The 115,343-nt window shown below is 55.5% G+C and carries 120 protein-coding genes and 3 tRNA genes (2 of these 123 cut by a window edge); 97 read left to right on the top strand and 26 right to left on the bottom strand.

Annotated elements, in window-relative coordinates; genetic code table 11:
- Positions 1-914 carry the 3' portion of a M48 family metallopeptidase gene (locus DWB63_RS09445; protein ID WP_128328580.1) on the top strand. The gene continues 316 nt to the left of window position 1, outside the view, so 914 of the gene's 1,230 nt are visible here — the last part of the coding sequence; its start codon lies off the left edge, out of view; the stop codon is at positions 912-914.
- 69 nt (positions 915-983) lie between these two features.
- On the top strand, positions 984-1,475 hold the full coding sequence (locus tag DWB63_RS09440; protein WP_128328579.1) for a cyclic nucleotide-binding domain-containing protein: 492 nt from the start codon (positions 984-986) through the stop codon (positions 1,473-1,475).
- Positions 1,476-1,536: 61 nt separating this feature from the next.
- Here DWB63_RS09440 and DWB63_RS09435 read toward each other — a convergent pair whose 3' ends face one another.
- Positions 1,537-3,957 (bottom strand): diguanylate cyclase, encoded by a 2,421-nt coding sequence (locus DWB63_RS09435; protein WP_128328578.1) that lies wholly within the window; start codon positions 3,955-3,957, stop codon positions 1,537-1,539.
- A 238-nt stretch (positions 3,958-4,195) separates the two neighbouring features.
- Between DWB63_RS09435 and DWB63_RS09430 the strand changes: the two genes are divergently transcribed.
- The 5 genes from DWB63_RS09430 (at position 4,196) to metK (ending at position 7,550) form a co-directional block, all read left to right on the top strand.
- Positions 4,196-4,765 (top strand): DUF2975 domain-containing protein, encoded by a 570-nt coding sequence (locus tag DWB63_RS09430; RefSeq protein WP_128328577.1) that lies wholly within the window; start codon positions 4,196-4,198, stop codon positions 4,763-4,765.
- 13 nt (positions 4,766-4,778) lie between these two features.
- Positions 4,779-4,994, top strand: a complete 216-nt coding sequence (locus DWB63_RS09425) for a helix-turn-helix transcriptional regulator (protein WP_128328576.1) — start codon at positions 4,779-4,781, stop codon at positions 4,992-4,994.
- Between the two features lie 120 nt (positions 4,995-5,114).
- A complete protein-coding gene (gene panC, locus DWB63_RS09420) occupies positions 5,115-5,960 on the top strand; it encodes a pantoate--beta-alanine ligase (protein WP_128328575.1) in 846 nt (281 codons plus the stop codon).
- Between the two features lie 5 nt (positions 5,961-5,965).
- Positions 5,966-6,343, top strand: coding sequence for an aspartate 1-decarboxylase (gene panD, locus DWB63_RS09415; RefSeq protein ID WP_128328574.1), 378 nt, complete (start codon positions 5,966-5,968; stop codon positions 6,341-6,343).
- A 34-nt stretch (positions 6,344-6,377) separates the two neighbouring features.
- Positions 6,378-7,550 (top strand): methionine adenosyltransferase, encoded by a 1,173-nt coding sequence (gene metK, locus DWB63_RS09410; RefSeq protein ID WP_128328593.1) that lies wholly within the window; start codon positions 6,378-6,380, stop codon positions 7,548-7,550.
- Positions 7,551-7,637: 87 nt separating this feature from the next.
- On the opposite strand, the gene DWB63_RS09405 is transcribed toward metK, so the two are convergent.
- The 3 genes from DWB63_RS09405 to DWB63_RS09395 form a co-directional block, all read right to left on the bottom strand.
- Positions 7,638-8,903, bottom strand: coding sequence for an EAL domain-containing protein (locus DWB63_RS09405; RefSeq protein ID WP_128328573.1), 1,266 nt, complete (start codon positions 8,901-8,903; stop codon positions 7,638-7,640).
- A gap of 101 nt (positions 8,904-9,004) precedes the next feature.
- Positions 9,005-9,337: a P-II family nitrogen regulator gene (locus DWB63_RS09400; protein ID WP_128328572.1), complete on the bottom strand. Its 333-nt coding sequence runs from the start codon at positions 9,335-9,337 to the stop codon at positions 9,005-9,007.
- Between the two features lie 37 nt (positions 9,338-9,374).
- Positions 9,375-10,733, bottom strand: a complete 1,359-nt coding sequence (locus tag DWB63_RS09395) for an ammonium transporter (protein WP_128328571.1) — start codon at positions 10,731-10,733, stop codon at positions 9,375-9,377.
- A gap of 548 nt (positions 10,734-11,281) precedes the next feature.
- Here DWB63_RS09395 and DWB63_RS09390 point away from each other — a divergent pair.
- The 14 genes from DWB63_RS09390 to DWB63_RS09325 all read left to right on the top strand — a co-directional run bounded on the left by DWB63_RS09390 (position 11,282) and on the right by DWB63_RS09325 (position 26,029).
- Entirely contained in the window at positions 11,282-12,079 is a 798-nt protein-coding gene (locus tag DWB63_RS09390; RefSeq protein WP_128328570.1) for a 2-amino-3,7-dideoxy-D-threo-hept-6-ulosonate synthase, read from the top strand.
- Positions 12,080-12,090: 11 nt separating this feature from the next.
- Positions 12,091-13,074, top strand: coding sequence for a 3-dehydroquinate synthase II family protein (locus DWB63_RS09385; RefSeq protein WP_128328569.1), 984 nt, complete (start codon positions 12,091-12,093; stop codon positions 13,072-13,074).
- Positions 13,075-13,094: 20 nt separating this feature from the next.
- A complete protein-coding gene (gene pheA / locus DWB63_RS09380) occupies positions 13,095-14,195 on the top strand; it encodes a prephenate dehydratase (RefSeq protein ID WP_128328568.1) in 1,101 nt (366 codons plus the stop codon).
- A complete protein-coding gene (aroA, locus tag DWB63_RS09375; RefSeq protein WP_128328567.1) occupies positions 14,195-15,535 on the top strand; it encodes a 3-phosphoshikimate 1-carboxyvinyltransferase in 1,341 nt (446 codons plus the stop codon). The genes pheA and aroA overlap by 1 nt, the downstream gene beginning before the upstream one ends.
- Positions 15,536-15,552: 17 nt before the next feature.
- Positions 15,553-16,323 carry a prephenate dehydrogenase gene (locus DWB63_RS09370; protein WP_128328566.1) on the top strand — a complete coding sequence of 257 codons (771 nt, stop codon included), beginning with the start codon at positions 15,553-15,555 and terminating at the stop codon, positions 16,321-16,323.
- A gap of 249 nt (positions 16,324-16,572) precedes the next feature.
- On the top strand, positions 16,573-18,030 hold the full coding sequence (locus DWB63_RS09365) for an anthranilate synthase component I family protein (RefSeq protein ID WP_128328565.1): 1,458 nt from the start codon (positions 16,573-16,575) through the stop codon (positions 18,028-18,030).
- Entirely contained in the window at positions 18,011-18,592 is a 582-nt protein-coding gene (locus DWB63_RS09360) for an aminodeoxychorismate/anthranilate synthase component II (protein ID WP_128328564.1), read from the top strand. The genes DWB63_RS09365 and DWB63_RS09360 overlap by 20 nt, the downstream gene beginning before the upstream one ends.
- Positions 18,589-19,596, top strand: coding sequence for an anthranilate phosphoribosyltransferase (gene trpD, locus DWB63_RS09355; protein ID WP_128328563.1), 1,008 nt, complete (start codon positions 18,589-18,591; stop codon positions 19,594-19,596). Before DWB63_RS09360 ends, trpD begins: the two co-directional genes overlap by 4 nt.
- On the top strand, positions 19,586-20,356 hold the full coding sequence (locus DWB63_RS09350) for an indole-3-glycerol-phosphate synthase (RefSeq protein WP_128328562.1): 771 nt from the start codon (positions 19,586-19,588) through the stop codon (positions 20,354-20,356). The genes trpD and DWB63_RS09350 overlap by 11 nt, the downstream gene beginning before the upstream one ends.
- Positions 20,357-20,983, top strand: coding sequence for a phosphoribosylanthranilate isomerase (locus DWB63_RS09345; protein WP_128328561.1), 627 nt, complete (start codon positions 20,357-20,359; stop codon positions 20,981-20,983).
- A gap of 9 nt (positions 20,984-20,992) precedes the next feature.
- Complete coding sequence (trpB, locus tag DWB63_RS09340) at positions 20,993-22,156, top strand: tryptophan synthase subunit beta (protein ID WP_128328560.1); 1,164 nt, start codon at positions 20,993-20,995, stop codon at positions 22,154-22,156.
- A gap of 104 nt (positions 22,157-22,260) precedes the next feature.
- Positions 22,261-23,022, top strand: coding sequence for a tryptophan synthase subunit alpha (gene trpA, locus DWB63_RS09335; RefSeq protein WP_128328559.1), 762 nt, complete (start codon positions 22,261-22,263; stop codon positions 23,020-23,022).
- A gap of 383 nt (positions 23,023-23,405) precedes the next feature.
- A complete protein-coding gene (locus DWB63_RS09330; RefSeq protein WP_128328558.1) occupies positions 23,406-24,992 on the top strand; it encodes a glycosyltransferase family 39 protein in 1,587 nt (528 codons plus the stop codon).
- Positions 24,993-25,225: 233 nt separating this feature from the next.
- Positions 25,226-26,029, top strand: a complete 804-nt coding sequence (locus tag DWB63_RS09325; RefSeq protein WP_128328557.1) for a BON domain-containing protein — start codon at positions 25,226-25,228, stop codon at positions 26,027-26,029.
- A 98-nt stretch (positions 26,030-26,127) separates the two neighbouring features.
- Here DWB63_RS09325 and DWB63_RS09320 read toward each other — a convergent pair whose 3' ends face one another.
- Positions 26,128-26,910: an A24 family peptidase gene (locus DWB63_RS09320; RefSeq protein ID WP_128328556.1), complete on the bottom strand. Its 783-nt coding sequence runs from the start codon at positions 26,908-26,910 to the stop codon at positions 26,128-26,130.
- 136 nt (positions 26,911-27,046) lie between these two features.
- On the opposite strand from DWB63_RS09320, the gene DWB63_RS09315 reads away from it, so the two are divergent.
- From DWB63_RS09315 to DWB63_RS09280, 8 genes are all read left to right on the top strand, one after another.
- Positions 27,047-28,336, top strand: a complete 1,290-nt coding sequence (locus tag DWB63_RS09315) for a phenylacetate--CoA ligase (RefSeq protein WP_128328555.1) — start codon at positions 27,047-27,049, stop codon at positions 28,334-28,336.
- An 11-nt stretch (positions 28,337-28,347) separates the two neighbouring features.
- Positions 28,348-29,892: a sialidase family protein gene (locus DWB63_RS09310; protein ID WP_128328554.1), complete on the top strand. Its 1,545-nt coding sequence runs from the start codon at positions 28,348-28,350 to the stop codon at positions 29,890-29,892.
- 4 nt (positions 29,893-29,896) lie between these two features.
- Positions 29,897-30,196, top strand: a complete 300-nt coding sequence (locus tag DWB63_RS09305; RefSeq protein WP_128328553.1) for a hypothetical protein — start codon at positions 29,897-29,899, stop codon at positions 30,194-30,196.
- A 239-nt stretch (positions 30,197-30,435) separates the two neighbouring features.
- A complete protein-coding gene (locus tag DWB63_RS09300; RefSeq protein WP_128328552.1) occupies positions 30,436-30,699 on the top strand; it encodes an RNA-binding protein in 264 nt (87 codons plus the stop codon).
- Between the two features lie 94 nt (positions 30,700-30,793).
- The gene (gene infA / locus DWB63_RS09295; RefSeq protein ID WP_128328551.1) at positions 30,794-31,012 is read left to right on the top strand and encodes a translation initiation factor IF-1; all 219 of its coding nucleotides are present in this window, start codon (positions 30,794-30,796) and stop codon (positions 31,010-31,012) included.
- Positions 31,013-31,202: 190 nt separating this feature from the next.
- Complete coding sequence (locus tag DWB63_RS09290; protein ID WP_128328550.1) at positions 31,203-32,870, top strand: DEAD/DEAH box helicase; 1,668 nt, start codon at positions 31,203-31,205, stop codon at positions 32,868-32,870.
- Between the two features lie 165 nt (positions 32,871-33,035).
- A complete protein-coding gene (locus DWB63_RS09285; protein ID WP_128328549.1) occupies positions 33,036-35,984 on the top strand; it encodes a PAS domain S-box protein in 2,949 nt (982 codons plus the stop codon).
- Between the two features lie 341 nt (positions 35,985-36,325).
- A complete protein-coding gene (locus tag DWB63_RS09280; protein WP_128328548.1) occupies positions 36,326-36,691 on the top strand; it encodes a CGGC domain-containing protein in 366 nt (121 codons plus the stop codon).
- 111 nt (positions 36,692-36,802) lie between these two features.
- Here the strand turns inward: DWB63_RS09280 and DWB63_RS09275 are convergent.
- Positions 36,803-36,879: transfer RNA gene (locus DWB63_RS09275), tRNA-Arg, on the bottom strand.
- Between the two features lie 80 nt (positions 36,880-36,959).
- Complete coding sequence (locus DWB63_RS09270; RefSeq protein WP_128328547.1) at positions 36,960-37,418, bottom strand: superoxide dismutase, Ni; 459 nt, start codon at positions 37,416-37,418, stop codon at positions 36,960-36,962.
- A gap of 259 nt (positions 37,419-37,677) precedes the next feature.
- Here DWB63_RS09270 and DWB63_RS09265 point away from each other — a divergent pair, with 259 nt between their 5' ends.
- The 11 genes from DWB63_RS09265 (at position 37,678) to DWB63_RS09215 (ending at position 49,590) form a co-directional block, all read left to right on the top strand.
- Complete coding sequence (locus DWB63_RS09265) at positions 37,678-39,090, top strand: Do family serine endopeptidase (protein ID WP_128328546.1); 1,413 nt, start codon at positions 37,678-37,680, stop codon at positions 39,088-39,090.
- A gap of 50 nt (positions 39,091-39,140) precedes the next feature.
- Complete coding sequence (ispE, locus tag DWB63_RS09260) at positions 39,141-40,007, top strand: 4-(cytidine 5'-diphospho)-2-C-methyl-D-erythritol kinase (RefSeq protein WP_128328545.1); 867 nt, start codon at positions 39,141-39,143, stop codon at positions 40,005-40,007.
- Positions 40,008-40,247: 240 nt separating this feature from the next.
- Positions 40,248-40,322, top strand: a tRNA-Gln gene (locus DWB63_RS09255).
- Positions 40,323-40,352: 30 nt separating this feature from the next.
- Complete coding sequence (locus tag DWB63_RS09250) at positions 40,353-41,288, top strand: ribose-phosphate pyrophosphokinase (protein ID WP_128328544.1); 936 nt, start codon at positions 40,353-40,355, stop codon at positions 41,286-41,288.
- Between the two features lie 120 nt (positions 41,289-41,408).
- The gene (locus DWB63_RS09245) at positions 41,409-42,053 is read left to right on the top strand and encodes a 50S ribosomal protein L25 (protein ID WP_128328543.1); all 645 of its coding nucleotides are present in this window, start codon (positions 41,409-41,411) and stop codon (positions 42,051-42,053) included.
- Between the two features lie 132 nt (positions 42,054-42,185).
- Positions 42,186-42,803 (top strand): aminoacyl-tRNA hydrolase, encoded by a 618-nt coding sequence (pth, locus tag DWB63_RS09240; protein ID WP_128328542.1) that lies wholly within the window; start codon positions 42,186-42,188, stop codon positions 42,801-42,803.
- 81 nt (positions 42,804-42,884) lie between these two features.
- Positions 42,885-43,400 carry a CarD family transcriptional regulator gene (locus DWB63_RS09235; protein WP_128328541.1) on the top strand — a complete coding sequence of 172 codons (516 nt, stop codon included), beginning with the start codon at positions 42,885-42,887 and terminating at the stop codon, positions 43,398-43,400.
- Positions 43,401-43,857: 457 nt separating this feature from the next.
- Positions 43,858-45,105 (top strand): transcription termination factor Rho, encoded by a 1,248-nt coding sequence (gene rho / locus DWB63_RS09230; protein ID WP_128328592.1) that lies wholly within the window; start codon positions 43,858-43,860, stop codon positions 45,103-45,105.
- Between the two features lie 128 nt (positions 45,106-45,233).
- Positions 45,234-46,670, top strand: a complete 1,437-nt coding sequence (locus tag DWB63_RS09225; protein ID WP_128328540.1) for a M48 family metallopeptidase — start codon at positions 45,234-45,236, stop codon at positions 46,668-46,670.
- Between the two features lie 67 nt (positions 46,671-46,737).
- Positions 46,738-47,721 (top strand): bifunctional riboflavin kinase/FAD synthetase, encoded by a 984-nt coding sequence (locus tag DWB63_RS09220; protein ID WP_128328539.1) that lies wholly within the window; start codon positions 46,738-46,740, stop codon positions 47,719-47,721.
- 3 nt (positions 47,722-47,724) lie between these two features.
- Complete coding sequence (locus tag DWB63_RS09215; protein ID WP_128328538.1) at positions 47,725-49,590, top strand: chloride channel protein; 1,866 nt, start codon at positions 47,725-47,727, stop codon at positions 49,588-49,590.
- Here the strand turns inward: DWB63_RS09215 and DWB63_RS09210 are convergent.
- Positions 49,587-50,780, bottom strand: a complete 1,194-nt coding sequence (locus DWB63_RS09210) for a response regulator (protein WP_128328537.1) — start codon at positions 50,778-50,780, stop codon at positions 49,587-49,589. The two genes, DWB63_RS09215 and DWB63_RS09210, sit on opposite strands and share 4 nt — an antisense overlap.
- A 101-nt stretch (positions 50,781-50,881) precedes the next feature.
- Between DWB63_RS09210 and DWB63_RS09205 the strand changes: the two genes are divergently transcribed.
- The 6 genes from DWB63_RS09205 to DWB63_RS09180 all read left to right on the top strand — a co-directional run bounded on the left by DWB63_RS09205 (position 50,882) and on the right by DWB63_RS09180 (position 56,166).
- Positions 50,882-51,427, top strand: coding sequence for an O-acetyl-ADP-ribose deacetylase (locus tag DWB63_RS09205; RefSeq protein ID WP_128328536.1), 546 nt, complete (start codon positions 50,882-50,884; stop codon positions 51,425-51,427).
- Positions 51,428-51,437: 10 nt separating this feature from the next.
- Positions 51,438-51,977, top strand: coding sequence for an ATP-dependent protease subunit HslV (gene hslV / locus DWB63_RS09200; RefSeq protein ID WP_128328535.1), 540 nt, complete (start codon positions 51,438-51,440; stop codon positions 51,975-51,977).
- 255 nt (positions 51,978-52,232) lie between these two features.
- On the top strand, positions 52,233-53,612 hold the full coding sequence (hslU, locus tag DWB63_RS09195; RefSeq protein WP_128328534.1) for an ATP-dependent protease ATPase subunit HslU: 1,380 nt from the start codon (positions 52,233-52,235) through the stop codon (positions 53,610-53,612).
- A gap of 6 nt (positions 53,613-53,618) precedes the next feature.
- Positions 53,619-54,413, top strand: coding sequence for an agmatinase (gene speB / locus DWB63_RS09190; protein ID WP_128328533.1), 795 nt, complete (start codon positions 53,619-53,621; stop codon positions 54,411-54,413).
- A gap of 119 nt (positions 54,414-54,532) precedes the next feature.
- Positions 54,533-55,954, top strand: coding sequence for a HAMP domain-containing sensor histidine kinase (locus DWB63_RS09185; RefSeq protein WP_128328532.1), 1,422 nt, complete (start codon positions 54,533-54,535; stop codon positions 55,952-55,954).
- Positions 55,955-55,968: 14 nt separating this feature from the next.
- A complete protein-coding gene (locus DWB63_RS09180) occupies positions 55,969-56,166 on the top strand; it encodes a 4-oxalocrotonate tautomerase family protein (protein ID WP_128328531.1) in 198 nt (65 codons plus the stop codon).
- Between the two features lie 40 nt (positions 56,167-56,206).
- On the opposite strand, the gene acs is transcribed toward DWB63_RS09180, so the two are convergent.
- Positions 56,207-58,321 carry an acetate--CoA ligase alpha subunit gene (gene acs / locus DWB63_RS09175; RefSeq protein ID WP_128328530.1) on the bottom strand — a complete coding sequence of 705 codons (2,115 nt, stop codon included), beginning with the start codon at positions 58,319-58,321 and terminating at the stop codon, positions 56,207-56,209.
- 176 nt (positions 58,322-58,497) lie between these two features.
- Positions 58,498-60,777, bottom strand: coding sequence for a mechanosensitive ion channel family protein (locus DWB63_RS09170; protein WP_128328529.1), 2,280 nt, complete (start codon positions 60,775-60,777; stop codon positions 58,498-58,500).
- An 880-nt stretch (positions 60,778-61,657) separates the two neighbouring features.
- Here DWB63_RS09170 and DWB63_RS09160 point away from each other — a divergent pair.
- Positions 61,658-61,733 (top strand) — tRNA-Thr (locus tag DWB63_RS09160).
- 141 nt (positions 61,734-61,874) lie between these two features.
- Here DWB63_RS09160 and DWB63_RS09155 read toward each other — a convergent pair.
- From DWB63_RS09155 to DWB63_RS09145, 3 genes are all read right to left on the bottom strand, one after another.
- The gene (locus DWB63_RS09155; protein ID WP_164879832.1) at positions 61,875-62,894 is read right to left on the bottom strand and encodes a tyrosine-type recombinase/integrase; all 1,020 of its coding nucleotides are present in this window, start codon (positions 62,892-62,894) and stop codon (positions 61,875-61,877) included.
- A gap of 11 nt (positions 62,895-62,905) precedes the next feature.
- Positions 62,906-63,118, bottom strand: a complete 213-nt coding sequence (locus DWB63_RS09150; protein WP_128328527.1) for a helix-turn-helix domain-containing protein — start codon at positions 63,116-63,118, stop codon at positions 62,906-62,908.
- 91 nt (positions 63,119-63,209) lie between these two features.
- Positions 63,210-63,704, bottom strand: a complete 495-nt coding sequence (locus DWB63_RS09145) for a helix-turn-helix transcriptional regulator (protein ID WP_128328526.1) — start codon at positions 63,702-63,704, stop codon at positions 63,210-63,212.
- Between the two features lie 84 nt (positions 63,705-63,788).
- On the opposite strand from DWB63_RS09145, the gene DWB63_RS09140 reads away from it, so the two are divergent.
- The 12 genes from DWB63_RS09140 (at position 63,789) to DWB63_RS09090 (ending at position 73,217) form a co-directional block, all read left to right on the top strand.
- The gene (locus DWB63_RS09140; protein ID WP_128328525.1) at positions 63,789-63,998 is read left to right on the top strand and encodes a hypothetical protein; all 210 of its coding nucleotides are present in this window, start codon (positions 63,789-63,791) and stop codon (positions 63,996-63,998) included.
- Positions 63,999-64,051: 53 nt separating this feature from the next.
- On the top strand, positions 64,052-64,552 hold the full coding sequence (locus tag DWB63_RS09135) for a phage regulatory CII family protein (RefSeq protein ID WP_128328524.1): 501 nt from the start codon (positions 64,052-64,054) through the stop codon (positions 64,550-64,552).
- Positions 64,549-64,983: a hypothetical protein gene (locus DWB63_RS09130; protein WP_128328523.1), complete on the top strand. Its 435-nt coding sequence runs from the start codon at positions 64,549-64,551 to the stop codon at positions 64,981-64,983. The genes DWB63_RS09135 and DWB63_RS09130 overlap by 4 nt, the downstream gene beginning before the upstream one ends.
- Before the next feature lie 15 nt (positions 64,984-64,998).
- A complete protein-coding gene (locus tag DWB63_RS09125) occupies positions 64,999-65,232 on the top strand; it encodes a hypothetical protein (protein WP_128328522.1) in 234 nt (77 codons plus the stop codon).
- A 370-nt stretch (positions 65,233-65,602) separates the two neighbouring features.
- Entirely contained in the window at positions 65,603-67,900 is a 2,298-nt protein-coding gene (locus DWB63_RS09120; RefSeq protein ID WP_347231968.1) for a toprim domain-containing protein, read from the top strand.
- Positions 67,901-67,909: 9 nt separating this feature from the next.
- Positions 67,910-68,167 carry a hypothetical protein gene (locus DWB63_RS09115; RefSeq protein WP_128328520.1) on the top strand — a complete coding sequence of 86 codons (258 nt, stop codon included), beginning with the start codon at positions 67,910-67,912 and terminating at the stop codon, positions 68,165-68,167.
- A complete protein-coding gene (locus DWB63_RS17280) occupies positions 68,149-68,319 on the top strand; it encodes a hypothetical protein (protein WP_164879831.1) in 171 nt (56 codons plus the stop codon). Before DWB63_RS09115 ends, DWB63_RS17280 begins: the two co-directional genes overlap by 19 nt.
- A gap of 508 nt (positions 68,320-68,827) precedes the next feature.
- The gene (locus DWB63_RS09110; RefSeq protein WP_128328519.1) at positions 68,828-69,061 is read left to right on the top strand and encodes a hypothetical protein; all 234 of its coding nucleotides are present in this window, start codon (positions 68,828-68,830) and stop codon (positions 69,059-69,061) included.
- Positions 69,062-69,174: 113 nt separating this feature from the next.
- The gene (locus DWB63_RS09105) at positions 69,175-69,354 is read left to right on the top strand and encodes a hypothetical protein (protein WP_128328518.1); all 180 of its coding nucleotides are present in this window, start codon (positions 69,175-69,177) and stop codon (positions 69,352-69,354) included.
- Positions 69,355-69,521: 167 nt separating this feature from the next.
- Positions 69,522-71,084 carry an N-6 DNA methylase gene (locus tag DWB63_RS09100; protein WP_128328517.1) on the top strand — a complete coding sequence of 521 codons (1,563 nt, stop codon included), beginning with the start codon at positions 69,522-69,524 and terminating at the stop codon, positions 71,082-71,084.
- Positions 71,085-71,087: 3 nt separating this feature from the next.
- Entirely contained in the window at positions 71,088-72,227 is a 1,140-nt protein-coding gene (locus DWB63_RS09095) for a DUF262 domain-containing protein (RefSeq protein ID WP_128328516.1), read from the top strand.
- Positions 72,228-72,233: 6 nt separating this feature from the next.
- Positions 72,234-73,217, top strand: coding sequence for a RelA/SpoT domain-containing protein (locus DWB63_RS09090; RefSeq protein ID WP_128328515.1), 984 nt, complete (start codon positions 72,234-72,236; stop codon positions 73,215-73,217).
- A gap of 59 nt (positions 73,218-73,276) precedes the next feature.
- On the opposite strand, the gene DWB63_RS09085 is transcribed toward DWB63_RS09090, so the two are convergent.
- The 4 genes from DWB63_RS09085 to DWB63_RS09070 form a co-directional block, all read right to left on the bottom strand.
- Positions 73,277-74,044 (bottom strand): DNA adenine methylase, encoded by a 768-nt coding sequence (locus tag DWB63_RS09085; protein WP_128328514.1) that lies wholly within the window; start codon positions 74,042-74,044, stop codon positions 73,277-73,279.
- 189 nt (positions 74,045-74,233) lie between these two features.
- On the bottom strand, positions 74,234-74,494 hold the full coding sequence (locus DWB63_RS09080) for an ogr/Delta-like zinc finger family protein (protein ID WP_128328513.1): 261 nt from the start codon (positions 74,492-74,494) through the stop codon (positions 74,234-74,236).
- Positions 74,495-74,515: 21 nt separating this feature from the next.
- Positions 74,516-75,496: a phage portal protein gene (locus tag DWB63_RS09075; protein ID WP_128328512.1), complete on the bottom strand. Its 981-nt coding sequence runs from the start codon at positions 75,494-75,496 to the stop codon at positions 74,516-74,518.
- A gap of 18 nt (positions 75,497-75,514) precedes the next feature.
- Positions 75,515-77,275, bottom strand: coding sequence for a terminase family protein (locus DWB63_RS09070; protein ID WP_128328511.1), 1,761 nt, complete (start codon positions 77,273-77,275; stop codon positions 75,515-75,517).
- A 112-nt stretch (positions 77,276-77,387) separates the two neighbouring features.
- On the opposite strand from DWB63_RS09070, the gene DWB63_RS09065 reads away from it, so the two are divergent.
- The 24 genes from DWB63_RS09065 to DWB63_RS08950 all read left to right on the top strand — a co-directional run bounded on the left by DWB63_RS09065 (position 77,388) and on the right by DWB63_RS08950 (position 95,888).
- Positions 77,388-78,275, top strand: a complete 888-nt coding sequence (locus DWB63_RS09065) for a GPO family capsid scaffolding protein (protein WP_128328510.1) — start codon at positions 77,388-77,390, stop codon at positions 78,273-78,275.
- Between the two features lie 8 nt (positions 78,276-78,283).
- Positions 78,284-79,321 (top strand): phage major capsid protein, P2 family, encoded by a 1,038-nt coding sequence (locus DWB63_RS09060; RefSeq protein WP_128328509.1) that lies wholly within the window; start codon positions 78,284-78,286, stop codon positions 79,319-79,321.
- Positions 79,322-79,396: 75 nt separating this feature from the next.
- Complete coding sequence (gene gpM, locus DWB63_RS09055) at positions 79,397-80,110, top strand: phage terminase small subunit (protein WP_128328508.1); 714 nt, start codon at positions 79,397-79,399, stop codon at positions 80,108-80,110.
- Between the two features lie 85 nt (positions 80,111-80,195).
- Positions 80,196-80,648 carry a head completion/stabilization protein gene (locus tag DWB63_RS09050; protein ID WP_128328507.1) on the top strand — a complete coding sequence of 151 codons (453 nt, stop codon included), beginning with the start codon at positions 80,196-80,198 and terminating at the stop codon, positions 80,646-80,648.
- Complete coding sequence (locus tag DWB63_RS09045) at positions 80,645-81,103, top strand: phage tail protein (protein WP_128328506.1); 459 nt, start codon at positions 80,645-80,647, stop codon at positions 81,101-81,103. The genes DWB63_RS09050 and DWB63_RS09045 overlap by 4 nt, the downstream gene beginning before the upstream one ends.
- A complete protein-coding gene (locus DWB63_RS09040; RefSeq protein WP_128328505.1) occupies positions 81,090-81,791 on the top strand; it encodes a virion morphogenesis protein in 702 nt (233 codons plus the stop codon). The genes DWB63_RS09045 and DWB63_RS09040 overlap by 14 nt, the downstream gene beginning before the upstream one ends.
- A gap of 14 nt (positions 81,792-81,805) precedes the next feature.
- Complete coding sequence (locus DWB63_RS09035) at positions 81,806-82,924, top strand: DUF2586 domain-containing protein (RefSeq protein ID WP_128328504.1); 1,119 nt, start codon at positions 81,806-81,808, stop codon at positions 82,922-82,924.
- Between the two features lie 8 nt (positions 82,925-82,932).
- Complete coding sequence (locus DWB63_RS09030) at positions 82,933-83,379, top strand: phage protein (protein ID WP_128328503.1); 447 nt, start codon at positions 82,933-82,935, stop codon at positions 83,377-83,379.
- Between the two features lie 9 nt (positions 83,380-83,388).
- Complete coding sequence (locus DWB63_RS09025) at positions 83,389-83,601, top strand: TraR/DksA family transcriptional regulator (RefSeq protein ID WP_128328502.1); 213 nt, start codon at positions 83,389-83,391, stop codon at positions 83,599-83,601.
- Complete coding sequence (locus DWB63_RS09020) at positions 83,589-84,332, top strand: transglycosylase SLT domain-containing protein (protein WP_128328501.1); 744 nt, start codon at positions 83,589-83,591, stop codon at positions 84,330-84,332. The genes DWB63_RS09025 and DWB63_RS09020 overlap by 13 nt, the downstream gene beginning before the upstream one ends.
- Complete coding sequence (locus DWB63_RS09015; protein WP_128328500.1) at positions 84,320-84,868, top strand: hypothetical protein; 549 nt, start codon at positions 84,320-84,322, stop codon at positions 84,866-84,868. Before DWB63_RS09020 ends, DWB63_RS09015 begins: the two co-directional genes overlap by 13 nt.
- Positions 84,869-84,964: 96 nt before the next feature.
- Positions 84,965-85,180 (top strand): hypothetical protein, encoded by a 216-nt coding sequence (locus tag DWB63_RS09010; protein ID WP_128328499.1) that lies wholly within the window; start codon positions 84,965-84,967, stop codon positions 85,178-85,180.
- Between the two features lie 19 nt (positions 85,181-85,199).
- Positions 85,200-85,481 carry a putative phage tail assembly chaperone gene (locus DWB63_RS09005; protein WP_128328498.1) on the top strand — a complete coding sequence of 94 codons (282 nt, stop codon included), beginning with the start codon at positions 85,200-85,202 and terminating at the stop codon, positions 85,479-85,481.
- A gap of 165 nt (positions 85,482-85,646) precedes the next feature.
- A complete protein-coding gene (locus DWB63_RS09000; protein ID WP_128328497.1) occupies positions 85,647-87,437 on the top strand; it encodes a phage tail tape measure protein in 1,791 nt (596 codons plus the stop codon).
- Positions 87,438-87,440: 3 nt separating this feature from the next.
- Positions 87,441-87,773, top strand: coding sequence for a DUF2590 family protein (locus tag DWB63_RS08995; protein WP_128328496.1), 333 nt, complete (start codon positions 87,441-87,443; stop codon positions 87,771-87,773).
- On the top strand, positions 87,770-88,942 hold the full coding sequence (locus DWB63_RS08990; RefSeq protein WP_128328495.1) for a baseplate J/gp47 family protein: 1,173 nt from the start codon (positions 87,770-87,772) through the stop codon (positions 88,940-88,942). Before DWB63_RS08995 ends, DWB63_RS08990 begins: the two co-directional genes overlap by 4 nt.
- Before the next feature lies 1 nt (position 88,943).
- A complete protein-coding gene (locus DWB63_RS08985) occupies positions 88,944-89,552 on the top strand; it encodes a phage tail protein (RefSeq protein ID WP_128328494.1) in 609 nt (202 codons plus the stop codon).
- Positions 89,553-89,561: 9 nt separating this feature from the next.
- Complete coding sequence (locus tag DWB63_RS08980; protein ID WP_128328493.1) at positions 89,562-90,833, top strand: phage tail protein; 1,272 nt, start codon at positions 89,562-89,564, stop codon at positions 90,831-90,833.
- Positions 90,833-92,008, top strand: a complete 1,176-nt coding sequence (locus tag DWB63_RS08975) for a hypothetical protein (RefSeq protein WP_128328492.1) — start codon at positions 90,833-90,835, stop codon at positions 92,006-92,008. Before DWB63_RS08980 ends, DWB63_RS08975 begins: the two co-directional genes overlap by 1 nt.
- 10 nt (positions 92,009-92,018) lie before the next feature.
- Positions 92,019-92,663, top strand: a complete 645-nt coding sequence (locus DWB63_RS08970) for a phage tail assembly chaperone (protein WP_128328491.1) — start codon at positions 92,019-92,021, stop codon at positions 92,661-92,663.
- 3 nt (positions 92,664-92,666) lie between these two features.
- Positions 92,667-93,569 carry a hypothetical protein gene (locus DWB63_RS08965; protein WP_128328490.1) on the top strand — a complete coding sequence of 301 codons (903 nt, stop codon included), beginning with the start codon at positions 92,667-92,669 and terminating at the stop codon, positions 93,567-93,569.
- Positions 93,566-94,096 (top strand): DNA-binding protein, encoded by a 531-nt coding sequence (locus DWB63_RS08960; protein WP_128328489.1) that lies wholly within the window; start codon positions 93,566-93,568, stop codon positions 94,094-94,096. Before DWB63_RS08965 ends, DWB63_RS08960 begins: the two co-directional genes overlap by 4 nt.
- Positions 94,093-94,797 (top strand): hypothetical protein, encoded by a 705-nt coding sequence (locus DWB63_RS08955; protein ID WP_128328488.1) that lies wholly within the window; start codon positions 94,093-94,095, stop codon positions 94,795-94,797. Before DWB63_RS08960 ends, DWB63_RS08955 begins: the two co-directional genes overlap by 4 nt.
- Positions 94,767-95,888: a hypothetical protein gene (locus DWB63_RS08950; protein WP_128328487.1), complete on the top strand. Its 1,122-nt coding sequence runs from the start codon at positions 94,767-94,769 to the stop codon at positions 95,886-95,888. Before DWB63_RS08955 ends, DWB63_RS08950 begins: the two co-directional genes overlap by 31 nt.
- Here the strand turns inward: DWB63_RS08950 and DWB63_RS08945 are convergent.
- A complete protein-coding gene (locus DWB63_RS08945; protein ID WP_128328486.1) occupies positions 95,885-96,751 on the bottom strand; it encodes a hypothetical protein in 867 nt (288 codons plus the stop codon). The two genes, DWB63_RS08950 and DWB63_RS08945, sit on opposite strands and share 4 nt — an antisense overlap.
- Positions 96,752-96,818: 67 nt before the next feature.
- Here DWB63_RS08945 and DWB63_RS08940 point away from each other — a divergent pair, with 67 nt between their 5' ends.
- The 3 genes from DWB63_RS08940 to DWB63_RS08930 all read left to right on the top strand — a co-directional run bounded on the left by DWB63_RS08940 (position 96,819) and on the right by DWB63_RS08930 (position 98,753).
- On the top strand, positions 96,819-97,181 hold the full coding sequence (locus DWB63_RS08940) for a BRCT domain-containing protein (protein WP_128328485.1): 363 nt from the start codon (positions 96,819-96,821) through the stop codon (positions 97,179-97,181).
- A gap of 322 nt (positions 97,182-97,503) precedes the next feature.
- Positions 97,504-97,728, top strand: a complete 225-nt coding sequence (locus tag DWB63_RS08935; RefSeq protein WP_128328484.1) for a hypothetical protein — start codon at positions 97,504-97,506, stop codon at positions 97,726-97,728.
- Positions 97,729-97,919: 191 nt separating this feature from the next.
- Positions 97,920-98,753: a hypothetical protein gene (locus tag DWB63_RS08930; RefSeq protein ID WP_128328483.1), complete on the top strand. Its 834-nt coding sequence runs from the start codon at positions 97,920-97,922 to the stop codon at positions 98,751-98,753.
- A gap of 82 nt (positions 98,754-98,835) precedes the next feature.
- On the opposite strand, the gene DWB63_RS08925 is transcribed toward DWB63_RS08930, so the two are convergent.
- On the bottom strand, positions 98,836-100,467 hold the full coding sequence (locus tag DWB63_RS08925) for a hypothetical protein (protein WP_128328482.1): 1,632 nt from the start codon (positions 100,465-100,467) through the stop codon (positions 98,836-98,838).
- Between the two features lie 954 nt (positions 100,468-101,421).
- Here DWB63_RS08925 and DWB63_RS08920 point away from each other — a divergent pair.
- The 4 genes from DWB63_RS08920 to DWB63_RS08905 all read left to right on the top strand — a co-directional run bounded on the left by DWB63_RS08920 (position 101,422) and on the right by DWB63_RS08905 (position 104,949).
- On the top strand, positions 101,422-102,102 hold the full coding sequence (locus tag DWB63_RS08920) for a hypothetical protein (protein ID WP_128328481.1): 681 nt from the start codon (positions 101,422-101,424) through the stop codon (positions 102,100-102,102).
- 89 nt (positions 102,103-102,191) lie between these two features.
- Positions 102,192-102,860, top strand: a complete 669-nt coding sequence (locus tag DWB63_RS08915; protein WP_128328480.1) for a hypothetical protein — start codon at positions 102,192-102,194, stop codon at positions 102,858-102,860.
- Between the two features lie 54 nt (positions 102,861-102,914).
- Complete coding sequence (locus DWB63_RS08910; protein ID WP_128328479.1) at positions 102,915-103,883, top strand: hypothetical protein; 969 nt, start codon at positions 102,915-102,917, stop codon at positions 103,881-103,883.
- A gap of 328 nt (positions 103,884-104,211) precedes the next feature.
- Complete coding sequence (locus tag DWB63_RS08905) at positions 104,212-104,949, top strand: hypothetical protein (RefSeq protein WP_128328478.1); 738 nt, start codon at positions 104,212-104,214, stop codon at positions 104,947-104,949.
- Positions 104,950-104,997: 48 nt separating this feature from the next.
- Here DWB63_RS08905 and DWB63_RS08900 read toward each other — a convergent pair whose 3' ends face one another.
- The 4 genes from DWB63_RS08900 to DWB63_RS08885 form a co-directional block, all read right to left on the bottom strand.
- Entirely contained in the window at positions 104,998-105,609 is a 612-nt protein-coding gene (locus DWB63_RS08900) for a hypothetical protein (RefSeq protein WP_128328477.1), read from the bottom strand.
- A 341-nt stretch (positions 105,610-105,950) separates the two neighbouring features.
- On the bottom strand, positions 105,951-106,463 hold the full coding sequence (locus tag DWB63_RS08895) for a hypothetical protein (protein ID WP_128328476.1): 513 nt from the start codon (positions 106,461-106,463) through the stop codon (positions 105,951-105,953).
- A 16-nt stretch (positions 106,464-106,479) separates the two neighbouring features.
- Positions 106,480-107,490 (bottom strand): site-specific integrase, encoded by a 1,011-nt coding sequence (locus tag DWB63_RS08890; protein WP_128328475.1) that lies wholly within the window; start codon positions 107,488-107,490, stop codon positions 106,480-106,482.
- 304 nt (positions 107,491-107,794) lie between these two features.
- Positions 107,795-108,625, bottom strand: a complete 831-nt coding sequence (locus DWB63_RS08885; protein ID WP_128328474.1) for a hypothetical protein — start codon at positions 108,623-108,625, stop codon at positions 107,795-107,797.
- 308 nt (positions 108,626-108,933) lie between these two features.
- Between DWB63_RS08885 and DWB63_RS08880 the strand changes: the two genes are divergently transcribed.
- The 4 genes from DWB63_RS08880 to DWB63_RS08865 all read left to right on the top strand — a co-directional run bounded on the left by DWB63_RS08880 (position 108,934) and on the right by DWB63_RS08865 (position 112,391).
- Positions 108,934-109,917 (top strand): hypothetical protein, encoded by a 984-nt coding sequence (locus DWB63_RS08880; RefSeq protein WP_128328473.1) that lies wholly within the window; start codon positions 108,934-108,936, stop codon positions 109,915-109,917.
- Entirely contained in the window at positions 109,910-111,019 is a 1,110-nt protein-coding gene (locus DWB63_RS08875) for a hypothetical protein (RefSeq protein ID WP_128328472.1), read from the top strand. The genes DWB63_RS08880 and DWB63_RS08875 overlap by 8 nt, the downstream gene beginning before the upstream one ends.
- Entirely contained in the window at positions 111,000-111,674 is a 675-nt protein-coding gene (locus DWB63_RS08870) for a hypothetical protein (RefSeq protein WP_128328471.1), read from the top strand. The genes DWB63_RS08875 and DWB63_RS08870 overlap by 20 nt, the downstream gene beginning before the upstream one ends.
- A 93-nt stretch (positions 111,675-111,767) precedes the next feature.
- Positions 111,768-112,391: a site-specific integrase gene (locus tag DWB63_RS08865; RefSeq protein ID WP_128328470.1), complete on the top strand. Its 624-nt coding sequence runs from the start codon at positions 111,768-111,770 to the stop codon at positions 112,389-112,391.
- 11 nt (positions 112,392-112,402) lie between these two features.
- Here the strand turns inward: DWB63_RS08865 and DWB63_RS08860 are convergent, their stop codons facing one another.
- Positions 112,403-112,651, bottom strand: coding sequence for a helix-turn-helix transcriptional regulator (locus DWB63_RS08860; RefSeq protein WP_241648761.1), 249 nt, complete (start codon positions 112,649-112,651; stop codon positions 112,403-112,405).
- Between the two features lie 145 nt (positions 112,652-112,796).
- Between DWB63_RS08860 and DWB63_RS08855 the strand changes: the two genes are divergently transcribed.
- Both DWB63_RS08855 and DWB63_RS08850 read left to right on the top strand, forming a co-directional pair.
- Complete coding sequence (locus DWB63_RS08855; RefSeq protein WP_128328469.1) at positions 112,797-113,087, top strand: hypothetical protein; 291 nt, start codon at positions 112,797-112,799, stop codon at positions 113,085-113,087.
- A gap of 1 nt (position 113,088) precedes the next feature.
- A complete protein-coding gene (locus tag DWB63_RS08850) occupies positions 113,089-113,703 on the top strand; it encodes a hypothetical protein (RefSeq protein ID WP_128328468.1) in 615 nt (204 codons plus the stop codon).
- A 422-nt stretch (positions 113,704-114,125) separates the two neighbouring features.
- Here DWB63_RS08850 and DWB63_RS08845 read toward each other — a convergent pair whose 3' ends face one another.
- Positions 114,126-114,332: a hypothetical protein gene (locus DWB63_RS08845; protein WP_128328467.1), complete on the bottom strand. Its 207-nt coding sequence runs from the start codon at positions 114,330-114,332 to the stop codon at positions 114,126-114,128.
- A gap of 61 nt (positions 114,333-114,393) precedes the next feature.
- Between DWB63_RS08845 and DWB63_RS08840 the strand changes: the two genes are divergently transcribed.
- Entirely contained in the window at positions 114,394-114,636 is a 243-nt protein-coding gene (locus DWB63_RS08840; protein WP_128328466.1) for a hypothetical protein, read from the top strand.
- Positions 114,637-114,706: 70 nt separating this feature from the next.
- Here the strand turns inward: DWB63_RS08840 and DWB63_RS08835 are convergent, their stop codons facing one another.
- A protein-coding gene (locus tag DWB63_RS08835; RefSeq protein ID WP_128328465.1) for a hypothetical protein crosses the window boundary here: on the bottom strand, positions 114,707-115,343 show its 3' portion. Its footprint extends 389 nt past the window's final position; 637 of the gene's 1,026 nt are visible here — the last part of the coding sequence; its start codon lies off the right edge, out of view; the stop codon is at positions 114,707-114,709.

Genomic DNA, 115,343 nt, shown 5'->3' with positions numbered 1-115,343 from the left:
TCGGGACTATCAGCGGATTACTGGGGCTGCCTTTCGAAAGCTACCACACCTTTGTTCTGGAAAAACGCTTCGGGTTCAACACCACCACCTTCACCACGTTTGTTCTGGACCGGCTCAAGGGCCTTGTCCTGACCGCACTCATCGGCGGCGCGCTGGTGGCCGGAATCCTGTTCTTCCTGGACAAGGCCGGACCCTATGCCTGGCTCCTGTGCTGGGGATTTGCCGTAGCCGTATCCCTGTGCCTGACCTATGTGGCTCCCACCTGGATTCTGCCGCTGTTCAACACCTTCTCACCATTGGAAGAAGGTGAACTGCGCACGGCCCTGGAAGCCTACGCCCGCAAGATCGGATTCGAACTTTCCGGCATCTTCGTCATGGACGGTTCCAAACGGTCCACCAAGGGCAACGCCTTTTTCACGGGGATGGGCAAACGGCGGCGCATCGCCCTGTTCGACACGCTCATACGGGAAATGACAACCGAAGAAATCGTGGCCGTGCTGGCCCACGAGGTCGGACACGCCAAGCTGTGGCATATCAAGAAGCGGCTGTTCACCGGCATACTCAAGACCGGCGCCGTATTCTATCTCATGTCACTGTTCCTGAACTCCGAGGAATTGTTCGCGGCCTTCGGCATGGAGCACATGTCCGTGTATGCGGGCCTGGTCTTCTTCGCCCTGCTCTACACCCCGCTTTCCATGGTCCTGTCGGTCATTTCCAACAAGATATCACGCAAGCACGAATTCGAGGCGGATGCCTTTGCCGCGGACACCACGGACCGGGCGGACACCATGATCTCCGCCCTGAAGAAACTCTCGGCCAGCAACCTGTCCAACCTGACCCCGCATCCCCTGACCGTCTGGCTGGAATACGGCCACCCCCCGGTCCTGGAAAGAGTCCGAGCACTGCAAAAATAGGTATCGATTTTCCCCCATCACTGTGGCAATATTCTGTAAGGGCTGAAAACCTGAACACAGTGAGATGCCATGCGAGAAATACCTTTTGACCTTAGCGACAAAGATATCCTGGAGCGGTTGAAAAACGTTCCCGCATTCGACAATCTTCCCGAAAGTCACATCCGCGCTGTCATGAAAGCCGCGTCCGTCTGCCGATACGAAGCGGGCGAAACCCTCATCAACCAAGGCGACTGCGACAACCGGGTATTCTTTCTCATCTTCGGAAAACTCTCGATCCTGGTAGCAGACAAGCAGGTCGGCCAGTTGCAACGGCTGGGCGACGTATTCGGAGAGATGGGCATCATCGACGGCAGCCCCCGCTCGGCAACCATCAAGGCAGACCGGGCGTCGCTGGTGATCAGCCTGGACGACACCGCCATCGGCTCCCTTGGCGAGACCAGCAAGATCTTCGTCCAGGCGGTCATGTACAGGGTATTCGCAGAGGTTTTAGCCATCCGTCTCCGGGAGGCCAATCAGAAAATCACGTCCTTGCAGAACGAGCTGGACAAGCTGAAGAAATAACGGACGGATTATCCCGCCTCAAGCTGCCCCCCTTTCCCCGGCGTCGGAGGCACAACGCAACTTACCCGGCTGCCCGTGCCGCGACCTTGGCGGCCTCATCTGCCTTGCCCTGGGCTTCCAGGGCTTCAACCAACGTATCCCAGTAGGCGTCGATGCCGGGCGAAAGCGCGGAGGATTGCCGAGCCAGAACTTCGGCGATCTGCGGATCTTCGCCCTGATCGAGATACAGCTTGGCCAGCATGTGCATGGCCTGGTGATCGTTGTGGTCGGCGTTCAGGGCGAGATGCAGGTACTCGCGGGTGGCCTCGATATCGCCCTGCTTGTAGGCAACGCGGGCCAGGGGGCGGAGGACCATGCGTTCTCCGCCGGGCTGATCCGCAGCCTTTTTGTACAAGTTGGTCGCCTTTTTGAGATGGTTGGCCTTCTCCTCGATGGAGCCGAGGCGCATGAGGGAATAGACGTGGCCCGGTTCGGCCTTGAGGCATTGGCGGTAGGCCTTTTCCGCGCTCTTGAGATCACCCAGGCGATGGTTGGCCCACCCCAGGTTGTAGAGGGCGAGCACGTCCTTCTTGTCCAGGTCGACCACACTCTGGAACTCGTGCCGGGACTCTTCGAACCGGCCGAGCTGAGCATAGCATATGCCCAGGGAATTTCGGGCCAGAAGATTGTTTTCGTCGTCGAGCAGGGCCAGCTTGAACTCCTCGATGGCCCCGTAGATGTCACCGTCCATGTAACGACGGTCGGCGGACAGATTCAGCGAGATGGAATCGAACACGGCCACACGCGGTACGGGCAGCAGCAGGGCGTGTTCCAGCGCCTTGCGAGTGTTTTCAAGCATGTCGGCCCGATCGAAATTGAGGAACGGGTAGCGTGAGGAACCGATGGACAGTGTGATGCCCAGGGTGTCGGCAGCGACCCTTTCCATCTCAAGGGTGCGCTCCATGAGCTGTTCGCGGTCGATTCCTTCGGTGAAGAAAATCATGCCGTTGAGTCCGAAACGGCCTCCTGTGACCGCGTCTCCGAACACGCCGCGCGCCAATCGGGTCACATTCCGGACCATCTGATCCATGCTCTCCTGGTAGCCTTCAAGCTCTTCGCCGGGCTGATCCAGGATGCGGACAAGGGACATGCCGAAGGATTCCGGCTTGAGTCTTGCCTTGGAAAACCAGGACACGAATTCGCTGTATCGGTAGAGCGTCGTAGTGCCGTCTGTGCTCGGCATGGAATCGTCCCGTACCTCCGGTGCTTCCGAAAAGAGGCTTTCCTCTCCCTTGATGAGACTGAGCCTGTCACCCGAAGACACGCCCCAAGCCGCGTCGCCCAAATGCAGTGCCTCGGCATAGGAAATGTCGTCCTGGACCTCCACCAGCACCACCTCTCCCTTGAACATGGCGTGTTGACCGGCAAACCTTTCGTCCGCCACCGGGGATGCAGGGGTCTCGCCGGACTTGGGCGCACGCACCAGGAACCGCTGGCCGACCTTGGCTCCCGAGGCTTCGCCCAGGGAGACGACCATCCGGTTCATGGGCAGAATTTCAAGCACACGCCCGCCCTTGGACAAAATATCCGCATAACCGAACACCCGGTTGCGGCCCTGATCCTTGGCCACTTCAACGCCCTTGCGCGCCTTGCGCACGATCATGCGCGCCTGTTCCGAGGGCATGCGACGGAACTGGGCGCCTTCCAACCCCTGAGGATAACAGACATAGCCGAGGCTGCCGGTAATGGTGATGGTGTCGTTGGTGATCTCGTCCACAAAGGAAAGCTTGCTGACGCCCGAACGGATGACCTCGGAGAGCTGGAAACACGCCCGAGGCTTGGCATCCGGTACCAGGATGGCGAACTTGTCGTTGGCGAAGCGGGAAACAGTGGTATACTTGGGACAGACCATGCTCAGCAGCCGCCCCACCTCACCGAGGATGTCGTCGCCTTTGAGGTAGCCGTATCGTTCATTGAGAGGCTGAAAGGTATCGAGATCAAGGAAAAGGACTCCGAACGTACCGGAAAAGGCCATGTCCTGCTCGCGCGGGTCGCCACCGGCACGACAACTCCCGGCGGCCAGACATCCCTGCACCTGCTCGATGGCCTGCTCCAACTCACTGAAAAAGAAGTTGCGCGAATAGAGGCCGGTCAGGGAATCGGTGATCGCCCTCTTGTACAGGGCGAGCTTCTCCAGCACGGAACTGGCCAGGGCCATGATGTATTTCGGTGCCGTGGCCGGCGCCTTGAGTCTGACACCCTTGGCGATGAAATAGCAGAGCATCTCCCCCTGGAAAACCAGCGGCAGGACCAACTCGCGGTCTTCTGCCCGGAATTCCGGATCGGGAATGTCCGCGTATTTCTCTCTCGGAAAAAACAGACTGTATGAGGTAAAGGGAAGAAATTCCCCAATGCAATCCTTAATGGTATGCTCGAAATCGATCAACTCCTGTGGAGTGAGCGAAATGGTCCCGTCCGCAAAAATGTCCTTATTTGTCCTCATGAACGGGAGCGTACAACGCCCCTCTTTTTTTCTCAAACACAAAGTTCGGATTCGGCATGTATTTCCGGGTGATCCGGGATCATTCCCCTTCCCCGTTCCGGGCCAAAGCCGCTTCACGGGTTCAGGCGGCAGCCCTGGCACGACGTAAACGTCTTCAAAAACACCGCTTACCAATAAAAAATTATTGACAAACAATAAATATCTACTGCAAAAAGCTGCATACCCAAGGAGGTAAATCATGAAAAATCGTATTCAAAGCCTGTCGAGAGTTATCCGTTCCATTCTTGTCGTCGTTCTCATCGCCAGTCCACTGATCGTGGGCCTCATCTGGTTGTCCGGCGGTGAAATCCTGATGGGTGACGCCCAGTCCGGGATGACCTTCCAGTTTCTCGGTGACGACCTGTTGACCGACGGAGAGCTCGCCCTGACCGTTCCACTCCCCTGGGAGGCCCGTATCCTCGGACTGTCCGTCACCATGATCCCGGTAGGCATCGGCATGATTGCCACCTGGTGGCTGATATGTCTGTTCGGTTGTTTCGCCCGTGGAGAGGTCTTCACGCAATCCTCAGTCAGCTATATATCCAGAACGGGCTGGACCATGGTTGCCAGTGTTGTCACATTGCCCATTTATCAACTCCTGTTGAGTTGGGTACTGACCATGCACAACCAACCAGGTGAACGGTTGCTGTCAATCTCGCTTGACCTGAATGACCTGGAGAAGATCATAACGGCCGCCATTATCATTCTCGTGAGCTGGATCATGGAAGAGGGCCGCAAACTGCGTGAGAATGACGACCTTACCGTCTAGAAAAGGAAGTGACATGCCCATAATCATCGATCTTGACGTCGTACTTGCCCAGCGGAAAATCAGTTCCAAACAGTTGGCGCAGGATATCGGAATAACCCAACAGAACCTGTCCATCCTCAAGACAGGCAAGGCCAGGGCCATCCGCTTTTCCACGCTGGACGCCATTTGTCGAACGCTGGACTGCCAACCGGGAGAGCTGCTGCGGTTCGTCCCGGACGAAGAAGGATAGCGCTGTCCGCTCACCTTGATTCGGGTGGAGTCAACAACTATATCAATACATCCAGATATAAACATTTTGTTTGACTCCCCCTTTCAAATCTGTCAGGTGTTCACCAGATTGAGACACAAAATGCATATCATCACCGACCCCAAAGAATTACAGCAGCAATGCCTGAAGTGGCGAGACCAGGGCCTGACCATAGGCCTGGTGCCGACAATGGGCTTTCTTCACGAAGGGCACATGGCCCTCCTGGACAAGGCACGCCCTGAGTGCGACAGACTGGTCACGACCCTGTTCGTCAACCCTACACAATTCGGCGAGAACGAAGACCTGTCCAACTATCCGAACGATTTCGAGGGCGATTGCCGGAAAGCCGAAGCCCACGGGAGCGACCTGCTCTTTGCGCCAGGACCGGACGCCATGTACGCGCCGGACCACGCCACCTGGGTGGAAGTGCCCGAACTGGGCGCCCACCTTTGCGGGGCTTCCCGGCCCATCCACTTCCGGGGCGTGTGCACGGTGGTGACAAAGCTGTTCATGCTCACCCAGGCCGACGTGGCCGTATTCGGCCAGAAGGACTGGCAACAGTTTGCCATCCTCAGACGCATGGTCCGCGACCTGAACATACCCATCCGGCTCATCGGCCACCCCATTGTCCGTGAAGCCGACGGGCTGGCCCTCAGTTCACGCAACGCCTACCTGACGGCCACCGAAAGGGCGGCGGCACCGGCCATCCGCAAGGGGCTCCTGCTCTTGGCTGAAAAAGCCGCGGATGAACGGGACTGCGCGACCTTGAAGCGGCTCCTTGAGACCGAGTATGCGTCCACCCTGCCCATGGGCAAAGTGGATTACATAGAGATCGTGGACCCGGACTCCATTCAGCCGGTGAAAACGATAACGAAGTCTGCGCTGACTGCCGTGGCAATACGCCTTGGCAAGGCCCGGCTCATAGACAACATATTGATAGGGGTGTAATCCTAGTGGCCAAAAGATGCTTTTTGAGCGCCAAGATCCACGGTGCCGCCATAACCTGCGCCAACCTGGAGTACCGAGGCAGCCTGTCCATTGACACCAAACTGATGAAAACGGTGGGCATCCTGCCGTACGAACAGGTGGACGTCTACAACATAGACAACGGCGAAAGACTCACCACTTACGCCATTCCCGGCGCACCGGGCGAGATATGCCTGAACGGCGCAGCCGCCCATAAGGGCGAAGTGGGACAGCGGGTGATCATCGCCACCTTCATGTGGTTGGACGAAAACGAGGCCAAGACACGCAAACCAAGAGTTGTGGTCGCAGGCAAAAACAACACGATTGACGAAATCCTCGAGTGCGATCTCAATCCGGATTTCTAAGAAGTTCATTACAGTAGCATCCCTTAAGGAGGGTCTGATGCAGATTGACGGCAAATATCTTTTCACTTCCGAGTCCGTGACCGAAGGCCACCCCGACAAAGTGGCCGACCAGATTTCCGACGCCATTCTGGACGCCATCATCGGCCAGGACGAGAACGCCCGCGTGGCATGCGAAACCCTTGTCACCACCGGCATGGCCTTCATTGCCGGCGAGATTTCCACCACCGCTTTCGCCGACTTCCCGGAAATCGTCCGGGCCACCATCAAGGATATCGGCTACTGCAGTTCCGACACCATGGGCTTTGACTGGCAGACCTGCGCGGTCATCTCTTCCATCGACAAGCAGTCCCCGGACATCGCCCAGGGCGTTGACCGCACCAAACCCGAAGATCAGGGCGCGGGAGACCAGGGCATGATGTTCGGTTTCGCCACCAACGAGACCCCCACGCTCATGCCCACCCCGATCTACTATGCCCACAAGCTGTCCCGTCGCCTGACCTACGTGCGCAAGGAAGGCATTCTCGATTTCCTGCGCCCCGACGGCAAGACCCAGGTCTGCGTCCAGTTCGACAACGGCAAGCCCGTGCGCATCGACAACGTGGTCGTCTCCTCCCAGCATGACGAAAGCATCGCCTACTCCGACCTCAAGGAAGCCATCCTGCAAGAGGTCATCATGAAGACCCTGCCCGAAGAGCTGATCGACGAGACCCTCAAGACCTATATCAACCCCACCGGCCGTTTCGTCATCGGCGGCCCGGTCGGCGATTGCGGGCTCACCGGCCGCAAGATCATCAACGACACCTACGGCGGTGCCGGTGCCCATGGCGGCGGCGCCTTCTCCGGCAAAGACCCGTCCAAGGTGGACCGTTCCGGCGCATACATGGCCCGCTACGTGGCAAAGAACGTTGTGGCCTCCGGCCTGGCCGACATGTGCGAAGTCCAGATCGCCTACGCCATCGGCGTGGCCCAGCCCGTATCCGTGGTCGTTTGTTCCCGCGGCACCGGCCAGGTGTCCGACGAACAGTTGACCAAGGCCGTGACCGAAGTCTTTGACATGCGCCCCTACTACATCCAGGAGCGCCTCAAGCTGCGCCGTCCCATCTTCCAGAAAACCACCAACTACGGCCATTTCGGCCGCGAGCTGCCCGAGTTCACCTGGGAACAGACCGACGCCGTGGACGATCTCCGCACGGCCTGCAAGATCTAACGCCACCCGCAGAAAACGCTGTAAAAGGCCCGGTACGACACCTGTCGTACCGGGCCTTTTTATTGCCGCTTGAACACACCCCTCAGATCAATCACAGTATCCCGTATCGTCCCGGCACAGGTCCGCGCACAGGATGCGGTGCCTGCCGCTGCTCTTGTGGTAGAACACATGGGAGATGGTGATGCACAGGTTGCCGGAGGCCAAGGATATGTAGGGGCGGGTGGTGAACTTTTCCAGCCCTGCCTGGATGGGTAGAAAATACTCCTTCAGCGAGTGGTCCGCGCCGTTGTGGGCCGGCTCGTACAAAAAACGTTTGCTGGTCTTGAGCCGGAAAGGATTGCACAGGGTGTCCGATGTCTGCATGCCCTTCATGTCCAGAACGTAAAGGCACTCCACGCTGTCATTGGCTTCGACGAAACGTGCCAGGGCCAGGTCGATGTTTTTGGCCGGGGTCTCGGCAAGGGTCTGACACATGGTCAGCACCGTCAGGTCGTAACTGGAATACAGGCGCTTGTCGTCGGCGATCTGCTGCGTACGCTTTTCCCGATGCCTCTCGGCCAGGGCATCCACCTTGGAAGCCATGCCGGGCACCGCGTCCAGGCCGGGCGCGGGCCGGGCGAAATAAAATCCCTGAAAGACATCTACACCGTTGCCGAGCAAACACATAGCCTCTTCGGCGGTCTCCACGCCCTCGGCCAGAACCAGGCACCCCAACCGGTTGGACATCTGAACAAAACTGCGCACCACTTCAAGCTTGTGGAACTGTTCGTTGACTCCGCTGATAAGGGTCCGATCAAGCTTGATGACGTCAGGCTTGAGCATGGGAATGCGGTCGAGATTGGAAAACCCGGCCCCCACATCGTCAAGGGCTATAAGAAAATCGTGCTTGCGATAGAAATCAACGAAGGCCAAAAGCGCATCCATGTCCTCGCATCGGGATTCAATGATTTCGATGATCACGTTACTGGGGCTGATGCCGCATCGGGCGACCAGGTTGAGCAGATGATTCGAGCCGCGCGTCTCCTCGTTGATACAGGAGGCGTCGATATTCATGGACAACATCAGGCTCTTGTCTTTTCGGTGCAGGGCCGCGAATGATTCCGCAGCGTTCGTTCGGCAGGCCCGATCCAGGGCGAGCCGGGATGCCTTGTCCCGGGCCTGCTCGAACAGCAGGGTTGGAGGTATGATTTCTCCGCTTTCGGGGTCGAATCCTCTACTCAACGCCTCCAACCCGACAACGGCCTTCCGCTTGAGGGATACCTGGGGCTGGAAGTGGGTAACCAAAAAATGTTTTGCAATAATCTCGTGTATATCCGGCACGGGGGTCAACTCTGTAATTCCTTTGGATTGCATCACGACTGTCCTGATCGGGTTCCCGTGCATGCGGCTTTCACATAAGGCCGGGGCGGTCCAAGAGCACCGCCCCGGGCATATATGATTGTCGCAATCCGATGCTAGAGGATACCGTCTTCGCCGGTCCTGATACGCAGGGCCTTGTTGAGGTCGGAGACGAAGATCACGCCGTCTCCCTCGGAACCCGTCTGCCCGGAGGTCAGGATGGCCTCAAGGGCCTTGGCTTCAAAGTCGTCGTTGACGCCGATTTCGAGGCGGACTTTCTTGAGCAGGTTCACTTCCATCTGCACGCCGCGGTAGGTCTCGGTAAACCCTTTCTGACGGCCCGAGCCGAGGACATTGGTCACGGACAGGGAGTAGATCTCCTTGGCGTAAAGGGCCTGCTTCACGTCGTTGAGCTTTTCGGGCCTGATGTATGCTATGATGAGCTTCATTTTCTTTATCTCCTTTAATGATCTGGTTACGCTTCGACTACTCGTTGCTGAAGAGCTGGAAGCCGTTGTAGGACTCGGAGCCGTGTTCGGCGATATCAAGCCCCTTGAGCTCGTCTTCCTTTTCAACCCGGAGGCCGAAGATGCTCTTGACTATGGACATGAGGATGAAACCGGCGCCGAAGGCCCATATGAAGAAGACGCCCGCACCGAGCAACTGCACGCCGAGCTGGGCCGTGCCGCCGCCGAAGAACAAACCGCCGTCGGTATTGAACAGGCCGCAGGCAATGGTTCCCCAGGCACCGCAGACACCGTGGACTGAAGAAGCACCGACGGGATCATCAATCTTGAGAACCTTGTCGATGAATTCGATGGACAGAACCACCAGCACACCGGCGACAAGACCAATGATGATGGAAGAACCGGGAGTGACCGTGGCGCAGGGGGCGGTGATACCGACCAGTCCGGCCAGCGCGCCGTTCATGGACATGGAGATGTCGGGCTTGCCGAAACGGAACCAGGATATGACCATGGCGCCGAGCACGCCGCCGCAAGCGGCCAGGGAGGTGTTCATGGCTATCAGGCCGATGGTGTTGTCGGCAGTGGTGGTGGAACCGGGGTTGAAGCCGAACCAGCCGAACCAGAGAATGAACACGCCCAGACCAGCCAGGGGGATGTTGTGACCGGGAATGGCCTTGGCCTTGCCGTCTTCGGTGTACTTGCCGATACGGGGACCGAGCACCAGGGCACCGGCCAGGGCGATCCAGCCACCCACGGAGTGGACAACGGAGGAACCGGCGAAGTCGCAGAAACCAAGGGCTTCGAGCCAACCGGCACCGTCGTCGCCCAACCACAGGGAGCCCCAGGCCCAATGGCCGGAGATGGGGTAGATCAGGCCGGAGATCACAATGGACACCAGGATGTAGCTGCCGAATTTGGTACGTTCGGCCATGCCGCCGGAAACGATGGTGGCCGCAGTGGCGGCGAACACGGACTGGAAGAACCAGAACGTGTAGGTCCACATCATCTCGCTTTCACCAACGCCGGACAGGGCGTAACCGGAAGTGCCGATGAACCCGCCTGCATCCAGGCCGAACATGACGGCGAAACCGAACAGGAAGAAAACGATGGAACCCGCGGAAAAATCCAGGAAGTTCTTCATCATGATGTTGCCCGCAGACTTGGCGCGGGTAAAACCAGCCTCAACACAGGCGAAACCGGCCTGCATGATCATGACCAGGCAGGCCGCAATCAGGGTCCAAAGGATGTTGGCATTGGACTGCGTCAGGTACTCCACCTCTTCAGCATAGGCAAAGGTGGGGGCCAGGGCTGCTACCAATACGGCCGCTCCCATGGCGAACCTCTTGGAAACATGGATCGGGGACTTTCTCAAAAACATTTCAGTACTCCTCTTTGAATGGAATGCGTTACTAACCTGCACTCCCTCTATCAAGAGTCGTGCCAAACTGCGTTTGCATTGCTATTAGTGTAAAAAACATACAATTGTAGTTTTTTATTGTTCATAATTTTTTCATTTTTGTAATAAATTACATTTTTGAAGTATGATTTTTACACCAAAATTGTCAAAATGTATAAAATTGTAAAACTACCACAAAAATGACCGGCGGTCGCAAATATTATGGATAAACACGCTATCTATCTAAAATAATGATAAATTTTTTTGTTGACTAAATTTCCTGCTGCATGTAGCTATAGTGTCTATGAACGCCACCACAGTTTCCAACGCATACTTTTCCAACTTTTACTTTTGGTATTGGTATAACCACGCTCGCGGGCTTGGAAGAGGTGCTGTGTAACCTGTTGGTGGATCACACAAGCTGAAAAGAACTTCTTCAAGGGCCGCGGGCGAAAGCCGGCGGCCCTTGTTTTTTATCCGTCGGCTGATACCCGGGCACTTGGAGGAAAACCCCTCAAAGGAGAAAGATCATGCACATCGGAAAAGCAATCAGGCTGGAACGAATTTTCAACCGAAATACCGGCCGCACCATAGTGGTGCCCATGGACCACGGCGTAACCGTCGGCCCCATAGACGGACTGGTGGACATGCGCCAGGCCGTGGGCAAGGTGGTTGAAGGCGGAGCCAACGCCGTCATCGAGCACAAGGGATTGGTCCGTTGCGGCCACCGTGCCAAGGGCAAGGACATCGGACTCATCGTCCACCTGTCCGCTTCCACGACCCTGTCTCCGTTCCCCAATGCCAAATCCCTGGTGGCAAGCGTCGAGGACGCCATCCGTCTCGGCGCGGACGCCATCTCCATCCACTGCAACCTGGGCGACGAGACCGAAGCGGCCATGTTGAACGATTTCGGCAAAATATCCTCTGACGCCGCCAACTGGGGCATGCCCCTGCTGGCCATGGTCTATGCCCGAGGCCCCAAGGTAAAAAACGAATACGCCCCTGAAATCGTGGCCCACTGCGCTCGTGTGGGTACCGAACTGGGCGCGGATGTGGTCAAGGTCAACTACACCGGCGACATCAAATCCTTCACCCACGTATGCGACTCCTGCTGTGTCCCCGTCGTCATCGCCGGTGGCCCGAAACTTGACAGCACCGAAGCATTCCTTCAGATGGTGCAGGACTCCCTGGAAGCCGGCGGCGCTGGATTGTCCGTTGGACGCAACGTTTTCCAACATGAAAACCCGACCCGCCTGGTGGAGGCTCTCAACATGGTCGTCCATGGCGACGAGTCCGTTGAAACCGCTCTCAAGCATCTTAACGGTTAATGGAAGCAGCAATGAAAAAAGTCATTTTCAAATCCGTCCCCTTTGACAAGAACCTGATCACCCTGGCCCTTGAATCCGGCGTTGACGCCGTCATGGTCGAGAAGGACCAGGTCAAGGGAGTGCAAGCCCTGGGCCGGGTGACCGTCATCACCCCCGAAGACATGCCAGTGGTCGAACTGACCAAAAAGGCGGACGAAGACGTGGCCGTCAAGGGAATCCAGGCAGGCAACAACGTGGTCCTCAAAAAGGGGTGGGAGATCATCCCGGTGGAAAACATCCTGGCCCAGGTGGACAACCTGGCCCTGGAATGCGAAAACCTGGACCGGGCCATCCTGGCCGCCGGTATCCTGGAGCGCGGCTGCGACACCATCGTGGTCCTGCCCGAAGGGGCGGCTGATCTGAAACAGATCGTATCCGAACTCAAACTCTCGCAGGGCACCATGGACCTCCAAACCGCCACCGTCACCGCCATAGAATCCGCAGGACTGGGCCACCGCGTCTGCGTGGACACCATATCCATGCTCAAAAAAGGCCAGGGCATGCTCATCGGCAACTCCAGCGCCTTTTCCTTTCTGGTACACGCAGAGACCGAATCCAATCCTTACGTGGCCGCGCGCCCCTTCCGGGTCAATGCGGGGGCGGTTCACGCCTACGCCCAAATGCCCGGCGACAAGACCACCTATCTTGAAGAGCTGGCAGCCGGGACCGACGTGCTCATCGTGGGGGCCGACGGCACCACCTCCCTGGCCACGGTCGGCCGCGTCAAGGTGGAGGTCCGCCCCATGCTGCTCATCACGGCGGAAGTGAAGACCTCCCAAGGCACCAAGACCGGCCAGGTCTTCCTGCAAAACGCCGAGACCATCCGCGTGGTTTCCGACAAGGGCGAACCGGTCTCTGTGGTCACCTTGCAGGTGGGCGACAGGATCATGGTCAAGACAGACGAGGCAGGCCGCCACTTCGGCATGCGCATCAAGGAAGAAATCAAGGAAGGCTAGTCCTTCACTGGAGTTGCGTCATGGCTGATAAAGCTGACAAAAACGATATACCCGACCTTGGCGAACTGCGAGAATCCATCGACGCCATCGACAAGAAGATAGTGGACCTGCTCAATAAGCGCGCCGAGGTGAGCCTCGGTGTGGGCCGGTACAAGGCGGCCAGGAATGAGGCCATCTACAAGCCCTTCCGCGAGCAGGAGGTCATGGACAAGATAGCGGATTCCAGCCCCGGCCCCCTGCCGGACAAACACCTGCGCACCATCTACCGGGAGATCATGAGTTCCTCGCGCCATCTGCAACGGCCCGAGCGCGTGGTCTACCTCGGTCCCGAGGGCACGTTCTCCTACTTTGCAGCCATTGAGCATATGGGTTCCGCCGCGTCCCTCACGCCCAAGTCCAACTTCGAAGACATCTTCCGGGCCGTGGCCGAGGAAGGGGCCGAACTGGGCGTCATCCCGCTGGAGAATTCCATCGAGGGCACCGTGGGCCAGGTGGTGGACCTGTTCATGAAGTACAAGGTCTACATCCAGGCCGAGGTGTTCAGCCGCATCAGTCATTCCCTCATCTCCCATGCCGAAAAGGTGGAGGACGTGGAGGTCATTTACTCCCACCCGCAACCGCTGGGCCAATGCCGGGACTGGCTGCGGACCCACCTGCGTGACGTGCCGACCATCCCCATGGAATCCACGGCCGAGGCCGCCGAAGTGGTGGCCGGAAAAAAAGCGGCCGCCGTGGTCGGCCACATCAAGCTGGCGGACATGCACGGCATGAACGTGCTGGCCCAATCCATCGAAGATCTGCCCGACAATTGGACCCGGTTCCTGATCATCGGCGCGGCCCCGTCCCAGGAGGACAAGCGCGACAAGACCTCCATCCTGTTCACCCTGCCCAACCGGCCCGGTGCGCTGGCCCGCGTGCTCACCACCATGGCCCACCAGGGCATCAACATGACAAAACTCGAATCCCGCCCGTTCAGAGGCGAGAAATGGAGATATGTCTTCTTCGCCGACCTGGCCTGCGACCTCGGCGGAGAACGCTATCAGGACGTGCTCGAAGACATCCGGGACCAGTGCCATACCCTGCGCGTCCTGGGAACATACCCAACCCAGGAGGAACTGTAATGTCCAAGGACCCGATCATCATAAACGCTCCGGCCAGCAAATCCCTGTCCCATCGGACGCTCATCGCTGCTGCGCTGGCAAAGGGCGTGTCCGAGATATCGTCCGCGCTGGACTCCGACGACATCACCCGCACACGGGGTTGCCTGACGGCCTGCGGTGCCAGGATCGAGGAAACAGGCGGAAAGCTCGTGGTCACGGGCATGGAAGACGGCCCCAAGGGCGGCAATGCCGACGGCAAGCACAAGGAAGAAGCGCCCCATGAACTGTTCATGCACGAATCCGGCACCACCTGCCGACTCATGACCGCCGTGGCCGCTGCCGGGCACGGAACCTTTCGCATCCACGGCGCACCCAGAATGCACGAACGGCCCATGGCCGAACTGGTGAACGCCCTGACCGGACTCGGCTCAAAATTTACGTTCGAAGCAAAAGAGGGGTTCCTCCCCTTTGTCATGACCAGCAAGGGCTACGCGAAGAAAACCGTGGAAATCACCCTGGAAGAAAGCAGCCAATACCTCTCCGGCCTGCTCCTGGGCGCCCCCCTTGCCGCACATGAGACCACCATCACCGTGACCGGCAGGAAGGCCGTATCCTGGCCTTACGTGGCCCTGACCCTGCGCATAATGGAAGATTTCAAGGCCGGCTTCAGCGTCGAGGTCAAGGAAGGCCGGACCTGGAAAGCCCTGCCCTGGCGTTCGGTCAAGAACGTGACCCCCGGCAAGATCCGCTTCATCGTCCAGCCCACCGGGTACGAGAACACCGACTATCGGGTGGAAGGCGACTGGTCCAACGCCAGCTACTTCCTGGCAGCCGGAGCCGTGGGCAAACGCCCTGTGCTGATCAAGGGGTTGGCCGCCGACTCGCTTCAGGGCGACCGGGCCATCATGGACATACTCAGCCAGATGGGCGCGAGCATCAAGGTCAACTTTGACGGCATCCTGGTGGAGCCGAGCAGGCTCAGGGGCGTCCATGTGGACATGGGCCGCTGCCCGGACCTGGTGCCGACCGTGAGCGCGGTGGCGGCCTTTGCCTCCACGCCGACAACCATCGAGAACGTGGCCCATCTGCGCATCAAGGAGACCGACCGGCTGGCGGCCTGCGCCACTGAAGTGGCCCGCACCCAGTGCGAAACCGAAACCACCAGCGATTCGCTGATCATCAGGCCGGGCCGTCTGCCCAAGGGGCATCCGGTCAATTTCACCACCTACGGCGACCACCGCATGGCCATGTCCATGTCCCTGTTCGAACTGGGCGGGCTGAAGGTCACCCTTGACAATCCGGCATGCGTCGGCAAATCATTCCCCGGCTTCTTTGACGAATGGAAGAAGATCACCGGATAACTCGAACGGATCGACTCATGTCAGCAGGAATATACAAGATCACCATCGTGGGTGCCAATGGCCAGATGGGTGGGCTCTTCGCTAGAGACTTTACCCAACTCGGCCTCAAGGTGACGCAGCTCAACCGCCCCTTCACGGATGACGATGTCCGTGAAGCGCTGCACGGTTGCGACCTGCTCCTGCTCAGTGTGCCGGTGACCGCAATGGATGCGGTGCTGGATCGGATGCTGCCCCACCTGACCCCGCCGACCATCCTCTGCGATGTCGGTTCCGTGAAGGTGCTCCCGCTCAAGGCCATGCTCGACCGGTACGATGGCCCGGTGGTGGGTACCCACCCGCTCTTCGGTCCGGTCATCCCGGACGGTTTCGAACCCAAGGTGGCGATCATGCCCGGCCATGAAGACGATGTGGATGCTGCAGTTGCCGTGGCAGCCCTGTTCAAGCGTTGCGGTTACCACTGCTTCGCGTCCACACCCCAGGAACACGACCGTGCAATGGCCTTCGTACAGGGGCTGAATTACACGACCACCGTGGCGTATCTGGCCGCTGCCAGAGACGTTGACGGCATTGAAAATTTCGTGACCCCGTCCTTTCAGCGCAGGCTGGACTCGGCGGCCAAGATGCTGACCAAGGATACCGAATTGTTCGAAGTCATCTCCGAGGCCAACCCCTACATGCAGGAAGTCAGCCGCAAATACATGTCCTATCTGAGCCTGGCCGCAGGCGGCGATCTCGATCTGCTGGCCGACCGGGCGCAGTGGTGGTGGCGTAGCGACGAAACATATTAATGGGGTGCGGCACATTGCCGGGCACACGATTACATTTGTAACCGAAGCCGCACCCCGACCAAGGGTGCGGTTTCATTATTTTTAGGGAGAAACACCATGAACGGTACGTGAAAGAAATCTGAAAACAGGAAGAAAATCAAAGGGTGGCAGGTCATCCCTCGCCCCTATCATTAAAAGCTCTAAAAAAACGTGAGGCTTTGGAGACGATGCTATTTCGTCGCCGCAAAAAGCCGCACCAAGGATAGAACCATGGAAAAAATCATTCTCACGCAGCACGGCAAATGGATGCCTGCCGACGTGCAAACGACCATCTCCCTCTATATGGGCCTGGTGGGCGACCAACCCGGCATCCTGCTGGAATCGGCAGAGGTGGACGGACGCCTCGGCCGATACTCCCTCATCGCCTTCGACTACCGGCTCATGCTCCATCCCGTGGACGGCAAGCTGGTGGTGGACGTCAACGACGACCGCCTGGCCCCGCTCAAGGAGCTGGAGGGCATGGACTACCTCCCCGGCATCAAAAAGGCCGTGGAGATGCTCTCCATCAAACAGGAGACGACAGGCGGCAATGTCCGCGACGGCCTGCCCGGTCTGACCCGAGGCCTCTACGGCTATTTCGGTTACGGTGTGGCAGGCATGTTCGAGCGCAAGCTGACCGAGGTGTGCAAACCGGCCAATGCCGAAGCATGTCTGGTCCTGCCCGGCCAGTTGGTACTGTTCGACCACCTGCGCCATTCATGCTGCTACCTGAGCCTTGACAAAGGAGCCACGCCCATGCCCGCCCCCATCCAATGGGGCGCAGACCTGACCGCTCCCGAGGTCGGGAAGCCCAAGGTGTATCCCGAAAAAGAAGAATACATGGCCGGTGTGGAACGATGCAAAGAACTGATCGCAGAGGGCGAATGCATTCAGGTGGTCCTGTCCACCCACTTCTCCGTGCCGCTGCCGGATGAGCCATTCAAGATTTACCGCCGCCTCAGGCAGGCCAACCCCTCCCCGTTCATGTTCTACATGAAATTCCCGGACTGCCCGTCCATGGGCAAGACCTGCGGCACCACCCTGCTCGGCTCCTCGCCCGAGATGATGGTCCGGTCCGCCGCCGGACAGCTTGAGGTACGCCCCATTGCCGGTACACGCTGGAGGGGCGAAACCGAAAAGGAAGACATCCGCCTGGAAGAGGAACTGCTGGCCGATCCCAAGGAGCGGGCCGAGCACGTCATGCTCGTGGACCTGGGCCGCAACGACCTGGGCCGCATATCCAAGCCCGGCACGGTCACAGTGGAAAAATTCATGAACGTCGAACGGTTCTCTCACGTCATGCACCTCACTTCCTATGTGGAAGGCGAACTCAAGGACGGGTTGGACGGCGTGGACGTGCTCCAGGCGACCTTCCCGGCGGGAACCCTGTCCGGCGCACCCAAGATCAGGGCCATGGAAATCATCGCCGAGCTGGAGCCTCAGGACCGTGGTCCCTATGGCGGCTGCATCGGCTGGATGGGCCTGGACAACGGCGTTGTCTCCCTGGACACGGGCATCACCATCCGGTCCATGTGGATTCGCGACGGCCAGTGCCATTGGCAGGCAGGCGCGGGAATCGTCTACGATTCCGATCCCGAAGCCGAATGGAACGAATGCCACAACAAGGCCCGCGTGATCCTCGAAGTCATCACAGGAAAGGGAGGCACCGATGTTTTTGCTGATCGATAATTTCGACTCCTTCACCTTCAATCTGGTGCAGGCCTTCCAACAGCTCGGTGCCGACCCGGTAGTCATCCGCAACGACCGCGAAAAGGTCCTGGAGCTGGCCGAAAGCGGCACCCTGGAACGGGTCTGCCTCTCTCCCGGCCCGAGCAACCCGCAGAACGCGGGCTTCTGCCTGGAATTCCTGGCCCGGCTGCCCAAGGAAGTTCCGGTGCTCGGCGTCTGCCTGGGCCACCAGACCCTGGGGCATTTTGCGGGAGCGCCCGTGGAGCGCGCCGAACGCATCATGCACGGCAAGACCTCCGAGGTGGTGCACGAGGGCCAGGGCATATTCCATGGGCTGCCTTCGCCGTTCACGGTCTGCCGCTACCATTCGCTCATTGTCCCGGCCGAAAAGGCCGCCGACAGGATCGAGGTCACGGCCCGGACCCGGCGGGGCGAAATCATGGGGCTCCAGTACAGGGACCGCCCCTGGCACGGAGTCCAGTTCCACCCGGAATCCATCCTCACCCCGGACGGCCCCAAGCTCCTCCAGAACTTCCTGAACCTGAAAGGATACATATCATGACCATTTCCGAAATACTCGAATTGCTGGCCCAGAGACAGCCGCTGAGCGACGAACAGGCGGACTTCATGTTCACCAAGCTCATGGACGGTGACATGACCGAGGCCCAGACCGGCGCCTTCCTCATGGGACTGCGCGCCAAGGGTGAGGACTCCACGGACCTGGCGGCAGGCGTGCGGGCAGGCCTGGCCCATGCCAACAAGATTCCCGGCTTTGACGGCAACCGCAGTGAGCCGGTAGTGGACACCTGCGGTACGGGCGGCGACGGCCAGTGCTCCTTCAACAACTCCACGGCAGTCTCCCTGTTCCTGGCGGACATGGGATACACCGTCGCCAAGCACGGCAACCGCGCCCTGTCCTCCTCCTGCGGCTCTGCCGATGCCCTGGAAGCGCTAGGCATTCCCCTGAACCAGACGCCCGATGAAGCAGCCGCCGGACTGGCACGGTACAACTTCGCCTTTCTCTTCGCGCCTGCCTATCACCCCGCCTTCAAACATGTCATGCCCGTGCGCCAGCAACTCGGCATCCGAACACTGTTCAACTTCATGGGCCCCCTGCTCAACCCGGCCCGACCCTCCCACCAACTTATGGGCGTGGGAGACCCCACCAAGCTGGAACTGATGGGAGAAACCCTGCTCCTGACCGGCGTGAAACGCGCCTTGATCTTTGCGGGAGCCGGAGGCTTCGATGAACTGACCACCTGGGGCGTGAACCGGGGCTACGTGATCCGGGACGGAATCATGGAAAAGACCACCGTCAACGGCGAGCTGCTCGGTTTCGCCAAGCACGACCCCAAGGACGTGATGGTTTCCGGCAAGGACGATGCCGTGGCCAAACTGAAGGATATCCTGGCCGGAAAAGGCCCCAGGGCCATGATGGACATGGCGGCCCTGAACCTGGCAGGGTGCCTCCATCTTTTAGGCAAGGGGTGCATGGCGGATTGCGCCGACATGGCCCGCGACGTGGTAAACACAGGACTTACCAAAGGAATTCCCTATGTTGGATAAATTCAGAGAAGCGAAACAGCTCGAAATAGATTCCCTGCGCAAGGACTTCATAGACGGTCGTATCCCCGCCCTCTATCGTGGAGAACGCCCTTCGTTTGTAGATGCCGTCAAGGCCAAGGGGCCAGGGGCCGTCATTGCCGAATTCAAACCGGCCAGCCCGAGCAAGGGCATCCTGCGCGAAAGCCTGAACCCCCTTGATTTCGCTGACATGTACGCTGCCAACGGCGCTGCCGCCATTTCCGTGCTGACCGAACACAAGTACTTTCACGGCACCCCGGACTTCCTCTTCATGATGAGCCAGCCCGGTGTCCCGCTTTTGCGCAAGGACTTCATCTTCGATCCGCTCCAGGTGGCCATGACGGCAAGCAGCCCGGCCTCTGCCGTGCTGCTCATCGCCCGCATGTGCGACGACGCCACCCACCTGCAACAGCTCATCGAAATCAGCCGCATGTCCGGCCTGGCTCCGGTGGTGGAAATCTTTGACCAGGATGACCTGGACCTGGCCCGCAAGGCCGGGGCAGACATCATCCAGGTGAACAACCGCGACCTGGACACCCTTGAGATATCCCTGGATCAAGGCCGCCGTTTCGTCAAACAGAAGCAGGACCAAGAATTGTGGATCTGCGCCAGCGGCGTCTCGCAGCGGTCGCAGGTGGAAGAGATGGCCGGGCTCGGATTCGACGCCGTGCTCATCGGCACCTGCCTCATGGAAGCGGAAGATCCCGGTGCCAAGCTGGCCGAACTGACCGGAGCAATGTAGATGCCACGCCCCCTGGTCAAAGTCTGCGGCATGACCCGCATGGAAGACGTCAGGCTCTGCGTCGATCTCGGCGTGGATCTGCTCGGTTTCATCTTCCACTCCAAAAGCCCGCGCAACGCGGACCCCGACTTCGTGGCCTCGGTCAAGACCGGCAAGGTCACCAAGGTCGGCGTGTTCGTGGACCAGACCGCGGACGAGGTCATGGGAATAATGGACCGGTGCGGACTGCACGCGGCCCAACTGCACGGCGGCCAGGACGTGAACTACTGCTGGCAGATCGGCCCCGACCGGGTCATTCGTGCCTTCTGGCCCGACACCTACAACTCGCCCCAGGCACTGTCCCGCGACCTGGACAACTACTCCGAGGTCTGCGGCCACTTCCTGCTTGACGCAGGGGGCAAAGGCCAGGGCGGCACAGGCAAGACCATTGATTTCAGCATCCTCCAAGATATTGAAATACAAACACCTTGGTTCTTGGCAGGCGGCTTAGGGCCGGACAACATACGGACTGCCCTGGCAGTTAATCCCCCCGGCCTGGATATCAACTCCGGGGTGGAGGCCGCACCGGGCATCAAGGACGAAACAAAGCTGCGGGAAGTGTTCAAGATTCTCGCGGAAATGGAATAAGGACGCATCATGAAAAAAGGTTATTTCGGCGACTTCGGCGGCCAGTTCATCCCCGAACTGCTCATGCCGCCCCTGATCGAACTTGAAGAGGCCATGGAATCCATCCTCCCCACCGAGGAGTTTCAGACGCGCTTCACCAATATGCTCAAGGAAAACGTGGGCCGTCCCTCGGCCATCACATACTGCCCCAACCTGTCCAAGGACCTCGGCCTGGACCTGTGGCTCAAGCGCGAAGATCTGAATCATTCGGGCGCGCACAAGATCAACAACACCCTGGGACAGGGGCTGCTCGCCAAGATGATGGGCAAGGACGTGCTCCTGGCAGAAACCGGCGCGGGTATGCACGGCGTGGCCACCACGGTCGCCGCCGCCATGCTCGACATGAAGGCGGTCATCTACATGGGCGCCACCGACATCGTGCGCCAGGCCCCCAACGTCAACCGCATGCGGCTCATGGGCGCGGAGATCGTGTCCGTGGAATCCGGCACCAAGACCCTCAAGGACGCCATCAACGAGGCGCTCCGGCGCTGGCTCTCCGACCAGGAGAACACCCATTACTGTTTCGGTACCGCTGCCGGACCGCACCCCTTCCCGACCCTGGTCCGCCAGTTCCAGCAGATCATCTCCAAGGAGGCGCGCCAGCAGTTCATGGACCGCAATGAAGGCGCACTGCCCGACGTGGTCGTGGCCTGCGTGGGCGGCGGGTCCAACGCCATCGGCATGTTCCACAATTTCATCCCGGATACGTCCGTCAAACTCGTGGGCGTGGAAGCCGCCGGAACGGGCGAACCGGGCTGTGACAGCTCCGCCCCGCTCGACCACGGCACCGACGGCATACTGCACGGCACCCTGAGCAAGCTGCTCCAGACCGAAGACGGCCAGATCATGCCCTCGCACTCCGTGGCTCCCGGCCTGGACTACCCCGGCGTGGGTCCGGAGCACGCTCACCTGCATGCAACCGGACGCGGCACCTACGTGACCATCAATGACAGCCAGGCCATCAACGCCTTCAAGGTACTGTCCCGGCGCGAAGGCATCATCCCGGCCCTGGAATCCTCCCATGCCGTGGCCTATGCCATCGAGAACAGGGACGCGCTCAAGGGCAAGTCCGTGCTCGTCTGCCTGTCAGGACGCGGCGACAAGGACCTCGGCATACTCGATCAGATTTTATAGAGGATGCCTCCGGCGGCCAAAGAACCTTTTGAAAAAGGTTCTTTGGAATCTCCAAAACTTTTTGGCGCGCGTTGCGACGTCAACGACAATAAAAGGGGTACCTAATGAACCCAATGCAAATAAAGATAGAAGAAGCGAATAAACAGGGGAAAGTCGGCCTCATTCCATTCCTGCCTGCCGGTTTTCCGAACCGGGAGCAGTTCTGGAAGGAGCTGGCCGAACTGGACGCCGCAGGCGCATCCGTCATCGAGATCGGCATGCCCTTCTCCGACCCCGTGGCCGACGGCCCGGTAGTGGAAAAGGCGTCCCTCAAATGCCTTGAGGACGGCATCAACCTTGAGTGGATTCTCACGGAACTCAAGAAACGCAAAGGCCAGTTCAAGGCAGCCCTGCTGCTCATGGGCTACCTGAACCCGGTCTACCAGTACGGGCTGGACACGTTCGCCGCCGACTGCGAAGCTGCCGGGGTCTCCGGCCTGATCATCGCGGACATGCCCCACGAGGAATCCCAGTTCGTCAAGGACGCCCTCACCCCGCACGGCATCTCCCTGGTGCCCCTGGTCGGCCTGAACACCACCAGGGAACGCATGAAACTCTACGCTCAAGGCGCACAGGGCTTCTGCTACTTCGTGTCCGTGCTCGGCACCACCGGCCAGCGCGAATCCCTGCCCGCCCGGATCAAAGAAAAACTCGCGGAAGCCAAGGAAGTCTTCGACATTCCCATCGCCCTCGGTTTCGGCATCAAGCACCCGGACCAGCTCAAGGAATTCGAAGGACTCATGGACGCCGCCGTGTTCGGCTCCGCACTCATCACCCACATCCAATCCGGCAAATCCAGCGACTCCTTCATGGAACCCTGGAAATAAAAACGTCTCCGACGGCCAGAGGGGGAACCTCTTGAAAGAGGTTCCCCCTCTGGCCTCCCCCTTCTAAACTTCTTGTTGCCGCCTTCGGCGGGGTAATCTCCGACCCTCTTTCCCCCAAAAAATGGAGCGCCTTGGGTGCGCCACGCACCCAACAGCGGCTCTCTTCCCCGATGTCTTGCTGACGAAGCAGTCCGATAACGCGATGAGGCTTTCGAGAGTGGTGCAGCTGTGCATTTTCTCGGGCGCAGCCCAACCGGAGGCGTAGCCTGGCTACGGTGAGGATTGGGCAAAGCCCGAAAAATGTGCAGATGCGCCGCTATCGGAAGCCGCCCCCCTCCCTTCTTCTTGCCACTCCTCCCCGAATATTATACTTCATGCCGGTTATGACTTCACCCCAAGACAGATATTCTCCCCGGCTGGACCTGTTGGCGCTGCTGCTTATTGCTGCCTCTTTTGCCGTGCGCTACTGGTTCGTGGCTTCGGGCCAGTTGAATCTGGTGCAGGACGAGGCGCAGTATTGGGATTGGATTCGGCGGCCGCAATTATCTTATTATTCCAAGGGACCGCTCATTGCCTGGATGATCGCCGCGTGGACCCAGATCTTCGGCAACACCGAACTGGGCGTGCGCTTCGGATCGATACTGGGCATGACCGGCATCCAGGCCGCGCTGTATGTGGGCGTGTCTCGCGTCTGGCGGGAGTACCGGCTGGCGATCTTCGTGCTGTTCGTGGCCGCCACCATGCCGCTGCTGAACGGGCTTGGCATCCTGGCCACCACGGACAACCCGCTCATTTTCTGCTGGACCGTGGCCTTTTTCGCCCTGGCTGCGGCCACCCGCAATGAACCTGATTACACGCCGTCCGACTGGCCTTTCGTCATATTGGCCGTGTGCGTGGCAATGGGCACCCTGGCCAAGTACATGATGCTCGCCTTTCTGGGGCTGGGTCTCGTATACGCACTGATATTGCACTTTCGCGGGCAGTTGCCGCCCCGGTTCTGGTGGCGTTTTCTGCTGGCCTCGCTCATCGGCTCCATCATCGGCCTGGCCCCCATCGTGGCCTGGAACATCGACAATGACTGGGTTGCCTACAAGCATGTAGCCAAACTTTCCACGGGCGTGGGCAACAGCAAGGCCCTGTCGTTACGCATCGGTCCATTTTTCGAGATGCTCGGCGCACAGATCGGCCTCCTGGCCCCCTGGTGGTTCCTGGCCATCATGGCGGGCACCCGAACCGCCTGGAAAAAATCCTGGCTCGGCCCCATAGGCCGGTTCGACGCCGTATACCGGCGCGACCTCCTGTCCATGCTCTTTTTCTGGCCCCTGTGGGGCATCCTCACGTTCAAGGCGCTGGTGTCGAAAGTGGAAGCCAACTGGACCGCCGCCGCCTTCATGGGCGGCGCCCTGCTCGGCGGTATGGCCCTCAAGCAATGGTGGGAAGCCCCCACGCGCAAGCCGCGCGGCAAAGTCATCCTGGCCACTCTCGCCCTGATCATGACCGGAATCATCTTTGCTTCACCGCTCGCCCCCGTGCCGGACGACCTGAATCCCACCCACCGCCTCAAGGGGTGGTCCAATCTGGGCCTGAAAGTGGACGAACTCATGCGAACCGAGTTCGACAACCCGGCGAAAGTCTTTGCCATGTCCGACAATTACGGCTTCACTTCAGAGCTGGCCTTCTACCTTCCGGGGCAGCCGATCACCTATTGCTCCTGGACGGAACCGCGGCGCATGAACCAGTACGACCTCTGGCCCAGCCCGGCTGCTGACAAAATCGGATGGGACGCCGTCATGGTACGCAAACGGTTCCAGCCCAATCCCGTTCCCGACCTGAGCAAGATGTTCGAATCCGTCAGTGAACCCATCTTCTACGAGTCCTCCTTCAGGGAAGGTTCCGGCAGAAAATTCACCATCATCCTCTGCAAGGGATTCACCGGATACTGGCCGCAGAGAGGACTCGGCAGGTATTGACCTCCATTCTTTGTTGAAAATCCATAAAAAATAGACTCGCCTCCCGCTCCCGGCCCCCTGTTTCCATTTTTTTTGGATCACGCCATCCTTCTTCAATGAAATCCTGACATTGCAAAACCCTTGCAGGCCAACGGCTGCGCTTTCTCTCCTGCGATTGCCCCGTTCCTGGCAGGCTTCTTGCTTTTCTCCAACCACGGGTGGGGCCTGGACCTCAACCAAACAGAGGAAGGCGCATGTTCAAATTCAAGCTCGCACTGGTCGGTCTCATCATCTTCCTTCTACCGGGGTGTGCCGCGGTGCCGTTCGGCATCGGACTCATCCCCGGTGCGCCTGCGTACATATCCTCGCTCATAGGCGGCGGGCAATCCGTATATGAAACAGCCATGGACGAACGCTCCACGGAACAGCAGATGCTGGATGCCATCATCGCCGGACACGCCCAGGCGGAACTCTACAAGAACAAGGACATCCAGGCGGATCAGATCACCACGCACTGCTACTTCGGCAAGCTCTACCTGGTAGGCGAATACGATTCCCAGGAGCAGTTGCGAACCATCTACGAATGTATGGACAGGGTGGAAGGCAAACAGGCCGTGATCAGCCGTCTCTATCTGCGGGACGGGACCGAGGAACAGGATTTCTTTGGGGAACAGGCTCGGTACACGGAACTGAAAACCCAACTTTTGGCGGATTTCGAGGTGGTCAGTACGCCCATTGAGGTGGAGATTGTCCAGGGCGACATCATCCTGCTCGGTGTTATCGCGGAAAAGGATGAACGCGATCGGATCATGGCCCATGCCCTGGGCATGGACGGCATCAACCGCGTCATATCCTATCTCTACCACCAGGAATACAGCGGACCGGAGCCGCACATCATGACAGCCGGACTGCCCCCTGCGCCGGAGCCGCCGCCGGATATTCCACCGGAGCCCAAGAAGAAGCCACGCAAGCAAACCCTACGGCCCAAGGTCCAAGCCGAACCGGCACAGCCCACACAGTCGATCCTGGCTGTCACCAACCCTGATCGGGGAAGGTGACCCCTCCACCACGGACCAAAGCCGTTCTCCTGAGAAAACCGTCCGCATCAGCGGGCGGTTTTTTCCTGCGGAGAGAGAAGAAAGGCCAAAGGCAGGGCCTAGGAATTCCACCAGCGCATGATCTCCGGGCCGTGGAGCAGGTAGATCATACAGCCGAGGCTCAGGAAAGGACCGTAGGGAATTCTTCCGCGAATACCGCCTTTTCCCGGCCTGATCGCGTAATACACACTGCCCACGCCCCCGGTCACCGAGCCTACCAGAATGGTCAGGGGCAACCCGGCCAGCCCGGTCATGGCCCCTATCATGGCCATGAGCTTGACATCGCCGGTACCAAGTCCCTCTTCCTTGCGCCACAACCTGTAGGCCTGCTGCAACACCCAGAACAGCCCGGCTCCCGCCGAAGCGCCCAGAACAGCGTCCTGCCAGCCCGGCCCTTCGGAAAGCACGAAACTGGCGGCCAGAGCCAGACCGGTGCCGCCCAGGGTGATGCGGTCCGGCAGGAGAAAAGTCTCAAAATCGATGAAACTGCCCGTAATGAGCATGGCACCCAAAACCAGATAGACGGCCCATTCGGCTGAAGGACCATAGGCATGGGCCACGGCCAGCGACCAGGCCAGGCAGGAGAGTTCCGTCAGCATGTACTGGGGACCGATGGACACCCCGCAATGGCGGCATCGCCCCCTGAGCCACAGATAGCTGACCACGGGGATGGTATCGCGCCACCCCAGCCCCTCTCTGCAGGACGGGCAAATGGAGCGGCCCGGCTTGCAAATGGGCTGTTCGTCGATCCAACGCTGAATGAAAATGGTGGCAAAACCACCAATTTCAAGGCCGACCACGGCAGCGGCGAGATAAAAGGCCCAGGTGGGAAGGAAATCCATAAAATACCCTTGGGGCTTGAAGATTCGTCACTTTTGCTGCATGAATACCGCTGAGCGCAGCACCCGGAACGCTACCGGATTTCAACTCCCGGCACAAGGGAGGAGCGCACCGTCACACGCATCAAGGGAGCCTGGCATGGACCACCGTTTCATTCCGCATTTGACAGAGGAACAGATCGCCGACATACAGCTTGCCGGTTTGCAGTGGACCACACGCCACGCTTACGCCAACAGCCCTTTCTACCAAGCGCGTTTGAAGGAAACGGGCGTGGAACCCGGCGACATCAAGACCCTCGACGACATACGCAAGCTCCCGTTCACCACGGCGGACGACCTCAAGTCCGGCTACCCTCTGCCGCTGCTCGCCGTGGCTGAAAGCGAAGTGGTCCGAATCCACGGTTCCAGCGGCACCACCGGCAAGCGCAAGATTCTTGCCTATACCCAGAACGACATCGACACCTGGAAAGACATGTTCGCCCGCTGTTACGAGCTGGCCGGACTGACCAGGGAAGACAGGGTCCAGATCTGCGTGGGCTACGGACTGTGGACCGCTGGCGCAGGTTTTCAACTGGGCTGCGAACGGTTCGGGGCCATGGCCCTGCCCGTGGGGCCCGGCCTGTTGGAAATCCAACTCCAGATGCTGACCGACCTCAAGGCCACCTGCCTGTGTTCCACCGCCTCCATGGCCCTGCTCATGGGTGAGGAAGTGCAGAAACAGGGCCTGTTCGACCAGATCAATCTCAAGAAAGCCATCTTCGGGGCCGAGACGCACACCCCCAAGATGCGCCGCCAATTCGAGGAGGCGCTGGGCCTGGAGGACAGTTTCGACATCGTCGGCATGACCGAACTCTACGGTCCCGGCACCGGGCTCGAATGCCAGGCCCACGACGGCATCCACTACTGGGCCGACATGTACATCCTGGAAATCCTCGACCCCGAGACCCTGGAGCCGGTTGCCCCCGGCGAGGTGGGCGAAATGGTGGTCACCTCTCTCAAGAAGGAGGCGTCGCCGCTCATCCGTTACCGCACCCACGATCTGACCCGGCTCATTCCTGGCCGGTGCGCCTGTGGGGTGGCCATGCCGCGCATGGACAAGATCATGGGCCGCTCCGACGACATGTTCATTTTCCGGGGCGTGAACATCTACCCGGGCCAGATAGGCTCCGTGTTGGAAGGTTTCGGCGATTTGTCCGCCGAATACAAGATTTTCCTGACCCGCAAGGACGGCCTGGACCACATGGCCGTGCAGGTGGAACGCACCCCGGACGCCGCAACCGGGTGCAGCGACGACCTTTGCAAGGCGCTTTCCAATGAAATCCGCAAACACATCTTGGTCCGCAGCGAGGTCAAGATTCTCGGCCCCGGAGAACTTCCGCGCAGCTTTGCCAAGACCAAGCGCGTGGAAGATTCACGCGGGGAAGAGTAACCAGAGGTCCCATGCCCAGCCTGTCAGACCACCCGGATCGCCACGTCGTCATCGATCGACGCGAAGGCCATTACCTTGCCTTCCCGGATGTCATCCGTGCCCGAGACGGCCGCCTGATCGTGATCTACAACGAAGCGGACAAACACGTCCGGCCCACCCGTCGCGTCCTGGTCGTGAAGATCAGCGAGGACAACGGGCACACATGGTCACGGATCATCTACCCTGATTCGCCCAGGAGTCACAGCCCTCGCCTGCACCGCTTTGGCAACGCGTCCCTGCTCATTTCGGACAGTTCGCGCATTTTCCACACGAGCCGGAACAACGGTGACACCTGGAACCCTTTTCCGGCAACCGGCCTGACCCACGACATGCACGACCGGATCATGAACCTCGGCAACAACGTGTGGTTGACCACCGGGCATAAGCATGTGGGACAGGAAGAACACCCGGCCATCCGTCAGCCCCCCACCGAACAGATAGTTTTTCGGTCCGCGGACCAGGGACACACCTGGGAACAGATTTCGGTCCTGGCCGCCCATCGCAACCTGGTGCTCTGCGAAGCATCCATGACCCGGCTGCCCGACGGCCGCATCCTGGCCTTGATGCGCGAAAACAGCTTCGTCTTCGAACCCATGTACCTGTGCATCAGCGAAGATGACGGCGCATCATGGTCCGATCCGGTCCCGACCCCGCTCATGGGCCACCGACCGACCATGGGACAGATCTCGGACGGGCGGCTGCTCGTCACTTACCGCAACGTGGGGCCGGACTGGGGCACCTGCGCCTGGCTCGGCACAGCGGACGAGCTCATGTCCGGCTTCCGGGTACACGGCCGGGCCGTTGATCCGGCCAACCCGATTTTCACACCGGAAGGAATGCACGTCAGCAACGAAGCGGGCAAGCTGTCCGTGGTCCGCTATGCCCTGCGCCCCATGACCGACCCGCGTACGGCAACGGCCCGGCTCGAAGCCGAGATCAGGGTGGACGCGGCAGACAAGAACGGTTGCGGACTGCGACTCGGAACATGGTGGCGGCTCTATCCCGACCGCATGGTCCCGGACGTGGAAGACGGTCAACCCGTCCCCCTTCCCCCCGGCCGATTCAACACCATCCGGCTCGAATATGCTGCCGGAAAGGTCATGCTGCATGTCAACAACGAGTTGTGCACCGAAATCAACGTGCCAGCGGATCACGCCGAGACCAGGCCCGTCATGTTCGGTGCGCCCTATCCCTTTGAGGACAACATGGCCGACTGCACCTGGCGGCGCGTATCCCTGAATATCATTGAACCGGCCTACCGCCGGGAGTATGCATGGAATTGGAACGCCGGGGACGGGCTGCCCGATCAATGGGTTCAGGACCATATCCTGGAACTGCGCAACGCCCGACATGCAGCGGCCCCGGATTTCGGGTACTCCGGTTGGACCGAACTCGATGACGGAAAATTCTTCTGCGCCTATCACCACGGCGATGCCCTTGCTGCGGACTACGAAGCGCTTCTCAGCGCCTTCGTGGCCGGGACATGGTTTACCCTGGACGACTTCAGACAAGGATAAGAACATGGAACGAGCTGATATCGAACGCATTTTCGAGGCATACTTCGAAAAATTCAAGAAGACCGAAGGAGACCGGACTGCCTGGTCCGCCTTCTGGACCGAAATGACCGACGCGGGCACTCTGGAAATCAACCTGACCAAATGCCCGCGGGGGACAATTTTCAAGATTTTCATAGACAAGAAAAAGGTGACCGAAGTCTCGGGCTGGGACGAATTTTTCAAGGCCATGGAGACCGTATCCGCCGACAATCCGGGCCTCTACGATCCACAGGAATTCTTCAGCAATATGAAGTTCGCAATATAGGACATATTCCTGCTTAAGCCATTTTTTGCTTGACGGATATCGCATCCCCACGTAAGGCCCTCTACTACAGTAGTCGGTGGCATCTACGGGGATGCTCCCGGTCAAGGCCGGACTGTGCCGACGAAGGGTGAAATGACTTGAGTTCTGAAAGGCTTACGTGCTTTGCATTTCCTCGACTTTGTTTCACCGGGCGAATTCGCCTTTTTTATTCATTACTTTTTTTTGGAGTTTAGTACGTAATGGCTAAGAACATTTATGTGGGCAACCTGCCCTGGAGTGCCACGGAAGAGGATATACGCGCTGCGTTTGAAGCATTTGGAGAAGTCATCTCCGTCAAATTGATCAACGATCGCGAAACGGGCCGCCCGCGCGGCTTCGGATTTGTTGAAATGGAAGACCAGGGCGCACTCGAAGCCATCGAGAGCCTGGACGGTTCCGACTTCGGTGGCCGCAATCTCAAGGTCAACGAAGCCCGCCCTCGCCCCGAGCGTCCGCGCTGGTAAACATCGCTCTCCACGTCAACTAAAGATATCCCTAGCCCGCCCTGCCCCGAGGGCGGGCTTTTCCCGTCGCCTTACAACAAAAGGATAACAGTATATGGCCAAAGAAGAAGGAATCGTCGTTCAGGGCACCGTTGAGGAAGCGCTGCCCAACGCCATGTTCCGCGTAGAACTCGAGAACGGACACAACGTACTCGCTCACATTTCCGGTAAAATGCGCAAATTTCGCATCCGTGTCATGCCCGGCGACACCGTTACCGTGGAACTCTCTCCTTACGACCTCACCCGCGGACGCATCACCTTCCGCCCGAGATAAGAGCCGCAGGCGGCTGAGGGAAGAGGAGAAGGAATCTTTTGAAGAAGGCTCCCTCTCCCCTTTCCTCAGACCTCCACCCTCCATTCTCCAACACCGTATTTTTGCGCAGACGCATCTGTGCGTTTGCGTGACTCTGTGCTATTGTTCATGAGCATAGGGTCAACTCACTTTTTTCCAAAGGAATTCATTTATGACCAGTTTCAAGGAACTGGGGCTGTCGGAAGAAATGCTGGCCGCCCTGGAATCCAAAGGATTCACCGCCCCAACCCCCATCCAGACGCTGACCATCCCCATGTTGCTCAGCGGTACGGTGGACATCGTAGGGCAGGCACAGACCGGCACAGGCAAAACCGCAGCCTTTGGCCTGCCCGTCCTCGAGGCGGCCAGGGAAAGGGCCCGGTGCGTCCAGTCCCTCATCCTGACCCCCACCCGCGAACTCGCCATCCAGGTGGCCGAGGAAATCGATTCACTCAAAGGCAAAAAACGCATCCGCGTGCTGCCCATCTACGGCGGCCAGGCCATCCACATGCAGCTCAAGGCGCTCAAACAGGGTGTGGACGTGGTCGTGGGGACGCCGGGACGCATCATGGACCACCTCAAGCGCGGCACGCTGCGCATCGACAAACTCGACTTCTTCATCCTGGATGAGGCGGACGAGATGTGCAACATGGGTTTCGTGGACGACGTCCGGGAAATCCTGGCCTCGGCCAATGAAGACCGCCGGACGCTCCTGTTTTCAGCCACCATGCCCCACGAAGTCATGCGTATCGCCAAGGAGTTCATGGGAGATTACGAAGTGGTGTCCGTGAAATCGGAAAAATCCGACACACCGCTGACAAAGCATATTTTCCACGAAATGGCGGATTCGGATCGATTCGAAGCCCTGTGCAGGGTCATCGACTCCCAGGCCGACTTTTACGGACTGGTCTTCACCCGCACCCGCGCCGATGCGGATTTGGTGGCCTCCCGGCTCAACCAGCGCGGCTATCCATCCGAACCAATCCACGGGGATCTCAACCAGACCCAGCGCGAAAAGATCCTGAACAGTTTCCGCAAACGCAAGGCAACCATCCTCGTTGCCACGGACGTGGCCGCACGCGGCATCGACGTGCCGGACCTGACCCACGTGGTCAATTTCGCCCTGCCCCAAGACCCGCAGACTTTCGTCCATCGCACCGGTCGCACCGGCCGTGCAGGCAAGCAGGGCGTGGCCATCACCCTGATCACGCCCAACGAATTCCGGCGCCTGATGTACATCTCCAAGAGCTCGGGAATCGATATCAAGAAAGAAGCCCTGCCGCGCATTCAGGACGTCATCTACTCAAAAAAGAGCAAAGTGGTGTCGGAACTCGATGCGATCATGGAAAGCGAAGACCACACAGCCTACCTCTCCATGGCCCAGGAACTGCTGGACAACAACCCGCCCGTACAGGTGGTTGCAGCCCTGCTCAAGAACACCTTCGGCGATGAACTGATCGAGTCCAGCTACCGCAACATCGACACCGTCGGCCCAGCCGGCTCGTCCGGCCATGGACGGGCAGACCTTGTCTGTGCTCTGGGGCGCGCCGACGGCTTGACGCCCAAGAAATTCGTCGACTTCGTTTCGGCCGCCGCGCGCGTCAAACCCTGGTCCATCCAGCATGTGCGCATACAGGGCAACCGAACCACGTTCACCACGCCAGGCCATGAGGCCGAAAAAATCATGAACGCGGTCAACAGCCAGGAAGACCAGCTGCTCATCACGCGGGGAGAAGGCAACAGCAAGCCGCCAAACCGCAATTTCCACAAGAAGGGGGGCCAGCGTCCTCCGGGAAAACGCCCATACAAACAGCACTACAAGCCGAAACGCGACCAATAGCATCGCATCCACCTGACCTGACCAAGACAATACCTGTCGCGGTCAGGTTTTTCGTGTGGCTGCCCGCAACGTCCGCTTCCCGGAAGGGACTCAAAGGCGTTCATAATCATTGCCTATTCCGTGACGGATTTGATAGGTTTTAGTCTACACGGAGCAGGAAATTCCATGAAGAAGAACACAGAGAAAACCAAGGCCGAGTTGATTGAAGAACTCGAAGCACTCCGCTCGAAGCTTGCTGAGGCGTTAGACGGTAAGTATGCCCGGATCGCCGACAAGCTCCCCCAATTCGTCTTTGAAATCGACATCCGGGGAAAGCTGCTCTACGCCAATGACTTTGCTCTGAATAATTACGGCTACACCAAGGAAGACATATACAGGGGGTTGGCCCTTTCCGATGTAATCCACCAGGATGACTTAGAGCGCGTTCAGTCCAACATGGCCAAGACGCTCGCTGGCGACCCCCTGCAACAACAGACTTACACGGCTCAAAGAAGGGACGGATCCACCTTCCCCGTCAAGGTCTACGCTGAACGCATCATCGAAAACGGTCAAGTTACCGGTATCCGGGGCATCCTTCTCGACATATCCGGAATCAAGGCGGCAGAAGACGCGCTGCGCACCAGCGAAAACCATTACCGCACGCTGTTCGAAAACACCGGGACCGCCATGGTCCTCATCGACGACAACAGGATCATTCAAAGCTGCAACTCGCAGTTTGCACACTTGTCAGGCTATACTCCGGCCGAAATTCAGGGAAAGATGAAATGGACGGATTTCGTGGACCCGGAAGAGCTTCATCGGATGATGGCGTATCACGCCAACCGCACCCGAAACGGTCAAGCAGCCCCGAACAACTATGAATTCACCTTCCTTGCCCGAAGCAATGAACACAAGCGGGTCCACGTCTTTGTCCGCATTATCCCCGGCACCAAAGACCGCGTTTGTTCCCTCATCGATGTCACGGAAAGGGACGAAACCCTGCGTGCCTTGCTTGAAAGCGAAGAACGGTACAAGTTGGTTTCCCGAGGGGCCAATGACGGCCTCTGGGACTGGAATCTGATCACCAACGCCGTGTACTATTCGCCGCGGTACAGGGAAATTCTCGGGTACACCGAGGCGGAATTCCCCAATCACGCCGACTCCTGGCTGAACAGCGTTCATCCTGAGGACATGGACCGGGTCGTGAAGGCCAATATGCAATGTGTCGAGGGCAAGGTGGATCAGTTCCAGGTGGAGTTCCGCCAGATCCACAAGGACGGCACGGTTCGCTGGATTCTCGGGCGCGGTGGCAGTTCCAAGGATGAAACCGGCAAAGTCTTGCGGATGTCCGGTACACATACGGACATCACCCAACGAATGGAGACGGAACAGGCCCTGCGCGAAAGCGAGGAACGCTTCCGAACCATGGTGGAACAGGCCACCAGCGGCATCTACCAATGCAGCTTGGACGGGAAAATCCTCACGGCCAACACGGCCCTGGCCGACATCCTGGGATATGACTCCCCCAAGGACCTGATCGACAGTATCGAATGCAGCACAAACGACATCTGGGCGAACCCGGAGGACCGTCTCATATTCCAGAAACGAATCCACTTGGAAAGGGAGCTTCGCAACTACGAGATTCTCTACAAGCGCAAGGACGGCGCAAAGGTGTGGGTATGCGGCAATATCCGCTTGGCCCACAACGAAAAAACCGGCATCGACTACTACGAAGCATTCCTCCATGACATCACCGCCCGCAAGCTCAATGAGCGAACGACCCATGCATTGTACAACATATCCAAGGCCATAAGCACCACCCGGGACCTCAAGGATCTCTACCAGACCATCCACTCCATCATTGGTGAAGTCATCCAGGCCAAGAACTTTTTCATCGCCATGCTGGATGAAGAAGACGACATGTTGCGTTTCGTCTATTTTCAGGACGAGAAGGATGACTATTACGACATCCCGAATATCAGCGACCCAAAACAACGCAGCCTTTCCATTCACGTTTTCCGCACCGGAGCTCCCCTGTTCTTCTCCATGGCCGATCCAGACGGCGAAGAGCTGATGGCAAAAATCGGCGTGATCGGCACACCGCCGGCAGTCTGGCTCGGGGTTCCACTCAAACTGGGGGAAACGGTAGTCGGTGCCATGGCCGTACAGGATTACGACGATCCGCACCAGTATTCCGGCGAAGCCATCTCTTTCATGACCGCAGTGTCCGAGCAAGTGGCCATGGCCATCGAACGCAAGAAAATCGAGGAAGCCCTGACCCGGCTCAATGAGGAATTGGAATCCAAGGTCGACAAGCGTACAGCCGAACTCAGCAGGCAGAAACTGGAACTGGAGGATGCGAACAAACGCCTCCTGCGACTGGATGAAATAAAATCAGCCATGGTCTCGTCAGTCTCCCATGAACTGCGTACGCCTCTGACCTCCATTCGAGGGTTCGCCAAGCTGTGCATCAGGGACTTTGTCCGCCATTTCCAGCCGCTGGCAAAGGAAGACGTACTGCACGGGAAGGGACAACGCATCAAAAGCAATCTGGAGATCATCGAAGCCGAGGGAGAACGGTTGACCCGGCTCATCAACGACTTCCTCGACATCAACCGCATCGAATCCGGCAAGGCCACCTGGAACGACCACTTCCTCAACCCTTGCGAGGTGATAATCAAGGCCACGACCGCCGCCTTCGGCGGATTTTCCTCCAACACCGACGTTAAATTGATAACCGACCTGCCGGAAAACACGAGCCTGATCCATGCCGACCCGGACAAGATCCAGCAAGTGCTGATCAACCTGCTGAACAACGCATACAAGTTCACCAAGGAAGGGGCGGTAACGGTCTCGTTGAAGGACAAGGGCGACACCCTGACCGTGTCCGTCGAAGACACAGGCTCGGGCGTCCCTCCTGAGGAAGTGAACTATATTTTTGAAAAATTTCACAAATCCAGACGGGGTGACACCATTCGCGCCGAGGAAAAAGGAACGGGACTCGGACTGGCCATATGCAAGGAAATAGTCGAGCACTACGGCGGTTTCATCTGGGTGGAGTCGACCCTGGGCCAGGGCAGTACGTTTTCCTTCTCCCTCCCGACCGTGCCGGGAACCGACCCCATGTGCTCCTGATCCGCAGACCTCCCCAAAGCAAAGCGCAGACAAAAGCCCCCGGGCTGACTCTTCCCAACGAATGGAAACCGACACATCCCGCCGCAGGCGTGCGCCCTTGACACCAAACAGTGGGCATCGCCCTTTCAGATCAGACAAACACCCCGCCGTAATTCAATCGGGGTTCAGGGCATTCATCCGAAAAACATCTGGCTTCCCCTTTACAGTTTCTGCCGAAATCCGAACAACCGGAACCGTTTCTTTCACGCACTGCGCGCAATTCATTCCTTGCAAAGTATGAATATTGACGCATTTGTTCAAATGGACCAAAGATACAGAGAAACTACAATCTGGAGGTTCAAGTGGAAAAAATTCTGATCATCGGATGCCGAAACACCATGGACGACGTATGCATAGGCTGTTCCCGCTGTTTGGTGGCCTTCAACCGACGCGAGGGGTACTTTGAACGATACAAGGACGTAGAGGCACAAATCATGGGCATCCTGAATTGCGGTGGCTGTCCGGGGGCGAGCATCGTTCCCAGATTGGCCCAAGTCAAACTATGGAACCTGCCCCTGGAAGAACAGCCCACCAAGATCCACATCGGCCCGTGCCTGGCCGACAACTGCCATTACTATAAAGAGTTGGTGCCGAAGATACAGGCCAAGGCGGGCATTGAAGTCATCGAAGGGACTCACCCCTACATGCCGGCAAAGATATGGGGTTGATCGGCCGGGCGTTGCACGCAACCGGGCGCCAGGGAGCTTCCGCCGGCATCGCCCCCAAACAGCACCTGCATGAAAAAGGGCTTGGCAGTTTTGCCAAGCCCTTGATTTCCATGGTGCCCCCGACGCGATTCGAACACGTGGCACCAGGATTAGGAATCCTGTGCTCTATCCACCTGAGCTACGGGGGCACTTCCCGGCACAAGCAGGGGGATTTTTCCTAGCCGACCGTTTGGTAAAAGGCAAGCCTTTCGTTCCTCGCAAAAAGCATTTAGTGCTTATGTTCCGGGTAATACTCCAGCAAGGCCTTCACGCTCTCCTCCAATTCGGCAGCCGTTTTCATGTCGGCACCCTGCTTTGCCTTCATGGCGTTCAGGATGACGGCGTGATGCTTTTTCAGGCGCTCGACATAATCCTCCTGCGCGGGCTTGATCCGCTGGGTAAGGAAATAATCGGCTGTGGTTGCAATGAGCTTTTGCGCATGATTTTCCTTGTTCATCACCCAGCGGACAAATTGCTGCCTGGACTGCACATCCGTCTTGTCAGCCAATTCATTGATCATAGTGATGGATTTTTTAATCGTCTCCACATCCTCCAGCATCGCCGCTACGCGGGCATTGTCATCATATATACCACAGGGGATCTGACAATGGGCGGCGGCCAACCGGGGCATCGCCGACATTACCACGAATACGGCCAGCAAAAACCAGGACATTTTCAGACTGCGCATTTCAAGTCTCCTTTGCTTTGATGAACGGGCACACTCACCCGCAGTAGTGATTACTATATACACTTTGACTCGAATTGAAAGTTCCTTGCGGAAGACACGGCGGTGAAACCGAGAGGGGCATACGTCAATTCCGTATCCTGAATTCTTTATCATGTGCAAAAACAGTCACACTATTTACAAGCCGAAAAAAAGGGCTATATTGAAAGACGCGGCCACAAACCACGATCCTGTTTTCCGCATCCTGCATGGAGGCTTTATTATGATTCGCAAGGCTAGAATATTCACTCTGATCCTCGCTCTGGCGCTGACTGCGCCGCTTGTTGCACAGGCCAACGGCCTGCCGGTGTTCACGGAACTGGCCGCCAAGGCCGGTAAAGCGGTGGTCTTCATTTCCACGGAAAAAACCACTCAGGGAAACCCTGGACCGCAATTCCGTCAGCAGATTCCAGAGGGACATCCTTTCAGGGAATTTTTCGAACAATTCGACCAGTTCTTCGGCCAGCAGCAGGGGCAACCTCGCAAGCAGCTCGGCCAGGGCTCCGGTTTCGTCATCTCGTCCGACGGGCTGATCGTCACCAACAACCACGTCATCAACGGCGCGGACAAGGTGAGCGTCCGGTTCCAGGACGACAAGAGGGAATATGTTGCCGAAGTGGTGGGCGCCGACCGTGAAACCGATTTGGCCGTCATCAAGATCAAGGCCGACCACTCCCTGGCGACACTGACTCTCGGCGATTCCGACGCCATTCAGGTTGGTGAATGGGTCCTGGCCATAGGCAATCCCTTTGGCCTGGACAACACGGTCACCGCAGGCATCATCTCGGCCAAGCACCGAATCATCGGCGCCGGACCGTTCGACAACTTTCTCCAGACCGATGCCTCCATCAACCCCGGCAACTCGGGCGGCCCGCTGCTGAACATGCGCGGGGAAGTCATCGGAATCAACACGGCCATCAACGCGGCTGCAGAAAACATCGGCTTTGCCATTCCCAGCACCCAGGCCTCCAAGATCATCAGCCAGCTCAAAGCAGGGAAATCCGTGCAGCGCGGCTGGCTCGGCGTAACCATCCAGCAGGTCACCGAGACCCAGGCCAAGGCCCTCGGTCTGGCAGAACCCGCCGGTGCCCTGGTGGCTTCGGTGGGCAAGGATGCCCCTGCCGACAAGGGCGGGGTCAAGCAGGGTGATGTCATCCTCGAAGTCAACGGCCAGAAGGTCGAAGACAACAACGACCTGCTGAAGAAAATCGCCGGACTGGCTCCGGGCGACAAGGTCCGCCTCGGCTTGTGGAGCAATGGTAAAGTGGTCACCAAAACCGTGACTCTGGGCCAGCGCACCGAGAAGGCCATGGCCGTCATGGCTCCCAACTCCGAGGACAAGGGCCAGGCCGCAACCGTGCTGGGCATGGCACTCAAGCCAATCAATGACCGAGAGGCCAAGGCACTCGGACTGGACAAGACCCAAGGATTGCTCGTGGTCAACGTGGACCCGAACACCGCTGCCGGCGAAGAAGGCATTCGCCAGGGCGACGTGGTCCTCCAGGCGAACCAGAAGGACGTAAACTCCGTATCCGACCTTGAAAGCGTTATCAAACGCGACAAGGAACGCGGTGCCGTCATGCTCCTCATAAAGAGACAGGGACAGAGCAGTTTCGTCGCCCTGCCGCTGGATTAGCATTCACCGGGGGCTCCTGACGGAGCCCCCTTTTTTTGGTATGGAACCCCATGGAATCAGCCACGCTCACAGCCCCGGCCAAGATCAATCTGCACCTGGAAATCCTCGGGATCAGGTCCGACGGATATCACGAACTGCGGACCCTGTTCCACTTGATCCCCATGCCGTGCGACATAATCAAGATAGAGCCGGGGGTTGATGAACACTTCTTCATCCGCTGCCCGGAAAGGCCTGAGCTGGAAACAACCTCCAATCTCCTGTACAAGGCATGGAAACGGTTTGGCGAGGTCTCAGGATTCAAACCCGGCATATTCGTCACCCTGACGAAACGCATCCCCATGGGCGGCGGGCTCGGAGGCGGCAGTTCCGACGCCGCAACCCTGCTCAAATGGCTCAACTCCGAGGCCGGGGACAAGGCGCTCTCTCACAATGACATGATCGCCCTGGCCGCATCCCTGGGCGCAGATGTCCCCTTCTTCCTCATGGACGGCCCGGCCTGGGCCGAAGGCATTGGGGAAAAACTCGTCCCGGCCGCCATCGACTTGTCCGGCATGACCCTGATCCTGGCCTGCCCGGACATCCATGTGGACACAGCCTGGGCCTTCAAGGCATGGGACGAAAAAAATGGCTCCCCCAAGGCCCATGAATCCTTGACATCCCCGAAGTTGGGTACTAAGAATCCATCTCCCGTTTCGCCCCCGGACATGACGAACGACTTCGAGCCGGTCGTCTTCGAGAAGCACGCAATACTTCGGGAAATCAAGGAAATACTCCTTGAACACGGGGCAGAAATCGCCGCCATGAGCGGCTCCGGAGCCTCCCTGTTCGGCCTGTTCCGAGACAGGGGTTCGTCTGCGTCCGCAGCTCGGGCCCTGGAGAATAAAGGGATTGAAATTTATACGGTGGACTGCAAATAGCCCTCCACCAGGTAACGGTCAGCACGAGACCACCCGGCACGACATTCGCTCCGCCGAAGATGGCAGTCTGCAAGGCAGACAGCCGAAAAGGCGCCCCGGATAAGGGGAGTAGACGAAATGTGCCGGGAAGTGGTCGAGTGCAGGGCGCAAGCGGAAATCAGGACCGCCTCGTATATCAATACGCAAGGTCTGATTTCCGCGCAGCAACCCCGCAATCGACCGCGTATCAGCAAATTTCGTTGGGGCGTCGTCAAGTGGTAAGACATCAGGTTTTGGTCCTGACATTCGGGGGTTCGAATCCTCCCGCCCCAGCCACTTTTTTATAACGAAATAGATGAGGTAGTCATGCACGGTGAACTGAAGATCATCAGTGGGTCTGCAAGTCCGAAACTGGCCGATGCCATTTGTGAGCACCTGGGCACCAAGGCCTCCCCGGTCCTGCGTGAACGCTTTTCCGATGGTGAGATTCGCATCGAAATCGGTGAAAACGTTCGCGGCGACGACGTATTCGTGGTTCAGCCCACCTGCTCCCCGGTGAATTTCCACCTCATGGAACTGTGCCTGATGCTGGACGCCCTCAAGCGCGCCAGTGCCTCACGAGTAACAGCCGTGGTTCCCTATTTCGGCTATGCCCGCCAGGATCGCAAGGTTGTTCCCCGTGCGCCCATCTCCGCCAAGCTGGTGGCAGACCTGCTCTCCACCGCAGGCATGCAGCGCCTCGTGACCATCGACCTGCATGCAGGCCAGATCCAGGGTTTCTTCAACTGTCCTGTGGACAACCTGTTCGCAGCGCCCGCCCTGCTCGAACATCTGCGCGACCGCGACGACGACTTTGTCATCATTTCGCCGGATGCAGGCGGTGTGGAACGTGCCCGCGCCTATGCCAAACGGCTGGGAGCCACCCTGGCCATCGTCGACAAGCGCCGCGACGCCCCGAACCAGGCCAAGGCCATGCATATTATCGGTGACGTCAAGGACAAGGTAGCCGTGGTCATCGACGACATGATCGACACTGCGGGCACCATGTGCGCCGCCGCCAACGTGATCATGGAAAACGGCGCCAAGGAAGTGCTGGCATGCGCCACGCACCCGGTCCTTTCCGGTCCGGCCATCCAGCGGCTGGAAGAATCCGCTTTTTCCGAGGTGGTCGTCACCGACACCATCCCGCTGGGCGACAAGACTGCCTGCTCCAAGATCAAGCAACGCTCTGTGGCCTCGCTGCTGGCCAAAGCCATCAACAACGTACACACGGAATCGTCCGTGTCCGTACTGTTTGTATAATCCTGTCGAAAGGTTGTCGTAAGGCGTGATTGCCAAGCAATACGCCCCTGCAACCAAAACTATTTAAAGCGCGAGCGTCCGTCCATAGTGGACGGCCAGGGCGTAAAAGGAGAAACTATTATGGCAGAACTGCTGAAACTCAATGTTCAGGAACGCACCCAGCTGGGCAAGGGCCCCAACCGCCGTCTTCGTATGACCGGCATGGTTCCCGGCATCTACTACGATGCCAAGGGCACCAACATCCCTGTCCAGGTGAAGATGATTCCCCTGCAGAAAATTTACGCCGCCGTCGGCAACTCCCAGGTCTTTGAACTGGTCCTGGACAAATCCGGCAAGACCGAGACCATGCCTGCGCTGCTGTGGCGCGTTCGCAACGAGCCGGTCAAGGGCTTCCCGGAGCACGTGGACTTCTTCGGCGTTGACCTGACCAAGGAACTCAAAGTCGCGGTTCACTTCGAAATCGTCGGAGATTCCAAGGGCGTCAAGCTGGGCGGCCAGCTCGAGCAGTACCGCGACACCATCGAGGTCGTGTGTAAGCCCATGGACATCCCGGAATCCATCATCATCGACATCACCGAACTGGACATCATGGACTCCATCCACATTGAGGACGTGAAGTTCCCAGAAGGTGTGACCCCGGTCTTCGATGACAACTACGCCGTCCTGGCCATAGCCGCCATGCGCGAAGAGGAAGACGAGGAAGGTGACGGCGAGGAAGGCGAGACCGCCGAAGTGGAAGTTATCGGCGAGGCCGAATCCGAGTAATCTCGAAACACACAATGACATGACTTCCCGGAGCGCGGCGTCGCGCTCCGGGATTTTTTTGCCTCCAGTCAAAGAGGCTGATAGACTGCTCTCGGAAACCTGTGGCAACAACGCTCAACTGCGGATGATACAATGGACTGCAAAGGCGTCATAGTGGGACTCGGCAACCCCGGCAGCAAGTACGAAAACACGCGTCACAATATCGGATTCATGCTTGTGGACCACCTGGTGAGCCTGGCCGCAGAGCGTAAATCCATGCGGTTGGAAAAATTCGACGAATCGGGCGACTATGAATTGTGGCGGTGCAAGTTCGCCGGAGCATACAGGTTGCTGGTCAAACCGATGACCTACATGAACCTGAGCGGCAAGGCGGTTTCCAAGATTTGCGGCCGACACGGTGTGCAACCGGACGAAATCGTCGTGGTCCATGATGAACTGGACCTTCCGATCGGCCGCATGAAATTCAAGATGGGCGGCGGCAACAACGGCCACAACGGGCTTGAGTCGATCCAGGAAAGACTCGGCACCCCGAATTTTCACCGCCTGCGACTTGGCGTGGGTCGCCCCCAGGATCAATACAAGGTGATCAGCGACTGGGTCCTGGAACCGTTCGATGATAAAGGTGTCGCGGTTCTGCCCGAAATAATCCAACACGCAACCAAGGGGCTGGACATCTTTTTCCGCCGTGGAGCGGGATTTGCCCAGCAGCACGTCAACTCCTTTTGCCTCCCTGAAGATGAGGCGGAGTAATCGTGGACTCTTCATCCTCTTTTCGGTATGATGTCCTTCTGTCGCTTGTAAAAAGCAAGATTTTCAATAACTGAGGTCCAAGTGTTCAAGGTCAATGAGTTGGTTGTGTATCCCTCCCAGGGAGTAGGACGCGTCGAACGCGTTGAGTCCCAGGAAATCGGCGGAGTCAGGGCCGATTTTTACATAGTCCGCATCTTGAGCAACAATGTAACTTTGATGGTTCCGGTCGCAAACGCCGTAAACGTGGGGCTTCGCCAGGTATGCAGCAAACGCATCGGCCAGGACATTTTCGAATCCCTCAATGACCGGACCGGCTTCACCGGCTATACCGGCCAGAACTGGAACCGCCGCTACCGCGAATATTCCGAGAAACTGAAAAGCGGCGATCTTTCCGATGTGGCCTACGTACTCAAAGAACTGTTCCTGATCGGCAAGGACAAGGAGCTTTCCTTTGGAGAACGCCGCCTGCTCGAGCAGGCCATGGGGCTCGTGTCCATGGAACTGGCGTACTCTCTGGACCGCGAACAGGACTCCATCAAGGCGGGCATCAACGAGATATTCGCGGATGTCATCGCTGCGCAAGAGAAAAAAGACTAGCAGGGCTTGTCAAGACCTCCGGTTTAAGGTAACTCCCCTTTTGTCGCCGCATCGCGGCTTGATTATACTCATCCCACTCCCATTTTGTTTTTATTATAGATGCCCCGAGGCTGTGAGCACAACTTCAATGAAAGGTATGCTTTTCCTTACCTCGCATGCGAACCGATCTTCCGCCCCGGTTCGTCAGCACCTTCCACGAAACCGCCCGTTCCGCCGGGCGTAGACCAAGATCACAGCCTGTCCCACACAACACAATTCCCATCATACACCCCGAAAACCTCAACAACAATTTCCCATTATGCCCAACAAAAAAACCGGCAATGATAGTAAAGGCAAAGGCGCCCCGCCCAAAAAAACCTCTCGCCCCCGAAAAAGTCCGAAACCCGTCAAAAACGTCGTGGAAGACGACTACGATCTTGAAAATGACACCGGGGATACCAATGGGAACGGCGGCAGCCTGAACCTGACCGAGCTCAAACAAAAATCCATGCAGGATCTCACGGATCTTGCGATGTCCTTCGAGGTGGAGAACCCCAGCACCATGCGGAAGCAGGAGCTTATTTTCGCACTCCTGCAGCAATGCGCCTCACAGAACGGACAGATATTCGGCGAAGGGGTCCTGGAAATCCTGCCTGACGGCTTCGGCTTCCTGCGCTCGCCCATGTACAGCTACATGGCCGGCCCCGACGACATTTACGTGTCGCCCTCACAGATTCGCCGCTTTGGCCTCCGCAAAGGCGACGTGGTGTCAGGCCAGATACGCCCCCCCAAAGAAGGTGAACGCTACTTCGCCCTGCTCCGTGTGTCTGAAATCGGCTTCGAAGACCCGCAGCACTCCAAGAACCTGGTCCTGTTCGACAACCTGACCCCCCTCTACCCCGAGGAGCAGCTCAGACTGGAAAACGGCGACAAGAATTATTCCGCCCGCATCATCGACCTGCTGGCACCCATCGGCAAAGGGCAGCGCGGCGTCATCGTGGCCCCGCCCCGAACCGGTAAGACCATAATGCTCCAAACCATCGCCAACTCCATCAACGCCAACCACCCCGAGGTGGACCTCATCGTGCTGCTCATTGACGAGCGGCCCGAGGAAGTGACCGACATGCAGCGCACGGTCAAGGCCGAAGTGGTCAGCTCCACCTTTGACGAACCGCCGCAGCGCCACGTCCAGGTGGCCGACATGGTCATCGAAAAAGCCAAGCGTCTCGTGGAACGCAAACGGGACGTGGTCATTCTTCTGGATTCCATCACGCGCCTCGGCCGGGCTTACAATGCCGTGACCCCTTCCTCCGGTCGCGTCCTGTCCGGCGGTATCGACGCCAATGCCCTGCAGCGGCCGAAACGCTTCTTCGGTGCAGCCCGCAATATCGAGGAAGGCGGCAGTCTGACCATCATTTCCACCGCCCTCATCGACACCGGATCGCGCATGGACGAAGTCATCTTCGAAGAGTTCAAGGGCACCGGCAACATGGAAATCTATCTGGATCGCCACCTCTCGGACAAACGCATCTATCCGGCCATCGACATCAACAGGTCCGGCACCCGCAAGGAAGAACTGCTCCTGGAAGAGGACGTGCTCAACCGCGTCTGGATTCTTCGCAAGCTGCTCTCCCCTATGAACTCCATCGACTCCATGGAATTCCTGCGCGGCAAGATGAAAGGGACCAAGAACAATCGCGAGTTCATGGACTCCATGAGCAAGTAGACAGGTTGCCAAAACGACAGCAGGGCGCGGTCTTTCGGGGCAGCGCCCTTTTTTGCGCGTTCCCTTGAACGGGGTTGCCAAGCCCCTCCAAATGATTACAATGGGAACCAACAAAACGGAAACATTCGATGAAACACCTGCTCACCATACTTCCCGCTTTCCTGGCGGCCATGCTCCTGGTCATCTGCCCTGCCCTCACGGCCCAGGCCGACCTGCTGGGAGACAAACTGACCCTGCGCGACGAAAACAAGATGGGACGGGAATTCGACCAGACCATCCGCAGCCAGATGTCCATGGTAGGCGACACCTATATCACCGATTATGTGGCCGAAGTGGTGGCCCGTGTCGTGACCGGGAAACGGCCCATGCCGTTCAAGGTTACCAGTGCGGTCATTGCCAACCCGCTGCTCAACGCGTTCGCCATCCCCGGCGGTTTCATCTACATTTTCACTGGACTGATTCAGGAAGTGGAGACGGAATCCCAACTGGCCGGAGTCATCGCCCACGAACTTGCACACGTCTCCCAGCGCCATGTGGTCAACCGCATCGAGAAGCAGAAGAAAGTGACCATGCTCTCCACTGCCGGCATGCTGGCCGGTCTGCTCCTTGGCGTGGCCACCGGGGGGAGTGACGGCGCCAAGGCAGGACAGGCCATCATGATGGGTTCCATGGGCGCAGGCACGGCCGCCATGCTGCACTATTCCCAGGAAGACGAGCGTGAAGCCGACCATGTGGGGCTCAACTCCATGGTCCAGGCGGGATACAACCCTACCGGGATGCCTCGTACTTTTGAAATCATGATGAAAAACAAGTGGTTCGACAACAGCTCCCAAATGCCGAGCTACCTGTCCACCCACCCCGGAACCGCAGATCGAATCACCTATCTCAACGACCGCATAGCGCGAATGCCAGCGGAATTCCTCAACCGGAAGGACGACAACACCAAGCTGTACCGCGTCCAGGTTCTGGTCCGTTCCAAGATGTCCCCTGCCGCCACGGCCCTTGCCTATTGGGACGACAAGGCACAAAGCGAATATACCCCCATGGATTATGCGGGGCGCGGCATCACCCTTGCCAGGCTGAAAAAGATGGACGAAGCGGAGCAGGCCTTTGAAAAGGCTCTCAGCCTTGACGGCGAAGATCCGCTCGTCGTCCGCGAAGCAGGTATTTTCTACTTCAAGAACGGCCAATCCGACCAGGCGGCCCGCCTGTTGCAAAAGGCGGTCATCATGGACAAGCGCGACTCCATGGCGCTTTTCTACCTGGCACGGCTGCAAGCCGAGGCCGGACAAACCGATCAGGCCATCCGCAACATGCGCAAGGTGAACGACCTCGTCCCCGAGGACTGGGAAGTGCACCACCACCTCGGCATGATTCTGGGCGCGTCCGGGGACGAGTTCAGCGGCAACCTGCACCTGGCCTACGCCGGGGTCTATTCCATGGACATGCGCAAGGCCAATCAGCACCTCCAGAAAGCACAGGCGCTGGCCACGACCGAAACCCAAAAGGAACAGCTCAAGGAGCTGGAAGAACTCATCAAAGAGCGCACCAAACTGAAGGGATAACCGCCCCTTGTACACCCGGCCTTTTTGACGTAGTTTGCTTTTTTTTCAAACAGGGACACCAATCAACATGATCGTCGCACGGACCATAGAGGAAATCGAAGACGTAATTACCGGGTCATGCGTGACCATCGGCAACTTCGACGGTGTTCACAAGGGCCACCAGAAGCTGATCGAGAGCACCTGCGAATGCGCCAAGGCCCGCGGCCTGACCAGCGTGGTCGTCACCTTTGACCCCCACCCCCTGCAAGTCCTGCGCAGCGACCGGAACCCGCCCTTCATCACCCTGACCGAACAGAAGATAGAACTCATATCCCAATACGGCCCCCAGGTCTGCCTGCTTCTGGAATTCACCATGGACATGGCCAGGCTCACACCCGAGGAATTCGTGCAGCGATATCTCCTCGACGGCCTGAACATGCGCGAGATGATCATCGGGTACGACTACCACCTGGGAAAGGGCCGGGCCGGCAACTTCTCCACCCTGACAGAACTGGGCCGCAAGCACGGCTTCACCGTGGACCGGCTCGATCCGGTATCCATCGACAACGCCATTGTCAGCTCCACCCGCATCCGCGATCTGGTACAGGCGGGCAAAGTTTGGGCGGCTCGTCCCCTGCTCGGACGATTCTACCAGATCAAGGGGGAAGTCGTGTACGGCATGAATCGAGGGGGTAAACTGCTCGGTTTTCCCACCGCCAACATCAAACTGGTGGACGAACTTTTCCCCAAAAACGGCGTCTACGCTATTTGGGTGGAGTTGGCCGGGAAAGTGCATCAAGGCGTGGCCAACATCGGCAAGAACCCGACATTCGGCAATGACGCCCTTTCCGTGGAAGCGCATCTCCTCGACTTCAACGAGGATATCTACGGATCGGACATACGAGTCCATTTTGTCCAGCGCATCCGCGACGAAAAAAAATTCAACGGGATAGATGAACTCAAAGCCCGCATTGCCAAGGATGTGGAACTGGGCCGTCAGATCCTGTCCCAGCCCGAGGCGGCCATAAAAATGACCCGACCCGATTTCGCCAGACGCCCGGTCAACGGATAACCCATGTCTTTACGCATCTTCGTCCAACTGATCAATTACTGGAAGGATTTCGTCAAATCCTATCGGACGGTGACCTCGTTCAGATGGCTGGTCATCGGCGTCCTGGTCGGCATCCTTTCCGGTCTGGTGGCCGTTGCCTTTTTCTGGTTGGTCGAATTCGGCAAGTTCTTCATCCAGCACCACCTGGCAGGCATCGTGTCCCCGGACCCGGCAGGCGAAGGCATCTTCGAAGGTCCGGTCGGGGCATACCGTCCCTGGGTCATCCCCATCTGCACCACGGGCACAGCCTTACTCACCGGCTGGCTCGTAAAAACGTTCATTCCAGAGACCATGAACGGCGGGACCGACGGAACCGACGCGACCATCAACGCCTTCCATAACCATGGCGGCATCATCAAGGCGCGGGTAGCCATCATCAAGGGCTTGTGCTCCGTGCTGACCATTGCCTCGGGCGGCTCTGCCGGACGCGAAGGCCCGATCACGCAAATGGGCGCAGGCGCAGGCGTCTGGCTGGCAAAACTGTTCGATCTGTCAGCCAAGGAACGGCGCATGCTCCTGCTCGCCGGTGCAGCCGGTGGCCTGGGAGCCATCTTCCGAGCTCCTCTGGGCGGTGCACTGACCGCCGTGGAGGTGATTTACCGCGAAGACTTCGAAGCAGAGGCGATCCTGCCATCGGTCATGAGTTCGGTGGTCTCCTACTCCATATTCACGTTTTTCTACGGCACCGAACCGATCTTCGGCATCCCCCGTTTCACCTTCCACGACCCGCGCGAACTGATCTTCTACGCACTGCTCGCCTTTGTCTGCGCCGCCGTTGGCTGGATGTACATCAAGACTTTCTATTACATAAAATACAGCATTTTCTTCCCGCTCCGGGAGAAGATCGGCATCATCTGGTCAATGGGCGCAGGCGGTCTGGCCATGGGCCTGCTCGGCATCGCCTATCCCTACACCGCCACCGACGGCCTGATCACAGGCGGTATCCTTTCCGGCGGATACGGATGGCTGGAGCTGGCCATCCTCGGCCAGATCCCGGCACTGGGCATGTGCTACATAATCATAGGCAAGACCGTAGCCACCTCCATCACCATCGGTTCGGGCATGTCCGGCGGCATGTTCGCACCAGCCCTGTTCGTGGGCGGCATGTCCGGCGGCCTGGTGGGCAAACTCGGCCACAAGTTCTTCCCGGATATCGTCACCCAGCCCGGCGCCTACATTCTGGTGGGCATGGCCGCCTTCTTTGCCGGAGTTGCCAACGCCCCCATCGGCCCTCTGATCATGGTGACCGAACTGACCCAGGGCTACGGACTGCTGGCACCGCTCATGCTCGCCTCGGCCCTTTGCATCGTGCTCGGACGCAACTATTCGCTCTACGAGCACCAGGCAGAAAACAAATTCGATTCCCCGGCCCATGCCGAGGATGCCACCATCAATATCCTGGAACAGATGCATGTCTCGGACTTCTATAATCCGGGCGATGTCATCGTGCTTGAGGAAGGGACCACGCTCAAGGCCTTGACCGACATCATCGCCAATTCAAACCAACTCTACTTCCCGGTCCGACGGTCATCGGACGGTTGGTATGTCGGCATGGTCTCCATCCACAATGTGCGAAACTGGATGTTCGAGGAGGATCTGCACGACCTGGTGGTGGTGAAAGATCTCATGTCACGGCCCGTCTACGTGCGCCCCGACTACGATCTCTACCAGGCGCTGCTCCGGTTCGTGAACACGGATTACGGGCAGATTCCGGTGGTGGCCCAGACCAACACCTCGGACATCATCGGATTGATCAACCGCGATGACGTCTTCCAGGCTTATGCCGAGGCCATTGCCGAAGTGAAGGGAGCCGCCGAGATAGTCGACTAGGCCAGGGGCAGATCAAAGATGATCGAAGTACCGCCCCCGCCGTTCTCGCCTGCCTGCCCGACCAACGACGGCGACTTGATCAGCATCATCCCGCCGTGTTCATCGCAAATGATGCGCTTGACCTTGGTCAACCCCATGCCCACGCCCTGCGCCTTGGTCGTGAAGAACGGATCGGTCACATAGGGAAGGACCTCCCTGGAAATACCCGGTCCTGCATCGCTTATGTGCATCCCGTACCAATGACTGCTGGTCCGGGGATGCTCCGTCAACAATGCATCCCTGAAATGCCCGATACCGCCCTGAATAGTCAGTTCCGTGGCGTCACCCTGGCTGAACTCCATGGCATTGACGGCTATTTCGACAATGGCCAGGACCACGATGCGGACATCCACGCCGATCATGGCATTTTCGAGTTCCAACGAGCATTGCAGATCATGCCCCAAGGCCTCGGAAAATTCACGGACCTTGATCAAGGCCTGGGTCATGAGATTGTTGACAGAGATGGCCTGAATGCCATGCGCCGACAAGGACACGTAGTCGCTGACAACCTTGACCAGACTTTCCAGACGCAGGCCGCCTTCACGGACCGCCATTGCGTACTCAATCAACGGGCTGTCCTCCGGGGCCTTCTTCACCAAAAGCCCGGCCATGCCGCCAATGGACATGACCGGATTACGAATCTGATGCGCCAGGGCATTGGCAAAATGGTTGAGGCTCTCGACCCGCTCCTTCTGAATCTGAACCACCTCGGCTGTCCGTTCCCTGACCCGCACTTCCAGGGCCTCATTCTGGCTTTCAAGCAGTTCCTTCGAACGCTTGAGTTGCAAATGAGCTCGCACCCGAGCCTGGACCACTGGCGGACTAATGGGCTTGGTGATGTAATCCGAGGCACCGAGCTTGAAGCCCCAAGCCTCGTCATCAGGATCGGTCAGGGCAGTGATGAAAATGACCGGGATGCCCCAGGTTGCGGGATCAGCCTTCAATCGGCGGCAGACCTCATAGCCGTCCATGTCGGGCATCATGACGTCGAGCAGGATAATGTCCGGCTGCGTTTCCCCCCTTGCACGCTCAAGGGCCGTTGCCCCGTTCTTGGCAACCTGCAGGGAATACGATTCCTGCAGCACATCCACAAGCAAAGTGATGTTTTCGGACTGATCGTCCACGATGAGGATGGTTTCTGACTTCGCCATATCCGTGACTCTAACACGAACAATGCCTTACTGAAAGAATTTCCATTGAATGAACACCTCCTCTTGCCAAACGGCCAGGAGGAATTACCTTTCGAATTGTCATGCAAACATGGAACACAGGCCGGGGACGGCTCACCGTCCGCCAGGGCGACATCACCGCTTTGGACGTGGACGCCATTGTCAATGCGGCCAACTCCAGGCTGGCCGGAGGAGGTGGCGTGGACGGTGCCATTCACCGCGCCGCTGGGGTCAAGGACCTCCAGGAAGCCTGCCGGGCGATTATCCTGAACATCGGTTCCCTGCCGCCGGGAGAAGCCGTCATCACCGGAGGCTTCAACCTGCCTGCCCGACATATCATCCACACAGTCGGTCCCATATGGCGCGGCGGCAGCAACAACGAACCCGTACTGCTCGAAAACGCCTACACCAACAGCCTGCGGCTGGCCCGCAAACACAACATCGAAACCGTGGCCTTCCCGGCCATATCCTGCGGCATCTACGGCTACCCGGTTGAAGATGCGGCACATATTGCGCTTACTGCACTGAAAACAGGACTCGAGGCGGGGCTGGTCAGGGAAGCGACCATGGTCCTGCACGGAGATGCCGTCTTCGAGACATGGTCCGCCATTGCCTGTGAAATTCTGTAAGGAGAATATCGTGGAAATCAGAGGAACTACCATTATTGCGGTCAAGGACGACAAGGGTACTGCCGTGGCCGGAGACGGCCAGGTTACCTTTGGGCAGACCGTTGCCATGAAACACACCGCCCGCAAGGTGCGGCGCATATACAAGGACAAGGTCACCATCGGCTTTGCCGGGGCCACGGCCGATGCATTCACCCTTTCCGAACGGTTCGAGACCAAGCTGGAAACATACTCCGGCAACCTGCTCCGGGCCGCCGTGGAATTGGCAAAGGACTGGCGCACGGACAAATACCTGCGCAAGCTCGAAGCCATGCTCCTGGCCGCCGACGGCGAACACATCCTGATCATCTCCGGCACCGGCGACGTGATCGAGCCGGACGACGGCGTGGCCGCCATCGGCTCCGGCGGCTCCTATGCCCTGGCCGCTGCCCGCGCCCTGCAACAGAACACCGACCTTTCGGCCGAGGAAATCGCGCGCAAGGCCATGGAAATAGCCGCCGACATCTGCGTCTACACCAACAACCACATCACCTTGGAATCACAGAGCAAGTAATATTTGAAGATGCGCGAGGGAAACTTTTTAAACAGTTTCCCTCGCGCGCTCTCCCTTCCAATCTTTTTGGGACCGCGCCGCCTGGAAGGAATATGAAGAGCATGGGTTCTGAGTGCGGCGTGGAGTGCGCGTCATCAATGAACGCACCATTAGAAATAGAAACGTCTTCCACGCCGAAAGGCGTGGTAATAAAAAGTTTTGGAGATTCTTAAGAACCTTTTCCAAAAGGTTCTTAAGCCGCCGGAGGCACACAAAATGAGCAATTTGACACCCAGAGAAATCGTTTCCGAACTCGACAAATACATCATCGGCCAGGAGGCCGCCAAACGCATGGTGGCCATCGCCATGCGCAACCGCTGGCGGCGGCAGCAGATCGACCCGGAACTGCGGGATGAGATCGCGCCCAAGAACATCATCCTCATGGGCCCCACAGGCGTGGGCAAGACCGAAATCGCCCGGCGGCTGGCCCGGCTGACCAACTGCCCGTTCTTCAAGGTGGAGGCCACCAAGTTCACCGAGGTCGGTTATGTGGGCCGCGACGTGGAGTCCATGATCCGCGACCTCATGGAGATCGGCGTGAGCATGGTCCGCAAGGAAGAAACCGAAAAGGTCCGCATCAAGGCTGAGAAGAACGCAGAAGAACGGCTGTTGGACTTGCTCCTGCCCGGCAAAAAGCCCCAGCAGTCCGGCCCCATGGGCTATTTTTCCGGTGGACAGACCGGTGAAGTGGAAAAGGTGGAGCCGCCCAAGGATGACGCCACCCGCGAGAAATTCCGTCAGATGTTCCGCTCGGGCCAGCTCGATAGCCGTGAAGTGGAGATGGAGGTCACGGTGCAGAGCGGTGCTTCCGTCGAAATCATGGCCATTCCCGGCATGGAAGAAATGGGTTCCAGCCTGCAAAGCGCCTTTTCCAACATGTTTCCGGGCAAGCGCAAGGCCCGCAAAATGAAGATAAAGGACGCCTTTCAGACGCTTATCGACGAAGAAGCCGACAAGCTCATCGACCCGGACGCGGTCAACGAACTGGCCCGTGAACGTGTGGAGCAGCAGGGCATCCTGTTCGTGGACGAAATGGACAAGATCGCCTCGCGCCATGATCAGTCGGGCGGGGCGGACGTTTCACGCGAAGGCGTGCAGCGCGACCTTTTGCCCATCGTTGAAGGCAGCGTGGTCAACACCAAGTACGGCATGGTCAAGACCGATCATATCCTGTTCATCGCGGCCGGGGCGTTTCACTTTGCCAAGCCGTCCGACCTGATCCCGGAACTCCAGGGCCGTTTTCCCCTGCGCGAGGAGCTTGCCTCCCTGCACAAGGAAGAATTCTACCGTATCCTGACCGAACCGAAAAACGCGCTCACCGTGCAGTACAAGGCCCTGCTGGAAACCGAGGGCGTGGCCATCGACTACACCAAGGAGGCCCTGGAAGAAATTTCGGCCATGGCCGAAAAGATCAACGAGGAAACCGAAAACATCGGCGCGCGCAGGCTCTACACCATCATGGAGAAGATTCTGGCCACCCTCTCCTTCGAAGCCCCTGACAAGTCCGGACAGAAGATCGTCATCGACCGTGATTACGTGAAAGAACAACTCGGGGATGTGGTGGAAGACCGCGACCTGTCCCGATACATCCTCTAGAAGACCATGTCCGAACGCATCAAGCTGATCGGCGTTCCCCTGGATCACAACTCCTCCTACCTGCGCGGCCCCGCCAAGGGGCCGTACAGCGTGGTCGAGGCCCTGCATTGCGATTCGGCCAACCTCTGGACCGAGACCGGACATGATCTCTCGAACGTCCTCGACCATGGGGGAACCCTTGACCTGAAGGATGCGGACAGTGCCTTTGCCGTCATAGAGGAGGCCGCAGCAGCAGCGGGCGCAGGCCATGCCACGCCCATCTTCCTCGGCGGTGACCACTCCGTGACCTATCCCCTGGTCCGCGGCATGAAGCGGTCCTTGGGCGATTTCTCCATCCTGCACTTCGACGCCCACCCGGACTGCTACCACGAGTTCGAAGGGAATCCGCATTCCCACGCCTGTCCGTTCTCGCGCATCATGGAGGAAGGGTTGTGCACCCGGCTGGTGTCGGTGGGCATCCGCACTGCGTCAGGTCATCAACGCGAACAACAAGCAAAGTTCGGCATCGAGTGGCTGGAGATGAAAGACAGAGCCAGGTGGCCGAGACTTTCCTTTGACGGCCCTGTCTACGTCACGGTGGACCTGGACGCCCTGGACCCGGCCTTTGCCCCAGGGGTCTCCCACCATGAACCGGGCGGCTTGACCACCCGTGAACTCCTGGACATCATCCAGGCAGTTGACGGACCCATCATCGGTGCGGACATTGTGGAACTCAACCCTGACCGCGACCTGAACTCGACCACGGCCATGACTGCCGCCAAGCTCCTGCGGGAAATCGCCGGGATGGTGCTCTCCGCCTGATTTCCGCCGTGATTCCGACAAGAACCGCCATAACATTCTAATGGACTTCTCTGTTTTTTCCTGTCTGATATAGAGTTGCAAGCATATACCACTACACCAGCCTGCGAAGGAAAGCAGTTATGTCCGAACATGAACGCGACAACCGCTCCGAATCCGCCCTGCACAGATTCCTCTGCCGGTTGACGACGTTCCAACTCGTCCGCGCCTGCAGGATGAAGCACAGCTATCCCCTGCTCGGCATTCTCTTGCTGGCCGTAACCTGCACACTAGCCCTGCCGGTCATAAACGCCACCGTCATCTATCCCGCATACACGAAAATCATGGTCGGCACTTTTGAAGATTTCGCTCGCCAACTGGCCATGCACACTCTTCCCGCTTCCATAACGAACACCAAGCTGACGCACGATGTGCTCAATACGAAGCACTTCCTGGCAGATATCTATCGATTGGAGGTGAATTTCGGCCTACTTGAGGTCAAGGTGTTGTCCCCGGAAGGGTTCACCCTTTATGCGACCAACCCGGATGATCTCAACACTCTCGACACAGACCCTGCGCTTACGGACCTTATGGCCAAGGGACACATGTATTCCAGGCTCGTCGAGAACGAAAGTCTTTCCCCCCAAGGCGAAACCGCGACCACATCCGCTGTTTACGCTTACGTCCCGCTCATGCGGGACGACACATACCTTGGGGCATTCGAAATCGTATTCGACGTGACCGGCCCAAAACAACAACTGGACCGCTTCAACACCTATGCCACCTACGGGATCATCCTGATATGCACCTGCCTGGTGGGCATCGTACTGCTTCTGTTGTACATGGAAAGCTCTCGGGCACTGGCCCAGCAGCAGGCCCAAGCCATACGGACCGATGTGGAACAGATCACCCGGCACGACATCAAGACGCCGCTTCTGGGGGCGCTCAACGGCATTACCTACCTGGAAAACTATACCAAGCTGGACCAGGATCAAATGGACATGCTCTATCACATGCGGGAAGCGGTGAATACCGGCATGGACCTGATCAACCGCAGCCTGGACCTCTACAAGATGGAGACCGGCCGTTACCAATACGACCCCAAGGAACTGGACATCCTGGCCGTATGCCGCCGGGTGTTGGCCGACCTGTCCGGCCTTGCCCTGGACATGGGGGTGTCCATGCGCGCCACCCTGTCCGGCAATCTGTTAAAACGAAAAGACACCTTGATCATCGCGGCGGAGGAGACCCTGTGTTACGCCATCCTGTCCAATCTGATAAAAAACGCCCTCGAAGCCTCGGACAAGGACGAACGCATCTCCATCGCAATGACCGCAAACGGGAATTTCACCATATCCATTCACAATCCGCGCCCTGTTCCCGAGTCTATCCGAGACACCTTTTTCGAGAAGTTCGCCTCGGCCGGGAAACGCACCGGCACCGGGCTGGGCACGTATTCCGCTCGGCTCATGGTCAAGGTGATGGGCGGCGATATCTCCATGGATTCGTCGGACGATAACGGTACCACGATCACGGTGAACCTTCCGATTCAACCCCGAACATGATTCAGGAGAACCACATGCCATACGTCAATATACGCATCACCAAAGAAGGCGCCACCAAGGAGCAGAAGGAACAGCTCATCAAGGGTGTGACAGACCTGCTCGCCAATGTGCTCGGCAAAAACCCCAAGACCACCTTCGTCATCATCGACGAGGTGGACACCGACAATTGGGGCATCGGAGGGGAAAGCGTCACGGAGATCAGAAAAAAATAACGGCTCGCCGCAGTCACGGCATTGCAGGCCGAAAAGCGCCTTAACTGTCCTTGAGATGCAGTGTCATGCGAACGTCCGCCACCATGGCCCGCTCGTGATTCACCAGGACCGGATTGAACTCCGCCTCCCATACTTCGGGGAAATCCAGGGCAAACCTGGACATGACCAGAATTATCTCCTCCAAGGCGACGAAATTCGCAGGCTGTTCGCCCCTGAGGCCCTTGAGCAGCATGTAGGATTTTATCTCGCGCACGATCTCAAAGGCATCCTGCCGTGACAGGGGAGCCAGCTTGAAGGAAATATCCTTCATGATCTCCACGTAAATTCCGCCCAGGCCAAACATGAGCATGGGACCGAACTGCTCGTCCCGCTTGAACCCGATGATCACTTCCTTGACTCCGGGAGGTGCCATTTCCTGAACCAGACACCCCGTGATATAGGCGTCCCGGCGCAACCGCTGGGCCTTGGCCGTGATCTCCTTGAACGCGTTCATGACCTCCATGGCATTTTTCAGGTTCACCATGACCCCGCCAACATCGGACTTGTGGGATATATCAGGCGAGGCGATCTTGAGCACCACGGGATAACCGATGTCCTCCGCAGCGGCCACAGCCTCGTCAGAAGACCGGGCAAGCATTGTTTTGGGCGTAGGCAGTCCATATGCCTTGAGTACCTGCTGAGCCTCGAATTCCACGATCTCCGGCTGGTTGCGACGAACGTGCTCGTTGATCACTTCGCGGACCAGATCCCGGTCCCCTTCGACCAATGCGTACTGCGGCTCCGCCCGATGCTTCCAGAGGTAGTATTCATACATGGCCTCAATGGAATGCACGGCAGGTTCCGGGAAGGCGTAACACGGGATGCCCGCTTCCATGAGCTTCTTTCTGGCCACGGCCACACGGGTCTTGCCCATGAAGCAGGCAAAGACCGGTTTACCGCACTTTTGAGCCGTTCGAATGACGGCCTCGGCGGTCTTCTCGATCTCCACCGAAGCCGTGGGCGTGAGCAGGACCAGGATGGAGTGGACCATGGGGTCTTCGCCGACCACGTCCAGAGCCTGACGGTACCGCTTGGCATCAGCGTCTCCGACAATGTCCACCGGATTATAGAAAGCGGCGTAGCTGGGAAGAAATTCCTGGAGCTTCTGGATGGTCTTCTGGGACAGCTCGGCCATGGTCAGGCAGGAACGGTCCGCCGCATCCGCGGTCAGGATGCCCGGCCCGCCCGAGTTGGTGACCACGGCCAGATTCGGCCCCTTGGGCAGGGGCTGACTGGAAAAGGCCTGCGCCAGATTGAAAAGCGTAGCCACATCCCCGACACGGATGACCCCGGACTTGTGAAAGGCTGCGGTGTAGCTCTGGTCCGACCCGGCAATGGCTCCTGTATGGGACGAAGCGGCCTTGGCACCCGCTGCCGTGGTGCCTGCCTTGATCATGATCACGGGCTTGTTGAGGCTGGTCTTGCGTGCCTGTTTCAGGAAATTCTCACCGTGCTCCACGTTCTCGATGTAGCCGAGGATGACCTTGGTGCTCTCGTCATTATTCAGATACTCAAGCATGTCCGCCTCATCCAGGACGGCCTTGTTGCCCAGGGAGATGAACTTGGAAAACCCGATATTCGCACCCATAGCCCAGTCCAGAATGGCCACGCACAGCGCCCCTGACTGCGAAAAAAAGGCTATGGAACCGGGGTTGGGATGGCCCGCGGCAAAGGAGGCGTTGACCCCGACAGAGGTGTTCATCATCCCAAGGCAGTTGGGACCGAGCAACGCGATGTTGAACCGCTCGCACAAGGCGATGATCTGCTGCTCCAGGTCGTGCCCTTCCTTGCCCACTTCCTTGAAACCGGCAGTGATGACGATGGCCGCCCTGGTTCCGTTCTCCCCCAAGGCCTTGAGGGACGGGATCACGAACTGGGGCGGCACTGAGACGACAGCCAGATCCAGGCCACGCGGCAGATCACTGATGTCCGTGATCACGGGAAGCCCTTCGATCACGCCGCCCTTGGGGTTCACGGGCAGCAGCTTGCCGGTGTATCCGGCCGCAAGCATGTTGGTGACGACCGTATGCCCCACCTTGCCGGGTGAAGCGGACGCGCCGATGACGGCTACGGTATCGGGATAGAAAAAAGCGTGCAGATTGGCCTTGGCGGTCAAAGGGAATGCTCCTGGTGCGAAAGTGATTGGTCAGCCATGAGGAAACCTAACCTGAAAGCGGTACAAGGAACAAGGAAAGAACGCCAGGGTGGTGGAGATCACCGCATCAAATCGAATTCGACAGCACAAAACCCGTCCACACTTCGCATTGAGCACCGATCCTTGGCAAACCCTGCCTACAGACTATGGCCGTCTTTCTTCTTTTTCGCAGCAGCCTCCTTGTTCACAGCCTGAGAGGCTGCCGCTGCCGCGAGCACCTCTTCCTCGCCCGTCAGATGCTCCCTGTCCGGGATGTGCACCGAAACACGCGGCTTGGCAAACTCGATGCCCGCCTCGGCAAAATACTTGCGCATCTTTGCCAGGACCAACTTGCGCAGGGTGAACTGGCCGCCGGGCTTGGTCATGAACTTGACGCGCATACGCATGCCGTATTCCTCCATGGCCTTGACGCCCTGGCTCTTGATGTCGGAGAGCATGAATTCGTTCAATTCCGGGACCGCCCGCACTTCCTTGTTGATTTTCTTGATGATCTTCTTGACCTGATGAATATCCGTATCAAACGGCACAAGGTACTGGAGTTTCATGACCGCCCAGTCGCGGGTGTTGTTCTTGACCATCTTCATTGACCCGAACGGGATGGTGTACAAAAATCCCAGATGATGGCGGAGCTTCAATGAACGCACGGAAATTTCCTCGACCGTGCCCATGGCGCCTGCCGTCTCAATATAATCCCCCACCCGGAAGGCATCGTCGGTCAGGAAGAAGATGCCTGAGATGATGTCCTTGACCAGGGTCTGCGCGCCGAAACCAATGGCAATACCGAAAACGGACGCACCTGCGATGAGCGGGCCGATGTCCACACCCATGGAGGAAAGAATGATGAGCACGGCAACCACGGCTATGGACGCGAAGATGAACTTCTTCACCAACTGCAACAACGTTGAAAAACGATCTCCTCCAGGCCCGCCGCCGTCTCCTTCTCCGGATTCGCCGCCGGCCTCGTCCCCCTTCTGCTTGAGCTTGCGTTCGATATACCCGCTGACTGATACCCAAAAGATATAGGCCAGAATAAGCACTATCAGGATGTTTATGCCCGCCCTGACCACCTCCCGGCCCACGGTCAGATCCATGCCCCACACGCGGAACAGGAAAAAGAACGAGGCCGCGAAGACAAGAACCCGAAACCCCCTGGACAGGAAATTCTCGAATTTGGTGATATGCAGGGTTCCGGGCTTATGGTCTTCGACCTCATCCAGCGGCACCTCCATATCAGCCATCTCCACGGCAAAACGGACCAGCCGTTGGGTGGCCCAATCGACGAGGAAATAGGCAGGGACCACAAGCAGGGTCAAGACGCCCGGGAGCATGGCTTTGCCCCCGAAAATCATCAGGGCGAAGACCCAGAAAATCCAAAAAAAGAATACATAGACGATGGCACCCACATGCCAGGCACCGGCCAGTTGATACAGGAGACTGTCAGGGGCATTGTTTCGACGGATGCTCTCTGCCACCACCCTCTGGTTCCACAAGGCCAACAGAACGAGCATGAAGGCCACGATGAAACCGAATGCCGTGGTGACAAGCAGCGTCATAGCCTCACTGCCGCCTTCGAACCGAAGCAGCGTTACCACGAGCAGGCCCACGGCCATGACCCTGGCCACATTGACGGTCCATCGGAACAGGTACTGGGCCACGGAATCCGACAAGGGAAGATAACGCAGGGTCGGGGCATGAGGGGCCAGCAGGAAACGCGAGGCGACCTTGACCAGCTCCAGAAAAACCATTGCGGTAAGCCATGCTATGATCACGGGCTTGCTGGACGCCCCTTCATGAAACAGAGTCAGGTAGCACAAGAAGACAACGGCCGTGAATATCACCACGCCAAACAAATCGAGCAAGGCGCGCAGGAAAAGTCGTCCCATACGCGTATACCACGCGGCCCCTTCGCCAACGACGGAAATCGACTTGCGTATCTGTTTGGTTCTCCTCTTGAAAATAAAAATCGCCCCCACCCACAGGACGCTGAGGACCACGACGGCCAGGAGCAGCTTTCCGGGCGGGAGTTCGTCGCTTCCGGCCAATGCAGCGGCCAGGACTTTGGGCAATTCCCTGGGAGCAGCCGATGCGCCCGAAAAAAGGTATTCAAAACGCTCCCTGACAAAGGCGGCACCCCTTTTCAACTTGTGAACGGCGGCAGCCAGCCCGGTCTCCTCCGGCGGCAGAGGAGGCGCGGCATTCTTCTGCAACTCGGCCAGCAGCAGGCGGCGGACCTGCCCGTCACTCAGGGAGGCCATGATCTCATTCAATTGGCTCGGTGTCGCATCCGACGGAATGACTACGGGTTCAACGGATTTCGAACCAGAGCCACTGTTGGCAGCGCCCAATGCCGTATGAGTTCCTGCAAGACCGGACAACAGACAGACCAGAGCAACCAGAATGAAAAGCCGTTTGAACATGACGCTCCCGCCTCACTATTAATAAAGAATTATTGAACTTCTTCTACCAAGCGGAAGGGATCATTGTAAACTGAAAATGAATATCCCTGTGAATCTAAGATCTTGCCGCGTGAAAAGACTCTGACCGGAATAACGCCGGAGGCTGGTACCCAGTGTACCCCCGGCACCGAGGCAATCCAGGATTCGCACATCACACAGATTTTTTCCCGGAAATAGTAACGAAGATGGTCGCCCCATTACCCGACGAAGACTCTGCCCAGCTCTTTCCGCCCAACTTCTCGGTGATCATGCGGCAGAAGACCAGCCCCATCCGCCCACCTTGATCCCACCAACCAGTGTATCGCCGATTTCCGCATGGTGAAACGACCTGATCAATCGCTTCAAGCTTCTCTTCGGGGATACCGTTGCCATATCGGACACGGACAATCAGCCGTACACCATCCGGGTTTCCGAAGTGTACCGTTTATCCGTCCTTTCCGCATAAAACTGTAAGCGGTTGCGAGAAGATGCAGGAGTATTTTTTCAAGATGTACCGGAGCCGCATTGAGTTCCGTAAGCGGCTCTTCTCTCTCCGGCACCAGCTCGACTTCATCGTTGCTCCCGGCCCTGCCCCGCCACAAGAATGGATATCCAGGACACGGCAACCATGCCCATAAACCCGTCCCAGTGATGGCCATCCCTCTTCTCACCGACGACATCTTCTCAAACTTTGCTCAAATCCGCCAAGCACAACGGCGGCACATGCGCATTTCATAGGCGCGATGAAACGAGACGTGCCTCCCCCTCAAAAAAAAGGACACCCCGCTATTCCCCCTACCCCTACCCACGGTTTTCCCTTGACCACACCCCGGCCCCTGGTTTAGAAATCGAGTCCTCTTTAGCCAGGATAGCTCAGTTGGTAGAGCAACTGATTCGTAATCAGTAGGTCGTCGGTTCAATTCCGATTCCTGGCTCCAAGAAAAGACAAGGGCTGACGCGGTTTTATAGCCGAATCAGCCCTTTTTTTTACTGCCGATAAGTGTCGAAAACTACCGACAAATGGACCCCTGCCAGGGTCCATTCCTACGTTTTGGGGTCCATATTGGGTCCATCCCAAATTACTTCTTGTCGGTAAACAGATCGAGTGGGCCGAGCTTTACGAGATTGACCGCTGCCCGTAGGCCGTCATCGGTGACGTCGGCATAAGTATCGGCGGTCACTCGGAACTCAGAATGACCGAGAGCTTTCTGAAGGGCTTTCATGCCGCCACCGCTTTCGAGCATGGCAACAGAAAAGGAATGGCGCAGATCGTGGAGGGTGAGATGCCCGAAGCCACCAGCCTTCAGGGCTTCTTTGGTTTTGTGGGTGTAGGTGTCGGCGTGTCTCCACCGAGTAAAGATTTTCCCCCTGCCCTTCTTCATCGACTTCAAGAGCGTTATAAACGATGCGCTCATAGGGTATGTTTTGCTAAGGCTCCGCTTTTCCTTGGCAATGAAATATTCTTTCCGATCCCAAAGGATGTCTTCCCAACACAATTCCACCAGCTCCGACCGGCGGCGACCAGTGGAAAGGCAGGCTACAACAAACCGGCGCAGTCCAAGGTCTTTGATGGACTGTATAAAATCCGTGATTTGCTTTGGCTCAATGAACCCCACACGCTTTGCCTGAGGTAGCAGCTTTGCCCCCTTGAATGGATTGGCTTTTAGATAACCCCACTCCACGGCTTTGTTCATGACGGCCTTGGAATGCCGGATATAGTTGTTGATGCTGGAGGGCCTCAACTTTCGATTTCTGCGCTTCAGCTCATCCATGGTTTTCAGGGTGAGCCTATCGAGACGAATGTTGCGCCCTTCAATTTCGATAATTTTCCGAAGAGCCAGCCGGTTGGCTTTGAATGTTTTGCTCGGCTGGGTATCCAAAGCCCAAGCCTCGAACTCATCGGCAAACTGACCTAGCGTTGTTGAACACTCCCCGGTGATCCGGCGGACCTTCCCCTCAAGGTAGGCGGTCCTTATAATTTTCAAAAGTTGGGAAGCTTCAACATAATCACGGGTACTCAACGTCAATCTCTTGCCGTCAATTTTATAATAGTAGCCGTTTCTTCCAGCCACTTTAAATGGCTTTCTGCTGATACCCATGATGTCCACCATCAAAGCCCCGCCCTTTGCAGCAGGGTAAGGGCCTTGCTTCCCAGCTCGTTGGAATGAATGGGCAGGGAGCTTTCAAGGATTCGCCAATCCTTTCTTTTCCCGGCGGGAATCTGCCTGGCTACAACAACACCATCCCGGCACCAATTGCGCATGGTGTCCCGGTGTATGTTGCATGCCTCGCATGCTGCCCCCATTTTCAACCAACGTTCCATTCTTCAGCCCTCAATATTTGAAGGGCTGAATGCTGCCACACGGCAACACATACAGTCAACACCAAGTCACGCAAATGCGATATCTAAAAAATTATTCCATATCTAAAAGAGATGCAGCGCGCGCCAATGCAACACCAGGCTCAACTCCAACGGCTTTGCAAAGCTGATACAAATCACTGGCTCTCAGCGGGACGCGCCCGGAAAGGAACTCCCTGACATCACCAGGATCAACCCCTTCAACCGAGTCCGGCCCTTTACCCAAAAGCGAAAATAAATCTTTCAAAACTTTCGCTACAGCCGCATCAAGCCGAGTCATAGACTTGTCGGGCGCAGGAGCGGGAAAAGCCCCGACACCAGTCCCAAACACTTCTGGCAAGGGTATCCGCAGCCTATCCAGGATACGGACCATATCCTTGAAGGTTGTACGGTCACCGCCCCGCCGATTCAAAAGCCAACGGTTCACGGTCGCTCGATCGCACCCGATGAGTTTCGACAGTGAGGCTTGGGACTCCCCGTTCTCAATCCGGTCATTCAAACAGGCGAGGATCAGTTCCCACGCACGTTCTGTAATTCTAATACTGTCCATGCTCCCATCCATATCTCTCTCCATTGCGGCCAAGTATCAATTTTTGTGTTGACATATACGTTGCCATACGGCAACGATAGCCCCATGAAAAACGCACTCGAACAATACCGGCAAAGGATGGGCTTTGGCTTCGCGGAGTTGGGCCGCATGGTCGGCTTCGACCGAGCCACAGTCTGGAAGCATTGCAAAGCAGAGCAAGTTCCAGAGGCGGCTGCAGCTCGCTATCACGCAAAATTGAAAATCCCTCTGGAGGATATTCAGCCCGACCTGTTCAAGGGCGAGACTAAGTCCTAGCACGGAGAAAAATCCCCGCAAACCCATGTGTTTCAATACGGAGGAACAACACCATGGAAATCAGAATGGACACGCAAAGTCTGGCGAACCTGGACGCCATCGACGCCTTCAAGCTGGCGATTGAAAGCTCCGGCAAGGACGTTCCCACAATCACCAAAGAGATGGAATGGAGCGAGTCTCACACTCGCCGCATCTTCAGCACAGAGAAATATTACCCCTCAGTCGTGGATCTCCCACGGTTCTGCCATGTTGTCGGCAACAATCTGGTCCTGCAATGGCTTCAGGCCAAGGCCATGACCTACGGCCTGCCGACTGAGGACCGAAACATCGACTGCGAGAACCTGGTCTTCCGCATCGGCAATCTGTTTGCCGAAGTCGGTGACGTAGGGCGCAAAGGCCAGGAAGCCATAGCCGATGGCAAACTGGAGCCGCATGAGCTGCGCGCCGTCATCGATGAAGTCAAGGACGTACTGACCGAAGGCATGGAGCTTGTCGGCGACCTACGGATCCTCGAGCGGGATCTAACGGAACAAGCGAAAGGGGCAAAGTCATGAGTAGGCAATTTATCGCAATCCGCAAACAGGAGCGGATGAAGACCCTGGCGAAAATCATGTATTCGGCCCTGGACAGCGGCGACCGCCGCGTCCTGGTCAAGCAGATATTCTACATGCTCCCCGCCGCCCTTCGCTTCAAGAAACAGTGCGAGCTGCATTATTTTTTGAAAACGCTCCCGCTGACCATAGAAGGACAAGGGCAAGGCCGGGGGAAACGGACAATCCTACGTATCGATGCCAGGGGGCTTTCCTTCATTGCGGACAAACTCGACATGAAATTGATCGACCTGCTGAAATTGTCCAACCCCAAGCAAAGGGAACACGCCGCATTTATGTCAGTAGGCGACTTCCACCAGATGCACGACGACATCCCCGAATTTGCCCCCATGGGCGACCCCGTATTTAACCTCACTAAAGCCCCAACCCTTTAAGCACTAGGAGAGGCAATGCTCGAAGCCGAAAACGCTATCTTCATCTGCACCCAATGTGGACGCATTTTTTATGGATCTCCAGACGAGGGAGACTCCCCACTCCCTTGCGGACACAGATACACCATAGCCGCTTCCCCCGTGATGCTCATAAGGGACTGCGTCCTCGCCGATCAGGTTTGGGATCTTGTTGGCGATGACATAGGACACTCCAATATATTTGAAACTCTGAAGGCCATGATTAATGACTAACTACCGCCAGGACATTGGTGCGGCTGAAATTATCAAGGCGTTGATGCAAGACTCCTCTCTTCAGTTTGTTGATTGCAATACCCACCTTCGCAAGGGGCTTTGCCCCGCATGTGGGAAAAATGAACTCTGGATAAAAAAGGATGAGCCATGGAGAGTCAGTTGCAACAGGATGGACAAATGCGGATGGACTGCCTCCACGCGGGAGCTGCTACCGGAACTGTTCACCAACTTCTCAGAGAAATACGCTCCAACAGAAGACAAACCGCACAGGACCGCAGACGCCGTAATGGGATTCGACCGAGGATTCGACCTGTCCAAAATCCGAGGATGGTATGAACAAGCGTCATACACATTCCCCCACTCTACAAGCATGTGCCACACGATCCGGTTCTACCTGGACAAGGAGAAAACGCGATATTGGGAACGGCTCATCGACAAGACAAAAGCCGATGGACAGAAAAACAATATCGGGGGGAAGCGCAAACCGAATGGCTCTCTGTTCAAGGGAGACGCATGGCTCCCACCAACAGTCACGCTTGAAGACGGCGACCGCTGTTTTCTAGTAGAGGCAATTTTCCATTCTATTGCCCTTTACCATTATGACTACAAAGCCGCTGCAACCATCTCAAGCAACCACTTCCCTGAATCATTTATCAAGGCGCATGCCGGAAAAGGGATAACATGGGTCTTGGCCCTGGATGGAGACAAGGCCGGGCGCAAAGGCACAATCAAAGACGCCAAGCTGCTGACCGAGATGGGGGAAAAAGTAGAAGTCCTCATCCTTCCCGACAACGGGAAAGATTGGGACGACTACCACCGCGAACACAAGCTGAACAAAGCCCTCATCGAGAATGCCCTCTACAGCGGCAAACTCTTCATGGCCAAAAGCGTGGAGGAGAAAGCCTACCACTTCTATCAACGCCACCCCTACCGGACCTTCATCCTCGATTTCGATTCGGCATTGTATGGGATCGAGATCAACTCCGGCGCGCTGGAAATGGACCTGAACCCGAGGAAAAAAGACGATGGAGAATCAGACCCCGCGCCAATCGACTTGAGTTCCAAACAAGGTTGGGACGTTTTCATCCGGTGCGTTGACGTCGACCAGATATCCAACGTCTATCCCCGCTTTCTCTACATGGAGCGGGATGAAATCATGGAGGAGCAACGCTACGTCTTCCAGATCGAATACTCCAACGGCAACCCTTCGGACATCATCGGCCTGGAGGGAACGAACATCACCAGCCCGGACGCCTTCCACAAATCTCTGTTGAACAAATCCCGAGGCGGCACCTTCGACGGCGAGGTCAAGCAACTGAAAATCCTGCGCGACATGTGGCTGAACTCGAAGATGAAGACGGTCACCTCCATTCCTTTTGTGGGCTACGACCGTGACACCAGTGCCTATGTTTTCCAACAGGCTGCCTACTACAACGGACGCGAAATCAAGCTGAACCGCGATGGCTACTTCCAGGTCGGCAAGACCGGAATCAAGACCAGCCTGAACGGCGTGTCCATCACCACGGACGGCGAATTCAAAACGGATTGGCTCGAGAACTACTTCAAGGCGTTCCACTGGCAAGGCCTCGCCCTGCTGGCCTTCTGGACCGGGAGCCTGTTCGCGCAACAGGTTCGCGCCAAGCATAAAAGCTGGCCCTTCTTCGAGTTCACCGGCGAACCGGGCGCGGGAAAATCCACGGCTCTGGAATTCCTCTGGAAGCTCTTTGGCCGCGACGATTACGAGGGCTTCGACGTCATGAAGGCCACCCCAGCCGGACGCCGCCGCGCCTTCAACCAGGTATCAAACCTGCCGGTGGTCATCATCGAATCCGACCGCGATGACGGCACCAAGGATGCCAAGGCCAAGCAGTTTGACTTCGATCTGTGCAAGCCCTTCTTCAACGGACGCGGCACCGGCACCCTGGGTGTGGCCAGGAGAAACAACGATGTAGAGGAATCCCTTTTCCAAGCCGCCCTGGTCATAAGTCAGAACGCCGAAGTGGACGGCTCCGAAGCTCTCCTGCAGCGCATCGTCCATGTCCATGTGGACAAGCGCCACCACAAACCGGATTCCCGCGAGGTGGCCCGGTGGTTCGAGCGGCAGAACAGCTCCACCGTTGGCGGCTTCCTCCGCAAGGCCCTGCGCTACGAACGGCAGATACTCCAGGTCTATGAAGAGGCCTTTCAGAAATACGAGGCTCAGTTCGGCAAGAGCGAAAAGATCCGCAACGAACGGATTGTAAAGAACCACGCCCAGGTCGCCGCGTTCGGCGATGCCCTGGCCGTCATGTTCCCCAAGGCCATGACAAAGGACCGTCAGGAGAATCTGGCCGACTACATCCTGAAAAGGGCCGAGGCCAGGGAACAACGGCTGGCGCACGATCATCCCATGCTGGAACAGTTCTGGGAAAGTTACCACTACATGAACAGCCAGCATCCCACCAAGGAAGACGACTTCCTCAACCACTCGAACAAGAGCGACCAGCTCGCCATCAACATGGAGCAGATCCGCGAGATGTGCCAGAAGCACGGCCAGGAAATGCCCGACCTCAGACAACTGAAGAAGCTGCTGCCCCAGGGCAAGCGGCACAAGCTTATCGAATCCGGACGGGCCATCAACAGCCGCCACCTGGGCAAGACCGTCCGCTGCTGGATTTTCCAAAAATAGGAGGAGCGCATGGAAACGAAAAGGAAGAACACCGAACTGGATCCGATACTCGGACAGGAAGAACAGCTTGCCCAAGTGAACGCCAAGCCCAGGGCCGGGTCAAACCGGAAGCGGCCCAGATGCATCACCCCAGGTTGCCCAAGCAAAAGCCGATGCCTTTGCCCCGGCTTTGACGGCGTGGAGCGGGACTATTCCGCAAACCTCCGAGGCAACCATTCCTGCGGATACTTCAGAACAATGGAGGACCTATGGCAACCGTCGAAATAGAATACTCGACCCTGGAGTCAATCCTAATGCTCATGCGGTTAATTGACAGATTGGACGGCTATTACCCCGGCGTTGCCCTGGTCAAGAGCCAGGCCGAAGCCGTGGATGCAGTGCTGAAGACAAACGCCGAAGCGCAGACCACGCAGGGCTGAAGCTGACTTTCAAATAAAATTTCCATATTGGCCTCCCCCATGGCCCTGGCCGTCATCCTGATTCCTCCGTTATCAGGGTGACGGCCTTCTTTCTTTGAGAGGATCTACGGCCGCATTTTACGCGCACGCACGCAGGCGCGTCACGCGTGAGGGGGCAATTCTTGGAAACATGGGAGGGGTTCGGAAAAGTGTAATTTTTGTAATCTCGATTTTGAAAAGCTCTGAAAGCTAGTCACACCAGGGGCTAAGAGCATTTATCATAATGTAATTTTTCAGTAATAATTATGTAATTAAATTACACTTTTCTCATTACATTTCTCAAAATACCAACCTGTTGAATTCATTGCTCATTACATTTTTGATTACACTTATTTACAGGGAAATTACATTTTGACCCTGTTTCTGAAATCAAGGCATACTGCGGTTTAACGCCGGATTCGGCGTTATGGATTACAAAAATTACACTTTTCCGATGCCCCCTCCCCCGTGGAGGAAATGGAGGGCCACTATGGAAGCCGGTGACTATCTGCTTATGAATGGAATTTCAGTAAAGATTATAAGAGCTAATGACCGCTTCGTCGTTTTGGATTCCGGCCATAGCCTGACGCGTGAGCAGGCGCAGAGGTTCAAGCACTGTTCTGCCAGGCCTGAATCGGGCATCACCTATACGCAGACAAGGCGAGTCGGGAAAACATTCATCACCAAGCAGATCGACTTGATGGAGCATCTCAAACTCTTTTAGCCGGGCATCTATTTAGCAGGCTGATGCACCCCATAGGCCAGCGTGTCAGGAAGCGGACACGCTGGCCTTCCTTTGAGGGGAATTCATCCACTATCTTCTATTGGGAGACACTCATGCTCGAACAGAAACAGATTACCATTGATGACGCTTTGAATAGACTATCCCTTGTTGCCCACAGTCTCAGCTTTCTTGCTGAACAAAATAACGGGACAAACCTGGGCGCGCTGCTGACGCTCCTGGAATATCGGCTTCAGGAATGCCTCATGGCCTTGGATTCCCCACAGGGCAGGTAAAAGGAAAGCCCCGGCAGCGTCCATGCTGTCGGGCCTTGCTGGCTTACTGAAAGGGCGCATCTAGACTTGGATGGGTGGACATGATAACTCTTTGACAACCCAATAAGATTACATTTTTATTATAAGACTCACATCTCAAACCCTTTGCTAAAACTGGCTAAAAGACTGTGCAAAACAAAGAAAACGGACGTTTTTACACCCCCACGCAGCTCGCTTTGTGGATATCTCAACGGGTACTAAAAAAAACGCAAGCCACAGAAATAGTCCGCATTCTTGAGCCAAGCTGTGGGGATGGAGTTTTTCTACGCTCCCTGGCCCAAAATGAGCGGGCTAATCACTTCAGAATCAACGCAGTTGAGACAGACAGCAACGCTCTCCATAAAGCCCAAGAAAGTTTCCCTTCTGCTTTTTTTTACAACGAAGACTTTCTATTATGGAAAGCACCCACCGAATACGACATAGTTCTGGGTAACCCGCCTTATATTAATAAAAAAAACTTAACGTCTACCCAGACCGCTATTTGCAAACAGGTCCATATCGAAGCAGGCTTAGCAAACAGAGAAATCTCCAATATCTGGACGTCCTTTGTAATCAAATCTTCTTCGCTATTATCTACACATGGCATTCTTTCTTTTGTCATTCCGACAGAATTGCTACAAGTAAAGTACGCTCAAGAAATCAGAAACTTTTTGCTGAATAACTTCTCAAGAATTGAAATCATTTCTTTCAGAAAACTAGCCTTCAAGGCGTTAGAACAAGACACTGTAATCCTGTTGGCTTACAAGGAAGCAAATGAAAAAGGCTTCTTTTTTACGGAAGTTGACTCTATCGAAGAACTCAATTCGGACTCAGTTCAATTCACCAAGCACGAAGCTGCTGAGAACACAAAATGGACTTCATTTGTTCTGAATGCCAACGACCTTGCTTTTGTAAATAACCTCGTAGCCAAGTGTCATCCTGTATCAAAATACTGCAAGTCCGTTGCTGGAATTGTAACTGCAGCCAACAACTATTTCATAGTGTCAGAAGAAGTTGCAAATACCTATTCTCTCGGCAAATACGTTAAGCCAATTATCCAGAAAGGAACATTCGTCAATGGCTCTACCAGAATCACCCCAGAAAGCTTCGACCAATTACGGGCAACGGGAAAACCCTGCTATCTTCTTGATCTTAATGGGCTAGATGCGGACAAGTTCAATAAAGGCCTTAACGATTATCTATCGCTAGGTCATTCAGAAAAAATCCCGGCGCGCTACAAATGCCTTAAACGCAAAAGATGGTTTGACATTCCCTCAATATGGAAAAGTGAAGGATTCTTTTTCAAGCGAGGCCACGCCTATCCAAAAATCATCGACAATCAAGCAGATGTCTTTGTTACAGACGCGGCATACCGAATCAGAATGAACGAAGGACTTGCCATTGAAGGACTCATAATGTCTTTTTACAATTCCCTCACCCTTCTGTGCTCTGAACTATTCGGTCGCTACTATGGGGGCGGGGTTTTGGAGCTAACGCCCAAAGAGTTTAGAAGCCTTCCATTGCCATACGTTGCCCCGAAGAATAATTACGGGCAGTTTTTATCTAGATTTGAAAAGAAAGATTGTATAGAAAGTTTTCTACACAAAAACGATCTTCAAATCCTTCAGCCTATAGATGGAATGTCAAACAACGACATATTAAGGGTCCACGAACTATACACTCGAGTAAAACGAAGAAGACTCAGGGGATAACCAATGGAAATCAGAAGAGAGCAACGAAATCAGGACCTAAGCTGGTTCATTGATATGTACGAAGCAGAAAAGCTGCAACTTGATCCTCCCTACCAGCGCAAGAGTGTTTGGGGTCCGAAGGATAGAAAATTTTTCCTCGATACAATTTTCAGCAACTACCCCTGTCCTGCCATATATCTACAAAAAGAAATCACTGAGACCTCAGTTATATATAATGTTGTTGACGGAAAACAACGCCTTCAAACAATCTTCCTTTTTTATCAAAATAAAGTTGCATTGCCGGATACACTTTCTGACCCAAAGCTCGTCGGGAAAAAATGGAAAGATATAGAAAGTGACCCGACCTACCGCTACAAGTTTTTCAATTACTCTTTTTCTGTAGAACAACTTCAATGTGAGGAAGATGTTCAATGGGATGAGGTTTTTAACAGAGTTAATACAAATCAAAAAACCCTCAAGGACCAAGAGTTACGCCATGCGCGCTTCAACGGATGGCTTATAAAGAGAGCAGAAGCAGAAGCTGGTTCAAAATTCTGGGTTGATTTAAAAGTGTCTACTCGGGGAAGAAGCAAACGAATGCGCGACACTGAGTTCATCTCAATACTTATGCTCGTGATGCTTGAAAAAGACTTTGTAGGATTTCCGCAAAGCAATCTTAACGAACTGTATGTCAAATATGATTTTGACGTTAATGAATTACCCTCAGACGAATACGATGCAGAAAAAGACCAAGATAATGAGCAAGAAGAACTTCAGACAGTAACTCAAGAAGACATCGACTTGTTTGAAGAAAACTTCAAACAAGTAAAAGAATATATCCAAGAAGTTATCGATTATGACCCAGAACTAATGAATTACATAAGCAAAAAACCACTCACCCACATATACAGCTTATGGGCTTTAGTCTCATTCAACCTCGAAAAGAGTAAGGATACAAAAAACCTTAGCAAAATGTTCTGCTCGCTCCTCAAAAAAGGTGATCAATTCAGCACAGCAGACTTTGAAATTGAAGAATTACCTAAAGATAACAGTACACAAGCAGCGTATAAATACCACCAATACACCACCGGGGCCGCGACTGAAAAAGGGCCAAGACAAAAACGCCATGAAGCACTAATAGAATACCTTGGCTGGGCAGAATAAAATCTAATGAAAGTCTCTAAGTCCATACGGGATCTTCACAGCGAGCTCAAAGACTATGCACTGCCTCTTGGAAAAGAAGTCAGTGGGATTCTAAAAGACTATGCAGAACAAAATAAATGGTCTTTTTCCGAACGAGTTAAAGAAGAAATTAGTTTTGCTCAAAAAATTGAAATGGGGATGTACTCATCTATCGAGGAAATTGATGATTTTTATGGCTGCGAAATAGTTGTATTGAATCTTAAAGATATCGATACTGCTAAAAAATTCATTTACAATAGTTTCAACGTCATAAACGAAAGGCCTAAAAAACTCGTATCAGCTGATTCCTTTTTCTTTGATGGAATCAGGCTGTACGCACGACTTAAAGAAAGAGTTGCTGGGCCAAAACCATATTCATGGATGACTTTTGAAGTCCAAATAAAAACGCTTTTAGAAAAGGCCTGGGGAGAAGCTACCCACGATTTCACTTATAAATGCAAAGAGGTCAAGTGGGGAAAAGAACGTTTAGTTTACCAACTGAAAGCCATCTTGAACCATGCTGACATAATGTTTTCAGAAATTGAAACCGTCTCGGATATCTGCTTGCCAACGGCCTCATCCATTACCCATGACAACGTTAATAATGTCACCAAATGGATTCTTGATAATTGGAATGAATCCGCATGCCCTGACAATATGAAACGACTATCTGAAACCATTGTTAACTTATGTAAAACTTACAATCTAGATTTTGATTCATTAAAAAAAATTGTAGCAAAGCATAGAGAGATTAACGGTATTCAAGAAGATTTATCAATTTACTCTTCTATCCTTCAAGCGGTGTTTAACTCCGACCATAAAGGCTTTTGGGCAAAAGCCGGTAAAAAACATCACTATCATGATTTAAAACTCGTTATTCCTCCAGAAGTTGAATTATCAAAAGAGGTAAAAGAAAAAATCGATGGCACACGTTTAGTTCCAATTGACTCTCTTCATGCTCCCCCGAAGTAGCCTCTCCCCTCCATGGAGAACGAAGAGAAGCCCCGGTCTAAACCGGGGCTTCCTCCTTCCTAGTAATTCTTAATAAAGACCTCACCCGCCGTCTTTGTCTTGCCCCCGCCTCCCACCGTGTACTTCGTTTTGGTGTCCAAGATGTCAAAGGCCGCGAATGTCTCGCGTATCTCAGGGCAGTCGTTGAGCGACAGCAGAAACTTCCCCTTCAGGTTGGACAACAACTCGGCCAGCCGGGCGAAGTCTTCCTTGCTGAATAGCCCCCGGCCATAGAAATGCTCCGTGCCATAATACGGTGGGTCCAAATAGAAAAATGTCTCAGACCGGTCGTAACGAGGGATATACTCAGCCCAGGGCAAGTTCTCCACAGTCACACGGGTCAGGCGCAAATGGACTTCTGAAAGTTCAGTTTCAAGCCGAATCAGATTGACCGGCGGGAATTTGTCCACGCCCACCCCAAAGGTCCGACCAGTCACCTTGCCGCCGAAGGAATGACGCTGCAGATAGTAGAAACGCGCAGCGCGTTGAATGTCGGTCAGGCCCCCGGACTCCAGTTGCTCTTTGAAGTCGGTGAAGGTTTCCCTGGAGGAGAGGATAAATTTGAACTGCTTGCAAAACTCCTCGAGATGATTTTGCAGGACACGGTAAAAACTGACCAGGTCGCCGTTGATGTCGTTCAGGCTTTCGTACTTGCTCGGATCCTTGCGAAAGAAAACCCAACCGGCTCCGGCGAAGGCCTCGGCGTAGTGTTTGTGTTCGGGGATGAGTGTGAGGATCTGGTTGGCGAGCTTGGACTTGCCGCCAACCCAACAGAGGGGACTTTTCATGGGGTATACACCTTTACAGGTTTTGCCTCGGCTGCTACCACGCTCGAACCCATTGTGAAATGGGTAGGAGTAGCGGCCTTGGTCGTGGTCCGGTGCTGCTACACCGTTCCAGTGAGGGCGCTTTTGCCGTCCTCGCCTACTCCGCCTAGTTACAAGCCCCGGCATTCGTGTCGGGGCTTTGCTTGTGGATCAACCGCCCATCGGCTCCGTTGAAAACAAACTCCCCTGTTCCGTGGGGGCCGTCTCCCGGATCCTGTCGCGCAATTCCTTGGAAAGGGACAAGGCCGATGGACTGAGGGTGTGGGAAAACTCCACATTCATCACGAACGTGTGTCCGCACTCCGGGTTCGAGCAGGCGCAATAGGCCTGCTTGAACTGGCGACTCATGGAGTTCGAGCTTTCGATTCGGGCGACTCGTTTGCAGATGGGACAATATACTCTGAAGGCCATGGTGTTTTCCTTGTAGATTCATCACACTGCCTGATTTTCAGTTTCACGGTCAAACGAGATTTGGTCGCGCTGCAAAAGCACCTCGTTTATTTCCTCGGCCAGTTCGTCCTGGATGGGATGAATCTCGTTTTTTTGGTACACGGCGTCGATTTTGACGATGTCGCCAAAGCCGGTTTGGTTCTGCGGTATGAGGCAGGCCAGGGCCGGGGGCATCCGGTGGGCCGCGATGATATCGTCCCGCGACAGATCCTTGATTTTCTTCAATTCGTCTTTAGTGGAAAAGTCGCCCACCGGCAGGATCTGAATGGAATCCTTTTGACCGTTGGGGATATGCACGAACATGGACCGGAAGTTGCCCAGCCCTTTGGTGCCTTTGATCTTTTCCTTCAACGTCTCCTGATCGGCCTTGTCGAGATCCCCGGAGGAATAAAACACGTAGCCCATGTGCGCGCCGTTGCGATAATACTTGCGCCTGAACAGGGTGGCGTCCTCGTTCAGGAGCATGGACTGAATCGCGCCCAGGTACTCGGGCAGGCCATAAATGGTCTGGGTCACGTCATAGCTTTTCAGGTGCAGCACTTCCCCCTGCTTGAACGGGACCAGCTCGCCGTAGATCTGGAGCATGCAATAGGTGTCCGGTTCCTTCATGCGCCGCATGTTGATGGCCGGAAGGTGCTTCAGCTCGACCACTTCGCCAAGGAAGTTGCGGACTTTCTGGAAGTACCCATTTTCAAAGACCAGATAGTCCTTTGTCATGGCCTTCATGGCCTTGCGGCTCAACGCGCTGGAGGCCTTAAACCCGCGCATGACCTGCATGGTTTTGAAGCCCAGGGCCGGGCCATGGTAGGCGTTGGCGCGCAGGAGCCGGGCCAGGCCGGTCAGCGGGACAGGGGTTTCATAGTACCGCCCGTTGTCCCACAAATAGACGCCGAGATTGTCAAAGATCGCGCCCTTCAGAACCGTTTCCGGCTCGCCAAAAGTAAAGATATGGGATTCGCTCATGGATACTCCTTATGAACGTCAGGCTATGATGACTTTCTGTTTATGCTTCACATTCAGCGGTTCGTTGTAGAGGGCGTGCATGATGGCCCAGGCCACGTCCGCATGGCCGGTGGCCTCGGTTCGGCCTGCCGAGTAGGTGACCATGCCGGAGCTGGTGGTATCCTGCCGGATGGTCAGGAAAGCGTGGGCGATGTCGGACTGTCCGGCGTCCCATTCCAGGCGACCGCTTTCAATGACATCCTTGCCCTTCAGGACAAGTTCAATCTTGGTGGTGAGGCTGTAGTGAATGGGCATGGCTGCCGGGAAGAACGCCTTCACATTCTCGAAAACGCCATAGCCCGGCCCGGTGATGTCGATACCGATATGAACGAAATTGAACCGTTCGGTCAGTTCCTTGATGCGCTCCGCCTGCCATGAAAAGGACTTATTAACCCACTTGAACCGGGCCAGTATCCGAAATTTCCCGCCCGGCTTGAGCGGCGGGGCCAGAATCACGAAGGACGAATCGTCCCGGTGTCGGCTGGGGTCATAGCCGCCCCAGACCGGCATGTCGCCGAACGGTCGGAGCGCGTCCGGATCAAAATCAAGCCACTCGTCCATGTCGCAATAACAGGCCTCAAGATCATGCAGCCTGAACACGGATTGGGTATCATCCACAAACTCGCACATGAACAAATTACGGAATTCGTCGGGGCTGTATTCCAGGCGCAGTTCGTCGCTATCGAACAGGTCGCAGCCGCCCTTTTCAGCGTCCTTCAAAGTGATGACATACCGCCACACCTTGTCCGGCCCGATGGCACCGGCCCGGCATTCCTTGAGGGACGGGAACTCCTGCCGCTTGTTCTTGCGCTTCCATCGTTTGTTGAAACGGTCGCCGGTCCACAGGTCATACGCCTGGTGGGTGACTGCGGACGGCGTGGAGAACAGAGTGCGCCGCCACTTCTTATGCGCGGCCATGCCGGTGGCGACCTTGTACAACTCGTCAAATTTCGTGATCCAGAAATATTCGTCGATGTAGACATGCCCATGGTAGGACTGCGCGGACTTGGAATTGTTCGACAGGAAATACAGGGTGGCCGTGCCGTGGGCCGTGTGCAGGACTATCTCATCCTTGCCCTTCAGCTCGATGTCGAATTTTTCTTTTGCCACGGCCACGATATAGGAGCGGAACACATCCGCCTGACGGCGGGTGGCTGAAAGGAATATCTGGTTGTCGCCGGTGAGCGTGGCATCCTCGAACGCCTCCTGGGCAAAGTACCAGGTGGCCCCGATCTGGCGGGACTTCAGAATATTGCGGGTTCGATGATGTTTGTTGCGGCGCAGCTCATGCTGGTATTCATAGTAGTGGGAATGAAAGGCGTCCTTAAAGTCCTGGGCCGTGAGGTGGGAGACATCGTTCTTGATGATCTTCCCGCGCTTCTTCTTCGGCCTGCGCGTCCGGCCACCGACAGGCGGCTTGCCCTGGTCGCGCTCCTCATTGGCCGCTTCCATCTCACGGACCTGCATTTCGCGCAGGCGCACCATATGCTCCAGGAGCCGGTCCAGCTCCTTCAGCTCGCGCTCCGTCTTGCCGTCACGCTCAATGAGCAGCGTGTAACGCCGGGCCACACACTGCAATGCCCCTTCGTCAACGAGCAGGTCATTCCAGTTCCCGATTCCACGCCAATGATAAACCGTGCGCTTCGGGATGCCCAAGGCCTTGCAAATTTCGTTAACCTTGTTGCCGCGCAGGTACATTGATTTTGCGGCTTGTATGACTTCGTCGGCATGCTGATTCATGCAGTATCAATACATTGCTACTACATGGACCGCGCCTTATTCCATTCCGATTTTGCAGTGATAGGAATGGGTTTTATTGCATCCTCTTTTCCCACACGCGTATTCTCGCGTCATGCCGAACACATTTACTACCGGTTGGAAAAAGATAGGGCAGTCCGGTCCCACCATGGACGGACGGGAGATCGAAGGCCAATGGCTGCTGGACGCCGCCGAAACCTACAATCTCGATACGTACACCGCCTTGATTTGGGTGGACCATTTTCGCTTCTACGGCAACTTCGGCAAAGTCGTTGCCCTGAAGACCGAAGAAAAAGACGGCATCGTCAGCTTGTACGCCAGGCTCCAGCCCAATGAATGGCTGTTATCCCGGAACAAGGACAAGCAAAAGCTGTTCACCTCCATGGAGCTGACCCCCGACTTTGCCAAGTCCGGCAAGTGTTACCTGGCCGGCCTGGCCGTGACGGACATCCCGGCCAGTCTCGGCACCTCGGAACTCCATTTTTCCCACCGCAAGCAGAACCCCGGCGACCTTTTCGTTGACGGCGTCGAACTCGGCGACCTGCAGGAAGGCCAATCGGAATCCGAAGCCCCGTCATGGTTCACCAACGCCATGCGGAAATTCGGCTTCAATTCTCCCCACAACCAGGGGGCAACCCCCGAACCTGAAGAGGACACCATGAACGAACAGCAGTTCAATCAGCTCATGGGCAAGTTCGACGACCAGGACAAGCGACTCGCCTCGCTTGAACAGAAGTTCGCCGCACAGCCGCCCGTTGAGGAACCCGGCACCGACAAAGGCGCGCCTTCCGACGAGGGCAAGCAGGACTTCGCCGCCGATATCTCGGCAGCCATGAAGCCTTTCAACGACAAGCTGGACGCCCTCAAGACCGACTTCGCCGCCAAGGTCGATGATTTGACCAAACGCTTTGAACAGGTCAACCCCGGCACCCAGACCCCGGAAACAGCACAGCCCGCCACCCCCGGCGCAGACTACCTGTAGGAGGGGTCATGAAGTTTGCAACCAGACAGACATTCGGTGCATTCCTTGTTCAGCTCGCGCAGAACTACGGGGTGGAAAACGTCCATACCCAGTTCAGCGTCACCCCCGAACTGGAGCAACGGTTCCAGGACAAGATTGTCGAGAAGGAAGACTTTCTCCGAAAAATCAACGTGGTCGGTGTCGAAGAACTGGCCGGAAAGAATGTACTCGGCTCTGCCAACAGCCCCGCCTCCGGGCGCACCGACACCTCGGACGGCAACACTGAACGCCAACCTCGTAACATTCTCGGCCTCGAAGAATGGGCATATCAGCTCTATAAGACCGATTCCGATGTGTACATCGAATACGGAACCCTCGACGCATGGGCCAAGAAAATCCCCAACCTCGGGGAATTGTACACCGCGTACGTCCAGCAACAGATCGCCAATGACCGGGTAATGATCGGCTGGCATGGTGTAGAGGCTGCGGCGAACACCGACATTAAAACGCACCCGCTCCTCCAGGACGTCAACAAAGGCTGGTTCCAATACATGCGTGAAAAGCTGGCTGGCAACCTCCTGACCGGAGGCGCGACTCCCGGTGAAATCCGCATCGGTCCCGGCGGCGACTACGAGAATCTTGACGATGCCGCCCACGACCTCCGCCAGGGTATCCCCACCTACCTGCGCAAGGACTTGGTTGTCCTGGTCGGTGAAGAACTGATCGGCACCCGCACCGGCACTTTTTACAAGAAATGGGGCAACACCCCCTCCGAAAAATCCGGCGTTGACCAGGCGTTGAGCTTGATCGGCGGCATGCCTTGGGAAACTCCGAGTTTCATCCCGGATCGAGCCATGGTCGTCACCAGCTACAAAAACCTTTCCATTTACCACCAATCCGGGTCCTGGCGACGTCACCTCAAGGACAAGCCTGAAAAGGACCGCTGGGAAGACTTCAACTCCCGCAATGAAGGCTACGTGGTCGAAGAACCTCGCGCCTTCACGGGCATGGAGTTCAAAGACGACAACGTCAAAATGCCGAACGCCACTGGTGACGGTTGGCAATAGTCTTCCTTTTATTTGCACAGAGGGGGGTGGCCCCGCCGCCCCCTCACCAACCTTTCGACTCTGGAGGAGTACACCATGAGTTTGATGAAGAGACACCAGCAGAAACACCAAAAAGGCACAGCCCCATCTGTGGTCGGCACCCCCGACGGCGCAAAGGCCTCCATGGGACAGGATCAGCTTTCGAATCTGCTCGACTCCGCCCTGGGCGAGGATCTGAAGGCCCTGTCCGGCATCAAATCCCGCGAGGCCAAAGACCAGCATAAACGGGAAGCTCTCATTCCCAAGTACCTCGAATATGTACACCGCCTCATGGACAAGGGGTGGGCACACGACCTGCTGCCCTACTACATGGTCTGGTCCTTTGATGTCGCCAGCGTGGAACTGGCCCTGGAGATCGGCTTTTACTGCATCGACAGCGGCATCGGCATGCCCTCGGACATGTACAAGAGCGACGTCAAGACCGTCATGGCCCGATCCGTGGAAACATGGGCCGGAAACCAGATGGATAACGGCCATTCCGTGGAGCCGTATTTCTCCACCCTGTTCGACGCCATGACCGGCGCGAACGGTAAAGACGCATGGGACATCACGGACAAGCTTTCCCGCAAACTCTACAAAAGAAAGGGCCTGCTCGAAGACGAGGCAGGCAACCTCGAAGCCGCGCAGGAATACCTGCAGAAGGCCTATGACCTGGGCGAATCAGTCAAAACCAAATTGGCCGAGGTCACCAAACAACTTGAAGCTGCCAAAGCTGAAGAGGCCACGGCAGCCGAAGACTCCGACAAGTAGCTCCTCCATACGCTGCTGCCCCCAAGGCCTGTTCGGGCAATAGCCTGGAATCAGGCCGACGGGGGCAGCCAACAAAGGATACAACATGAGTTTTTCCGGCAACGCCACCCAAGAATCGACCACCATCGTTACCAACGATGGATGGTGGCCTAACCTTTCCATTGCCAAATTCCAGGAAAGCTACCGGATGCCCATGGAATACCCTGAAGGCATGCTTGTTGATGGCCTTGTCCTGGCTATGGCCTGGGCAAACAAGGAACTTGCTGCATGGCGGTCGGCCAGTGACAGCGAAACCTTTGAGGCCGTTCACAACTCCAAGCTGAACGGCGAATCCCTGCTCCTTGTCTATTATCGCAAGGCGGTATTCTGCCACGCAAAAGCCTTTCTGTTGCAGCAGTATCCCACCATCGACCGGCGCGAGGCCGCAAGCAACGAAGCCAAGGAAAGCGCGGAAACCGAAGGCAAGTTCCTGGAATATGCACAGCAGGCCATCGCCGATTTCCTCGGCGTGGGCCGGGTGACAGTGGAGTTGATATGAGGCTGTTGCAAGCTTTGACCCAAGCCCTGAAGAAGGCCGGAGCCTCCGGTAACCACATCCATTCATTTGCTGACCAGGGCGTCATCGTCCCCACCGGACGCGACCTGGGGCATGGTCTGGAAGTCGGGCGGTTCAAGTATGACGCGGTTATCCAGGTCGAAGGCTACCGGGACGACGGCATGCTGTTCGTGGCGTTCGTCACGGCCTGGCTGCAGGTGCATGATCCGAAGCGCGAAGCCCTCGGCCTGGCAGACCCCGAAATAGACATTTCCCTCAACGATGACCGTACTGCGGACATTGAACTCTCCATCGACTTTGAAGAGTCGCTGGAGATCGTGCCGGATGAAGACGGCCCCATCCACTACAACGGCCAGCGATGGCGTGTCGCGGACGTCCCCATCGATGTTGCCGAGGAACTGGACGACATGGAGGGGCGTGCCGATGTCGAAGAATAGCCCCGTCCTGAAGCTGAACACAGATCCAGACGGGCGGCTCCGCCTTCGTGAGCAACTGGCCCTTGTTGCCCTGCCACGCCGGACACGCCGCAATATCACCATGCGGATGGGCCGCGAAATCATCAAAGAAGCCAAGACCAACATACGTCAGCAGCGGACCACCTATGGTCGCTCCATGGAGGGGCGCAAGGACACGCGCAAAAGACGGAAGCTCTTGCGTGGGTTCGGGCGCGGCCTGAAGCCGTTCATGCGCGGGTCCGATCGCGTGGACGTGACCTGGAGCAACTCCATGACGGCGCAACTGGCTGACCGGCACCAAAACGGCATCGCGGAACAATGGACAGCCTCCAAAGCGCGGAAGGTATATGGGGTCCCGGATTATTCAAAACCCGCGACCAGGGAACAGGCAAAGGCACTGAAAGCGGAAGGCTACAAGCTTCGCGTCAAGAAATCGCGCGGCAAGGGCCACACCCTACGTCGGGTGCCGATCAAATGGATCACGGAAAACCTGTCGCGCGGCCAGGCCGGGGCCATCCTCCGGCAGATGCGCGACGGCAAAAAGCGCGGCAAGCAAAGTTGGGAAGTCAAGCCCGCTGCCCGTCCGTTCCTCGGGCCAAAGCCCGGAACCGAAGAAAAATTTCTGAACGACCTCGCCAGACAAACCATGGCTGAGATCGGCAACCGTTAAAACAGGAGTCCGCTATGGCACTGGGCAAGGTACAAGTCAACAAACTCAACCTCCTGCAGGGGGATATCGCCGATGTCGAGCGATACTTCCTGTTCATTGGCCGAGGAGCCGGGACCAATGAGGGCAAGCTGCTGAACGTGAACAACGACACGGATCTGGATGTCACCCTCGGCTCGGCAGCCAGCAACCTGAAAACGCAGCTCGCCGCTGCCATGGTCAACGCTGGACAGAACTGGAACGCCGCCGTGTATCCCCTGGACGGGGTTCAGACCTGGGCCACCGCCGTGGACTACGCCATGGAACACATGAATTGCGAGGCCATCGTCATCACCGATGCGGTGACCAAGTCCTCGGAGATCGAATCCATGCAGGTCAAGGCTGAAGAAATCATGGGTCAATACATGCGCCCGATGATCTTTATCCCCACATGCAAGACTATCGACCCGGAAACCGAATCCTGGTCCGACTTCACAACCAGCCGCAACGCCCTGCTGAACGAGCTGGCCTGCGACCAGATCAACCCGGTCGCCACCATCTGGGAAGATGACCAGGGCGCATACGCCGGACGACTCTGTAATTCCTCCGTGACCGTTGCCGACACACCCATGCGCGTCATCACCGGCGCGGTTGTGGGCATCCGCTCCGACAAGCCCGTGGATAAAGACGACGTGGAGATATCCATGTCCACCCTGACGGCACTGGACACCGAACGCTGGTCGGTTCCGCAATGGTATCCGGATTATCCTGGCGTGTACTTCGGCGACGGCAATGTCCTGGACGTCCCCGGCGGCGACTACCAGGTCATTGAAAATCTGCGCGTCGTCCACAAGGCCATGCGCAAGGTATACCCCCTGGCCATCGCCAAGATCGGCGACCGCAAGCTGAACTCCACCCCCGCGTCCATCTCCTACCATGAGAGCTACTTCATGCGGCCTCTGCGTGAGATGAGCAAATCAGTTGCCATCCTGGGCGTGACCTTCCCCGGCGAGATCGAACCGCCCAAGGAAGGCGACATCGTCATTTCCTGGACCACCAAGACAGCGGTGGAAATCTACATGACCGTGCGCCCCTACAACTGCCCCAAGGCCATCACCTGCAACATCCTGTTGGACCTGACCAACTACGCTGAATAGGAGGCGTCATGAGAATATCCGGTAAATCCTTCGACACCACCATCGGCGACCTGCTGGTGCATGTGGAAAAAATCTCCCTGGAGATCACGGACAACAGCGGAGTCGCCAAGACCAAAGGCGTCCCCGACGGGTATGTCATCGGCGATGTGGAGGCCTCCGGCGAGATCGAGCTGGACATCACCAATTTCAACCTGATTTCCGAACAGGCCAAGGCAGCCGGTTCCTGGCGCGCCCTACCTACCTGTGACATCCACACCTACGCCAAGACCGACAAGGAGGAGCTCAAGGTGGAGGCATTCGGCTGCAAGCTGAAGCTGTCCAGCCTGTTGGATGAAGACTCCAAGGGTGGGGAAAAGAGCGTCAAAAAGGTCACCTTCGAAGTCACCAGCCCCGACTTCATCCACATCAACGGCGTCCCGTATCTGGATGCCGAAGAAATCAAGAACCTGATCTAGGGCGCGACCATGGCAGATTTTTGCGACATCGGCAGCGACATGGAACGGTTGGCGCGGGACACCGCCATTGCCAACGCCGGAATGAAACACACCGACGCGCCCAGCCGGGAGACGTGCGCCGAATGCGGCCACGTCATCCCGGAGGCGCGCCGCCAAGCAATCCCCGGCGTAACGCTTTGTGTAAAGTGCCAAACCGGATCGGAGGAAGCATGCCCGAAGTAGCCGGACTCTCGTTTCTCATCGACCTCGTCTATACCCTCACCTCCGCGCTGTTGCTGTTCTACGGACTACGCTTCCTGGACAAACGCAGCGGACGCCCTTGGAAAGGCACCATGGCAACCATCCGGCAGGATCCCCTGGCAAGTGCGCTCTATCACGGCTTGCGCATCCTGGCCCTTTGCCTCTTCGCCGGTCTGCTCATGGGGTGCGCCCCGGCGCATGCAGGCGGTATCCCCGACCGTTACGACAGCGACATCCAGGAAGCTGTCCACCGCTGGTGGCCACGCGGTGAAGAATCCCGATGGGAGTGGTGGAAGGCGCAGTTGTACCAGGAAAGCCAGCTCAATCCCGAAGCGGTATCGCCTGTCGGAGCGCGAGGCTTGGCCCAATTCATGCCAGGAACATGGGACGACGTTTGCCGCCAACTCGGATATGGGCGCGTCTCGCCCCACCTTGTGAAACAAGCGGTCAATGCCGGGGCCTACTACATGGTCAGACTTCGCAACGCATGGACCTCGCCCCGGCCAGAGATTGACCGATGGGACTTGGCCAGGGCGTCCTACAATGCCGGATTCGGCAACATCCTTAAGGCTCAGGGATTGGCCGGTGGCGCATCAAGGTACGCTGACATCATCGCGGCCTTGCCGTCCGTGACCGGCAGGCATGCCCAGGAAACCATCATCTACAACCAGCGCATCCACCGCTGGTATGGAGAAATCACATGCTCTCGTTGACGTCCATCGCCTCCATCGTGACGGGCATCTTCAGCAGTTCTTGGGGCTGGCTCAAGTGGGCATTGCTGGCCGCGCTCGCCGCCGCCCTTATCACAGCTTTGGCCCTGCACTGGAACGACTACCAACACGCCAAGCATAACGCCGTCTACTACCAGGACAAATGGGACCAGGCCCAGGCCGATCTACTGCAGGCCGCATCCATAGCCCGGCAGAATGCCGAGGCGTGGGCCATGGAGAGATCGCGGTTGGAAGCCGACCTGGAATTGTCGGCGCGGGTGTCGGCAGCCCGGAGCGACAGCCTGAACAAACTGGCCGGGCAGATCGCCCAGCTCAAAAAGATAACGAGGCCGGACCATGAAAAGGATTGCCCTATCCACCCTGCTATTGTTGCCGCTTTTGACCTCCTGCGCGGGGAGGACGCCGGAACCGCAGACGGTCCTGATTCCGAAGCTGGAGGTGAGGATCCTGACCCCGCCGCCGGAGCTGCAATGGTGCCTGGACGCGCCGCCACTTCCCCCCTCGTCTATGAGCGGTAGCGACGTGGGCGAATACATGCTTCGGCTGCATGCGGCCCATGCGGATTGCCTCGGCAAGATCAAGGAACTCCGCCGGTGGGCCGGGGAGGTTCGGCAATGAGTGCCATGGACCGCGAGGACATGCAGATCCTGCTCGCGCGCATCGACGAACGGGTCAAGGACATCCAGCAGGACGTCAAGTCTATCAACGATTCCCGCAAATGCCAGGGCCACGCGGTGAAGATCAAATTTCTTGAGCGCATGGTCTGGGGCTGCACCTCCGCTGTCGCCCTGCTCGGCCTGCGCTCGCTGTTCGAAATGATGAAACGTTAACCCTTTGGAGGAAAACACCATGAAGAAAAACATCACCCTGACCATCAACGGCGACGATATCCGCTTTGAAGTGGACAATGACGACTACAATAAGTTCGTCAACGAAATGCAGCCGACCAGCAAGGTTGCCCCGGCACAAAATTTCCTCATGCGTACCGTTGTCGCCGACGACAAGGACGCGCTGAAGAAGCTGCTGGAACTCCCCGGAGCTGGCATTGATATCGTCGGCAACCTTGTTCAGGAATACACCCCCGCCCTGTCCATCACCGTGGGAAAGTCGAGCGTGCCGCCGAGCGAATAAGCCAGGACGCCATCGGGCAATTCCTGGCCCTCCACTGGAAGTGGTTCGGGAATCGCCCGGTGTCCGACGACTCGCTGGGGCAGGCACTGTTCCTGGAAAAGGACCACTGGGAAAAAATGAGCGTGGCCGTGACCAACGGCATCGCCAAGGCATTCGGGAAATAGCATGAGCGCCAAGCTGGAAAAACTGACCTTCACCATTGACCTGTTGGAACGAGTGTCCGGGCCGATCCGCAAGGTGCAGCGCGTCATGGGGTCCATGGCAGACGCCTCGGAAAAGGCCTTCAAAAAGGTCGGCATGGGCGCGGCTGGCGTGGCCGGTGCCGGATATTCCATGATGAAATTCATCAACCCCGCCGAAGAAATGCGCCAGGCCTTGGGTGAGGTCGGCAGCCTGGACGTGGACCAGGACACGCTAAAAGGCCTGTCTACAAAAGCACTTCAATACTCCATCAAGTACGGGCGAGCTGCGGACGGATTCGTCCGCTCTGCCTACGACATCCAATCCTCCATCAATGGACTTAAGGGAACCGACCTGGCGGAGTTTACCAATGTCGCCAACGTCCTTGCCGTGGGTGGCAAGTCCGACTCCAACACCATGACCGACTACATGGGGACCATGTACGGCATCTTCAAGGCCCAGGCCGAAAAAATCGGCAAGGTCAATTGGGTCAAGCAACTGGCCGGTCAGACGGCTACGGCCATCCAACTGTTCAAGACAACCGGATCCGAGATGTCCTCTGCCTTTACTGCCGTCGGAGCCAACGCCACATCTGCCGGAATTGATGTCGTCGAACAGATGGCCGTCATGGGCAAGCTCCAGGCGACCATGTCCGGCTCCGAGGCCGGGACCAAGTACAAGGCGTTTCTGGCTGGGGCAGGCAAGGCCCAGAAGAAACTCGGCCTTTCCTTTGTTGACTCAGACGGCAAGATGCTCGGCATGTTGGACATCCTGGGCAAGCTCAAGGGCAAATTCGGCGACACCTTGAGCGTGGCCGAATCGGATGCCCTGAAGGATGCCTTCGGCTCCGACGAGGCAGTGTCCATGCTTAAACTGCTCATGGCTGACACCACCGGCCTGGCCGGGGCCATGGATAAATTAGGCCAGGTGAAGGGCATGGAAAAGGCCGAGCAGATGGCCGCACATATGGTCACGCCGATGCAACGCCTGGGACAGGGCGTCACGGCCCTGACCATCGGCATCGGCAACGGGCTTGCCCCGGCCCTGGATCCGCTTATCAACGGCATAGCCGACGCCACTGCGACCATGACAGCTTGGATGGGCAAATATCCAAACCTGACCCGGTGGATAGGATACGGGGTCCTGGCCGTCATTACCCTGACCGGAGTAATGGGCGCGCTCACCCTAGTGACCGGCCTCATGAAGCTGGGCTTCATCGGCTTGAGTGGTCCCCTCGCCGCTGCCAAGTGGGGGCTGGCCCTGTTCACCAAGCAAGGCATCATCGGCAAAGGAGTCCTGCTCGCCTTCCAGGGCGTCATGTGGCTGGTCAACGCAGCCATGGCCGCGAACCCTGCCGTGCTGATCGTCCTGGCAATCGTTGCCCTCATCGCTGCCGTTGCCGCCGCCATCTACTGGTGGGACGACCTGAAGGCCGCGTTCCTGGACACATCCTGGGGGCAAGCCATCATGAAGGTTATCGACGTGGTGCTTGGCGGACTGAAGGCCCTGGTCAATCCCATCGGATTCGTCATGGACCATATCGGGGCCATAGGCGAGTTCTTCGGATTCGGCAGCGAAACAGCAGCCCCGACGACCTCCCCGTCCCTGGAGGCCTCCAAGCGCACGAACTTGCCCCCTGGCGGCGTGACCAACCACATCGCCAAGACCGTGGCGAACAACAGCAGCAACTCCCGGTCCATCGGCCAGGTCACCATCAACTCCGAGCAGCCCATGACCCGACAGGCCCTGGATGAAATGCTCTACACGGGGACATAGCCCATGCCCGACGAGAAATATTTCGACATCCTCATCACCGACGACGACATCACCCTGGACGTCGGGGGTATCCCGGAGCGTTGTTGTGACCGGGACTCCATCGCCCAGGATCTGGTCCACATGATCCGGGAAACAGGGTTGCTTGTCGAACTGGTAGGCAACCGCGACGAGGGGAAGAAAGCCGAGAACATCGTCAAGCTGACCCTCGAAGTGGACAACGACGAACGCATTGTCCCCGGAACGTGCCAGATCACCGAGACATCCCTGGGCGTCTTCTACTTGCAGGCCGAAACCGTTGAATTCGGCCCCATCTACTCAACCGTGGAGATTTCATGAGCCAGGAATTGTTCGAGTCCATGCTGGCCGAGGCGGGCATCCCCACCACCGAAGCGGACATGACCGCGCGCTGGAAGCAAATCAACGAGGATGAAGGCAGCCTCATCACCAACGATTCAAAGTGGAGTCCGTTCTGGAAGCTCATCACGGCCATTGTCACGACACCGTGCAAGCTGCTCGTTTCCCTGTTGGTCAAGACCGCCCTGCCGAACCTGTTTCTGAAATACGCCTCCGGGGCGTGGCTCGACGTCTATGCGTGGGGGGTGGACCTGACCCGCAAGGCCAGCACCAAGGCGGTCGGCAATGTGACCTTCGCCAGACCGACCGCTGCCGGGGAGCTGACCGTCCCCTCCGGCACCGTGATCGAAAGCCCGACCTTGGACGGCTACGTCTACCGCGTGACCGTGACCGCCGACACGACCTGCCCGGATGGAAGCTTGACCTTCACCGCGCCGGTCGAGGCCGAACAAGCGGGATCCGCGTACAACCTCGGCCCTGGATACTATTCCATCCTGGCCGCACCCATCCCCGGAATTGCGTCCGTGACCAACCTTTCGGATTGGCTGACCACGCCGGGAGCGGATGAAGAGTCCAACGAGGAACTCCGGCTGCGGGGGCAGAACCAATTCAGTGCCGTAGGCCAGTACCACCACGACGCCGCGTACAAGGCCTGCATCGCCGAGTATGCCGGGATCCGCACGGACTATCTCTACTTCGAACATAATGCACCCCGTGGTCCCGGCACTGCCAACTGTTTTATCATGATCGCCACCGGCGCGCCGCCGCAGGAATTTGTGGACAACATCAACACCTATGTGCGCGATTCCGGCAACCACGGTCACGGCGACGACATGGTGTGCTTTCCCATGCCGGAGACGGCCTACGACCTGAGCGTGACCGTGTACCCCGTCCCCAACCTGGACACGGACAAGCAAGCGTCTCTGCTCCGAAGTGTGGAAGACATGGTCCGTTGCGCCTTCCGGGAAAACACCGATTTCACCATGACCCTGACCTGGCCGTATGGCCGTTTTTCCCTGTCCCAACTCGACAAGGATTTGCATGCCAGCCTGCCGAACCTCCTTTCTGTCGAGTTCGACCGAGCCGGGGATATCGTGTCCGAAATGGACCTGCCCGTCCTTGGGACCCTGACCGTGGAGATAGGGGCATAACATGGCTGACGAAACCACCCCTGAAGTCACCCTGCCCTTCTGGATGTCCGGCCCGGAGCTGACCAAGCTCGCCAGAGCCGCGCAAAAATGGTTCGCGCTACTCATGGGCTGGGCCATCTGGCCTGTGCAGCAAATGGACCCGGAAACCTGCACGGAAACAGTTCTGGACCTCATAGCCTGGCAGCGGGATATCAGCCGCTTCAACGGCGAACCGCTGGCCCTGTACCGGCTGCGCGTGAAGTACGCCTACATCAACGCGAAAGATGCCGGGAGCGTGGCCGGATTCAAGCGCATCTTCCAGCGTTTGGGCGTGGGCTACCTTGAAATTGAAGAACGGATGCCGGGCCGGGATTGGGACGTCATCGGCCTGCAGCTCTCCGACACCCAACTAGCGGACAACCAGGCCCTGCTGCAGGAGCTCATCCAGCACTATGGCCGGACCTGCCGCCGGTATGAATGGACCCTCATCTCACCGCTGCCCATAAGCATCAGGGTGGAGACATTCGACAACGACTATCAAACCTTTTGCGCGTCCGTGCCGCCGCTCTCCATCGGGCCGCGCCTGGACGAATTCAACAACGACTCGGCGGTCATCACCGCCAAGCTGTAAGGAGCCACCATGAGCAGTGCCATCACCAATGCAGGCGAGAACCTTATCGCCCTGCACCAAAACCAGGAAACCGCGCTTGTCATCGACAGATTCATCCTTGCCAAACTGGAGGGGATAGACCCTTCCGGGGCCGTGGACCGAACCGAAGGGCTGCCGGATGCCGGGGATATCGTCTACGAATACTCCCTCCCGGAAGAAAACAAGGGGTATATCAACCCCAACCAGGTCGTGTATTCCATGCTGTTGACCTCCGACATCGGGGATTTCGACTTCAATTGGGTGGGGCTTTACTCTTCGGCTGACGATGCCGTCATTGCCATCACCTACTGCCCCACTCTTTCCAAGTGGAAGACGGCCCATCCGGTCATGGGCAACGCCCTGACCCGCAATTTCATGCTGGAATATTCCGGCATCCAGGCCACGACCAATATAACCGTTGAGGCGTCCACCTGGCAGATCGACTTCACGGCCCGGCTCAAGGGCATTGATGAACGAGAGCGGCTGTCAAACCGCGACATTTACGGCGGTGCCTGCTTCTTCGGTGACGGCTACCTGGTCGTCAACGATGCAGGGGCCTTCAAGGTTCAGCCCGGCATCGCCTACGTGGAGGGCATCCGCATAGCCCTGGCCGCGCAACAGACCATTTCCCCGGCACTGCCTGCCGAAGTGTTCCTGGACGTGGCCCTGCAGCAGCAGGACTCCGACCGGGTGGCCGTGGCCTCTATCGTGTTCGCGGATCCCGGAGACTACGTGGACGGGACCAACGACGGCCACTACGGGCAGAAGGTCGCCATGGTTGACGCGGCAGGAGTGGTAACGGATTGCAGGCCGATGACGTTGGCCGGGGATATGGGCGGCGTTGTGGCCGCAAAAGACCATACCCACAAAACCGAAGAAGTGACTGACCTCCTTTCTGAATCCCATACTTACTCCGCTCCCCAAGGGTATAAGCAGGCCTTGCTGGAAATAGAGGATGGCACTGTTGCCTGGGACTGTTCTGTGGTCCCCTCGGCCATCCTGTACCTGGACGACGACGTGACCGAAATGGTCATCGGTAGATACCGCCCCGGCGACGCTTACGACCTGACCATCGTGCAGGGTCCCGGCGGCAAGGCATGCACCATGCCCTCGGCCCTGCTGTGGCCCGACGGCGAGGGCTACGAGCCGGAGACTGACGCCGGGACCATCGACCGCATTTACCTCGCACCATTTACCGACCCGAAAGACGGCAAGGTCAAGGTTTTGGCAACTGCCGAATACAGCTACAAGGAGGCCGAGTAATGTCCTGGCTGAGACGCAGAATCCAACGCGCCAAATCCGGCAAGGGCAACTGGTTTGGTGACGGCAGTGACGGCGACATCCGCATCACCTCTGCCGGTGCCGAGCAAAGTTTCGACGGCGGCGTGACCTGGTCAACCATTTCCACCTGGACCCTCGTCGATTCGGTCGTGTCCATCCCGTCCGAGCAGGACGGCGATATGGTCGTGATCAACGCTGTAAATTTGACCGTTGACGAAGGGTATTTGCTGACCATTGCCAACCGCTGCCGGGGGCTGCTGATCTATTGCACCGGCAATGCCACCATCAACGGCACCCTGTCCATGACCGCCCGTGGCTGCCATGCAAACCCGGCGGACGCCACGGTCACCAGCGATACACCGGTGGCCCCGAGTGACGGCAACGCTGTGCCGTCGGAGGGGCTGATTATTCGCCGTTTGGCTGCTGGCCACACGGATACTCATACGGATGCCACGCTCGGCTATGGCTGTGGGCAGACCGTCGTGGATAGCGAGGCCAATCAACCCGAGGTTACTGGCAACGGGGTGGTCATTGCGATACCCCGTGTGGGTGGAACTGGAGCCGAACCGGGCGGCGGGTATGGCGATGGTGTTAGAAATATCGCCCCGTCTGGAGGCACCAAAGCAAATGCCCCCGGCGGAGGAGGGTCAGCCAGCCATATGGGGAACTCTGGGGGTACTGGCTATGCAGGTCAGGCGAGCGACGGGACTTGTTTCTCTGGAGGCCCGGGTAGTGGCCCCGGACATGGCTCCATCACTGGCGATGACGCTGCACCATACGGAGGGGCGGGAGGAGATTTTTCCGCCAACGGATTGACAAATTATTATCCCGGAGGGTCTGGGAACCCCGGAGGGTCAGGCACACCCAATGGGAATAACGGCACTGGGGGGTTGCTGCTGTTAATCTCTCGAGGAGGAGTCACCGGCACTGGCAGTTTTGAAAGCGAAGGAGCGGCGGCAGTAGCGTACAGCGCGGCTGTTGGCGGCCCGTCTGGAGGCGGCCTGATCGGATTGTTTCACGGAGGCGCATGGACATTTACAGGGGATATCAGCTTTGCGGGCGGGGTGGATGGATATGCGCCATTGTACGGCACCGCCCAGCGGAGCGGCTTTGGTGGCGATGGCGACTGCATCGGCCCGATCAAAATAGATCAATAAGGAGATAGTCATGCAAATCTTTAAATACATAGACGGCACCACCCATGCGGCGCAACAGGTCAACCACAACGGCCAAGTTTACCCGGCCTCCTACCTCACCCGACGCACCGCCGAAAGCGAGGCGGCATGGATTGAGCGTATGGCAGTTATCGGCGTGACCCCGGTTAAATACGAGCCATGGACCGGCGACCCCAACACCCAATCCAAGGGCGACCCCGTGGAGACCCTGACCGACGGCTGGCTGGTCATCGGCTACCCCAATACCACCGACAAAACGCCGTATTACAACAAGGCTACCCGCGAGACGATGTACGTGGCCGAAGGGCAAACCGTGCCGGATACCTACACGGCCCTGGAGCCGACCTATGGGACATATTCTGTCTGGGATGATTCCGCTGGAGCTTGGGAATTCGACACCGAGCGCAAGGCTGTGAATGTCCGTGCCGAGCGCGATGGGTTGATGGCCGCAAGCGATGCGAAAGTATTGCAGCTTGAGCGTCAAATACGCCTGGCAAGTGTTGCCGGAGAAGACACGACCGCCCTCTCAGCAACGTTGGTCCAATGGGACACGTACCGGGAGGGACTCTGCGACGTGCCGGAACAGGCGGGATTCCCCGGCGCGGTGGAATGGCCGGTGGAACCTGTGAGCGAATAGCCCATGTGGACGCCTGTATCTTTGACAATGCCCTCTCCCCTGGGGGCAGCCCATGACACTCTTCAGGACTGCCGGGCCAATGCGCCAGGAGAACTGAACGCCGGAAAAACTCGACTGACCAATGTGGCCGGCAGCGTGAAAATCAACACCAATCCGGTCCTGGGAACGGTGGGCAACATCGACGCCTTGCGGCAGGCCATGACCGGCCTGCTGCAAACCGGGGGCCTGTTCGCCTGTGTCCATCCGTACATCCATCCGACCGGCGACCGGCGCGGGGACTATGCCTTCCTGACACCGCAACAGGCTGCCACCGGCATGGTCGACAAACTTGGAGACGTCATGGACCTGCCGCCGGGCGGGGACCTTCAGGCCGTGTTTTTGCTCCTGCGCGGTGTTGAACACACGGGCTTTGCCGACACGCTGAAGGCGTTCAACGCGGTTTTCCCGGTGACGGAGTTACAGCTTGCCGAACGGCGGGCCGCATGGCTGGCAACACTGGAAACCGACAAGCTTATCCAGGCGACCGGCCCGGTACATCCGGCATGGCATAAGCAGGATCCACGCCGCCATGAGCGCGCCGCCGACCTGGATACGGCCTTGGGCGCGCAAGTTGCCCTGGGCGAAGGGTATGCCCTGGAATCCGTGCGGCCGGAAGACGAACTGGCCGCGCTCATCGACAAGAAGCAGGCCCACGTCACCCAATTGGAAACGGCCTGGACAGCGTTGCAGGACGTGATCCAGGGCGGGACCGGACTCGGCCAGATCCTGACCGGGAACCGCGATAGCATACACCGGCAACTGAACGAGGCCCTGCCCCCGGTCGAGGGCTATAAACTCGCGGCCATGTGCTGTTGGATCGGGACCGACGAGCAGACAACGTTTATCAAGGAGCTGCTGGGCTTATGAGCTTCATGCGTTTGAACGACTACAACGTCCCCGGCTACGGCATGGTGGTCGGCGTGAGCATGGACATCAAGGCGTCCGATGCCTCCGGCGAAACGAGCGGGACCGATGAAGTGGACAAGGGGACCAAGGCGAAAAAGGTATCCGTGTCCCTGTCCATCCGCTTTGCCGACGAGAACCACCTGCGCCAACTCAGCCGCGTGAGCGAAGCCAAGAGCAACGGCTCGCGCAAGATTTACACCCTGACCAACCGTACTGCCAACGCGGTGGGCGTGCGCCAGGTCCGCTTTGCCGAGAATATCACCTTCCAGGAGAAAGACGGCCTGCAAGCTTGGGACGTATCCTTCACCCTGAAGGAATACCTGTCTGTGCCGGAGCGCGTCGAAAAACGGGAAAAGAAACCGGAAGCCGTGGCCCAGACCTCGGAAGGCACGGCCACCGAAACCACAGCCCAGACAGCGGAAGCGGTCGAAGAACCCAAAAGCATGTTTGAAAATGTTCTGGCTTCGATCGACAAGGCCCTGGCATGAAGCTGCGCAAGACCTTTTACGTCAACGACGAAGCGGTCAAGCTGGTGGAGGAAGACGTCCACCTTTCGCTTTATTCGCCGGGCCGGGCCATATTCCAGGTGCAGAGCGCGGCACCGCTTACCGGCCATGTTCGCCTGGATGTCGGCTACTCGACCCAGGACAAGGACCAAACCTATTTCATCGGCGTAATCCGGGACAGCCAAACCGTGGACACCGACCAGCAGCGGCTCCGCTGCCGCGAATTGACCTGCGTTCTGTACACGCAGCTCCACGCCGCCCTGCGCCACCCCACCCTGCGGGACGTGGTGCAATGGTACACCGACCAGACCGGCCTGCGCTTCGTGGTCCCGGATAAGCCCTATGCCGCGAAACAGGTCCCGGCGTTCTACACGCTGGGCGACGGGTTCCACGGCATCAACTCGCTGGGCGCGATTTTCGGCATCGAGGACTACATCTGGCAACAGCAAGGGGACGGCACCGTGTTCGTGGGGTCCTGGCAGGACTCCCGATGGGCCACCAGGCCGGTGACGATCCCGGAGGAACGCTTCACGAAAGTGACGGCCACCGGCGGCAAGGAGTCGCAGGTCATGCCCCAACTGCGCCCCGGCATTCGGCTCAACGGGAAATACCTCACCGGCGTACAACTGACCGGACACAAGATGGTGACCACATGCGAAAACTCATTGAAAAAATTGTCCTGAAGATCTTCCCGGAACTGTCCGGCGGGTTGCACCTCGACCGATATGCGCGCGTCCTGGCCGTGAACGATGCCCCGGTATCCGGCGGCACATCCGAGCGGTTCAGGCCACGCTATAGCGTAGACCTGCAAATGCTGACCGCAAGCTTGGAGATTGACGGGAACTTTCCGATTTATGAGGCGGTCCCCCTGCCCGTCACCATGGGTTGCGGCCAGGAGGCCGGACTGTTCGGCTTCCCGGAGCCGGGAACCATCGTGACGGTCGGATTCGCCTATGGACGGCCGGACCACCCGCTGGTGCGCCAGATATACCCGCAGGGCATGAGCCTGCCCCAGGTCGCCCTGGGCGAACACCGTTGGCAGCAATCGGCGGCAGTAGCCCAGGCCGTGGACAAGGACGGCAACTGGACGCGCAAAACCGACATGGCCATCACCGACAAATCATTGCGCCGGGACATCGAGGCCGTGGAAAATGACGAGGAATATTCACGCGAACACCGAACCATCCGCGAGAACAGCGTGGAGGAGATCGGCGGGTTCAAGATCCTGGAAGCCCTCGGCGCGCTGCGTCTCCGTTCCGGCGGCTCGGCACACCTGACCGCCGTGGACAATATCAACCTGACCACGGCGCGGGACTTCACCCTGACGGCTGCCCAGGACCGCCACGAAGTCACCGGGCGACACCATACCGCCCTGGTCAAAGGCAACCTGGAGGAGACAACCAACGGCAACCGCACCGAGGACGTGGGCGGGGACAGGACAGAATCCACCGGCGGCGACCACACCTCGGACATTGCCGGAAGCACGACCACGACAATCGGGGCCGAATCCACCGAGCAGGTCACGACAACCAAGACCATCGAAGCGCAATTCATCAACCTGGTGGCAACGACGATCCGCATGGGCCAAACAAGTGGCGGGGTAAGCTTGTTGCCCACCCTCATCTCGTTCATGGAGGAAGTACGCTGCGCCCTCCAGGATCTGGCCGACCACGTCCACCCCGACGTCGGCAATTGCAACGTCCAGGGTGAAGTCACCGGGCATTCGGAAGCCGTGGGTGGGCTGAAGGGGAAGTTGAGTTCGATTAGTGGTTAGGCTTCGGATTCAGGAGGCTTGTAGTAAATCAGGCCGTCCCGCTTGTTCATACCCGTAAAGGCTGTGTAAGGCATTTTTCCATGGAAATTACACATTAGTAGACCATCAAAAAAACCGAGATTACAAGCCAGATTTTTGCATTCATCATCGAATTTAAACACATAATATAAAAAGACAACACGGCCTTTTTGTGTAGTTGTATTCACTAAAATATGCATATAATCTTTTTTATATTTTTCCTTCTCGACAGCATTGACACCGTCCCGTGACAAATAATCATCCAATACCCATAGGGCTGACTTAACAATATTTAAAAAATCAAAGACTTCTTCATATGTTCCGATTTCAAATATATCACTTACATTAAAATCAGCGAGCAACTGATGCGTATGCTCTATGTTCGTAATTCCCGATCCATTCTTATTTATATGTCTTTGTTTTTGAACTTCATTTTTATACGCTATAATATTAAAAAATGTCGTCTCGAACGCCTGCCTTTCAAAGGCTTTCCTCGTCGCTTCCAGCTCTTCGCGCTGAAGCTGCAACGCCGCGAAAAAAAAGAACACCCCGGCCAAGGCCCAAAGCGCGCCGACTGTGCCGCCCACAAAGGTGCCGATGTGAGCGGACTTGTCGAGATCAAGGGCAGCGCCGAACAACTCACCCCCGGCCGCAGCAAGGGCCAGGTACCCCACTAGGACCAACACTCCCAAGCCGACAGCTATCCAAGCCAGCTTAACCATATTGTCCTTAGCCCAAGCGCACAAAGTCTTTCTGCAGTTCATTATGAAGCCTCCATTATAGAATTCATCAAAGGCATAGAGGAAAAACGACAAGCGAACAAGCCTTGCCAAAAAACTCGACATACCAGTTTCCCCACTGCAACAAAAAACATGCTACCGGGCAGGCCATAATCTAAATTTGGAGGAGATTATGGCCGAGAGTAGAGCGCGCATGATCCTGGCTGAAACAGGACTTGCGGAGGAAGAATATGCAAATCTTTCAGAACTAGAAGCGTGGGAGGTCATTTGTAAGTTGCCTGCCCATTTCAGAAAGGAATTCTATGTCCCTGAAATTTGCTTTACTGGCTTTGGACGCGGAAAAGAGAAGGCAATGCTGCAAGAGATTGCGAGGATGAACGGATATCTCGTGCGGGATGCCGTCACAAAGAGACTAGACTTCCTTTGTTGCGGACCTGAACCTGGCCCATCAAAAATTGAACAAGCAGAATTCCAGGGAGTTGAAATCGTCACCATTGAAGAATTCCTGGGAGCAATCGGAATCACTGGTTCTTGACAACAGCACGCCCGGTATGGCCTAATGCCTTAACGGTGTTTAGTCACACCATTCAAGGCGGCAGCCACACCCGTGAGTAGTGGTTTTTTTGCGCCCGACGAGGGGGCAGAAGTGCATAATTTATTATGCCGGGTGGTGGCCTAATACAATACCCTTCGGGGGAATACGCCAACAGTTCCTTGAGCTGTGACTAACCACCCGGCATCTTGCATTTCGCAAGGAGTCTTAGTCACAACTCAAGGAGATGCCCCATGGCACACACGCCCCACCCTCACGCCTCGGCCACAGCAGCGCGACCCCACCCCAACAAGGGGGCGGCACTATGACCGCCAGAGCCGACCCCAGACTGACCCCGCGCAAGGCGCTCTGCCGCCTCCAAAGCATCGGCTACGCCCTGGAGGAACTGTCCATCCTCTCCGAGACAGCCACGGCCAAAGACCTGACCAGCACCCTCTACGTGCTCTCCCAAGTCGTCGAAGAATCCACCATGGCCATGCAGCCGCTACTCCCAAAACACGCCCCACCCAAAATAGACCGAGAAGCCTAAAATAAGCCCCCGGCAGCGGAATGCTGCCGGGGGCTTTTGATTTATGGGGATGGGCCTAGCGGCGGAAGTTGTTCCGTAGGGCAAATACTAAATTATAATACATCAAAGTTCGGTTTTTTATATAGCATAACATAATAAACAACACGTTGAGCCTTATTATAATTTTATCAACTAATTATAAGGAGTTAAGCATGAAAAAGACAGCATTTTTAGTGTTCGTCCTGTTCATGATCGTCGGCTGCAACGGCAAGTGGGGGAAAAACACAGCAGATGTGGCAAATGAAACAACGCTGACAGCCGAGCAGATTGCCCTTCTGAATACCAAAAAATCATATGGTTATTACCCATTGGATCCGCTGCCGATCAACGTAACGTGTAAACCACAGGAAATATTAGAAAACTTACCGGATGAAACCATGCGTCTTGCAATTGGCGAGTTAACCGCCGGTGCTAGTGTATCATACACTGTAGCCTCAGCAAGTGTTAAGGGCAGCAGGTATGTAGTCATTCTTGATTATATTAAATTTGAAACAGATTTTATTGAGACTTCCGTACAAGAACAAACTCTTGATGGTATAACAACGAAGTCACTCTCAATTATATCACCACAAAATAAAGCATCTAAGAAAACGGATTTGCTAGTACCGGCATACGTTGGTGTTGGAGTTCGTCTTTCCGCATATATTCAGGCTTTCGAGTCAGGAGTCGATCTTGGCGGATTGTTCGGAATTGGCGCTGCTGCTGAAGCAAAAAAAATAAGTGGAACTTTGGTTATTCAAACATTGGGGCTAAGTGGCCCAGGAATAAGTGACATAATCCCAATGCCTGTTGAGATTAGTAGATCCTCAATACAAAATGCAATAATGGCACTCGCTTCCATAAAAGCAAAAATGTATGATCTTGATAAACGGTACGTTCATCCGCGCGTTATAGGGATATACAACAACGTCGACAGCGATTCGAACTCAGTTTATCGCTTTATTGCTCAAATGTTAAAGACACCAATCACATTTCCAAAAGAATAATGTATTGGTTAAAAGACTAGCGGCAGGTCATATTGACCTGCCGCTAGTCAATTGCACGCTGATTGCAGAACTATAATGAAATCTACCTCCGGAATCTATTCCGCAAGGCAAAAGCAAACAGAGCGGCCTGGACGGTAATGAGGAGTTGCCAGAGGAACATAAGGGCGCGCAACGCGCTGGGCTCGGTTCCTTTTATGGCCCGAGTCAAGGGGATGAACTTGAGCCACTCGCCGATGACATCGGCCGTAGGCGAGGAGTAAAAGGTCCACCCGAAGAAATCTATCTGAACATCCATGCAGGCCCCCACAAGCAGCACCAACAGTGGCAACACAATAAGCCCCAGAAGCACCCAAAAGGCGCGAACAGGATTTTCCCCGAATCCGCTCACCAGCTTGTACAGCCACAGGGCAAAACAAAGAAGCCTGGATTCCCCATTCTGCCGCAACAACTTCAACTGCGCCTCTTTCTCCGCAATATGCCACTTGGAAGCCTCGTATTCGTTGTTCTCGGCTTTGTACTTCCGTTTCATAGACTGATAAAAATCACGAATAGCCTGCCATTCTGGATTATCAGAATCTTCACTACTAATATGGTAACGCCCATCCTTAATGGACCAATACGACTTCAAAAAATGTACATTTGTCATGTCAGAATAAAGGAAAAAACATTCTTTAAGTTCAATCCCAAGGAGAGTTAAGCCAACTTTCCCATTTGTGCATTGAACAAAATGCAAGCTAGGCACAGAAGTTTTCATTGTCATGAGTGCTTGTTTGAAAAAAACTGTATTAAACTTCATCCCTTTTGGACAAACAATATATACGAACTCAACATACTTATCGAATTCTACGTTATCAAAGCATACAACAGATTTAAATTTAACTTTACTGAAAACTGTTTTGTCACAAAAACGACTCCAAAAAAAAGACACTTTCTTAGCAAACTCTGTTCGATTGAAAAATGCTAACTTTTTGAAATTAGTATTTGTAAACTCGACATCGCTATTAAAACCGGTGTGATCGAACAACGCATGCCCCATAAAAATTGTTTCATTGAAACTAGTTTTGCCATTTAATGTGGCTGATTTAAAGTTAGCATTATCAAATTCATTCTTGCTAAAAGAAACGGATTTACAGAATAGTACTTCATTTAAAAAACAATATGATTTAAATTTCGATTCATTAACTATAGTCTTCTCTCTGAATGTAGAGTTACACCAATATACTGAACTTTTAAAAAGCACTTTTCGCATGTTGCACAAGCCATGAAATTCAACTTTATCAAAGTAAGCCTCGCTACAGAATGTTGCGTTATCAAGATAAAAATCTCCCAAACAAGTTGCTGATGTGAATTGAATTTTTTTCACAGCAGTAATACTTTTAAAAAAAACATTTTCGCTAAAAAATGTTGAATTAAAACGAGTGTTGCCTTCAAAAATAGATTTTTCAAAGTCTATTTCAGGCAATGGATTTTCTATCTTGAACCTTGAAAAACTTATATCCCCAGGGAATATAACACCTGACAAATTACAGCTCTTCCCTGTATCAGTAGCTACTTCAATTATTGCATATACTTGTTGATTAAAATCAACGACGGACAACCCCTTGTGCTCCGCCGGGGCATGAAACAAGCAATACTCTTTGCCATCCTCTGGATCCGTATAAACAACAGGTTGCGGATCATCCCACTTATGTTCTTCACATTTGCAACAGCCCACTGAACGCCTCCCAATTAATTTGAGAAACGGTATAAGATCACAAATTCAACTGCAACCATTCAAATCAAAATAGATCCACACTCCATCGGTCCACAACAAACCCACCACCCCAGAAAAATCACTCCTCCGCTCCCGCTTTCGAGCTTTTTCGTCCGATTTTTGCGCAAGTTCAAGAATACGCAAAACACCCCGGAGAACGTTGGGGTTGTAGGATGTTAAAACCATCACCCTCTTTGCACGTCTTGCAATGATGTGCAGCTCCGCGCAACGCTGACAGGGACTAGACATACTGACTGATAATCAGTTTGTCACAATGGCTGTGCGGGTTCCCGCGTTTTTTTGAAACGCTCCGACTTTTCAAACAAGGGGAAAGGCCACTCTGCATGGCAGTGTTTTAATGGTGTTTTTTCCCATATCCCACGCGGGTTAAGGGCTTCTATGAGGGGTAAAATCGGCGTTGCACAAAACAAGCCTCGCCAGACTCGCAAGGTCCCTATCGGGTCCCTCTCCCCCGGAAACCCTTTATTTAAGCCATCCCGCGACTTATTCGTAATCAGTAGGTCCGGGGTTCAACTCCCCGTTCTGGCTCCAGGAAAGCTAAAGCCTTACAGTGAGTTATTTCACTGTAAGGCTTTTCTTTATTCGACAGAAGTGGCGGCTGTACGCAAATTGTACGCAACTGCCGGAAACATCATCTCAGCATCCATCGTTCTTCTGTGCCAACGTCGAACACCCTTCGCCGTACCATTTTTCGACCGTAGCCGAGCTGATTGGTAGGACGATTCATCCGCTGCAATCAGTTTCTCTATTCGGATGGCCTTGAAACTCGAATGCGCCAGCATCAGAAGCAAAGATGAATTTATAATTTTCCTATTGTCTTCAGACCCGGAACTAAGTATTTCTTCACCAATAGAGTCAACATAATACCGATGCTTTCGAAGCATAGGAGCTCAAATGAAACCTGCCAGTATTTGCCTCTTGCTCATTCTTGCCGCTGTTGTCCTTTCTCCTCTTGAAGTCAAAGCCGGGACCGCCCAAGAGCGGGCGGGAGAACTGGTTCAGTGGCGGGAGAACTGCAACGACCCGGACCCGGACCTCCGGTTGGCATACATCGAAAACGCCATTTCCAGCGGTGATGTCTCCATCCAGAGAATATGCATCCGGTGCGCCGTGGAGAGCGACAATGCAGATATTAAAAACCTGGGCTTGAGGGCTGCTATAGCATCGTTGAAGCAAATAACGTTCACAGTCGAACTGCCAGTTGAAATGCAAGCCAAGTTACAAAGAGCAGGCGACAACAAAGACGAAATCCAAAGCGTCATTGACAAAAATCGAAACGAATTTAGCGGATATAATACTATTAAGAATGGGCTATCTTTTATTATTACGGAAGCTACCGTACCGTCTTCACAGTCGATATGGTTTTCTTTGGCTAAACAAAGCTCTAAAAATGACGACTTCAAAGGGACAGCAACAATAACTGGAGACAGAATCAATTGGGTTGGTCGATCTTCCATTGACCGTAACAGCTATGAGTCATCGATTTCCCTCAAACTTGAAGCTGGTGGTGTTCTTAAAGGCACGTACCAGCCCAGTAGTGGGCCAGTTTATCCAATAACTGCAAAGCTATGGTAACCTCGCGATAAGCCCCTATGAGCAATAGAATACCCTCATATTGTCGCTGTTCCGCCTTCGATTGGATCCCATTGGGACTAATCCTACTTATGTTTTTGTTCGGGGTTCCCGTAGTATTCGCCCAAGAAGGCGGCATACTGAGTGCGGACAGCACTCGGTTCCATGAAAATTATGACCCCGAAGTCCCGGTTTCTGGCGGCGCCATTGTGGGCATTAGTCTAGGGCGCCTGGATGGGGATGTGGATGTCGAGAACGTGCGGCTCCCGTCCTTCTCGGGAGACAGCGTTTGCGTCCGGATCGTCACGCAGGACGGGCGTTATTCCGCGAACAACGTGTACAGGAAAACGGGCAGTGGTGACCCAAAAGGCACAGTCCTGCTCACTCCCGTGAGCTTGAAATACGCTGAAGCCCTTTCCAAATACAAGATGTCCGCCTTTGCTTTGAACGCATTCATCCCCAAAGAGGGGACCTCCGACCCGCAGCAGGCAATTCACCTGCCCCAAATGCTGCCGGATGCGGACAAGATCAAGACCCTGACCGTCCTAGTCAATTCGGGAGGGAGGTTCAGCAAAATGACCATGAACGAGGCTGGCTCCACGTTCCTTTGCCAGAACGTCAAGGACGGGGCGAGAATCGCCTACGACACTGTCTGCAAGGGGGACCTCGCGACATACACGCCCGGCGTCAAATCCGTATTGATCATCCTGGACGACGGCTTCGGCGAGGAAAGCATACATTTTTCCTTGCTGCTGCCCTAACCGCACGGCCCCCTCCGGCCCATCATCCGCATGTCCCTGAACGCCTCGCAAGCAATGTGCATACTCAGAACACTGAAGTATCTTGCCCTGTTGGGCATCCTGTCGCTCTTGCTGTTCATACAGATCTCGCCCACCGACCCGTACGTCGTCATTTCCGCGACAACGGAGGTCTTGACCTATCGCGTGTCGAGGGCTGAAGTGGCAGCCATCCCTTTGATAGAAGCCCAAGTCCGCTCAACCGACGCCGGTTTCACCACTCTGAAAGACGAAGAAGGCAGGCCTCTGTTCACCGGTCTTCTGGAACCGACCAAGGATAGTATTGTCTGCTATCGATACGCTGACGGAAGGGTCTCCATTGTTGTCGACGGCGGCGACAAGAGCGCCGGGACGGTCAAACTCCCAGACGGCAGGCAACATGAGTTGTCGACGCGAGCGATGTTCGTCGTAAACATGAGTCAGGGGACATTACAGCGGCTCCCCATTGCCGGGCCGACAGAAATCGGCCAGGAATACGGAGTACAAGCCGTCCCCCAAGGCAAAGGAGCCTTTTCACGCCCGATCATGTCCAAAGGCAACATCAACGTTTTCGGTAGAGGGCGGTTTTGGCCCTACAAAAATGATCTGTACCCAGTGCCTGGGGGCAACATCCCTCTCCCGGCAGGAGGACGACTCTCATCCGGAGACACCCTTATTCCCCATTCCCCCACGGCTGCCAGCCCCTGGTTCGGCATTGCTCAGATCACCCCTGAAGGGTTCGACATTTCCGCGACAACAGTTTCATCAAACTTGCGCCTGTACCGCATGGGCTCAACGGGTGAGTCCGAAACATTTGCCCTTAGCGTCCTGACCCAAGCTATCTCCGACCCGGTCTTCCAATGGGTCGTGCTTTTCTTCGGAACCCTCCAAGTACTCATCAGCATGTGGGGCAGTCGGTCCCGCCGGAAAAGAGAGACCTTCGACAATGTCAAAAACATTCTCAAGCCTTTTACTCAGCATCTGCGTCGTCTTTTCCAGCTTCGGTAGCCTTTGCCAGACAGTGTCGGCGGAACCGGTGCTCATCCGAGCCCGGAGCGGACAGGAGGGCCACGGCTGGTTGTTCGGCGCTCCGCAGGATGGGCAAAGTTGGATTGTCACCCCGGCCCATGTCGTGGCATCCCCTGAGACAGGCGCGTTGGAGCCATTCTACTTCGTGGACGGACTAGGCGTGTCTGGCGAATGCGCCAAGCCAATACCCTGTAGCGACAATCCCAAGGATACACTTGCTGACAAAGAGGGTCAGGACCTGGCATTCGCGCGGGTGGTCATCGGACGTCCCGACGGAGAGTGCAAATCTCGATTAGGACTCTCCTCCATGGGATACCAAGCCGCAATGCTGAAGGCCCAAGGATTTCTCATTGTATCGATGTTCCAGACCAGCGCAGGCGGTCTTCCCCTGACCCTGGCCCGCCACTCCGTCGATTCCTTCGGGGGAGCGGTCATCGACTTCAAACCCGTTGGAACATTACCCGGGGGAGCATTCCGCAAGGGGATCAGCGGCTCCCCGGTTGTTACCGAGATACATGGCCAGATTATCCCAGTGGCGATGGTTTTGCGGATCAATCCCGACACAGGCGTTCTGCGCACCCTGCGTTTTGACTACATCAAGGAGCAATTCAACAGGATAAAAGCCAAGGAAGAAGGATCACCAATTGCACAGACAACCTCTGAGGGAATCCCTTATCGCATCGAATACACTTCCTATGCCCCTATTGACGGTGATCTCGGAGCTTCCACCCTTCAACAGACCGGCTGTTGGGGCGCTATGGCAAATGAAGGCAAAAAGACGGTAGAGTTGATCCTCAGCGTCAACAAACCCGGAATGATCGACAGCATTGAAATCCAACAAAGCGAAACCTGCGGAAGTGGCCCATTGCACTTCTGGTTGGACCAGCGGGTCAATGACAAAGGGAACTGGGAATACGTCAGGGCGTACGAACAAAAGGAGAAAACAAACTCCTCACATCGAATCGGACTTGCCGCTCCCAGGCAACTTAGGATTCGATTCGACGCCCGAAATCCGGTCTTCATCCAAGGCATCCGTCTGCACTGACGGGCACAAATCATCACGTACTAATCGCAAGGTGACCGACGACTTCGATTACCTCACGATCAGGTAGTTGGCATTCCCATCGATCCAGCTACCAAACACCTTGACCTGGTGAATGTTCACCTCGTCGTCTCCCTGGGCTCGCAGGGTAATGTTTCGGGCAGGACGGCCCACGAGAATTTGGTGCCACTCACCGTAGGCTTTTACGTCTATGTCGGCGGCGACGAGCGCGTCGTCGGCGTATACCAAAACCTTGCCGTCGCGCTTTGACCCGATGTTGTCGTCTGCCAGGAACAAGACCTTATCCACCTCGGCCATCCGCTTCATGGAAAGGATGAGTTCGCCAAAGGAATCCCGGCCGCACTTGTCTCCACCCATGCAGTAAGCCCTCTCCGGACGGAAGGAGAGGATCATCCCGTCAGCTATATCCTGGCGCAACTCCGCCTCTTCCCTTTGCTGCTTCTCTTCCAGCCGAATCCTCTCGCGTTCAAGCTTGATCTGTTCGTCCTGCTTTCGAGCTTCAAGTCTTTGCTCTGGAGTAAGTTGACTCCACTCCTCGTCGCTCATACCCAACGGATGCGTCGCGCAGGCCGCGATCAGACAAACGAAAAGCAACAGTACGGAAAGCAACAAATACTTCGACAAATATCGTTTAACAAACATAACTACCTCTTTCGGCAAATATCAATTTCTCCAATGCCTGAAACCAGCCACAGGGATTGTCACAGGGGCTAACGTCTGGAATGTTCAGAAACAGGACGATAGTTACAATTAATCTAAGTTGATCCCACTCAGGAGTTATGTCAATTCGAACTACAAACCAACCGGCTATCATTATGGTCATATTCCATTTCGCAATCAATAGGTCATCGGTTCAACTCCGACTCCTGGCTCCAGGAAAAGCTAAGCCCCTCAGTGAGTTATGTCACCGAGGGGCTTTTCTTCATTTGATTAACATGGCAACTGTACGCATTTTGTACGCACTTGACCTTCTTTCATTGTCGTTAGCCCTCAGAACCAAGCATCTCGTAATAGTCCTGAAGACTATCAAGATACTTGATAAGCGCATTTGCCAAGATATCCCGTCCGTTTCCCCCTCCAAAAGACTCATAGCAATATTCGAATCTCACCCCCAAAAGGCCATTTCGCAATGCATCAAGATGCCTATATTCAGGAGGATTTCCGGGATCATAATCGACGTCAAGGTCGTCCTGAAATCGATCCTCATCAAACAGATCTAACATCGCCTCTGGGTGTAAAAAAAACAAAATTACATTTGAATACGATAACGATTTTATGTCTCGTGTCTTTCTAATTCCCATAACGCAACTACCATAATCAAAGATGTCTACGACGATGACTAGCCGTTCGAACATATCAATTCTTAATCCGCTTTGTGGCCAACACAACACATCAAATTGACTCTCGTCCTCAAAGAAGCCAAGAGAATAATATGCGACTGCTTCATCTACTGCTCGTGCACTTTTAACTCCACATCCCAATAATCCGACTTTCATACCATTCTCCTTTCGATTAGACATCCAGCTTCAAACGATTCAGCGACGCCCGGAGATGATGATCAGATAAATGAGCATAAATCTCCGTAGTCCGTTTGTCGGTGTGCCCCAATAGCTCACCGATCGCCTGAAGCGATTCACCTGCCTCCGCCAGATTCGACGCGAACGTGTGTCGAAGGTCGTGCAAACGCATGTCAGGATGCCCGGCATCAACCAAAGCCTGCTTCACAAGCCCGGTTAATGTGTCCGGGTGTACCCAATGCTTAAAAACACGCCCCTGGCGGTCATCGAAGGATTTCAGGACTGCACGGAACTCAGGATGCATTGGATAACGCTTTGCCAAATGAGTCTTACTCTTGCGAACGAGATAGCAATCCCGTTCGAAATCGATATCTGCCCATTCAAGCGCAAACAGCTCTCCCCTGCGCCGCCCTGTGTACAGCAAAGCAATCACAAAACGGCGAAGTTCTGTATCCTCTATGGATTTGATGAGATTCGTGCATTCCTGTGCGGAAAGGAACGCGGGTGGCCGCTTGGCAGCCCTCAACTCTTTGTAGCCTTTGAAGGGATTCTCTTTCACGTAATCCCAATCAACGGCCTTGTTGAAGACAGCTCGAATGTGCCGGATGTAGTTATTGATTGTCGTTGACTTCAGACTATTGCCCTTACACTTGGCAACGAGGTTGTCCAACGACCTGAACCCTAAGCCCTCCAACTGAACCGAACGCTTCTCAACCTCTAGCAGCTTACGCAGCGCAAGCCGGTTGGCCTGAAATGTCTTCGGCTCTTGGGTAGACTCAGCCCAAACAAGGTATTCGTCTTCAAACTGCCCAAGAGAAACCTTGCATTCCTCTTGCTTCAGCTCTTCAAGACGACCGGATTGATATAGCCGGACAATCTCAGCAAAGAGCTGCATGGCTTCAGACTTTTTCGAGGTACGAAGGCTCATCCGTTTCCGGTTGATTTCATAGTACCACTTGTTACCTCTTTTAAAGGGCTTACGGAGTCCCATTATGCCTACTTTCATAGCATAAGTCTCCGCAAGTGTTCAACAATCAACTCATCTCTGCATTGCAAGAGTTGCTCAATGCTCCCTTGCTCTATTCGCCAATGACCAGACGGAAGCTTTTCCGCTCGGACAAGCCCCTGCACACAATAAGAGCGCATGGTATCACGGCAGACATTGAGCATACTCATTGCCTGTCCCATCTTGAGCCAATGGCTCCGCTCTATGCGTGTATAAGTGGGATGTCCGTCCTTCATGCCTTAACGATAAGGCAAGGAGGAAAGTACTAAAAAAAGTTAATCTGAATTAGTCCAGACGATTCTGTTCAATCAAGCCCTTCCATCTGATCAAGGAAAAAACAATTGACGGAATAAAACTCGAAGTCTGAGCGGCTTAGCAAAATAAGCGCATCATCCCAAAGGCCAAAGCTGTCAAAGCTATCAGGGAGAGTCCATGTCGTTGCTGGATCAAGGAGCGCTCCACGACTCTTGGGAACAACATGCTTGGTTCCGAAATCATACAGCGCACTCGCTAGCCTCAGCACCTCCAGCAGTCGAACACGGCGTTCTGAATTGCTCTCAGCGCCACCTGGCTTCACTGAATACCAAGCTGTGCAGATATGAGCCACTTCTCGCAATTCGTTCCAATGATTTTTTACTGAGCTAGTATTGATCTTATATTTCCTATCTTCTGGTATTCTTGCAAGCTCATCACAGGTCTCGTTGCCAAAAACACCACTTTCAACGAGCTCTGGGGCACTCACATACTCATGTATTGCGCGATCAACATACTTCTCAACAGCTGCCAAATAGCTCATCGGCTGACCCTGATAATATGTTCCGGAGTATATCAACCTCATCAAAGAGTAGACTGTATATATCTTTTTTTTGCACGCATCCCACTTTTTATTATAGCTGTCCAACGAATCACTCTCATTTAAAAACCTCACAAGGCTTGGAGTCATAATTTTCATAACATCATCGTCTGACAAGCTGCCCAAATAAAACGACCAAAATGCTCTCTCTCGCCCTCTAGACTGTTCTTCGTCTCGGGAAAGCTTGTCATTAGCTTTTGTTGTTTTTGGATACAAGATCGTGCTCTTAATTCGGGCCGAAATATAATCCGCAGAACTATTTTCTTCTATTTTGAGCTTCATAACTTATTAGCTTACGGAAAATTTTTAATCACTTCAACAAAGACCTTGAGTACCAATTTGGCCTCTTGCTAAACTGTAACGAATATTACGCAATACTCTAAATAATTCAGCGAGATAAACTCAACATCCATACTTGTCAAAACCTCTAAACCTCCAACTCTATTCTCGATATCTCATTTACAAAATACTAAAAACAGGATATATATTTAATAAAATTGGACTCTTCGTCTCAGCACACTTGCAAACAATTCAAATCAACAGACTGACATTACACACACAAATTTAAATGAGAATAAACGGGATGCACAATGAGTGAAACAGCTAATATTGCAATAATGGCAGAGGACATTTCTAGCCATATTTTTAAGCAATTCAAGTGGACTACTAAAGGACCGATGAATGTAGACTGGAAATGCGTTTGCCCCCAAAAGCACAGTAAAAAAACACATCCTAGTGATGTAGTTTTTCATTATATTGAGCCATACCGAAACAGTATATCCTGTATAAATACCGATCTCAAAAGCTACAAAAAAGGATCGATCACACGGGACCAGATTTGCGGAGCGATCCAAAGCCTAGACATGGCTATCGAGTGCGCAAAGGTAAGTGGCGAATGGCAAACACTGTACGCTCCGCCTGAAAACTATGAAGTTTTTGGGCTTCTCTTCATATATAACCATGACGGAGGGTACGACTTAGAATTTGGTCAATTGCTCGACAAGGCAATGCGACGAGTTAATATAGCACCTAAAAATAAAATTTTCGTGCTCTCCCCCTACGACATTTGTTACCTAAAAACTGTCACCAATGACATTGCAACCCTGAGAGGCGCAGAGGACTGCACCAAGATACCTGATAGCCAAAACTGTTCATTTTACTACCCTACCACCTCAAGACTCAAACACGCGCACGCCCCTGTTAGCCACCCGGCAACGCTGGAGATGCTGACAGGCCCATGGCAAATAATGCGCTACAATATTGACGGAGATGCATCAAAAGGATTTGGAATATCCGTTTACATGAGAACTCCTGGGAATACGAAGGAAGAGTTTATTTATCTAATTGATTATTTATGCACTTACCAACTATTAAACGAATCTAAAAAAATAATGATCAACTTACCAAACGCATCACCTATTGCAAATGTAATGTTTGAAAATGCGGTTAAAGATTATATTAGCATGAGAAATGATGATTTTTTCGCACAAAAAATAAAGTCTATTTCGTTACGCAGAATAACTAATATTGTTACAAGCTACTCAACAGTAGAGATAGGGATGCGGTATGAATAATAATTCTTTATTTTATGCGTCAGATGCAGATATTTATGACGCTCTATACTCAACAAAAAAAAGAGTTACAATCAACCTTTTGGTTGAGATACTGAGAGGAAGAGGAATTATTGTGTCGGAAGAAGCTAATAGAGAGCATCTGGTAGATTATATTTCATCATTGCCACATGACTATAATGACTATACCCATCTTATAGAAACCGTTTCCTCATCAGCAAGATCAGAAAAAACGGCATCGACATCTTTGAGTGAAGTGGTAAAGAAAGAAGAGATCGACAATGCGTTTGAATCTCTGAAATTAGCACGCGACAATAATAATGAAGCATATTCTATGGCGATCATAGACAATAAAGTCATCATTGACGTCCAATACACAGAAATTGACAGATCGATGACAAGACTTCGACAGAGGACTCATAAAGAAGCAAAGATTGAGATAGAGATAGTAGATGGAAAAACTAAAATACGCCATCCTGCAAATGACCGAGTACATGATATTGTTGATACAATCATTGACAAAATTGAACAGCAGAAAACGGGTCCTATGGAAAAAGAATCCCTCGATTTTTCTGGCATTCCTTCTCACGAAATACGCTCCGATTTTTTCAAACGTCTGATATCCAGCATCGAAGGCTACAAGTTGCACGGAGTTACCAAAATTAACGTCAACCACGCTGACACAACAAACACAACGGATGATGACGCTTCCTCCGATGATGATTACTCCGCAGCAGAACAGGAGCTAGTCGGAATAGTGGAGAACGCGATACTTAAAGGCGAGTCTCTTCTCTCCTCAAAAGAATTTCAATCCCTAGCTCAAAGCGGCTTTTACATCACCAGCATTAGGTGGACCGCAGAGAAGCAATCAACTCCAAGAAGTAAGCTTGAGTTTGAAGCTCAATTTCACAACGCCAAAGACTGTACCCATTTTAGATACAATGTACTCGGCGTATATACGGGACTAGACCAGGGGTACACTCAAAACCGCAAACAACTAAAACCACACGAAAAAACTCAATATCTTCGACTAATCGAAAATACTGCCCAAAGGGTGTATTCCTCAATACGAGAAGAGCAACACAATGCAAAGCCAATCATATAGATGGCTATCATTTCGCAGCCAACGAAGCCTTGAGGAGATAGGAAACGCAATCCTTCTTCATAAATTTTCTAATAGCGAAGATCAAGGGTTCACCTTATATGAACTTAATAAGAATGTTATTGAGGCAAAGTTCACTGAAAAAATTCATATGATAGAAAGTGTTGTAGATTACAATGGGAATATAACAACTATTCCGATTGAAACATTTGTTCATACCACTTTTCAGATACGAAACGACTACGGCTTTATTGAAATATACGATCCACCACGCAAGCTTCTTGGGCTTATAAACCATCTAGGGAAAATAACTAACTATGAAACAGAAATTGCACAACAGTTAATGAACATACCACGATTAATTACTTATTTTGAAAATATAGGCATAAGAATACGAGTAAGAATCATTAAGTGCAAAGACATAAGCCTATCAAATGACACTCAAGCTGAAATGATTATTAAAAGTTCAAGCGATGTACGTAACAATGCAAAAGATTACTTTCAAAAATATACTATTGCTTCAGCGACTATATCTTTTGTAGACATATCATCGACAGCTAAACTAATCGCCTCTAACTCTGGGCACATCAAGATAGTTGATTGCAAAAGCTTAGTAAAAAGAGATTTGCTCAGAGAGGCAGTAGTTGCTGCCATATAGCCAATGAAATGATTTTTCTCTTCCATAAAGACTATCTGTAAAGCAAAATTTTATGAAAATTGACATTATCATAAAAATTTGCTATGCTTTTATATGAAAACATCAGAATATTTAGTCAATCGGCAAAAGTTCTTTTCGCTGGCCGAAATCGGTCAAATTCTCCAATGCTGCATAACCCGCGCTGAAGCAGATTTGATCCGCAAACGGACCACTTGGCCCGTCCGGTATATGCTTGTGCATTTGGCTCTCAGAACCGGACTACGTGTGCACGAGATCGCGGCCCTGAGGGTCAAAGACGTACAGCAGTACAATGCAGAGCGGGCGCTATTCGTCAAGAAGGGAAAACGGGGAAAACCGAGGGTGGTCTACTTCGATACGAAGCTTGCTGCCCATATCGACAGCTTTATCCGGCTAAAAGAGAAGTGGGGCCAGGATACAGATAACCACGCCCCTCTGTTCGCTGGACGTGCAGGAAAGCACTTCACCCCTACAGCACTCAGCATTTCTTTCAAAAACGCAGTCAAAGCCGCAGGGCTACCTGATCACTATTCCATTCATTGCGCTCGACACACATACGCCACACACTTACTAGCCAAGACGAACAGCTTGAGATTCGTCCAAAAACAACTCGGCCACGCTAGCCTGAACATGACCAGCCTCTACGCCGATTTACTGCCGGAGGCGAACCAACCCCTAGCGGAACTCATTTTGAGCTAGAGCCGAGGCCCCTAGAGGCCGGAAACCAACTCCACCATTTCAACCGACAACGCCTCTGCCAACTTCTTCATCGTCAGCAGGGAAATGTTCTGCCTTCCCCGTTCTAGACCGCTGACATACGTCCTGTGTGCGTCAGCTTCTTCCGCTAGCCCCTCCTGAGACAGGCCGGCCTTTTCCCTCAATACGCGTACCCTCTCGCCAAATTCAGCCATCAGGGTCCGCTCTGCTTCCGAGTAATCATTCAAGCTCTTTGTAGGCACATGAAACTCCTTTTTCAGTACCTCGCACAGTGCTTGACTTGTTGATTATACTACTACAGAGTATACTCTACATTGGTTGAGCTTTGGATAGACGGTCTGACCATAATCCAGTGCAGAATCTCAATTCACACCCGACGGAGGAGCGATGGCAGAGACAAGTGCAGGGGCAGCCCCAAAACAAGGATTCAGTTGGATGGGACTTCTATTCGGCGGTATGTATTTCGCCGGGTACGGCAAGCTCGTTAAGGGCCTGATCATGGGCGCACTGAGCTTCATCCCGCTCACGGCGATTGCCGTCCACATCTACGCGGGAATTAAGGCCAGGAAAGAGCTTCCGGTAGGCGAACAGGCATTTAGCTGGATGAACGCCATCATCGTGTTCTGCGTGACCAGCGCGATCACCGGAGCTGTCCTCTACATAGTACAGGGGGCATAAGATGAAGATAATTCAGAAGCGAAACAATGCTATCTTTATCCCAATCTTGGTAGTGGCTCTTCTGGCACTGGCCGGATGCTTCCAGAATGACGTTGATCTCGTCAAAGACGGGACCATGAATGGGTATCCGACCACAACCATTGGCCCGGCCTTTGATGCCAGCTTTGATGGCCCGAAGTGGGAAGCATTTGAAACGGACAAAAAGGTACGAGTAGTTGAGTTCTCCGGCAGGATTTCCCAAACCCTACACGACAATTATGTCAGCAACATCCTGAACTCCGCTTACCTGGGCATAACGCCTGACGTATTCCAACCGTTTGCCGAAGCCATATTGCCTGAGCCGGAATACCAGCAAGTCCATGAAGCTGTGTCCGGGGAAGGCTCAGCGCCTCGCGCGGAAGTGGATAAAGCTCTGCTTGAAGCAGCCTGCCAAAAGCTGGCCCCGACGGGCAGCATCGCAACCTTCCAATGGACGATCAACACAGACGGCGAGACGTTCTCGCTATCTTATGTTGATTACGACGCCTGGGGGCCGATAGCCGTGCAATTCCCTCTGGGCACGGTGCCGCTCCACCAAGACAAGCTCCAAGGCGTTCTGGACGCCATCTACGACTAATGAGAAAGGGAGGCTTGAGCCTCCCTTTCTCATTTCTCACAGCCTCTTGACATTCATATAGCTTTCGACCTTCAGCCGATTCCAATCCCGCCGCCTTGTCGTCGTAATATGCTGCGCAGGATCAAGCACGAACATATCCAGTCCACATTTTACGAGCAGAACCCAATGGTTGTTTTCCCCGGTCCTCTCGATCTCCAAAATGCTCAGTGGCCCAATGGGAGCATAAGACTTAAAGGGAGTATACCGAGACAGGGTGTAGCCATACTCTGCTAGCAGACACCTAAGATCGTAATTATGCGTGTAAAATGGCCCGTAAGTGTCGAACCCCAATAAGTCCACGGCAACCCGACGGACCTCGGCATAGGTCGCTCCTGCCACCATTGCCACGCACGCAAGGCCACAACCGGTGGCGTCTTCCTGAACTATTCTTTCCATTCCTTGCAGATGATTTCCTCGACCACTTCTTCTAGCGATAGGAATATCAGTTTATTGTTGTATTCGACAAGAAACAGCAAGCCGAGCTTGGTTATGATGGCATCCCTGAAGACGAAGATTTCGCCGTCTTCGGAGTGGAGCAGATCGCCGTATACGCAAGCACGGCTTGTTGCACTTAATCCTATTATTTTCATATGTTATAATACAATAATGGCTCGTAAAAGTCAAATCGACACTGAAGCTGACGGAGGGACCATGAAGATGACAAAGGCCGCGATTGAGGAACTGGTTAAGGGAAAGAAAAGTCAAACTTTGAGTGTAAAGCAACTCTACCTTGACATCGACATGATAAAAAAACGCTCTCCTAGGCACCTCGACGCATTAGCAGCAGATTCCCTGGATCTGCTTCTGAGGATTGCCAGCATGACCAAGAGTAAGAACAAACGAAAATCTCTCCTTGAGGGCATCAAAGCGGTAACAACAGCGCTCGATAATTAACATGAAAAGGGGGGGGCAAGACGCCCCCCCCTCTTGAACCAACCGTCTGAGGTGGACATCATAATGATTTTTAGCCGAATCGCCTTTCATAGACGTCCATCACAGCTTGACGCCACTCCTCATCAAATCTTCTCAGTTTGGCTTTTATAACCCTCGAAAGAGGAGCCATCGAAGCAGCTTCCACACATGCAACGTTAATATTGACCCCTCGGCGCTCTGCTGCAAGGCGTTCCAGGTGAAAAGAATCGATTCCGCCACAGTCATCGACCTCACAGTAAGAGCCCCATTCCTGAGGATAATCCCCATGCCCCTCAAAAACACAGAATTTGAATTTGCCGCCTAATATGGCTTCCATCCGGGGACAGAGAAAAAAGCCCTCTAAGTTACGCACACCATACTTTTTGAGATGATACTTGCCCCTTTCATCCGTTAAGATGAATTCTAGACGGACCCGATCCACATCATCCATATGCCACCATGGTTTTCCATCTTCCTTCATGCGCTTGAGGGCATCAGGTCCACGTTCGTAAATCTTAACAGCATTGGGCTTCTTTCCTGCGTTCCAAAAGTAAGACACGCTGTTTTCAGCCCTGTGATCATCCACACCCAAGAATGGACTGCCTGCACAGGTTCCCGCCCCAGTATGACCGGGAAACCACAGGTAACGACGTAGTAGCCAATGAACACCCAGAACATCCCTACTTTCT

The organism is Pseudodesulfovibrio sp. S3 (assembly GCF_004025585.1).
In the GTDB taxonomy this organism is placed as follows: domain Bacteria; phylum Desulfobacterota; class Desulfovibrionia; order Desulfovibrionales; family Desulfovibrionaceae; genus Pseudodesulfovibrio.
This window is presented reverse-complemented; position numbering and strand designations above follow the sequence as displayed.

Coding starts and splice junctions, on each gene's coding strand:
- DWB63_RS08845 (WP_128328467.1), bottom strand. CDS start 114,332: ATGAAAATAATAGGATTAAGTGCAACAAGCCGTGCTTGCGTATACGGC.
- DWB63_RS09425 (WP_128328576.1), top strand. CDS start 4,779: ATGCCCATAATCATCGATCTTGACGTCGTACTTGCCCAGCGGAAAATC.
- DWB63_RS08855 (WP_128328469.1), top strand. CDS start 112,797: ATGGCAGAGACAAGTGCAGGGGCAGCCCCAAAACAAGGATTCAGTTGG.
- DWB63_RS08895 (WP_128328476.1), bottom strand. CDS start 106,463: ATGAAAGTCGGATTATTGGGATGTGGAGTTAAAAGTGCACGAGCAGTA.
- DWB63_RS09360 (WP_128328564.1), top strand. CDS start 18,011: ATGTTTTTGCTGATCGATAATTTCGACTCCTTCACCTTCAATCTGGTG.
- DWB63_RS08870 (WP_128328471.1), top strand. CDS start 111,000: ATGCAAAGCCAATCATATAGATGGCTATCATTTCGCAGCCAACGAAGC.
- DWB63_RS09315 (WP_128328555.1), top strand. CDS start 27,047: ATGGACCACCGTTTCATTCCGCATTTGACAGAGGAACAGATCGCCGAC.
- DWB63_RS08865 (WP_128328470.1), top strand. CDS start 111,768: ATGAAAACATCAGAATATTTAGTCAATCGGCAAAAGTTCTTTTCGCTG.
- DWB63_RS17280 (WP_164879831.1), top strand. CDS start 68,149: ATGGCAACCGTCGAAATAGAATACTCGACCCTGGAGTCAATCCTAATG.
- DWB63_RS08875 (WP_128328472.1), top strand. CDS start 109,910: ATGAATAATAATTCTTTATTTTATGCGTCAGATGCAGATATTTATGAC.
- DWB63_RS09290 (WP_128328550.1), top strand. CDS start 31,203: ATGACCAGTTTCAAGGAACTGGGGCTGTCGGAAGAAATGCTGGCCGCC.
- hslU (WP_128328534.1), top strand. CDS start 52,233: ATGAGCAATTTGACACCCAGAGAAATCGTTTCCGAACTCGACAAATAC.
- pheA (WP_128328568.1), top strand. CDS start 13,095: ATGGCTGATAAAGCTGACAAAAACGATATACCCGACCTTGGCGAACTG.
- DWB63_RS09030 (WP_128328503.1), top strand. CDS start 82,933: ATGAGAATATCCGGTAAATCCTTCGACACCACCATCGGCGACCTGCTG.
- DWB63_RS08920 (WP_128328481.1), top strand. CDS start 101,422: ATGAAACCTGCCAGTATTTGCCTCTTGCTCATTCTTGCCGCTGTTGTC.
- DWB63_RS09365 (WP_128328565.1), top strand. CDS start 16,573: ATGGAAAAAATCATTCTCACGCAGCACGGCAAATGGATGCCTGCCGAC.
- DWB63_RS09405 (WP_128328573.1), bottom strand. CDS start 8,903: ATGCAATCCAAAGGAATTACAGAGTTGACCCCCGTGCCGGATATACAC.
- DWB63_RS08885 (WP_128328474.1), bottom strand. CDS start 108,625: ATGAAGCTCAAAATAGAAGAAAATAGTTCTGCGGATTATATTTCGGCC.
- DWB63_RS09120 (WP_347231968.1), top strand. CDS start 65,603: ATGTGCCACACGATCCGGTTCTACCTGGACAAGGAGAAAACGCGATAT.
- DWB63_RS09035 (WP_128328504.1), top strand. CDS start 81,806: ATGGCACTGGGCAAGGTACAAGTCAACAAACTCAACCTCCTGCAGGGG.
- DWB63_RS09350 (WP_128328562.1), top strand. CDS start 19,586: ATGTTGGATAAATTCAGAGAAGCGAAACAGCTCGAAATAGATTCCCTG.
- DWB63_RS09310 (WP_128328554.1), top strand. CDS start 28,348: ATGCCCAGCCTGTCAGACCACCCGGATCGCCACGTCGTCATCGATCGA.
- DWB63_RS09250 (WP_128328544.1), top strand. CDS start 40,353: ATGCACGGTGAACTGAAGATCATCAGTGGGTCTGCAAGTCCGAAACTG.
- DWB63_RS09130 (WP_128328523.1), top strand. CDS start 64,549: ATGAGTAGGCAATTTATCGCAATCCGCAAACAGGAGCGGATGAAGACC.
- DWB63_RS09300 (WP_128328552.1), top strand. CDS start 30,436: ATGGCTAAGAACATTTATGTGGGCAACCTGCCCTGGAGTGCCACGGAA.
- DWB63_RS09330 (WP_128328558.1), top strand. CDS start 23,406: ATGACTTCACCCCAAGACAGATATTCTCCCCGGCTGGACCTGTTGGCG.
- DWB63_RS09070 (WP_128328511.1), bottom strand. CDS start 77,275: ATGAATCAGCATGCCGACGAAGTCATACAAGCCGCAAAATCAATGTAC.
- DWB63_RS08955 (WP_128328488.1), top strand. CDS start 94,093: ATGAAGCTGCGCAAGACCTTTTACGTCAACGACGAAGCGGTCAAGCTG.
- DWB63_RS09245 (WP_128328543.1), top strand. CDS start 41,409: ATGGCAGAACTGCTGAAACTCAATGTTCAGGAACGCACCCAGCTGGGC.
- DWB63_RS08880 (WP_128328473.1), top strand. CDS start 108,934: ATGAGTGAAACAGCTAATATTGCAATAATGGCAGAGGACATTTCTAGC.
- DWB63_RS09265 (WP_128328546.1), top strand. CDS start 37,678: ATGATTCGCAAGGCTAGAATATTCACTCTGATCCTCGCTCTGGCGCTG.
- DWB63_RS08975 (WP_128328492.1), top strand. CDS start 90,833: ATGTCCTGGCTGAGACGCAGAATCCAACGCGCCAAATCCGGCAAGGGC.
- DWB63_RS09285 (WP_128328549.1), top strand. CDS start 33,036: ATGAAGAAGAACACAGAGAAAACCAAGGCCGAGTTGATTGAAGAACTC.
- DWB63_RS08945 (WP_128328486.1), bottom strand. CDS start 96,751: ATGTCGAGTTTTTTGGCAAGGCTTGTTCGCTTGTCGTTTTTCCTCTAT.
- DWB63_RS09000 (WP_128328497.1), top strand. CDS start 85,647: ATGAGCGCCAAGCTGGAAAAACTGACCTTCACCATTGACCTGTTGGAA.
- DWB63_RS08905 (WP_128328478.1), top strand. CDS start 104,212: ATGGGATACCAAGCCGCAATGCTGAAGGCCCAAGGATTTCTCATTGTA.
- DWB63_RS09320 (WP_128328556.1), bottom strand. CDS start 26,910: ATGGATTTCCTTCCCACCTGGGCCTTTTATCTCGCCGCTGCCGTGGTC.
- DWB63_RS09010 (WP_128328499.1), top strand. CDS start 84,965: ATGAGTGCCATGGACCGCGAGGACATGCAGATCCTGCTCGCGCGCATC.
- DWB63_RS09220 (WP_128328539.1), top strand. CDS start 46,738: ATGATCGTCGCACGGACCATAGAGGAAATCGAAGACGTAATTACCGGG.
- speB (WP_128328533.1), top strand. CDS start 53,619: ATGTCCGAACGCATCAAGCTGATCGGCGTTCCCCTGGATCACAACTCC.
- DWB63_RS09205 (WP_128328536.1), top strand. CDS start 50,882: ATGCAAACATGGAACACAGGCCGGGGACGGCTCACCGTCCGCCAGGGC.
- DWB63_RS08840 (WP_128328466.1), top strand. CDS start 114,394: ATGAAGATGACAAAGGCCGCGATTGAGGAACTGGTTAAGGGAAAGAAA.
- trpD (WP_128328563.1), top strand. CDS start 18,589: ATGACCATTTCCGAAATACTCGAATTGCTGGCCCAGAGACAGCCGCTG.
- DWB63_RS09390 (WP_128328570.1), top strand. CDS start 11,282: ATGCACATCGGAAAAGCAATCAGGCTGGAACGAATTTTCAACCGAAAT.
- DWB63_RS09385 (WP_128328569.1), top strand. CDS start 12,091: ATGAAAAAAGTCATTTTCAAATCCGTCCCCTTTGACAAGAACCTGATC.
- DWB63_RS09105 (WP_128328518.1), top strand. CDS start 69,175: ATGCTCGAACAGAAACAGATTACCATTGATGACGCTTTGAATAGACTA.
- DWB63_RS09110 (WP_128328519.1), top strand. CDS start 68,828: ATGGAAGCCGGTGACTATCTGCTTATGAATGGAATTTCAGTAAAGATT.
- DWB63_RS09115 (WP_128328520.1), top strand. CDS start 67,910: ATGGAAACGAAAAGGAAGAACACCGAACTGGATCCGATACTCGGACAG.
- DWB63_RS09020 (WP_128328501.1), top strand. CDS start 83,589: ATGCCCGAAGTAGCCGGACTCTCGTTTCTCATCGACCTCGTCTATACC.
- DWB63_RS08850 (WP_128328468.1), top strand. CDS start 113,089: ATGAAGATAATTCAGAAGCGAAACAATGCTATCTTTATCCCAATCTTG.
- DWB63_RS08940 (WP_128328485.1), top strand. CDS start 96,819: ATGGCCGAGAGTAGAGCGCGCATGATCCTGGCTGAAACAGGACTTGCG.
- DWB63_RS09005 (WP_128328498.1), top strand. CDS start 85,200: ATGAAGAAAAACATCACCCTGACCATCAACGGCGACGATATCCGCTTT.
- DWB63_RS09045 (WP_128328506.1), top strand. CDS start 80,645: ATGAGGCTGTTGCAAGCTTTGACCCAAGCCCTGAAGAAGGCCGGAGCC.
- DWB63_RS09050 (WP_128328507.1), top strand. CDS start 80,196: ATGAGTTTTTCCGGCAACGCCACCCAAGAATCGACCACCATCGTTACC.
- DWB63_RS09370 (WP_128328566.1), top strand. CDS start 15,553: ATGTCAGCAGGAATATACAAGATCACCATCGTGGGTGCCAATGGCCAG.
- DWB63_RS09085 (WP_128328514.1), bottom strand. CDS start 74,044: ATGAAAAGTCCCCTCTGTTGGGTTGGCGGCAAGTCCAAGCTCGCCAAC.
- DWB63_RS09135 (WP_128328524.1), top strand. CDS start 64,052: ATGGAAATCAGAATGGACACGCAAAGTCTGGCGAACCTGGACGCCATC.
- DWB63_RS08935 (WP_128328484.1), top strand. CDS start 97,504: ATGACCGCCAGAGCCGACCCCAGACTGACCCCGCGCAAGGCGCTCTGC.
- DWB63_RS09430 (WP_128328577.1), top strand. CDS start 4,196: ATGAAAAATCGTATTCAAAGCCTGTCGAGAGTTATCCGTTCCATTCTT.
- DWB63_RS09080 (WP_128328513.1), bottom strand. CDS start 74,494: ATGGCCTTCAGAGTATATTGTCCCATCTGCAAACGAGTCGCCCGAATC.
- DWB63_RS09400 (WP_128328572.1), bottom strand. CDS start 9,337: ATGAAGCTCATCATAGCATACATCAGGCCCGAAAAGCTCAACGACGTG.
- DWB63_RS09170 (WP_128328529.1), bottom strand. CDS start 60,777: ATGTTCAAACGGCTTTTCATTCTGGTTGCTCTGGTCTGTCTGTTGTCC.
- DWB63_RS08990 (WP_128328495.1), top strand. CDS start 87,770: ATGAGCCAGGAATTGTTCGAGTCCATGCTGGCCGAGGCGGGCATCCCC.
- pth (WP_128328542.1), top strand. CDS start 42,186: ATGGACTGCAAAGGCGTCATAGTGGGACTCGGCAACCCCGGCAGCAAG.
- DWB63_RS09395 (WP_128328571.1), bottom strand. CDS start 10,733: ATGTTTTTGAGAAAGTCCCCGATCCATGTTTCCAAGAGGTTCGCCATG.
- DWB63_RS08965 (WP_128328490.1), top strand. CDS start 92,667: ATGTGGACGCCTGTATCTTTGACAATGCCCTCTCCCCTGGGGGCAGCC.
- DWB63_RS09225 (WP_128328540.1), top strand. CDS start 45,234: ATGAAACACCTGCTCACCATACTTCCCGCTTTCCTGGCGGCCATGCTC.
- DWB63_RS09145 (WP_128328526.1), bottom strand. CDS start 63,704: ATGGACAGTATTAGAATTACAGAACGTGCGTGGGAACTGATCCTCGCC.
- DWB63_RS09180 (WP_128328531.1), top strand. CDS start 55,969: ATGCCATACGTCAATATACGCATCACCAAAGAAGGCGCCACCAAGGAG.
- DWB63_RS08970 (WP_128328491.1), top strand. CDS start 92,019: ATGCAAATCTTTAAATACATAGACGGCACCACCCATGCGGCGCAACAG.
- DWB63_RS09440 (WP_128328579.1), top strand. CDS start 984: ATGCGAGAAATACCTTTTGACCTTAGCGACAAAGATATCCTGGAGCGG.
- DWB63_RS08930 (WP_128328483.1), top strand. CDS start 97,920: ATGAAAAAGACAGCATTTTTAGTGTTCGTCCTGTTCATGATCGTCGGC.
- DWB63_RS08950 (WP_128328487.1), top strand. CDS start 94,767: ATGCGAAAACTCATTGAAAAAATTGTCCTGAAGATCTTCCCGGAACTG.
- DWB63_RS09325 (WP_128328557.1), top strand. CDS start 25,226: ATGTTCAAATTCAAGCTCGCACTGGTCGGTCTCATCATCTTCCTTCTA.
- infA (WP_128328551.1), top strand. CDS start 30,794: ATGGCCAAAGAAGAAGGAATCGTCGTTCAGGGCACCGTTGAGGAAGCG.
- DWB63_RS09215 (WP_128328538.1), top strand. CDS start 47,725: ATGTCTTTACGCATCTTCGTCCAACTGATCAATTACTGGAAGGATTTC.
- DWB63_RS09125 (WP_128328522.1), top strand. CDS start 64,999: ATGCTCGAAGCCGAAAACGCTATCTTCATCTGCACCCAATGTGGACGC.
- DWB63_RS08980 (WP_128328493.1), top strand. CDS start 89,562: ATGAGCAGTGCCATCACCAATGCAGGCGAGAACCTTATCGCCCTGCAC.
- gpM (WP_128328508.1), top strand. CDS start 79,397: ATGAGTTTGATGAAGAGACACCAGCAGAAACACCAAAAAGGCACAGCC.
- DWB63_RS08890 (WP_128328475.1), bottom strand. CDS start 107,490: ATGAAAGTAGGCATAATGGGACTCCGTAAGCCCTTTAAAAGAGGTAAC.
- DWB63_RS09075 (WP_128328512.1), bottom strand. CDS start 75,496: ATGAGCGAATCCCATATCTTTACTTTTGGCGAGCCGGAAACGGTTCTG.
- DWB63_RS09025 (WP_128328502.1), top strand. CDS start 83,389: ATGGCAGATTTTTGCGACATCGGCAGCGACATGGAACGGTTGGCGCGG.
- DWB63_RS09065 (WP_128328510.1), top strand. CDS start 77,388: ATGCCGAACACATTTACTACCGGTTGGAAAAAGATAGGGCAGTCCGGT.
- DWB63_RS09270 (WP_128328547.1), bottom strand. CDS start 37,418: ATGCGCAGTCTGAAAATGTCCTGGTTTTTGCTGGCCGTATTCGTGGTA.
- panC (WP_128328575.1), top strand. CDS start 5,115: ATGCATATCATCACCGACCCCAAAGAATTACAGCAGCAATGCCTGAAG.
- DWB63_RS09305 (WP_128328553.1), top strand. CDS start 29,897: ATGGAACGAGCTGATATCGAACGCATTTTCGAGGCATACTTCGAAAAA.
- DWB63_RS08985 (WP_128328494.1), top strand. CDS start 88,944: ATGGCTGACGAAACCACCCCTGAAGTCACCCTGCCCTTCTGGATGTCC.
- trpA (WP_128328559.1), top strand. CDS start 22,261: ATGAACCCAATGCAAATAAAGATAGAAGAAGCGAATAAACAGGGGAAA.
- DWB63_RS09015 (WP_128328500.1), top strand. CDS start 84,320: ATGCTCTCGTTGACGTCCATCGCCTCCATCGTGACGGGCATCTTCAGC.
- DWB63_RS09060 (WP_128328509.1), top strand. CDS start 78,284: ATGAAGTTTGCAACCAGACAGACATTCGGTGCATTCCTTGTTCAGCTC.
- DWB63_RS09210 (WP_128328537.1), bottom strand. CDS start 50,780: ATGGCGAAGTCAGAAACCATCCTCATCGTGGACGATCAGTCCGAAAAC.
- DWB63_RS08900 (WP_128328477.1), bottom strand. CDS start 105,609: ATGTTTGTTAAACGATATTTGTCGAAGTATTTGTTGCTTTCCGTACTG.
- DWB63_RS09435 (WP_128328578.1), bottom strand. CDS start 3,957: ATGAGGACAAATAAGGACATTTTTGCGGACGGGACCATTTCGCTCACT.
- ispE (WP_128328545.1), top strand. CDS start 39,141: ATGGAATCAGCCACGCTCACAGCCCCGGCCAAGATCAATCTGCACCTG.
- DWB63_RS09095 (WP_128328516.1), top strand. CDS start 71,088: ATGGAAATCAGAAGAGAGCAACGAAATCAGGACCTAAGCTGGTTCATT.
- DWB63_RS09155 (WP_164879832.1), bottom strand. CDS start 62,894: ATGGGTATCAGCAGAAAGCCATTTAAAGTGGCTGGAAGAAACGGCTAC.
- DWB63_RS08995 (WP_128328496.1), top strand. CDS start 87,441: ATGCCCGACGAGAAATATTTCGACATCCTCATCACCGACGACGACATC.
- DWB63_RS09185 (WP_128328532.1), top strand. CDS start 54,533: ATGTCCGAACATGAACGCGACAACCGCTCCGAATCCGCCCTGCACAGA.
- DWB63_RS09345 (WP_128328561.1), top strand. CDS start 20,357: ATGCCACGCCCCCTGGTCAAAGTCTGCGGCATGACCCGCATGGAAGAC.
- DWB63_RS08960 (WP_128328489.1), top strand. CDS start 93,566: ATGAGCTTCATGCGTTTGAACGACTACAACGTCCCCGGCTACGGCATG.
- DWB63_RS09040 (WP_128328505.1), top strand. CDS start 81,090: ATGTCGAAGAATAGCCCCGTCCTGAAGCTGAACACAGATCCAGACGGG.
- DWB63_RS08915 (WP_128328480.1), top strand. CDS start 102,192: ATGTTTTTGTTCGGGGTTCCCGTAGTATTCGCCCAAGAAGGCGGCATA.
- trpB (WP_128328560.1), top strand. CDS start 20,993: ATGAAAAAAGGTTATTTCGGCGACTTCGGCGGCCAGTTCATCCCCGAA.
- DWB63_RS09140 (WP_128328525.1), top strand. CDS start 63,789: ATGAAAAACGCACTCGAACAATACCGGCAAAGGATGGGCTTTGGCTTC.
- aroA (WP_128328567.1), top strand. CDS start 14,195: ATGTCCAAGGACCCGATCATCATAAACGCTCCGGCCAGCAAATCCCTG.
- DWB63_RS08910 (WP_128328479.1), top strand. CDS start 102,915: ATGTGCATACTCAGAACACTGAAGTATCTTGCCCTGTTGGGCATCCTG.
- DWB63_RS09150 (WP_128328527.1), bottom strand. CDS start 63,118: ATGGAACGTTGGTTGAAAATGGGGGCAGCATGCGAGGCATGCAACATA.
- DWB63_RS09090 (WP_128328515.1), top strand. CDS start 72,234: ATGAAAGTCTCTAAGTCCATACGGGATCTTCACAGCGAGCTCAAAGAC.